An 85,823-nucleotide genomic window follows, 5' to 3' on the forward strand; every position below is an offset into this window, starting at 1 on the left:
GGCTTCGATGTGAAGCTGACTGCCGGGATTCACGGCGGGTGCATGCGTTTGCTGGCCACGCGCACCTCGGGCATCGTCGACGTGGCGGGACTGAAAGGTCGCACGATCGGCGTGAGCGATATGGCGAGCCCCACCAAGAATTTCTTCGCCATCCTGTTGAAGAAGATCGGCGTCGATCCCGAACGCGATGTGAACTGGCGTCAGTATCCGGCGAATCTGTTGGGCGAGGCGCTCAAGAAAGGCGAAGTGCAGGCGATCGCGGATGGCGACCCGAACATCTGGACGATCCGCGAATCCGATCGCCTGGTCGAAGTGTCGAACAATCTCTGCGGCGAATATCAGAACCGTTCGTGCTGCGTGCTCGGCGTGCGCGGCTCGCTGGTGCGAAAGGATCGCGCGACTGCGCAGGCGCTGACGCAGGCGCTGCTCGAAGCAACCGAGTGGACTGCCAATCATCCGGCCGATGCGGCGGCGATTTTCTCGGTCTATACGCCGTCTGCCGATGTGGGCCAATTGACGGCAATGCTCAAGAGCCATACCGATCGCCATCATCCGGTCGGCGACGCGTTCAAGAAGGAGATTTCGCTTTATGCCGACGACCTGAAGGCGGTGGGCGTGCTCAATAGCAGCACCGATTCCAGTCGTCTCGCGGATCGGGTGTTCTCGAACGTGCTGGCTTGACGGCGGACCGCATTTGTCCGATATGCGGTCTGTATCGATCGATAGTCGAATTTATCGTTTGGCCAGGACAGCCGGCGTCGTTACGCTAATCGGCTTGCCCACGATGCGCCGACGCCATGATGAACCCGCATAACGCTCCGCCGTCGCGCGGCCGCCGTCGACTCCTTGGTCGTCTGGCGGCCGGCGGTCTGGTTGCTTCCCATGCCGCTGCCGCAAGTGAACTGCTCAAGCCGCTTGCGCTCGCGCAATCGACCCGCGTGCCGGGTGGACCTGTCCTCGAGCATCCCTACGGCGTGCCGTCACCGTATGAGGCGAATGTCGTGCGGCGGAGTGCGCGCGCGTGGCCACTGCCGGGCGCGGCTTCGTCGATGACGCCGCTCGCCGATCTGCACGGCACGCTTACCCCCAATGGTCTGGTCTACGAACGTCATCACGGCGGTGTGCCGGACATCGATCCCGATCAGCATCGGCTGGCCATTCACGGCCTTGTGCGCACGCCCAAACTGTTCACGATGGACGACCTGCTGCGTCTGCCGTCCGAGTCGCGGATTCATTTTCTCGAATGCTCGGGTAATACCGGCAACGAATGGAATGGTCCGAGCGGCATGCCGGTGCAACTCACGCATGGTCTGCTGTCGTGCTGCGAATGGACCGGCGTGCGTTTGTCGACCCTGCTGGAAGAAGTGGGCGGTCTGTCGAACCCGATCGGTCCGGCGGGCGGCTGGTTGCTGGCGGAAGGCGCGGACGCTGCTGTGATGACACGCAGTTTGCCGCTCGAACGGATACTCGAGCGCGCGCTGGTGGTCTACGCGCAGAACGGCGAACGCTTGCGTCCCGAGAACGGTTATCCCTTGCGTCTGATCGTTCCCGGCTTCGAGGGCAATACGAACGTCAAGTGGCTGCGCCGGCTGAAGGTGGTCGATGCGCCCCTGCAAACGCGCGAGGAAACCTCGAAGTACACCAGCCTGCTCGCGAACGGCACGGCGCGTCAGTTTGCGTTCGAGATGGACGCGAAGTCGGTGATCACGCGGCCGTCGCCGGGACATCGACTCACCACCCACGGCTATTACCCGATCACCGGTCTGGCGTGGTCCGGGCGTGGGACGATCCGCAAAGTGGAAGTGTCGACTGACGGCGGCGCGAGCTGGCGTCTCGCGCGTCTGGACGGCGCCATCCACGATCGCGCGCTCACGCGCTTTCAGGCGGACTGGCACTGGGATGGCGGCGCGACGGCGATTCTCTCGCGCGCCACCGATTCCACCGGCTACGTGCAACCCACGCGCACCGAACTCGTTGCCGCGCGCGGGCTGAATTCGCAATACCACTACAACGCGATCCAGCAATGGCGAGTCGATGCAAGCGGCGAGGTGCGTAATGCGTGATGGCCGCCGTTCGATACGTACGCCGGCGCGGACAACACGAACGGCGCGGGCGGCGCTGGCTGCGTTGCTGGCGCTCTCGGCGCTGGCATCGTGTTCATCGATCGCGCCGGGTGAGCAGAGCGCTGGGACAGGGCATGAGATCGGCACACCGCTCACCGCGCAAGACCTTGCCGCCTGGAACATCGACGTCGCGCCGGATGGCCGCGGTTTGCCTGCGGGTAGCGGCGACGTCGCCACCGGCGCGCATGTGTTTGCCGCAAAATGCGCGGCGTGCCACGGCGCGCAGGGCGAGGGCGGTCTCGGCGATCAACTGGTAGGCGGGCAGGGCACGCTGACGAGCGCGAAGCCGAAGCGCACCGTGGGCAGCTATTGGCCCTATGCGACGACCCTGTTCGATTACATCCGCCGCGCGATGCCGTACAACGCGCCCGAATCGCTTTCCGCCGACGAGGTGTACGCGCTCAGCGCATTCCTGCTCAACCGCAACGGCATCGTGCCGGCGGATACGCGGCTCGACGCGGCGTCGCTGCCGCGCGTGATAATGCCCAATCGTGACGGTTTCGTAGCTGATCCGCGGCCGGGACGGTTATGAGGCGCGCGGGTTGATCTGAGGGGCCAGGATCGGGGCCGAAGCGCCACTAGCCGGTATTGCCGCCTCGGGCGGGCCTTTCAGGCAGTCGTTTCAGGGCGGCGCTTCAAGCCGCCGGCGCCGCCGGCGCATTCGGCGTGTATTTCCGTAGCCGCTGGGAAAGCAGATGCGAAGGCTTTTCGATCATCCGGTAGAACGCGTAGCTGATCGCGAACGCCAACGCCACCTGCACGAACCACGCGAAGCGGGAGGTGTCGTCGAATCCGGTCATTTCGAGCAGGGCAAGCGCCATCTTGTGGCAAAGATAGAGGCTATAGGACCACGCGCCGAAAGCGGCCAGCCTGGGCCACATCCCGCCTCTTGACGGCGTGGCTGTTTCCGCCGCGATCCAGACCGCCGCGAGGAACTGAAATAGCGGCAGCGTGATATCAGGCGTCACCAACGGCACAATGGCCGGTTTGAGATTCGATTCGGACAGCAAAATCATCACGACCGCGCCGGCCGCGACGACCCCCACTCTCAGCGCAACCAGATGGTTTGCGAGGTAACGCGTGCTTCGATCAAGGCCGCGCTTGATCATCAACGTGAGCGGTGAATAGGCGCCACGAACGTGGAATTGCGCCGCGTTGCGCTGGGTCTCCGCGATCAGGCAGCCGAAAATCCATCCGGCCGCATACAGTAAAGCCGTACCGGGAACGCCATACGTCTCGATGACGCAGCCGTGGCAAACCGGGTGCCCGATCAGACGAACCACGGCCACCATCACGCCCGCCGCAAGCGCGCAGCCAACGATCATTTCGCCGATGTAGCGAAAGCGGGCGCGCAGGAGCGGATAGGCGGCGTAATACACCATCTCGCAGTAGAGCGACCACAGCACGGACTCCAGATAATTTTGCCCTGCCGGCAACGGTTGAACGAGGCACAGCAGGATGACCAGCGGCAAGCCGATGCGGATGAATCTGGAGGCGTAGTAATTGATCGGCTTGAGCGTCACATCCTTTTGATATGCGTTGTGGATGCAGTAGCCGGAAATGACAAAGAAGACGATGACGGCGGCGGGGCCTGCGAATAGCGCTGTCGAGGCTGACCACAACGCGCCGCCGAGGAAGGCGAACTGATGAGGCAGAAGTTCTTTGAACGCGGGTGGCTTGAAGTGATACATCAGGACCCAGACGGCCGCAAGGAATCGAATGGCGTCGATCTTCAACGACTTGTTCGGATTTGCGGACGCGGACAGATTCAAGGTGATCGCCATGGTTTGCCCCTTCTGCTATTCAGGCTGCGGCGATCTTACCTCTGCGCTGAGCGACAAAAATACCGATAAAAATCGAAAAAAATGGGGAAAAAAATGGGTAAATTAATGGGTAAATCGATGGGAACTTAAGGCTCCATTGGCGCGGGCGGATTGATGCTGGCACAATTGAACGGCAGGCTCTGTCGAAACCGGACCCGAATTCGAGGCCTAACGATCCAATGAAGATCCAATGAATCCATCAGAAACCATTGACCAGATGATCGCGGGAATCACGGATTGGCGTGGCAAAACCTTCGCGGCCATGCGTAAGACCATCCTGGCGGCCGACCCTGAGATCATCGAGGAATGGAAGTGGATGGGCAGCCCGGTGTGGTCTCGCGACGGCATGATCGCGGTGGCCAACGCCCACAAAGGCAAGGTGAAGCTGACCTTCGCGCATGGAGCGAGCCTGGCGGATCCTGACAAGCTCTTCAATGCGGGTCTCGAAGGCAACGCGAGACGGGCGATCGATTTTTTCGAGGGCGACAAGATCAATGAGCGTGCGCTAAAGAGTCTGGTTCGCGCCGCGATTGAACACAATCAGACCAGATTGAAGAAGAACGCGCCGGCGAGTACCCGGGCGAAAGTACGCAAAAGCAAAGACGCGTGAGGCGCCACGACGCCTCATTTGAGGCACTCGCGGGGCGCGTCATTACGTTGCGAGACCTGAGCGTACCGGGCAGGCCGTAGACCCTCTGACGAAGACACGCGCAGAACTCAGTCTAAGCTGTGATTGAGTGGCAATCCTGATTGTTTTCCTGGCTATTCTCCTGACTGCCGCGTTGCATCTGAATATGCGCTTTCGTGAAATCGATCCACGCGCGTATTTTCGCGTCGAGATATTGTCTGGACGCGTACAGCAGGTACAGGTCGGTTTCGTTGATCGTGTACTCCGGCAGCACGGCGACAGCGTTGCCGGACTGGATCTCCTGCGCGGCGATATACGAGGGTAAGGGCCCAATACCCATGCCTTGCCGGATGGCGATTGCGAGCGAACGTCCGGCGTCGACGGTTAGCAGAGGATCGATGCACACCATGATCGTCTCCGAACCGCACTTCATGGCCCATTCGCGGTCGCGAAACGCCGGGCCGCCAATTTGCAGGCAGCGGTGCGCTGCAAGACCGGCGAGCGAGCACGGCATGCCGTGTTCTTCGACATAGTCAGGCGACGCGCACAACACGCTTCGAATCGTGCCGACCTTCACCGCGACCAGATTGGACTCGGGAAAATGGTTGGCGGCGATCAAGGCAATATCGTAGCGTTCGCGAATCAGATCAGGCATCTGCGATGCCACCGTCAAATCGAAGTTCACCTGCGGATATTGGCGCTGGAATCCAGCCGCGAGGGGGAGCACGAAGTGATCGGCCAGACTCGCACTGCAATGCACCCGCAGCGTACCGCGTGGCTCGGCGCAGGCGAGATTCACTTCACGTTCAGAGGCATCCAGCGCATGCAGGACTTCGTGCACGCGCGTCAGATAGCGCAAACCGACGTCGGTGAGCGCCATTGAACGCGTCGTGCGATGCAGAAGACGCGTGCCAAGATGACTTTCGAGTTGAGCGACGGCACGCGACACGTGAGGCGTGGAAAGGCCGAGTTGTTCCGCGCTGCGAGTAAAACCGCCGGTGTCGGCGAGCACCGAAAAAACGCGCATGCAATGAATCAGATCCAGTCAAATTCTCCCGGTCGACAAGGTTGGATTGCCGGGCGCGGATTTCTTGCTGCCTTGAACCGCGCACCTTGGCGTTGGCAGTCTAGTCGACAACACCGGCGCACCGCGCGCGCGAATCTTCAACTGATCGTCGCGAATTGGACACCCCGAACGGGATACGGTTTGGCATCGATCCCTTGTCTTGAGGCAGCCTTATCTGAAGTACTCGCTGGGCGCGACTCCCAGCACTTTGCGAAACATCGCCGCGAATGCGCTCGGACTGTCGTAGCCGTGTTCAAGCGCGACATCGAGTACCGATGCGCCGGTTGCCAGTTGCGGAAGGCTTAGCAGAACCCGCGTGTGGCGGCACCACGAACCATGCGTCATGCCGGTTTCGCGCTGGAACGCCCGGGCGAAGGTGCGCGGATTCATGTTGGCCCGGCGCGCCCAGCCTTGCAGCGTCGCGTCGAGCGAGGGCTGCGCAATCAGTTCGGCGCACAACTCGACGAGCGCCGGATGACGCGGCATCGGCACGTGCAGGAGCAGGGGCTCGGCCATGCAGATATCGTCGAGGATCAGTTCCTGCACCCGCCGTTCCCGTTCACTGTGCCCGGCGGCCGGTCGAATGCCGACCGCGGTCACGATCAACTCGCGCAATAGCGCGCTCACCAGAATCACCCTGCAACTGTCGGGCAACGCGTCGCGAGCGTCGGGTGCGGCATAGACCGTGCGGATCTGCACGTCGCTCGCGATTTCGATTTCATGGCGCACGCCGCCCGGCACCCACACCGCGCGCCCGGTCGGCACGATCCAGCTGCCGGCGGCCGAACGCACGATCATCACGCCTGAAATGGCGTAGATCAATTGGCCGCTGCTGTGCGTGTGGGGCGCGAATACCGTGCCTGCGGGCTGATCCGTGGCGAGCACGGTGACGGACGCGACTTCAAGCGCTTTCTGGCTTTCGAAAAAACCGAAGCTGTCCATTTCGCGATGATGCATGGCAATTCTTCGGGAGATGACCGGAGCACAGGACTCTACCATCTGGCCTTCGACTCCACTGCCGAGCTTCTGTCATGGTTCCTCCGGGCGCTTTCCGCACTACGTTCAATCACGCTTTTGATATCGCTGTCAGTACCGCTTTTTGCACCGTTGTTCGGCGCACCGGTCATTCCCTAGTCCGCCCCGGCACAAAGCCCCGCTCGCGCGTGCGGCGCCGCTTCGCCGCCTCGCCTCTGCGCGTGGTCTGCGTTGCGGCGTTCGCCCTGCTTGGCTCGGCGTGTTCCCTTGAAGCGCCGTACCGCGCGCCGCAGTTGCCGGCGGCTGCATCCGCGCCGTTCACGTCGGCAGACCATGCGCCGGTTGTGCAGCAACCCTTGCCTGACGACTGGTGGCGTCTCTACCAGGACCCGGTGCTGGACGGTCTCATCCAGGACGCCCTCGAGCAGAACCGCGATCTCGCGGTCGCACTCGCTCGGCTTGCGCGTTCGCAAGCGGTGGTGAACGAAACCGGCGCCGCGCGCTTGCCCGATACGCAGCTTGCACTCGGCGGCAACTACGGCAAGCAGAACGCCGATCAGATCGTCGCGGCGGCGCGGCGTGAGTCGGCTGACACGCGCTGGGCTTACGCGCCTTCGCTGGCGGTCTCGTACGAAGTGGATCTGTGGGGACGCGTACGTCATCTCGTCGATGCATCGCAAGCCGATGCCGACGCGATGCAGGCGGCCACCGACGCGGTGCGCGTCTCGGTTGTCGCCTCGACGACCGATGCGTACCTGCACGCCTGCGCCTATGGCGAACAGATCGACGTGGCCAACCGGTCGCTTGGGATCGCTCAACGCCTGGTGGATCTGACCATCCGGCAGCGTGATCGCGGACTGGTATCCGAGCTCGAGGTGACTCGCGCCGCCGCCTTTCTCGATGAGACTCGCGCGACGGTGCCGACGCTCGAGGGCAAGCGTCGCGCCGCGCTGTTCGAACTGGCCGTGCTGCTGGGCCGCCCGCCGGGCGAATTTCCCAGGGCGGCCGAGCAATGCCGTGTCGTGCCGGTGCTCAGCGCGCCATTCCCGGTTGGCGACGGCGCCGCCTTGTTGCGCCGCCGCCCCGATCTGCGCGAAGCGGAGCGCAAGCTGGCCGCCGCCGATGCCCGGGTTGGCGTCGCGCGGGCGGATCTGTATCCGTCGATCGTATTGGGCGGCTCGGTGAACCTCCTGTCGACGACCGGCAGCCTGGCCTCGCTCGGCGATCAGTACGCGGTGGCATGGGGCGTCGGGCCGTTGATCAGCTGGCGCTTCCCCAACATGGCCGTGAGCCGCGCGCGGCTGGCGCAGGCAAAGGCGGATAACACCGAAGCGCTCGCGCAGTTCGAGCACAACGTGCTCACGGCATTGAAGGAATCCGAGCAGGCGCTGACGTTCTACGGCGCGCAATGGGAGCGTCAACGCGCATTGCAGGCCGCTCGCGCGAACGCTGCCCGCGCCTTCCATCTCGCGGAACTGAACTATCAGGCAGGGGCACTGGACTTTCTCGATGTGCTCGATGCCGAACGCAGCCTCGTTGCCGGCGATGCGGCGCTCGCGGTGTCGACCGAAGCGCTCGCATCCGACCAGGTCGCGGTGTTCAAGGCACTCGGTGGCGGCTGGCAACACTAGGCCATCGTGCATCGCACATCGCTTATTACGCGCCACGTCCCGGCATCGCTTCACATGTCCGTTAATTTTTCATCAAGGTCCCGTTATGAGTACCACTGTCGTTCCAGAAAAGACGTCGCCATTTAGCAAAAAAACCCTTGTGCTCGCGGGCACGCTTATCGCAGCCGTTGGGCTGGTGGTGGTGGGCATTCGCTGGTGGAGCGTCGGCCGTTTCATCGAAAGCACCGACGACGCCTACGTGCGCGCGGACGTGGTGACGATCAGCTCGCGCGTGCCGGGCTATGTGACGGGCGTCGATGTCGACGACAACCAGCCGGTGCACAAGGGCGACGTGCTCGCGCATATCGACAGCGCGGACTATGCGGCCAAAGTCGCCAGGGCTCAGGCGACGGTCGATACGGCGCTCGCGACCGTGCACACGGAGCAGGCGAGCGTCGCCACGCTCGATGCGCAGATCGCCCAGCAAGGCAGCGTGATGGAGGCGGCGCGGGCGGACGTCGACGCGGCGCGGGCGGGCGCGAACCGCCGCAAGTCGGACGCCGAACGCTACCGGCAACTGGCGGCCGAACAGGCGTCGAGCGCGCAGCGCTGGGAACAGGCGCATGCCGATTCACTCACCGCCGACGCCGAGCTGGCCAAAGCCGCCGCGACGGTTCAAGCCCAGCGGGGCCAGCAAACCGTGCTCGAGAAGCGCAGGGCGCAAGGCATGGCGGCGATCGAGCAGGCGCAAGCCCAGCTCGAGGTCGCGCGCGCCGCCCTGGCGCTCGCGCAGATCGATCTCGATCGCACGACGATTCGCGCGGCGAGCGACGGCACGGTCGGCCAGCGCACCGTGCGAGTGGGGCAATACGTCGAGACCGGGCAACCGCTGCTCGCCGTGGTGCCGCTTCAGGATGTCTACGTGATCGCCAATTTCAAGGAAACGGAAGTCGCCGCCATGAGCGCGGGTCAAGCGGTCGAGATCGACGTCGACACCTACGCGGGCCATCCCTTGCATGGGCGCGTGCTGAGCATCGCACCGGGTTCGGGGGCGCAGTTCGCGTTGCTGCCGCCCGATAACGCGACCGGCAACTTCACCAAAGTCGTGCAGCGCATTCCCGTGAAGATCCAGGTGGACGCCGGTCAGCATGACGCGATCAGCTTGCGGCCGGGCATGTCGGTCGTTGCGCGGGTGCATACCGGCGCCCCCGTGGCGCAGCCTGCGGCGAGCCGCTCATGAGCACGGCGAGCGCTTCTTCCCGTACGCATGATCCGGTCTCGCTGCGCGCGTGGGTGGCGGTGCTCGGCGGCGTGTTCGGCTGCTTCATGGCCGGCATGAACGTGCACGTCACCAATGCATCGCTGCCCGATATTCGCGGCTCGCTCGGCGCGAGTTTCGAGGAAGGCTCGTGGATCACCACGGCGTATCTGGTCGCGGAAATCATCGTCATTCCGTTGACCGGCTGGCTCGTGCGGGTGTTTTCCATCCGCCGCGTGATGCTGGTCGGCACCAGCGGATTCCTGATCTTCTCGCTGGTGTGTTCGGTGGCGCCGACCATCGATGCCATGATCGTGGCGCGCGCCTTCCAGGGGGCGTTCGGCGGCGTGCTGATTCCGCTGTCGTTTCAGCTGATCCTGACGGAGCTGCCCGCGTCACGGCATCCCCTCGGCATGGCGCTGTTCGCCGTCGCCAACAATGTTGCGCAGGCGGCCGGGCCTTCTCTGGGCGGCTGGCTGACCGACATGTATTCGTGGCGCTGGATCTTCTATCTGCAGATTCCGCCCGCGCTCGTCTTGCTGGGCGCAATCGGCTGGGCGATCAAACCCGAGCCCGTGCATCTGGACCGTCTGCGCAAGGCGGATTGGCTTGGCATCACAGCAATGGCCATCGGACTCAGCGCGCTGCAGATCGTGCTGGAGGAGGGCGGACGCAAGGACTGGTTCGGCTCGAGCTTCATTGCGAACATGTTTCTGGTCGCGGTTGTTGGACTGACGGTGTTCGTGGTGGTACAGCTTCGCCGCGAGGAACCGTTCATCAATCTGAGGTTGCTCGGCCGCTACAACTTCGGCATTGCCAGTCTGATGCAGTTCCTGTTCGGCGGCGTGGTGTTCGCGGTCGTGTTTCTCGTGCCGAATTACTTTGCCGAACTGCAGGGTTACAGCGCGCGGGATATCGGCGTCATGATGGTGCCGTACGGACTGGTTCAGTTCGTCATGTCGTTCCTGACGCCTCCTTTAATGCGCCGCACCAGTGCGCGCACGGCCATTATCGCCGGCTTCACGCTCGTCGCCGTCGGCTGCCTGATGAACATTCATCTCGACGTGAACGCATCGGCGAACGTCGTCGTCCCGTCGCTGATCGTGCGCGGCATTGGACAGTCGCTGGTGGTCGTCGCACTCGGCGTGATGGCCGTCGACGGCATCGAGAAAAGCCAGCTCGGATCCGCCTCGGGCCTGTTCAGCATGGTGCGTAATCTGGGCGGTGCGATCGGCATTGCGATCGCCAGTCAGATCGTGGTGGAACGCGAGAAGCTGCACGCCTCGCGTATCGGAGAAGCGATCACGCCGTTCAACGGCGCGTTTCAGGAGCGCATGATCGGCATGGTCCGGGTGTTGACTCAGGGGCATGTGGGCAGGGCCGAGGCCATGGCGGCATCCGGACTCGCCGGCACGCGCGAGGCGGCGCTCGGAATCGTCGACAGGATAATCGGCCGCGAAGCGCTTCTGATGGCTTACAGCGATACCTTCTATGTGGCGGGTATCGCCATGCTTGGATGCACGCTGGCCGCGTTTGCGTTGCGCGGCCGCAGGAAAAGCGGGTAGTCCCGGCAGTTGGTTTTCAGCGCGACAGCAAGGAAACGGTTGCGATGCCGAGGATCGTCATCACGAGCGAAGCCGCCACGTGAATGACGATCTCGCCTGCCGCCCAACCGAGCCGGCCGTCCTGCAAGCGCTGCACGACTTCCGCCGAGAACGTCGAAAAAGTCGACAGGCCGCCCATCAAACCCGTGATCACGAAGAGCCGCCATTCGGGCGCGATCTGCGGCGCCCGCGCGAACCCCGCGACCGCCACGCCGATGACATAACCCGCAATCACGTTGGCGGCGAAGGTGCCGAGCGGCATGCCCGTGAACACGCCGTTCAGACGAATCCCGAGAAACCAGCGGAACAGCGAGCCGAGCGCGCCGCCGATGCCGACCGCGAGAATGGACAAATACATGGAAAAGGTCTCTGGCGAAGCCAAAAGATCGACAAACCGGGCTCGAGCGGTAGGCGTGATGCCGCGTCCGCGGTGGTCCGGGCGAAGCAGGCATCATCAGCCATCAAAGGGCGGTTAATGGAGAATGCCATCTCCAGCGCGCAAGTCTAGCATCCACGGGACATTGGGGACAGGTGAGCGCGGCGGCGGCGCGCACGTGCTCGCCGCATGGCATGGAGCGTGATCTAGAATGAATGGAGAGCCTTCGAGCGTCTGCCGTGGGTTCGTTGTCACTGTGCGGGAGGCCGCCATGATGAAGGGCTACCAGCTCACGTTCTATACCGAGCAGAACAAGCACCACCGCCATCAAACGGTTGTCGAATGTTTGCTGTCGATCGCGAAGCGCGCCGGCATTCATGGCGCGACCGTCGTGGCGGCGGCCGAAGGGATCGGCCACGCGGGCGCGCGGCATGCAGCGCGCTTCTTCGAACTGGCGGATCAACCGCAGCAGGTGATTTTCGCGGTCACCGAAGGCGAGGCGGAAGCCTTGCTCGAGGCCGTGCGCGAGAGCAACGTCCCGGTGTTCTACACACGCTGCCCGATCGAATTCGGGCTGCTCGGCGAACATACGGGCGCGAAGCAGCCAGCGCACCCCTAAGCCTCGCGTGCGGCTAAGTCCTCAGCCGACGCTTTCGCGCTCCGGTGTGGCCGAAATCCTGTGGATCGACAGGTCCGCTCCGTTGTATTCGTCTTCCTGATCGAGCCGCAAGCCCACCGTCAGGCGAATCGCCCCGTACACCATCGTGCCGCCGAGCAGCGCCACCACGATGCCGCCCAGCGTGCCGACCACTTGCGCGCCGAACGATACGCCGCCCAGTCCCCCGAGCGCATGCAAGCCGAAGATGCCGGCCGCGAGGCCGCCCCATGCGCCGCATAGACCGTGCAACGGCCATACGCCGAGCACGTCGTCGATGCGCCAGCGATTCTGCACGCAGGTGAACATATAGACGAACAGCGCACCCGCAATGCCACCCGTGACCAGCGCGCCGAGCGGATGCATCAGGTCCGAGCCGGCGCATACTGCCACCAGCCCGGCAAGCGGGCCGTTGTACGTGAAGCCGGGGTCGTTGCGGCCCGCGAGCCACGCTGTGAGGGTGCCGCCGACCATCGCCATCAGCGAATTGACCGCCACGAGGCCGCTGATCTTGTCGATGGTCTGCGCGCTCATCACGTTAAAACCGAACCAGCCGACCGTCAGCACCCATGCGCCCAGCGCGAGGAACGGGATATTCGAGGGCGGATGCGCGGCGATGCCGCCGTCGCGGTGATAGCGGCCGTGGCGTGCGCCGAGCAGCAGCACGGCCGGCAACGCGACCCAGCCGCCGAACGCATGCACGACCACCGAACCGGCGAAGTCATGAAACGGCGCCCCGAATACCTGGGTCAGCCAGCCCTGGATACCGAAGCGGCCGTTCCACGCGATCCCTTCGAAGAACGGATAGACGAAGCCGACCAGCACGAAGGTGGCGAACAGTTGCGGATTGAATTTCGAACGCTCGGCAATGCCGCCCGACACGATCGCCGGAATCGCCGCCGCAAAGGTCAGGAGGAAGAAGAAGCGCACCAGCGCATAGCCGTTATGGGCGGCCAGCGATTCGGCGCTACCGAAGAACTGCACGCCATAGGCGATCGTGTAGCCGATGAAAAAATACGCGATCGTCGAGACCGAGAAGTCCACCAGAATCTTGACCAGCGCATTGACCTGATTCTTTTTGCGGACCGTGCCGAGTTCGAGAAACGCGAATCCCGCATGCATGGCCAGCACCATCGCGGCACCCAGTAGAAGGAAGAGGGTGTCGGTGCCGGTTTTCAAACTTTCCATTGAGGTGTCCCGCTTATGCCAAAAAAGCGGGCATTGAATGCAAGAAGCGGGCCAAATTTGTGCCAACAGAGGTCGATGAGGTGCAAAAGCGCACCGGAATAGGTTTTGTATGCTGTGTTGCCGATTGAGTGGCAGCCCTCCCTTGCACCTCGAATGACGGAGAAAGCACAACTTGAGTGCATGATGGTTTCACCCCGGTCCTCATGATCCAAATAGGGGCGAAATATTCGATTTTATTTACGTTTAATTCAAATACCTGACGCTCTATGCGCAATCGTTGCGCATAGAGCGGTTTGTGAAGGCGCAAACAGGGTTGGTGGCGCGCCGTCTTTGTCTTCCTGCGCAAACGCCGACATAATGTGCCGTCCCCGTGCATGATCTGCCGGCCACCGACCTCTAATGCGCACGCATGAGACTGACCACTAAAGGCCTGTTGCTGATCGCAATTCCGGCTTTCTTCGAACTGGCGCTGCTGTCCGGCCTGGTCAAGGCGCAGTCCGACACGGCGCTCGCCGAGCAGTGGGCTATCCATAGCGAAGACGTGCTGCGCCAGACCACCGCGATTCTCGATCCGGTGCTGGGTGAGTCCGTGGCGCTGCGCGGCGCGGTGCTCGCCAACAACACGCGCTTTACCACGCCGGTCACGCTGTGGATGGACGTCGATCGCCGCATCGATCAACTGGCCGAACTGGTTGCCGACAACCCGGCGCAAGTCGAGCGCGTGGTGCAGGTGCGCCAGGCGGTGCAGGGGTATCGCCAATGGTCGGACCGGGTTCAGGACATGCTGCATTCGGGGCGGCGGCGCGATCTGCTCGATCGCTTTCGCGACCTGAGCGCGGCCGACGTGCTCGACCGTTTCCGTCAGCAGGTGGCGGCCTTCCAGGCCGAGGAGCGGCGCCTCGACACGTTGCGCTCGAGTGCCGCCGGCGCCGCGCGCGAACGCCAGCAGATGCTGGTCGTCGCGGCCGTGCTCGGCTCCTTGCTGTTTGTTGCGCTGGCTGTCTGGTTGTTCACGCGTGGCGTGCGCGGCCGGCTCGCGCTCCTGTCCGATAACGCCGGGCGCCTCGCGGGCAACGAGCCGCTGGCGCCAATCGGCGCGGGCCGCGACGAAATCGCCCGGCTCGATCTGACCTTGCATGAAACCAGCCGGCGTCTGCTCGAAGCCGAGCGCATTCAGGCGCGTTTCCAGGCCGATCTCGCGCGCCGCGCCGGTGAACTGGCGCGCATCAACGAGACCTTGCGGCAACAGACCCAGGAAAACGAAATGTTTATCTACAGCGTGTCGCACGACTTGCGTGCACCGCTGGTGAATCTGCAAGGTTTCTCGAAAGAACTGACGCGCGCCTGCGACGAACTGCGTGCGGTGCTGCGCCAGTCGTCGCTCGCGGCGCAACCGCGGCAGCACATCGAACGGGTGGTGGACGAGGATATCGGCGAGGCGTTGCACTTCCTGCAGACGGCCGTGTTGCGGGCATCTCATATCATCGACGCGCTGTTGCGGCTGTCGCGTGTCGGCCGGGTCGAGTACCGGCAGCAAAAGGTCGAAGTGCGCGATATCGTGCCGCGCGTGGTCGATGCCATGCAGGGGTCGATCCGCGCCCGCCGGGCGCATGTGATCGTCGACGAACTGCCGGCGGTGTGGGGCGACCCGACCGCGCTTGAACAGGTGTTCGCGAACCTGATCGGCAACGCGGTCAATTATCTTGACCCGGCGCGCGAAGGCCTGATCGAAATCGGTACGACGCCGGCGCCGCCGGGCGTGCATTCGCTACGGATTTTCTACGTGCGGGACAATGGCCTGGGCATTCCGGCGGTCGCGCTGCCGAGGCTTTTCAACGCGTTCCAGCGGCTGCACGGCAATGTGGCCGCGGGCGAGGGCATTGGTCTTGCGCTCGTGCGGCGCGTGGTGGAGCGCCACGGCGGGCGAGTGTGGGCGGAGTCGAAAGAGGGGAAGGGCACGACGTTCTATCTGTCGCTGCCCGAAGCCGCGGCGCGGACCGCGCAGCGGTCTGTCGAAACGCCTGTCACGCTGGCGGAGGGCGCTCACGCGGTTCGTGGTGGACGTGAAGCGCGTGCGGGCGTCGGGGACCGCGATGGTGCGGAACCTGGTGGTGGTGCGGCGCATGTTGCCGACGCCGCGCCCGGCATCGGTACGCGCTAACCAGTGCGCAGTAATCAGTACGCAGCAATCAGTACGCAGTAAAGAGCCGGCGTGATTTGAGCAGTTTGCTGCCGCGAATCGACCAGTAGCAGCCGCAGCAGGTCAGGATCGCAACGCCGGTCAGCGCTTCGAGCGGCGCCGGGTGCAGGCCGGGCAGGCCGTCGAGCGCAAACAGGCCGCGCGCGGCGATCAACAGCGCCGCCCATAACGCGCACGCCGCTTGTACCAGTAGGCGCGTACCCGCCAGACGCCGTGCGCGGTTTTCTCGCGACCAGTTGGCCCGTGTGCGCGCACAGAAAAAAGCAATGGCCATCAGTGTGACGGCGAGGATGACGATCCAGTCAGTCAGTTCCATCGAAAAAGGCTCCCAAGTCAACCGGCGACTATAGGAAAGTCTTTCGCTGAGAACTATCGGACTAATCTCAAATGAAGGTGTGGTTTTAGCGCGCGCACATGGCCGTGAGGGCCATGCGCGCTTGCCTCGAGATCAGAGTTCGATCCGGGTGCCGAGCAGCACGAGGAATTGACGCAGCCACTCAGGGTGAGCCGGCCACGCGGGCGCGGTCACGAAGTTGGCATCGGTGATCGCCGCGTCGACCGGAATGTCGGCATATTCGCCACCGGCCAGCTTGACTTCGGGCGCGCAGGCCGGATAGGCGGAAATGCGCTTGCCGCGAATCACGTCGGCGGCAGCCAGTAGTTGCGCCGCGTGGCAGATCGCGGCGATCGGCTTGCCCGCTTCGGCGAACTGCCGCACCAGTTCGATGACCTTGTGATTGAGCCGCAGATACTCGGGCGCGCGGCCGCCCGCGATCGCCAGCGCGTCATATTGACGGGGGTCGGCGTCGTCGAAGGTTGCATTGAGCGTGAACTGGTGGCCAGGCTTTTCCGTGTAGGTCTGGTCGCCTTCGAAATCATGAATGGCGGTCTTGATCTTCTCGCCGGCTTTCTTGTCCGGACAGACCGCGTCGACCACGTGGCCGACGGCCTGTAGTGCCTGAAACGGCACCATCGTTTCGTAATCCTCGGCGAAGTCGCCGGTCAGGAACAGAATCTTCTTTGCTGCCATCGCATGCCTCCAGTTGATCAACGGAATACATCGAGCGGGCAGTCAGTCTACTCCAACGCGTTTGACAGAACCGCGACGAACAGGCGTTGCCGGCACGCCGCGCGGATCGGAAACGAATCGGGAAACTACTGAGAAAACAGTTTGCCCACGGAAAGCAATCAGAAGGGCGCCTTTACTTATACTGCCTCGCATGCCAAAGCCTGCCCTGACAGGCGCTGTTTCAACTGTGAGGAGACAGGAATGCCGCGCCACACCGCAACCCTGATCCGCGTACTGTTCTGCATCGTGGCGCTGACGGCGGTACGCGTCGTGAGCGCGCAACCCATTGTGCTGATGACCGGCGGTGCCGCAAAACTGATTTATCTGCCGGTGATTCTTGCAGACCAGCTCGGCTATTTTCGCCGGGAGGGGCTCGATGTGCGCGTGGTCTCCGCGCCCGCCGGCATCGATACGTCGACGGAACTCGTGGCGGGTGCGATACAGGGCGCGGTCGGTTATTACGATCACACAATCGAGCTGCAAAGCCATGGTCTGGATGTGCAGTCGGTGGTCGTGCTGGGCTTGTCTGCCGGTCTCATCGAACTTGGGCGGCGCGGCGGCGGCATGGCGACGATGGCTGACGCGAAAGGGCGCCGGCTTGGCGTGACCGGCTTCGGATCGTCGACTTACTTCCTGACGCGCTACCTCGTCGAGCGCGCGGGCGTGCCGTCCGGCGAGTACACGGTGGTGCCGCTCGCCAACGAGTCCGCGTTCGAGCAGGCCATTGTCGACGGCAAGGTCGATGCGGGCATGATCGAAGAGCCGACTGCGACACGCATGCTGACTCGACTCGAAGCCACGCCGCTCGTCGACATGCGCAGCGTAAAAGACACGCGCGCGCAACTGGGCGGAGCGTACGCGGGCGCGTGTCTCTACATGCAACGCGACTGGATCGATCTCCACCAGGACGCGACGGCGCGGCTGGTGCATGCCGTGCGTGACGCGCTGCGTTTCATCCAGACGCATGACGAAGCCGCTATCGCGGCCGCTGTACCCGCAAGGATCCGGGGTGACGACCCGGCGCTCTACCGGCAGGCGCTGGCGATCGCAAAACCGGCGTATTCGCCGACCGGCGCGATGCCGGCGGACGCACCGGCCACCGTGCTCGCGGTGCTGGCCCGCGCCAACCCCGAGATAGCGCAGCGGCACATCGACCTCGCGCGCACCTATACCAACCGCTTCGTCGCGCCTGCACCCGCGGGCGCATCGGACGAGCGGGCCGCAGGGTCGCACTGAACCTCGCTACCCCATTCTGTTTGCACATACCGGAGATTTTTTGCCATGCGAGCCATCCAGATTCACGAGTACGGCGGCCCCGAGGTGCTTCGGCGCGTCGAGATCGACGTGCCGAAGCCGTCGCCCGGCGAAGTGCTGGTGCGCGTCGTTACGGCAGGCATCAACTTCATGGACGTCCACACGCGGCAGGGCAAGTATCGCGATTCGCGCACGTACCCCGTGAGGCTTCCGTGCACGCTCGGTATGGAAGGCGCGGGCGAAGTCGTCGAAGTGGGCGCGGGCGTCACGTCGTGTCGCAAGGGCGACCGGGTGGCCTGGTGCATCTCGTGGGGCGCGTACGCTGAGTATGCGGTGGTGCCCGCCGCACGTCTCGCGAAACTGCCGGACGGGATCGGCTACGACATCGCCGCCGCGGCGATTTTCCAGGGGGCGACCGCCCACTATCTGCTCGAGGATGTCGCGCACATCGGGCCGGGCAGCACGTGCCTCGTGCATGCGGCGTCCGGCGGTATCGGACAGTTGCTGGTGCAGCTTGCGAAGCGGCGCGGCGCGCAGGTGTTTGCCACGACCAGTTCGCCCGACAAGGCGGCGCTCGCGAAATCGCGCGGCGCCGATCACGTGCTGATGTACGAGGACGGCGCGTTCGCCGACCGCATCCGCGAGCTGACGCATGGCAAAGGCGTCGACGTCGTGTTCGACGCGGTGGGCCGCACGACGCTGCGCGACAGCTTCCGGGCGACGCGAACACGTGGCCTCGTCGTCAACTACGGCTCCGTCACCGGCCCGATGCGCGACTTCGATCCGTATGAGCTGGGCGAGGCCGGCTCGCTCTTCCTCACGCGGCCACGCCTGGCCGACCATCTCGCCGATGGTGAAACCGTCCAGCGGCGCGCCGACGATATCTTCGACGCCATCCAGCAGGGCGCGCTGCGCGTGGAGATCAACGGCCGTTACACGCTGGACACCGTCGAGGCGGCGCACGCCGCGCTCGAAGAACGCCGTCAGGCGGGCAAGGCCGTGATGGATATCGCCTAGCCGCCCGATCTACCCACTGCAACGATTGCCCGGCACACGCCACGCGTGCGCCGGTTGTCGAAACTCGTCCTTACGCTATCAGAGAGCACCATGGAACCAGCCATTACCCGTCGTCCGGAATCGCTGTTTCGAGCAGTTTTCCGCGTGGTCAGCGGCAACTTTCTCGAGATGTATGACTTTACGGTCTACGCCTATTACGCCGGTGCGATCGCCCACACCTTCTTTCCCGCGGACAACGAATTCGTCTCGTTGCTGCTTGCGCTTTCCGTGTTCGGCGCGGGCTTCCTCATGCGGCCAATTGGTGCGCTGGTGCTGGGCGCGTACATCGACCGTCACGGGCGGCGCAAAGGCCTGATCCTGTCGCTCGGGCTGATGGCGGTCGGCACCGCATGCGTGGCGTTCGTTCCCGGCTATGCGACGATCGGCATCGCGGCGCCTGTGATCGTGCTGATCGGGCGTCTCCTGCAAGGCTTCTCCGCGGGCGTCGAACTCGGCGGCGTGTCCGTCTATCTCGCGGAGATCGCACCGCCCGGCAAACGCGGTTTCTTCTGCTCGTGGCAATCGGGCAGCCAGCAGGTCGCCGTCATCTTCGCGGCGTCGCTCGGCGTGCTGCTCAATCAACTGCTGCCCGCGAGCGCGGTGAGCGCATGGGGCTGGCGCATACCGTTCCTGATCGGCTGCCTGATCGTGCCGTTTCTGTTGCTCATTCGGCGCACGCTGCGTGAGACCGACGAGTTCGCGGCGCGCAAACACCATCCGGGATTCGGCGAAATCATGAAGTCGATGCGCGACAACGCGGGTCTGATCGTGACGGGCATGGGGCTCGTCGTGATGACCACCGCCTCGTTCTATCTGATCACGACCTACACGCCGACGTTCGGCAAAACCGTGCTACATCTGTCGGCCATCGATTCGCTGGTCGTCACCGTCTGCGTGGGCGTATCGAACCTGTTCTGGCTACCGATTTCCGGCGCGGTGTCCGATCGTGTCGGACGGCGTCCCATCCTGCTACTCTTCACCGTGCTCACCATGGCGACGTCGTATCCGGCGATGCGGTGGCTGGTCGCGGCGCCGTCGTTCGAGCGGCTCCTGCTGGTGGAGCTCTGGTTTTCGGTGCTCTATGCGTGGTACAACGGCGCCATGGTGGTGGCGCTCACCGAACTGATGCCGGCCCACGTGCGCACGACTGGTTTCTCGATGGCTTACAGCCTCGCTACGCTGGTCGGCGGCTTCACACCGGCCGTCTCGACCTCGCTGATCCACTTCACCGGGGACAAGGCCGCGCCCGGCGCATGGATGGGTATGGCCGGATTATGCGGCGCCGTGGCAACGCTGCTGCTCTACCGTTCGCGACAGGCGCGCAACGGCTACAAGATGGCATAGCTTTTCTGGGCAATGAGACTTCTGCTGATCGAAGATAACCGGCAACTCGCGCATTGGTTGTCGAAGACCTTGACCGACGAGGGTTTCCTCGTCGAGCACGCGCTCGACGGCGAAACCGCCGAGGCGTTACTGCGCGACGCGCGCTACGACGTCGTGCTGCTCGATCTGAACCTGCCGGGTATGTCAGGCAAGGCGCTACTGCGCCGCATGCGCAAGAATGCCAACGACACGCCCGTGCTGGTCCTGACCGCAACGGGCGATGTCGGCGAAAAGGTGATCTGTCTGAGTGAGGGCGCCGACGATTACGTCGTCAAGCCCTTCGACGACCGCGAACTCGTGGCGCGCATCAAGGTGCTGGCGCGCCGGCATGCGCCCGCGCGCTCGAACCGCATCCGCTGCGGCAGCTTGCTCTACGACATGGACCGCCGCCAGTTCTTCGTCGACGATGACCCGCTGTCGCTTACGCCGCGCGAGCATGCCGTGCTCGAAGCGCTGATCCTGCAAGCGGGGCGCACGGTGTCGAAGGCCGTGCTGGCCGAGGCCGTGACCGATAAGGACGCACCGCCAAGCGGCGACGCGATCGAAATCTACGTGTCGCGTCTGAGAAAGAAGATCGAGAAGAGCACGGCGGCCATCATCACGCTGCGTGGGCTCGGCTATCTGCTGGAAAATGAAGAACCGCAAGCGTAGCCTGCGCGCGCGGCTCCTGCTCTGGGTCATTGTGCCGATGACGGCATTTGGCCTCGTCGCGGGCTGGCTCACGCTTGCCAACGCGCGGCGCACGGCCGATCTGCTGCAAGATGCGGCGCTGCTCGCCGCCGCGCGCGTGATGGCGGCCGACGTGCGCTGGAGCGGCAACGATCTGGTCGCCTCCGTGTCGCCCAGCACGATCCAGATCGTCGGCACGCCGCAAGGCGATCAGGTTTTTTATCGTGTCGAGATCGCGGGCGGACCCGTCATTGCCGGGACCTCCGATTTTCCGCGGACGCGCCCTTCGGATTCGCCCTATTGGTACGACGCACGTGTCTCGCAGATGCCGATCCGCGCCGTCACGCTAAAGCGGCCCATGTACGACGCCGGCAGGATCGTCGACGTCGTGGTGTCGGTTGGGCGCACGCAGATCGCCCGGGACGCGATGGTCGCGTCGCTGTGGAAGCCGCAACTCGCGTATATCGTCAGCAGCATCGCGGCGGCATTGGTGCTGGTCTGTGTTGGGCTGACGCTGGAGCTGCGGCCGCTCGAAAGACTGGCGAGAGGTCTCGCCGCGCAGCCGTCGCTCACGCGGGTTCGAATCGATACGGCCGATGTCCATGCCGAGCTGCATCCGCTGATTGCCGCTTTCAATGCCTGTCTCGACATTATCGAGCGACAGGGATTGACCCAGCGGCGTTTCATTGCCGATGCCGCGCACCAGATCCGCACGCCGCTGACGCTGCTCGGGATGCAACTGCAATACGCGCGGCGTCAGGGCAGCCTCGACGACGTGAGAGAAACGCTGCTGGCCATGCACCACAGCAACCGGGCAATGGTTACGCTGATCAATCAACTGCTGATGCTTGCGCAGGCCGAGGCGGCCGACTACACGGCGTTCGAAGGAGAAGTAGTCGACGTGCGGGAAGTCACGGCACGCGCGATCGAGAAACTCGCGCTGGCTGCACGGCGTCGCGGCATCGAACTCGTCGTCTCCATCGCAGCGCCGCTCTTCGTCACGGGCAGCGAGACGCTGCTTTCAGAAGTGCTGTCGAATCTGCTGGACAACGCGATCCGGTACTCACCCCAAGGCACGCAAGTTACGATCGAGGCGAGTCAGACGGAGGGGGTGGTCGGCATCCATGTGCTTGACGACGGGCCCGGCATTCCCGCGGCGTTGCGTGAGCGCGCATTCGAGCCGTTTTTTCGTGCCTCTGACGAAGAGGGCAGCGGGCTGGGACTTGCGATCGCGAGAGAGATCGTACGGGCGCACCGAGGAACGATTTCGCTTGAGGATGCGCCCGGTGGCCATGGATTGCTCGTGAAGCTCACCTTTCCAGCGAGCGAACTGCCCTCGTAGGCGGTTGCGAGGCGGTATCGATACGGCACCGATGCGCCGGCGATTGCGGCCCAACAGACGGCTCCAGGGTCGAGCCTCGGGCGCAACGGCGTATCATGGGCGCGTTTTCGCATGCGAAAGCCGCTCGATGCGGCTCATACACAGCACATACCGACATGACTTTATCTATTCGCTCACCGTTGTTGCGCCGCGCCGCCGTTGTCGCTCTCGTGTTCGGCGGCCTTGCGGCTTGTCAGAAGAATGATGCGTCGGCGGATCAGGTCGCCGGCAAGCTCAACGATGTCGCGCAGGCCGCCAGCCAGAAGCTCGATCAGGCGGCCAGCTACGTTGGCCAGCAGGTCGATGCGACCAAGGCCACCGCGCAGCAGAACCTGGACTCGGCGGCCTCCGCGCCGTCGCTCAAGATCGATCCCGGCGCGTTGGCATCGACCGCGCAAGCCAACCTGCAAGGCGCGGCGAGCACGGCGAATGCGCAACTCGGCAAGGCGGCGGCGCTGACCGGCCAGGGTCTCGAGACGGCTGGGCGCAAGCTGCAGGAGTGGTCGGCGCAAAGTTCGGCGTCGGCGGCGGCCGGCTCGGCTTCCTCATCGGCATCGGGCGATGCCAGCGATGCGCAAAAGCAGATGGACAAGTGACAGGGCTGCCCCTCTGGCCGCCCGTTTGACAGTCGGATTAAATGTAATTATCATGGTTACATATTGTCGTTGCCGGGCAGGTTTGCTGTGAATACGAGTAGCCGGTTTGCGTTTGCTGTGCACGTGCTCGCGCTGCTGTCGTTGCAGGAGGGCGTGCCGCTCTCGTCGGAGATGATCGCGGGCAGCGTGAATACGAATCCTGCGCTGATCCGGCGTCTGCTGACCATGCTGGCCGATGCGGGTCTCACGACCTCGCAACTCGGCGCGGGTGGCGGCGCGTTGCTCGCCCGGGCGCCCGGGAGCATTACCCTGCTCGAGGTGTACCGCGCGGTGGACGACGCGCAATTGTTCGCCATGCATCGCGAGGAGCCGAATCCGGCGTGCATGGTGGGGCGCAATATTCAGGTCGTGCTGCGCGGTATCATCGACGATGCGCAGCAGGCCATGGAAGCGTCGCTCAGTGCGCGTACGCTGGCCGATGCCACTGCCGACGTGGTGCGCGCCGAACGGGCGCGTGAGCGTAAGCGGCGTTCGCAGGGGTGACGTAGCAGAGAAGCAGGACAGAAGCGGGACAGAAGCGGGACAGAAGGGTGCGCACGGCGTAGTCGGGACGTGCGCCTGAGAATGGACGGGGGCTTACGCCCCTCTTTTTTCCGGATTATATGTAATCAATGTGGTTACATATATGCTTATTTAACAGGAGTTTCGAAATGAGCAAACAGTTGAAGATTGCGTTGTTTGGCGCCACGGGCACGATTGGTTCGCGGATCGCAGCGGAAGCGGCCCGTCGCGGGCATCAGGTGACGGCACTGGCGCGCAATCCGGCGCGCGTGCCGGCGGATCTGGCGAATGTGAAGGCCGCCCAGGCCGATCTGCTCGACGCCGCGAGTGTCGGCGCCGCGGTGCGCGGCCACGATGTGGTGGCGAGCGCGTATGCGCCGCCGCACGACGATCCTGCCGCGTTGAGCAAGGCGACCCATGCGCTGGTCGACGGTGTGCGCGCAGCGGGCGTGAAGCGCCTCGTGGTGGTGGGCGGCGCGGGTTCGCTCGAAGTCGCGCCGGGCAAGCAACTGGTCGACGCGGACGGGTTCCCGGACGCCTACAAGGCAGTCGCACTGGCCCACCGCGATGCATTCGATTACTACCGTGGCGTCAGCGACCTCGACTGGACTTTCTTCGCGCCGGCCGCGCTGATTGCCCCGGGCGAGCGCACCGGCACGTTCCGCACGGGCGCGAACACCCTGATCGCCGACGCCGAAGGCAATAGCCGTATTTCCGCGGAAGACTATGCGATCGCCTTCGTCGACGAACTGGAGCAGGGCCGTTTTGTCCGTCAGATCGCGACGGCGGCTTACTGAGTCTTTACGGATGGCATGGACGGCATGGACCACGCGCGGCTCGTGCCGCGCGAGTCCGTTGCATACGCCGTAGCGGCCGCCCGGGCGACGAAGGGGGCTTGCGAATCCGCGAATTTGCGCAAGCCTCCTAACAATCGGTTACGCATGTTCGGTCGCCTGCGGTAAAACTGCGGCTACACTGGCGTCTCCCGTTTTCTTGCGGATCGCCATGCAGGCATGCCCATCGCGGCGTGAGTCCGGGGCCGCGCCGTCCAACGGCGGACAACCGGCGACTCGCGCCGTCTTTCATTTTCCTTCCAGTCAGATCGAATGCAGCGCTGGACGTGCTGTTCGTGCTCACGTTGCGGCGTGGTTCGGCGCGTGGGCGGCCACGCTCTGCCTTGCGCTGATTCTCTGCATCGGCTGGATGCCCACCGCCGCACAGGCTGCCGGCGCCGGCACGCCGGTCATTCCGGCGTTGCAAAGCCTGATCAATAGCGCGACGGCAACGCCTGCGTCTGCCGCCTCGGGCGCTTCGTCCGCGGACGCGGCCTCGGCGCCGTCGCCCGCGAGCCAGGCCGAACTGGCGCGCTCGCTCGACAGCGTGATCGCCACGCTCGACAACGACCGGCAGCGCACCGCGCTGGTCGCCCAGCTCAAAAAGCTGCGCGAGGTCTCGCAAAACGTCACGCCCCCCGCGCCCGCGCAGCCGAGTCCTGGCTTGCTCGGGGCGATCGCGTCGGGCATCGCGTCGTTCGAATCCGATGTGCATCAAGGCCGCACGCCGGTGCGCTATTGGGGCGGCCGCTTCAACGCGGCCGGCAACGAGCTCTACACGATCATTTCGGGTCAGGGGCAAGAGAGCTTCGGGCGCGTCCTCTTTTCGATGATCGCCATGCTGGCCGGCTGGGGCGCGTGCGCCGGCGCGCTGATCTACGTGCAACACCGGCTGTACCGGCGCTTTGGCATCGTTCTGGGGCTCAACCCGAATCCGACCACGCGCGAACTGCTGATCTTCGCGCTGCGCCGCGTCGGGCCGTGGATCGTCGCCTTTCTCGCCGCCTTGCTGTTCGTGCGCGCCATGCCCGATGCGCTCGGCCGTACGCTCGGCATGGTGGTGGCCTACGCGATTGTCGCGGGCGCGGTGTTTTCGGCGATCTGTCTGATCATGTTTTCGCTGTTCGGCTCGGGGCATCGGCGGGTTGCGGTGCGCCTGCTGCTCGATCACGCGCGGCGCATGTTGTTCGTGGTGGGCGTATGCGCCGCGCTCGGCGACGCGGCGGTCAACTACGACGTCGAGCATCAGCTCGGCTCGAATCTCGCCGCGCTGATTTCGACGGCCGCCAACATGACCGCTGCCGTGCTCACCGGTTATTTCGCGCTGGCGTTCCGCCGGCCCGTCGCGCATCTGATCCGCAACCGGGCTTACGAGCAGCGTAACGACCACAAGGCCGCAACCGACGCGTTCGACGTGCTCGCCTCGCTCTGGCACGTGCCGGTGCTGGTGCTCGCCACCGCGTCGGTGGTCGCCACGCTCGGCGGCTCGGGTTCCAGCGAAAACGTGCTGCAGATTTCGGTGGTGACCGCACTGCTGCTGGTGCTCGCATTTTTCCTGTCGGCCGTCGTGTTGCGCATGACGCGCCCGCGCAGCCCGCGCGCGCGGCGCCGCTCGCCTTATCTGTCGCGCTTGCTGCGCTTTTGCGGCACGCTGCTCACGCTGTTTATCTGGCTGTTCTTCTTTGAACTGGCGGCGCGTTTGTGGGGCGTATCGCTCGCGGAAGTCGTGGAGGAAAACGTTGCGGCGCGGGGGATTGCGCATGCGGTGACCGCGATCATCGCAACCGTGTTCATTTCATGGCTGCTGTGGATTCTGGTCGATACCGCGATCACCGAAACGCTCAATCCAGGCAGTTTGCGCAATAAGTCGCGTAATCCGAGCATGCGGGCGCGCACGATGCTGCCGCTGCTGCGCAACGTGTTGCTGGTGTCGATCATGACGATTGCCGGCATTGTCACCGCGGCGAACCTGGGCATCAACGTGACGCCGCTGCTGGCCGGCGCCGGTGTGATTGGTCTCGCGATCGGCTTCGGCGCGCAGTCGCTCGTGACCGACCTGATCACGGGGCTGTTCATCATCATCGAAGATACGATTTCGGTCGGCGACTGGATCGACGTGGACGGCGGCCATGCGGGCACGGTCGAGCATCTGTCGATCCGCACCGTCCGTTTGCGCGACGGGCAAGGCGCGATTCACGCGATTCCGTTCTCGCAGATCAAGATCGTCAAGAACCTGTCGCGCGACTTCGCCTATGCGGTGTTCGAAGTGCGGATGTCGTTCTCGACCGACGTCGATCAGATCACGCAACTGATTCGCGAAGTCGGCGCCGATCTGATGGCTGACTTCCGCTACCGGCGCGAAATGCTCGGGCCGATCGAGGTGTGGGGGCTCGACCGTTTCGATCCGAACTGGATGGTCGTGAAAGGGCAGATCAAGACGCGGCCGTTGCAGCAATGGAGCGTGGCGCGCGCCTTCAATCTGAGGCTCAAGCGCAAGATGGACGAAGCCGGCATCGAGATTCCGGTGCCGCAGATGCGTGTGTACACGTCATCGAAGGATAGTGAAGGACAGCCTTTGCAGGACGACGAACTTGCACATGGGCATGAACACGTGCATGCCGGGATGGGCGGCTCGGTGCGGGTAGCGCACGCTGCCGTAGCGGCGGCGCGCGACGTGTCGCACGAACCGCGTCCGGCGCCGCCGCCGACCGGCCAGACTGCGCCGATCCCGCCGCAGATTCCGACCGCGGGTGACGCGGGCGGCAAAAACTGAGTACGGCGGAGGCAGGTTTCAGACGAGCGCCGGTGCGTCGGCGGCGCGCACGATGTCGTTGACGTGCGTGGCGATCTGCGCGCCCGCGACGCCGTAAATATGCAGCGAGACGGCGGGTGCGTCGCTGAGATTGCCGAGCCGGTGAATGCCGCTTCTGCCGCCACGCACAAACGACACGGCGCCGCTATTGCGTGCTTGGGTTCGGGTGGCGCTGGCGCAATGCTGCGCGCCGTTCCATTCGAAGACCGTTTCGCTCAGCGTGCCGTCGAGCACCGCGTAGCCGCACCAGGTGTGGTGGGCGTGCACCGGGCTTGCCTGGCGCGGCAGCCATACCAGCGCGGCAATCGCATAGCGGCCGTGCGGATCGGCGGCCAGCAGATGACGCCGATAACTTTCAGCGGAGCCTTCGCGTTGCACCGGAGTGAGCAAGGCGGGATTCGCCGCGGCTTCGGCGAGCGCGATGCGCATGCTGCGCGCGAAGAAGGTCGAATTCGAAGGTTCGGGGAATTTCACGCAGGCTTCGAACATCGCATCGAGCGCCTCGCACAGGTGGACGAGCGGCGCGGTGCGGTGCGCGTGCGCGGGCGTTTCGTGCGCCCCGGCAAACTGCGTGGCGTGGGCGGAGGAACGGGCGACGGGTGTTGAACGGAGGTCTTGGCTCATGATCGCTGCGCAGCGGGGTGGCTGCTTATCGGTTATTTTTTGACAGAGATATTTATACCCGTTTGCCTGGAGAAAGAGTTTCCATATAATTCCACTCATAGTCTTAAAAGTAGAATAATTTCCTATAGGGGCGTGATGATGGGAATGGATATCATCGATCGGAAGCTGCTCGAACTGTTGCAGGAAGACGCAACGATGCCGATCGCCGAACTGGCGCAGCGCGTGAATCTGTCACAAACGCCGTGTTGGAAGCGGCTGCAACGTCTGAAAGAGACGGGCGTGATTCGTGCCCAGGTGGCGCTGTGCGACGCGCGCAAACTCGGCGTGGGCACGACCGTGTTCGTGGCGGTGCGAACGAATCAGCACACGGAGGCCTGGGCGCAGACCTTTACGCGTGCGGTGCAGGACATTCCGGAGGTGGTGGAGGTTTACCGGATGAGCGGCGAAACCGACTACCTGTTACGCGTGGTGGTGTCCGACATCGACGATTACGATCGCGTTTATAAGTTGTTGATCGCCGCCGTGCCGCTGTACGACGTGAGTTCCAGTTTTGCGATGGAGCAGATCAAATACTCGACGGCGCTGCCGGTGCGGCCTTCGGCGGTGGTGGAAGGGCGTTGACTGCAAGCCACGCGCAAGCTCAGTGGGCGTAGAATGCCGCCTTCCCAGACACAATTCGCGACCGCCTCGCGAACCGAGCCCGCCTCATGAACAAACCGCCGCGCAAGAAGAACCCGACCTTTGGCATTGCTATTTTCATCGTGGTCGCGGTACTGCTGGTGATCGCCACGCTCTTCTATAACGCCATCACGGAAAAGCGTGAGTTCGACCGTCAGAACGAGCCGGCGCCGACGATTGCCTCAGACGCGGCGGCTGCGGTGGCGAAGCCCGCAAGCGGCGCTGCTCAGTAAGGCAGACGACACGGCCGATTGTCGAACCGCTGTCGCGGCTGACTTGGCGGCCGCGCCTCGTGCGGTGTCGATTGCCGGTGGGTGTTGTAAGCCTGCGGTGAAAACACCGCGTACGACGAGCGACGAGGCCTGGCCGTTGTTGTGGCTCTCGTTGTGTCAAGCCTCCGGCAGGCGAATCACGCTCGCATCCTTGCGAATCTGCGCCGACGCCGTCAGCATCTGCTTGCACTGATGGGCGAGCAATTTCATGTCATGCACGGCGTCGGCCGAGTAATCCGGCGATTTCTCCGTCTCGACCACCATCACATCCAGCTCACGCATCAACTGTTTGACCTGTTCGCCCTGGTCGGCAGGTGGCGCGCTACCTGCTTCGGCCTCGGTCAGATTGTCGCGGACCACACTCAGCGCACGTTGCAACGGCTGTAGCGAGACGCCGTCGGCTTGCTGCTGTGCGGAGGTGCGCAGCAATGGCGCGGCCGCGGTGATCTGCGAGGCGAGCACGTGGCTGCGCACCAGCAGGTCGTTCAATTCCGGCACGAACTTCTGCGCGGACTTTGGCTCGAGCATCATGCGCTGGAACGCCTGGCCCAGATTGGCAAACGCGACGTGGACATTCTTGCGCGCGAGCCGGTAGCGATAATCGCGATCGAGCGCGGTTGCAGCGGCGGCAGCGGCAGGGGATGCGCCGCCGGCCGGCTTGGTGCTCGCGTTGCTGACCGTGGCGGTACTGCTGGTACTGCTGGCGCTGCCTGAACCAGCGATGGCGCTCGTACTGGCTCCAGCGTTTGCCACCGCGCGAACCGGCTTGCCGAATTCGATCGCCGGATCAGCCATTGCCGCGGCAGGTGCGAACGCGCCGGCTTCAGTGACCGTGGCCACCACAGCGGCGGCCGGCTTGCCGCTCCACCACCAGCTCGCTTCCAGATACTGCCGCGTGGCGTTGATCATGTTGTTGACCAGCTTGCCCATCAACCGGTATTCCCAGTAGGGGAACAGGTGGCTCGCCGCAATCGCGATCGCGCAGCCTACCACCGTATCGATCGCGCGTTCGCCGATGATGCGCATGCTGCCCGGCGCGAGCAGGTGGAACATGAGCAGCACGTACGAAGACGTGAACACCACGCTCGCCGTGTAATTGAACAGCAACAGGCTGTAGCTCATCACCATTGACGCGAACATCACCACCAGCAGGATGTGCGGCTCCTTGACGAAGATCATCAACGCGATGCTCGCTGCACAGCCGATCAGCGTGCCGATGATCCGCTGCCCGTTGCGCTGCTTGGTCAGCGAATAGCCCGGCTTCAGAATGATGACCGTGGTCATCACGATCCAGTATGCATTGGTGAGCGGCAGCAGACGGCCGAGCCAGAAACCCACGGCGACCGCAATCGTCACGCGCAGCGCATGGCGGAAGCTCGGCGAGGCCATGGTCAGATTCGAGAAGATTTGCCCGAATGGCACGCGGCGGCTCGATACGAAGCGGGAAAGCGCCTGGTCGAGGCGCAGTTCGGTTTCAGTGCCGCTCGCGCCCGGATCGCTCGACAGGCTTTTGCGCATTTTGTCGATCAGGCGCGTGGCGCTCCAGATGCGCCGGAAGGTGGACGATACCGCCGAATAAGCCTCGGGGTTTTTGGCCGCCAGGTCCTGCTTGCGCATCTGGTCGATCTCGAACTCAATGGCGCGCAATTCGGCTTTCACGTTCACGCGCGTACGCGGCGGCTGGTTTTGCAATACCGCGAGTCCAATTTCTTCGAGATCGGCTGCGGATTTGCGAATCAGGTCGCGGTAGAACACCAGCAGGTCGGAGCCGCCAAACGTATTGCGCACCAGCGAGTAATCGACATGCGTGCCGACAAACAGCTCGTGCAGATCGACGGTATTGATGAACAGATTGAACAGCATGGCCCGGCGTGGTTCGAGCCGGCCGGTTTTCAGTTTGGGCAGATTGCGCAGCACGATGTCGCGCGCAGCATCCTGACGATCGACCGCGGAGATCTGCTTGTCGACCAGATTGCGATAGCACTCGTCGAGATCGTTATCGAGATCGTAGAAGGCGGCGCGTGCGAGGAGATAGTCCGCGCACGCGAACACACTTTCGGCAAGCGCCTGCTGTTCGATGCGATGCATCATCCAGCGGCTCACGAAGGTCGACCAGTACGTGTACCAGAGACCGCCCACCAGAATCCACGACGCATTGACGAGCGCCTGCATCGGCGTGAAGTGCTCTTCCAGCGTCACGATCATCATGAACAGCGTGGCGAAGCTGATCTGCGGCCAGCGGTTGCCATATACGACGATCAATGAGAGCACGAACGTGAGCGGCACGACCGTGCACCACAACGCGACCGCATTGACGGTAGCGAGACCCGTGGCGAGCGCGGACAGAAAACCGATCACCGTGCACGCCAGCATCTCGTTGTGCTTGTACTTGAGCGGGCCCGGCATATCGACCACACAGGCGCCGAGTGCGCCGGTCGCGATCGTAAAGCCGAGTTCGCGATCGTGAAATACGATCAGACACAATACGGCCGGTAACGACACGCCGACCGCGATGCGCAGGCCGCCATAAAAGTACTGGCTGTAAAGGAATTTTTTTATTTCAACCGAATAGCGCATCGACTGCCTGAAATCCATTCACTGAGAAAACGCGGTTGAAAAGGTCGGCCCGGGCCGACCCGGGGCAGACCCGAACTGCCGTCGAGTCTAACTGATTTTGTGCCCGATCAGACCTCGTCCGTTCGGCCAGGTTCTGCCCTGGGAGCGCGTTTGTTATGCTGTCGCTTCAGTATCTGTCGTGGCCTGGGCGTTCCGCTCGCGCCGCCTGCTTCCCCGGAATCCATGCTCCAACTCTTCTACTCGAACCGCTACGAAACCCTTGTCGGCGCGCTGCTCGACGACCTGGCGCAAGCGCCGTCCGACCCCTGGAGCGCGCAGCCTGTGATCGTCCCTAGCGCGGCGGTGCGGCGCCGGCTCGAGCTCGACATTGCGGCGCGCCAGGGAATCTGCGCGAATGTCAATTTTGCTTACCTCGCGCAATGGCTGTGGGCGCAAATCGGCGGCGTAATCGAGGTGCCCAGGCATTCGCCGTTCGCGCCGGACCGGCTTGTCTGGCGCTGCTACCGGTTACTGGGAGAAGCGGATGAAGCCTTGCCCTGGAACGCCTCGCCGCGTCTGCGTACTTATCTCGATGCGGCGGATGCGTCGATGCGCTATGAACTGGCGCGCCGTGTGGCCACCGTACTCGACCACTATCTGACTTATCGTCCGGAATGGCTGCTGCAATGGCAGAAGGGCGGTTCGATCTTCGCGAGCGGCGCCGCGGCAGACACCGGCCCGCGTCTTGTCGGCGCGAGCGAGGCGGCGCGTGAGGACGAGCGTTGGCAAGCGGCACTGTGGCGCGCCGTGCTCGCCGAAGTGGCGGGCAACGCGCAAACGCCCGCAGCCGCCTTGCCGCCCGCTTATCGCTTTCTCGAGGAAATCGGCACGCTCGATCTGGAAGCCATCTCGAACGCGCGGTGGCCCGAAGCGGTCAGCGTGTTCGCGCTGCCCACCATGCCGCCGCTGCACGTCGCATTGCTGCGCGCGCTATCGCGCTGGGTCGACGTGCGGCTGTACGTGTTGAACCCATGCCGCGAGTTCTGGTTCGACGTGGTCAGCGCGGGCCGCGTCGAAGCGCTCGATGCGGCGGGCCAGCTCGATTATCAGGAAGTGGGTCATCCGCTCCTCGCCGAGTGGGGTCGTCAGACGCAGGCGCAGCTGCACATGCTGCACGAATTGACCGAGAGCGCCGCGTCCGGCGAGACTGGCGAATTCACCGAGAATCCCGAACCGAGCTGGCTTGCCGCCGTGCAGAACGGCATCCTCGATCTACGGGCGGAAACGGGCACAGACGCGGGCACCGACGAATTGCCCATCGAGAACGGCATTGAAGTCCACGTATGTCATAGCCTCTCGCGCCAGCTTGAAGTGCTGCATGATCGCCTGCTTGGGTGGTTCGACGAGTTCGACGATTTGCAGCCCTCCGACGTGCTGGTTGCCGTGTCCGATCTCGCGGCCGCCGGACCATTGATCGATGCGGTGTTCGGCACTGCGCCTCCTGGCGATACGCGCCGCATTCCCTACCGGATTACCGGCTTGCCGCCCTCGCAGGCGAATCCGGTCGCGCGTTTGCTACTGGACTGGCTGGCCTTGCCCGAGCGTAGCGTGGGCGCGCCGGATCTGATCGAATGGTTGCGGGTCGATGCGATCGCCGCGCGTTACGGGATCGATGCCGGTGCGCTCGAAACCGCGCAGGAGTGGCTCGCGGCAGCCGGTGCGCGGCGCGGCCTCGTGCCTGGCGAGCCGACGGGCGAGCATGTGCCGGTCGCGCGCCATACGTTTGCCGATGCGCTGACCCGGCTCTACCTCGGCTACGCGATGCCGGATGGCGGCGAACCGGTCGATGCCTGGTTGCCCGTTGAAGGCGCGGACGGGTCGCAGGCCGAGCTTCTTGGCCGCCTGTCACATTTTGTCGACGATATCGAAAGCTTCGCGCAGCACTGCGCGCTCGAGCAGACACCTGCCGAATGGACGCAATTGCTGCTCGAAACGCTCGCGCAGTGTTTCGACGGCGGCGTGGAATTTGCCGATTCGATGGCGGCGGTGCGCGACGCCATCGACAAGATGGGCGAAGCGATGCAAGCGGGTGCGCAAGACATCATGCTGCCGGCTACCGTGGTGCGCGGCGCGCTCACCGAGGCGCTCGACGATCCTGCGCGCGGTGGCGTGCCCTGGGGGAGCGTGACGTTTTCTTCGCTGACCAGCTTGCGCGGCTTGCCCTATCGCATCGTCTGTCTGCTCGGCATGGACGACGGCGTGTTGCCGAGTCTCGCCCGCGCGGACGAATTCGACCTGATGGCCGCGTTCGGTAAAGCAGGCGACCGCCAGCGCCGCGACGACGAACGCAATCTGTTCCTCGATCTGCTGCTGGCTGCGCGCGACCGGCTGTTCATCGCCTATACCGGCCGCAGCATTCGCGACAACGCGCCGTTGCCGCCGGCCGCGCTGGTCGACGAATTGCTCGACCACCTCGGGCAAGTGTCGGCAGGCGAAGGGGCGAGTCCCGCGGAAATCGAAGCCGCACGGCATGCGTTCATCATCGACCACCCGCTGCAGGCGTTCGCATCGGACTATTTCTCGTCGCAGCGCGATCTCTTCACTTACGACGTGGATCGCGCGGAACTCGCGAGTTTGCTGGCCGCGCCGCAGCATCCGGCGGCCGCGCCTTTCTTCGATCAACCGCTGCCCGCCGAAGACACCGTTTCCGTTGCATTCGACGAGTTCGTGCGTTTCTGGCGTCATCCTGCACGTGCCTTGTTGCGCGATCGCCTGGGTATCGTGTTGTCGGACGCGCAGGGCGAGTTGCTCGACACCGAGCCGTTCGAACTCGATTGGGCCGGCCGGGATGCGTTGGCGGAGCGGCTCCTGCCCGTACTGCTAGACAGCGATATCGAAGACGAAGACGGCATGTTCGAGCGCGTGCGCCGCGTTGCCGCGGCCAGTCCCGAACTGCCGGGCGGCGCGACCGGTGCGGTATGGCGTTCGCGCGAACTCGGCGCGCTTCGCCAACTCGCCGACAGCGTGCGCCGTGAAGTCGCCTCGGGTGTCGAGCGCTTGCCGTTCGTGCTCGATATCGCGCCGCGCTGGCCCGAACGTGCTGAGATCGCCGATACGCTCTTCGGACCTCACGACGCGGCGCTGCGCAAAGCGGCCGAAACACCGCTGCAACTGCATGGCACCTTGAATTTGCTGACCGAAACAGGACAAGTGATTTTCCGCTACGCCAAACCCACTGCACGTGACTATCTGTCGGTGTGGCTCGCGCATCTGGTCTATTGCGCGGCGCAGCCGAACGGCCCACGCCGCACGGTCTGGCATGGCAGCGGCGAGAGCTTTGAGCTCACGCCGGTCGCTGCACCGCTCGACGAACTGGCGCCGCTTGCCGCGTTGTTCAGGGCCGGGCGCATGCTGCCGCTGCGCTTTTTCCCGAAGAGCGCATGGGTCAAGGTCAGTGAGAGCGATTCGGCGGCACAGGGCGTGTGGATCAATGATCGTGTGCGCGGCGAGTCCGACGACCCCGCCTTGCGCATCGCGCTGCGCGGCACGCCACTGACGCTCGACGAACCGTTCGGCAGTCTGGCCTCGATCGTCTTCAAACCGCTCGTTCAGCATCTGCGGAGCGCATCATGAGCGGCGTCGCTCACCATCACGCGCTGGTCGCGCAGGAGCTCGACGTCTTTGCCTGTTCGCTCGAGGGTGTCAACCAGATCGAGGCGTCGGCGGGAACCGGCAAGACCTGGAACATCTGCGCGTTGTACGTGCGGCTGCTGCTCGAAAAGAACCTGAACGCCGATCAGATTCTGGTCGTGACCTTCACGAAGGCGGCGACCGCGGAGTTGCACGAGCGGATTCGCGGGCGGCTCGCGGAACTGGACCGCGCTATCGATACGGACGACGACGGCGGCGATCCGTTCATCCAGCGTCTCTTTGAAACGACGCTGGCGCCGGAGCGAGGCATCGATCGCGAGAGTGCATTGAAGGTCGTGCGCCGTGCATTGCGCACGTTCGATCAGGCCGCGATTCACACCATTCACGCGTTCTGTCAGCGCGCCTTGCAGGAAGCGCCGTTCGCCGCCGCCATGCCGTTCGCGTTCGAAATGGAAGCCGACGACGCTGCGTTGCGTTTCGAAATGGCGGCCGATTTCTGGCGTGAGCAAGTGGAACCGGTGGCCTACGCGCATCCTGCTTTCGCGGCATGGCTCGTGGCCAAACGCGCCGGTCCCGCGTCGCTCGACGAGCAACTTGCGCGGCGGTTGAAGAAGCCGTTGGCGCAGCTACGCTGGGGCAAGCTCGACGCAGGTGGAAACGATGCCGATCCGCAGGCGCGTTTCGATGCTGCGTGCGCGGTCTGGCAGGCGGAGCGCGACGGAATCGTTAGTCTGCTTGGCGAAGCGCAAGACCGTCTGAGCAAGACTTCGCACAAACCCGATCTCGTGAGCGCCGCCATCGCCGCGTGGACCGAATACTTCGCCCAGGGCGATTGCCATGCGCCACCGCCGAAGGCGGCCTTGAAGCTGACCGTGTCGGCGTTGAAGAAGGCCACCAAGGTCAAGTTCGAACCGCCCGAGCATCCGTTCTTCGAGCATGCCGAGGCGCTGGCCGCAGCCGTGATCGCGGCCGAAGCAGCACAACGCGCACGCTGGCTTTCGCTTATCGAGACCTGGCTCGACTACGCGCCCGCCGAACTGGTGGCACGCAAACGCACGCGCAGGGTGGTGTCGTTCGACGACCTGCTGTCCAATCTGTATCGCGCGCTCGCGGCCAATCCCTGGCTTGCCGATGCTTTGCGCACGCGTTATCCGGCCGCGCTGATCGACGAGTTTCAGGATACCGATCCGTTGCAATTTGCGATCTTCAGCCGCATCTTCGCGCCGGCCGGCCCGCTGTTTCTGGTCGGCGATCCGAAGCAGGCGATCTACAGTTTCCGCGCGGCGGATCTGCATACCTATCTGGCGGCGCGCGAGGCCGCTTCGGCGTGCTACACGCTGGCGGTCAATCAGCGTTCGACCGCGCCGATCGTCGAGGCCTGCAACCGGCTATTCGAAGCGAATCCTCAGGCGTTCGTGCTGGACGGTCTCGGCTATCAGCCGGTGCGGGCCGGCGAGCGGCGTCGTCCGCCGTTCTCCGAACCGAATGCAGGCGCGGGCGACTTCCGCATCTGGACTCTGCCGCAAGGCGACGCGGCGCTGACCAAACGCGAAGCGCAGCGCGCGGCGAGCGAAGCCTGCGCCGCCGAGATTGTGCGGCTCCTGCGCGGTGCACGCGAAGGGGCGGTGACGATCGGCGACGCGCCGCTCGCGCCGGGCAATATCGCGGTGCTCGTGCAAACGCACAAGCAGGGCAGTCTGATCAAGCGTGTGCTGGCGTCGTGGGGCGTCGGCAGCGTGGAACTGGCGCAGGCTTCGGTGTTCGCGACGCTGGACGCCGAGCAGATCGAACGCGTGCTGGCCGCGGTCGATACGCCGGGCGATCTGCGCCGCTTGCGCGCCGCGCTCGCCACTGATTGGCTGGGTCTCGACGCCGCTGCGCTGTGGCGCCTCGAGCAGGTCGCCGACGCGCCGGCGCCGACCGACGACCCTGCGCATACCGCGGACGCGATGGGTTGGGTCGAACGTTTCTCACGCTATCGCACGCTGTGGCACGAGCGCGGCTTCGCCTTGATGTGGCGCACGCTGATGCGCGAGTTGCGAGTCGCACAACGGCTGGTGGCCGGAGCGGACGGCGAGCGCCGCCTGACCAACGTGAATCATCTGGCCGAGCTCGTGCAGGCGCGCGCCGCCATGCAACCCGGCATCGCGCCGACCTTGCGCTGGCTCGCCGCGCAACGCACGCAAGGCGGTGGCGAAGACGCGCAGTTGCGACTCGAGTCGGATCGCAATCTCGTGCAGATCGTCACCGTCCACAAATCGAAAGGGCTGGAATATGCGGTCGTGTTCTGCCCGTTTCTGAACGACGGTGCGCTGCGTGAGCCGCCATCCTCCGGCTTGCCCGATGCGCGCGAGTATCACGACGAAACGGGCGGCGCAGTGCTGCACTACGGTTGCGATGACGAAGAGGCCGAACGCGCATCGCGTGACGCGGCGCGCGAGCAGGCGGCGGAACGGGCGCGGCTCGTCTATGTGGCGCTGACGCGCGCGGTGTATCGCTGCTATCTGGTTGCCGGGACTTATCTTTCGTCGCGTTCCACCAAGGAGTCTCGCCGCAGCGTGCTGAACTGGCTGGTGGGCGGCAACGGTCACAGCTTTGACGATTGGCTCACCGATCCGCCCGACGAAGCCGCCTTGTCCGAACGATGGCACGCGTTGGCGGGTGGCCCGATCACGTTGCAGGCATTGCCGAAAGTGGAGCGCCGCGTACCGTTGGAAAGCCTCCAGGAGAGCGGCGCGCGAATGCAGGCGCGCGCCAATCGGCGGCCGTTGCGCGATCAATGGCGCATGGCGAGCTTCAGCGGCTTGATTGCCGCCGGCAGCAAAGCCGAGGAGAGGCATGTTGCTGCGGAAGAAGTGCGTCCCGATCACGACGAGATCGTCGATGCGCTTGCGCCTGCGCCGTTGCACGCGCCGTTGCCGGTGCCGCAAGCACCGTCCTGCGCGGAGGACGACATTCTCGCGTTTCCACGCGGCGCGGCGGCGGGCGAGTGTCTGCACCGCATGTTCGAACTCGCGGATTTCACCGATCCGCAGACGTGGCCCGAGGCGATCCGGGGCGCCTTGCGCGAGCGCCCGGCGCCGGCTGTGCCCGAACTCGCGGTGCGGTTGCCGGCCATGATGCATCGACTGATTGCGGACGTGGTGAGCACCGAGCTTGTGCCCGGCATGGCGCTTGCCAACCTGAATCCGCAGCGGCGTCTGAACGAACTCGAATTTCTGTTTGCCGCGCCTTCGCTCGATTTTCCTGCGCTGCGCGAACTGCTGATCGAATACGGCTATCCCGACGTGGCGCTGGAGCCCGGCGTGTTGCGCGGTTTCGTCAAAGGATTTATCGACATGATCGTTGAGCACGACGGGCGCTTCTGGATTGTCGACTGGAAGTCGAACCATCTGGGCGACACCACCGCCGACTACTCCGCAGCGCCGCTCGAAGCGGCGATGGCGAGCCACGCGTATCACCTGCAGGCATTGCTCTATACGGTGGCGCTGCATCGTTATCTGAAAACGCGGGTGCGCGACTACGCATACGACACGCACATTGGCGGCTATCTCTATCTGTTCGTGCGCGGCGTTCGTCCATCGTGGCGCGATGCCGATGGGCCGGCCGGCGTGCATATGCGGCGCCCCGCATTCGAACTGGTGGCGCTGCTCGACGCGGCAATGATCGGAGGTGCCGCATGAGCACGTTCGAGCGGGACTCTTCCGCGCTGCCGGAGCTCGATGACATTGGGGTGAATCTGCCCGCGCCGGCAGATTTCAGCACCGCGCTTGCCGAAGGCTTCGCGCGCCGCATCGGTACGCTGGCGCGGCGCGGCGGCGCGTCGGGCGAGGCAGTGAAGTGGGCGGCGCGGGCCGCCTTCGCCGCGAGCCGCGCGACCGCCGAAGGGCACGTATGCCTGCCGCTTGCCGTGCTGGCGCGCCGCTTCGATGCGTCGAGCGCACAAGTGCGCGCGGCGCTGTTCGCAAGCGGCATGGCTAGCGACGGCACGCAAAGCGCGGCGGCGTTGCGGCCGCTGGTGATCGACGGGCAAGGACGGCTGTATCTGGCGCGCTATTACGACTACGAGCGGCGTCTCGCGCGCTCGCTGGTTATGCATGCGGGCGGGGGGCAGGTGGAAGATGTGCGGGCTCCTGGGCGTACGCGGACTGCGGCCGATACCGGCGCGCGCGCGAGCGCAGGTGCAGATGCAGGTGGCGCTCCAGATACGCGGGCAGCTGCCGGTGAAGGTGGAAATGCTGGCGCTGGCGGGGCTTCACGCGCGGGTGCAAATGCAGGTGCCAGTGCAGGCGCGGACGCGACCGTTCAAGCGTTGCACGAACGTCTGCTTCGCTATTTCGGCGCGCCGCAGGACGACGAGGTCGATTGGCAACGTGTCGCGGCCGTCATGGCGCTGTCCGGGCGATTGACCATTGTCAGCGGCGGCCCGGGCACTGGCAAGACGACTACCGTGGTCGGCGTGCTTGCGTGTTTGCTGGATGCGCGGGCCGATCTGCGAATCGCATTGGCGGCGCCCACCGGCAAGGCCGCGCAACGGATGCAGGAAGCCTTGCTCGCGCGTGCCGGCGATTTACCGCCCGAACTCGCGGCGCGCTTGCCGCAGACGTCGTACACCTTGCATCGGCTGCTCGGTTCCGGGCCGGGGGGCCGCTTCCGGCATCATCGCGAAAACCCGCTGCCTTACGACGTCGTCGTGATCGACGAGGCGTCGATGATCGACGTCGCGATGGCGGCGCATCTGCTCGACGCCATTGCACCGCAAACGCGTCTCGTGATGCTGGGCGACAAGGATCAACTCGCTGCCGTCGAGGCCGGTGCGGTGTTTGCCGAGCTCAGTGCGCGGCCTGCTTTTACGCAAAATGGACTGCAGCGGATCGCCGGGGCGCTTGGCATTGAGGTGGCGCGGTTGTCGCGAGCGCTGCCGGGCGCATCGAGCGGCTTTGACGACGGGCATGACGGGCTTGTTGCCTACGAAGGTGCGCCGGACGTTTTTGATGCGCCTCCCGATGACTTGTTCGCCGACGCCGACGCCGACGCCGACGCGCAGGGTGCCTTCAATGAACTACCCGGCGACGATCTCTTTGCAAATAGTCCTGAGCCGACTGGCGGAAGACCATCGGCTTCGGCTTCGGCTTCGCGATCGGCGCTGGCCTCAGGCTCACTATCCCCTGCGCCAGCTCAAAACCCGCTCGCCGACTGCGTCGTCTGGCTCGAACGCAACTATCGATTCGGCCTCGAATCGCCGATCGGCCGTTTGTCGCTGGCGATTCGGAACGGCTCGGCCGGCGTGGCGCTCGAAGCGCTACGCATCGACCCTGCCGAGCCCTGCGCGGCGGCGTTGTACGAAGACACGCATGCGACGCTTGCCGATCGCACCGTCACGCGCCTTGCCGCCGGTTTTGCGGCGTACGCGCAGGCGCTTGCAGAAGCGCTAACCGCCGATACACCGGACCCATTGCCGCTCTTCGATGCGCTGAACCGTTTCCGAATTCTCTGCGCGACGCGTTCGGGGCCGCGCGGCGTCGATCAGGTGAACGCCGCGATGGCCGCTCAGGTGCGGCGCTCGGCGGGCGTGACGTTGGCGGTGGGCGCGCAGTGGTTCGCCGGGCGTCCCGTTATGGTCACGCGCAACGATTACGCGCTGGGTCTGTTCAACGGCGACATCGGCATTGCGCTGCCGGGCGCGGGCGGCGCATTGCGCGTGTATTTCCGCACGGGTGACGGTGGTCTGCGAGCCGTGTCGCCGGCAGCACTGCCGCCGCACGACACGGCATTCGCGCTCACGGTTCACAAATCGCAAGGCTCGGAGTTCCAGCATGCGGTGTTGATGCTGCCGTCGGTGTTCAGCCGCGTGTTGTCGCGCGAACTCGTGTACACGGCGATTACCCGCGCACGTGAGCGGGTGGAGGTGATCGGTGCACGCGCCGTGCTGGCGCAGGCAATCGCGACACCGACGCAGCGTGATTCGGGTCTCGCCGCGCGAATTGCGCAGGCGTGGCGCATTGCACGGTAGCGTGAAGCGGCCGAGGCCGTGCTCAGCTCGCGACCCCGTCCGGTTGCGTGTGCGCCTCGGCGCGGTTGCGCATGGTCTTGCGGTACCACACCGTCCAAAGGGCCAGGCCGCCGTATATGGCATAGCCAATGAACGGCGAGATCACCAGGAAGCGCTCGATCGGCCAGGTGAGCGCCATCCATGCGCGCAGCGCTGTTTCACCGGTCAGGCCGATGCCCCATACCAGCGTCATGAACCGCATTGCACTGACGAGAGCCGGGCGCTCGCGCCACAACATTTCGAAGCGCTCGGCACCGCCTTCCATTTCGCGGGCGACGGTGGCGCGCGCCAGATAGAAGATCAGTGGACGGCGCAGTGGCAACGAGAGCAGAAACACCACGCCCACCGCGCCGGACACCAGCGACTCCCGCAGCAACAGCATGCGAGGGCTGCCGCCCAGCGCCATTGCCGCGACCGACAGCACGATGCCTGCCACGACCATCACGCTGAGCGCGTCGACGCGCCGGAAGCGCACCAGTTCGATCAGGCTCCAGACGATCGGTGGCACGGCGGAGGCGATCAGGGCGCCGGTCTCGCCCAGGTGCGGTAGCGAGAAGCGGTAAGCCAGCCATGGCAGCAGAAAGTTGACGACCAGTTCCAGCACAAAACCCGGACGGAGTTTCATATAAATTTACGCTGTAAGCGAAAACCGCAGTATCAACGAACTGACTGTCTCGATGCAAATGGTTTTTCGCATCGGCGACCGCGCCTGATAGCCCGTCGTCGGTAATCGCCGCGCGCTGTGTACACTTGCATCTCCTAGCCCAATCCAGTCATGACATCCCGCTATCCGATCCCACCGAATGAAATCGAATTGACCGCAGTGCGCGCGCAAGGAGCGGGCGGTCAGAACGTCAATAAGGTCTCCAGTGCCATCCATCTGCGTTTCGACGTACAGGCGTCGTCGTTGCCGGACGTGCTGAAGATGCGCCTGCTCGCTCTGTCCGATCATCGGCTTACGCGCGACGGGGTGGTGATCATCAAGGCGCAGGAGCATCGCACTCAGGAGATGAACCGCGCGGCAGCGCTGGCGCGGCTCGATGAACTGATTGAAAGCGTCAGCGTGACGCGCAAGCCGCGCGTTGCGACCCGGCCGACGCGCGCTTCGAATCGGCGTCGCCTCGACAGCAAAGCGAAGCGCAGCGAGGTTAAGTCCGGCCGCGGGCGGGTAGAGGATTGAAGCGGCTTGAAGCGGATTGAAACGGCTAGAGCTTGAAACGGCTAAAGGGAGTTACCGGCTCTAAAGGCAGAGCCGGCGAGACGCAGGTTGCCGATTGCTAACCCGTAGCGCAATCCGAAGTGCTGCCTGAAGTGCAACCCGCAGCGAGGCTCAGCGTTTGCCTCCGCGTCCGCCAGAACGCTTATCGGCCGCCGACGTCGTCGGCACAAAGTCGACGCACAGCACATGGGTGCCGTCACGCTCGAACGCAATCGCCGCCGTATAGCAATCCTGGCCGTCCGCGAGCGAATAGTGCGGACCCATCATCGCGACGCGCCCGGGAGCGGCGAGCGCATGCTTGAAATAGGCCCGCCGCGACCAGTTGCTGCGGGTATCGGTGTAGAGCGGCGCGAGCCGCGACGGCGGGGGCGGCACCGAGGCGGCCGCGATCGACGCCTGGGTCTGTTCGCCTTGACCGTCGGTGATGAACACCCGCCGCGCCTCGCGCAGATGCCAGATTTTTTGTGCCGCCTGCTGCAGATCGCCGCTGGCTTTGAAGGCGTCGGCTGCGGCAAGCACGGCTTCGGCGAATCCTTCGAAGCCGAGCCGCTGGTGGCCGGCGTGGGCGTGTTCGTAGGCGGCGAACTGGGTCCACATCGACTCGATCAGCGCCGGCACTCCGGCACATGCGGCCTGCACTGAGCTCTGCGGCTGGCCGAGCCGGAAACCCTGCACGAAATCGACATCGGCCTGCATCAGGATCATCAGCTCTTCGTCGGTTTCGACGCCTTCGGCGAGTACCAGCGTGCCGGACTGATGGAGCATCGCGATCAGGTGGCTGATCATCGAATCGTCGCCTTCACGCTTGCCCGCCCGTGCGACCAGTGAACGGTCGAGCTTGACGATATCGGGGCGAAAGCGCCATACGCGGTCGAAGTTCGAAAAACCCGTGCCGAAGTCGTCGATCGCAATCAGAAAATCGCGTGGCTGCGACGCGGCGAGCATGCTGGCGACGGCGGATTCATCGTCGGCGGGTTGTTCAAGTACTTCGATCACGATGCGCTCCTGCGGCAGGCCGAAGTGCGCCGAGAGCTCGTCGATGAAGGTACGCTGCGGCCAGCCGGTTTCGAACACCTGGGGGCGCGTATTCAGAAACAGCCATCCTGTGCTGATGCCTTGCTCCATGAAATTCGCCACATGCAGGCAACGCGCGATGCGATCGAGTTCGCGTGCATCGGCGGCCGAGCGCGTGCCGGAAAACAGCACTTCTGGCGATACCGGCAGGCCGACGGGATCGAACGCGCGCAGCAGGCCCTCATAGCCGACCACACACTGATGCGTGACGGACAGTACCGGCTGGAACACGCTATGCAGGGTTAGCGCGCGCCATGTCGCGGTCCAGCCGGACTCGTCCCGGATCAGATGCGGGAGCAGGCCGCGCAGGGTCAATTCGCTGACGGTTGGCATAAGTGCGGGCATAAGGGCGGGCATGAGAGCGGCCATGGCGACATCGCGGTGAGCGGGTGACAGGGCGCGCGAACAGATTCAGCGCGCAACGGGGGCACAGCCCAGGCGTCGGTAGGGCAAGGTGGGTACAGCCCGGGAACGCGGAGAGCAATGCCAGCCATGCTGGACTCCGGCGGGATTTGTCAAAATCAGTCTATCAGTTCGCACTTTGCATGAATGTGCGGGTTATCACAGACGCGTGATGTAGCCGGGTGCCCGGCAGACCGGCCGTGGCGCGGCAGTTGACCGTGGCGCCGTGGGCGTTTCGCGGGAGCTTCGCTCGCCTTCGCCTTGCGCAAGATCGATCCTTTCAAATGCAATCAATCACGCGTATGAAGCCGAGGGTAGCAGGGCGGTAAGTGGCCGCCCGCCAAACTCCAGGCAAGGACGGTGCTCAGACGTTTCGCATACGCGGCTTGCCTTGCATCAAGGTGAGCCAGCCGCTGCCGCGTGCGCCTGCCCGCAGCGCGCGCGGCCGCCTGCAGGTTTGGCGGGTGGCGGGTATGCTGCTGCTTTTCGTGAAACAACGGAGGGCAGGCATGGCTGAAATCGCGGTGGTCGCAATCTCGGTGGCAAAACCGGGCTATGAAGAGCAACTGCGCGAAGCGCTGGAAGGCATCGTCGGGCCGACGCGCAAGGAACCGGGTGCGCTTCAATACGATCTGCACCGTGACGTGCAGGAGCCGCGCCGGTTCGTGTTTGTCGAGCGTTGGGCAAGCCAGGAGGCGTTGGCGGCGCATGCCGGGTCCGCGCACATTGCGGCTTACAAGAAAGCCGCGGCGGATTGGATCGAACACGCGGAAATTCGGGTCGCGTCGAAGATCGCTTGAGCGCTCACGAGGCGAACAACGAAGGTAGAGAAAGACCGGACAACGGCGAGCGAGCTGCCAGCCCGGATCGGGCCTGGACGGCGCTCGCTGCTTATCTTTAGTGCGTGGCTTGCGGCACGTCGAGGATCAGAATGATGGTCCAGTCCGCGTCGCCATCGTGGTGATACTGGCGCTCCGCGACGATGAACGGTTGCTGCTTGCCGTCCGGGCCAAGAAACAGCACGTCGCCTTCCATCGGCAGGCATTCGACGGGCGGCAGCGCGAGGAACGCTTCCTGACCGCCACGCGGCATCAGTTTTTCGATTTTGCGAGATGCTGCTTCAGTCCATTCGATATCTAGCTGAATGTTGCTCATGCTGTCCTCCGCACCAAGGTGCGCACAGGTTAGGGGGATTCCGGCGGGCGCCGGTCGGTGCGCGACTTTAGCATAACGTCAGCGCGACGCAGCGGGCCGGCAGCAAGTTCATTAGACAACAAAAAAGCCGAAACCGGCGCTGCCGGCTTCGGCTTTTCATCTTCGCGGCAACGCCGCGGATGATGCTGACAACCGCGGCTGATAACCGCGACTGATAACCGCGACTGATAACCGCGCTTACGAGCTGGCGGCGTCGGCCTTGGCGGCCTTCTTGTGATGATGGGGGGCCATCTTGTGATGTTTGGCCGGCATAGCCGGTGCGCTTTCCATTGCTTGCTGGCGGTTTTGCAACTCTTGCGCGCGTTGCTCGACGTCAGCGGCCTTGGCCGGATCGGTACTCATCATGACGCCGTTGTCCTGCGCATAGGCTGCACCCGTTACGGCACCGAGGGAAATCAGGATCGCCAGGGACACTTTCTTCATTGTTACCTCCGCAGAGTGGTTATGGACCCGAGTATTTGCCTGTCCAATCGGAAAGACAATGCATTCTAGCCAGCAAAATCCGCTCCAGCGGACGTTTTGTGACGGTAATGACAATTAGTTACATCTTGTTACGTTCGATCCACAGTCGTTATCGATGACGATGTGGCGTCCAACTCGATAATGTCTTGTCGATAAAAGGAATATTCGCATCTCTAAATAAATTGCCTCGCTAAGACATGTGAGATTCAGAACCATCCGATTGCACGATAGACATGAAATTGTGCGATTCCAAGCAGTTCATGCAGTGCAAGCTCGGCGTTCACAAGGTTGTCATAGTGCGGCATTACACCGAGACGTGCATGTCTCGCGCTCGAGATTAACGGTTGCGGCGTGAGGCCGAAACGATGGAAGTCGAGCAGTGCGCGCGGCATCTGATAGGCGGAGGTGACGAGTATCAGTGAGTCGTAACTTGAGTGCTCGAGAATAGCCGAGACGTTACGCGCGTTTTCGTAAGTCGTGCGGCTGCGGTTTTCCAGCACGATGTCCGTGCGCGGCACCTGTTTGCGCAGTAAATACGGCAGATAGGTGTCTGCCTCGCTGGCGGCGCGCCGCTGCGGATTGCCGCCGCTCACGATCACCTGACACGTGACCGCCGTACGCTTGCAGGCCGCATAGTTTTCGGCGCTCACTGCGATGCGCGCGATCACGTCAGGCGGCGGCACGAGGACATCGTTTTCGTCGTAGGCGGTGCCCCCGCCGAGCATGATGATCGCGGTGCGTGGCGCGAAGCTGGCAGGCGTGTCGGTTTGCCGATGCGGCTGCGCCAACTCCAGCAATGGAGCAGTGAGCCAGCCGGTGGCGAGCAGCCAGAACAGCGCGATCGTGATAATGGCGAGCGGCCCGCGAGCGCGTTTCCATAGCACGATTGCTGCAAAAAAAAGCGCTAATAAAGTGAATAGAATCAATTTAAATGGGGTAACGTATGTCTTTCGGGACAAATCTACGGGCCTGCTATCGCGCCGCAGCGGTTGCATCGTCGGCCCGCAGAGAGAACGCTAACATGCCGTTCAGACGGGGGTTCCGAAAACCAGACCAGGCAGCACCTGGCGGAGCATGGCATGCAGCCGGGTTCCAGCCAAGGGCGGGTGCCATGCGCGTCGCTGGTGGCGCGGTGACGTGTTGGGCATAGATGTGTCATAGCTGCACTTTAAGAAAGAAGTGAGATGACCACGTATTCCAACGAAGCGGTACTTGAAGCGCTGCGGCGGGCGCAATATCGCCAGGTTCCATGGGCCAGACGGCCGGGTGTCTTCCAATATCTTCGCGCGTTAGGCCTGATGGACACTGTTCGGCAGCGCACCGTCGCTCCGGCGCCAGGCTTTCATGCGCCGGTCGATATCGCCGTGCTCACTGAGCGGGGCCGGGCCGAATTCGCGAGACTCGCGCATGATGAGCGCCTGTTGAGCTGGACTGCACAGCGAATGAACGATTACGTCGTCGCTACAGCCGAAACGCAGCCCGCGGCCGCGCTCGAAGCCCGGCCTTAGGGCAGGGGTGGGCAGACGCTGTTTTCCGGCCGCTTTACGCGGCTGGCGGTGATTCTTCGCTCCGCGTTGCTGCCCGGCTGAACGGCTGAACGGCTGTGTACGGTGCACGCTGCCCGTCCGCTAACCGTCCGCTAAATTCTCCCTGAGGCAAAAAAAAGCCCGTATCGCAAGGATACGGGCTTACCGGAATTACTACTGCCACGCTGTGCTAATGGCGTTAAATCAGACTGGCGCAGCGCCGGGTGGTTCCCTAATCGTTCAATTCGCCATGTAATGCATTGTCACTAACGGCGACGCGTGGAATCTTCTCGCGGCGGCGCTTCCGGCCGCATGCGTGCATTACTCGCGATATCGCCGCGCAAATCGCCACGCGGCGCAGGCGGCGTGAAGTCGCGGCCGCGCGCATCGTTTTGCTGCCAGGCCTGAACCGTGGCCGAGTGATCCGGCCGCGAGTTCCAGCCTTGTGGGCGCTGCTGTGCGAGCGCTGATGCGGCCATTGATGAAACGACAATGCCGCACAGAAGCAGTGACATTGGTTTCATGTTGAGCTCCCGTCAAGCCAATCGACTCAAGGCCTGTTTGCATACACATAAAGGTATGCTGAGTGACGAAAGCACGCTGTAAGTAATGGTAAATGGATGTTTCATCGGCAACAATCAAGCCACACCGGAGGTCTGGCGCGGCTTGATGGTGAAGTCGGCGGAACAGGAAGAGACGGCTGTACCAGGCGCCCGGGGAGCGGTGCCCATGCAGGCCGGGCGGGCGTCGACATACGGCGTACGGCGAACGCACGGCGGCCCGGATACAAGCCGGGCGCCCGCAGGCGCCCGGAGGCAAAACAATTCGCGTCAGGCCATCTTGACCGGCGCGCGCCACGATTCCGGATTGGTCCAGAATGCGCCACGCAAGCGGTCGCGGCTCGGCGGTGCCGGCGGTTTCGCCGCGGTCGCACCAATGCGGCCGCGTAGCGAAATTTCACGGCCGCTCGTGCCGAGTCGCTTAACTATTTCGGCGAGCGTACCATCGGCTTGCCATTCGTCGAAGCGACGGCGGCAAGTCGGCGGCGACGGATAGCGGCCCGGCAGCTTGGACCAGCCTTCGCCCGTCGATAGCACCCAAAGCACGGCATTGACAACCGCGCGTGCTTCCACGCGTGGCCGACCGCGCCGTTCGCTCCGTGCTGGCTCCGCACAGAACAACGCCTCGACCAGCGCCCACTCGTTGTCTCTCAAATCGTCGAACAGCATCATGTTTCACCTCAGCGAAGCTAACTCCGGTGCGCTGCCCCGCGCCGCGCACTCTCCATGCACTCGATAGGCGAGTGCCAAGGGGGGTCGGGCTTGCCACGGTTTCATGTCAGTCAGAAGTCATGGCGCCGACCCTGTGTGCAAGTAAATGCAGAAAGTGTGCCAAGTCGAGTCCAACTACCTGAAAGCCCTGTGACAGCGGGCCAGCGCGGGCGCTAGCTAGGGCCGTATAAGAATCCAAAAAACCCATCTCGCAAATCGGGACAATCACCAATCTTGTGCAATCAGGCCCGGCCAGCGTGCGTTTGCGCCTTATTGCTGCATTGCAGCGAGATCATTGAATACGACTCTGGTGCGGCAATTCGCCCTACAATGCGCATCAAACGGAGTTATTGATGAGGTCGGTAAATGAATGTGACGCTGCGTCAGCTAAGGGTTTTCATTGAGGTGGCCCGATTGCAGAGCTTCAGCCGGGCCGGCGATGAGATCGGTCTGACGCAGTCGGCGGTCAGCCGCTGCGTACGTGAACTGGAAGGGGAGATCGGTCTGAAGCTGATCGACCGCACCACGCGCGAAGTTCAACTCACGGATGTCGGCGGCAACCTGGTATCGAGCGTGTCACGCCTGCTAACGGACCTGGACGACGCGTTGCGCGAAATTCGCGAAATCGGCGAACAGCGCCGTGGGCGCGTGGTGGTGGCCGCGAGCCCGACGGTCGCCTGCCGGTTGATGCCCCGCGTGGTGGCGGCGTGCGGACGTCAGTTTCCCTACGTCACCCTCGGTTTGCGCGACGACGTGCAAAGCGATGTGGTGCGCAAGGTGAAGTCGGGCGAAGTCGATTTCGGCGTGATCATCGGCCCGTTTTCCGCCGACGACCTGCTCAGCGAATCGCTCATGACGGATTCATTTTGCGTGGTTGCGCGTGACGACCACCCACTGGCAGCGCGAGAGCGGGTCGCGTGGACCGACCTGGAAGGCCAGCAGCTTGTCATGCTCGATTACGCGTCGGGCAGCAGGCCGATCATCGACGCCGTGATGCAGGAATACGGCGTGAGCGCCACCGTGGTGCAGGAGTTGGGGCATTCCGCGACCGTTTTTGGGCTGGTCGAGGCGGGTGTCGGCGTAAGCGTGCTGCCCTGGCTGGCGCTGCCGTTGCCGGCTGGCGCCTCGCTGGTGGCGCGGCCACTCGTACCGCGTGCTGAGCGCACGGTCGAACTGGTGCGGCGGCGCGACCGCTCGTTGTCGCCGGCGGCGGAGGCGGTGTGGAGCCTGATTCGTCAATTGCCGGCGCGGGCGGAAGATTTGAACTGACGACGCTGACACGCGTCCTCATGCGGGGACTTCACCGTCCCAAAAACAGGCGCCGCGCTAAACTGTCACCTCTCCCAGGCACCCGCCTTGGCCTATTACCGACTACCTGTCCATCACCGTCTGGAAGCCTCGATGAGCGAATCGGATCTGCTTGTGCCCTCCGTCCCCAATGCGCGCGATGCCGTGCGCGCACTGCGTCCTTCGCAGATCCGTGAAGTCGCGAATGCCGGTTTCGGCGTCGCCGACGTGCTGCCGTTCTGGTTCGGCGAGTCCGACCGGGCGACCCCGACCTTCATCCGCGACGCCGCCAGCGCCGCGTTGGCCGCCGGCGCCACCTTCTATACGCATAACCTGGGCATCGCGCCACTGCGCGCGGCGCTCGCGGGCTACGTCAGCGAGTTGCACGGGGCGACTTCGCCCGACCATATCGCGGTGACAAGCGCCGGTGTCAACGCGTTGATGCTGGCCGCGCAGCTGGTGGTAGGCGCGGGTGACCGCGTCGTCGCGGTAACGCCGCTGTGGCCGAATCTGGTCGAAATTCCCAAGATTCTGGGCGCGCAGGTGGAAACCGTCGCGCTGGGCTACGGCGAGCGCGGCTGGCAACTGGATCTCGAGCAACTGCTGGCGGCGTTGACGCCCGGCACGAAGATGCTCCTGATCAACTCGCCGAACAATCCGACCGGCTGGGTGATGAGCCGCGACGAGCAGCGCGCGGTGCTGGCGCACTGCCGTCGTCACGGCATCTGGATCGTTGCCGACGAAGTCTACGAACGCCTTTACTATCCGGACCCCGATTCCGCCGCGCACGATGCCGGTTCGCGCACGGCGCCATCGTTCCTCGATCTGGCTGCGCGCGACGAGCGCGTGATCTGCGTCAACTCGTTTTCCAAGGCGTGGCTGATGACCGGCTGGCGGCTTGGCTGGCTCGTCGCCCCGGCCTCGCTGATGGATGATCTGGGCAAGTTGGTTGAATACAACACCTCGTGCGCGCCGGATTTTGTCCAGCAGGCGGGGATTGCGGCCGTCCAGCAGGGCGAGCGCTTCACGCAGGACCTGGTGCGCGACCTGAAGGCATCGCGTGACCATCTGGTGCAGGCGCTGTCCGCCGTACCCGGTGTGGACGTGAAGGCGCCGCCTGGAGCCATGTACCTGTTTTTCTCGATGCCAGGTGCGTCCCGCAGCCTCGAGCTATGTAAGGCCATGGTGCGGGAAGTGGGCTTGGGCGTGGCGCCCGGCAGCGCGTTCGGCCAGGAAGGCGAGGGCTTCGTGCGCTGGTGCTATGCCTGCGACCCCGTCCGGCTGGACGCGGGCGTCGAGCGTCTGAGACGGTTCCTGGCGCAGCACGGCGCGCGTTGAAACGTCGTTGAAGTGCGTTGAAGTACGGTGGAGCGGGCAGGCGGCTCCGGCTTGGGAGTCAACCGCGGCCCAATTGCGGGCCCATCCGGGGCGGATTCCTGTTCGTTTCCGCCAGCTTTGCCTTTTAAGCGGACGACTTGAGCCATAGCTAAAAAATGCGCTGGGGATTTCGTCTTTACGCACCGGTTGTTTTTGCGTAATATGGCGCTCAGTCACGCGATTCCTTTCAGGAATATCGCTGCTCCGTCCGGCTGGGTTTGGCTCGATTGCCTGTTTCGCCTCCCCCCGGTGCGTGCTCCCATCAATATGACCGATCAGAATCGGGCGAGCGCGTCTTCAGTTCCACATCGTCTGTTTGATCCGGTTCTTTGACCACAGGGTCTGACCTAGCTGCATGAATACCCAAGAGGCGAAGATCGTCCTCGAGACTGCCTTGATCTGCGCGCAGGAGCCGTTAAAGCTCGTCGATTTGCGCAAGCTCTTTGCCGACGGCGTGTCGGCAGACACTGTTCGGAATTTGCTCGAAGACCTCAAGCAGGATTGGTCTGGGCGCGGTGTGGAGCTGGTCGGGCTGGCGTCGGGGTGGCGATTTCAAAGCAAGCCCGCGATGCGCTCGTATCTGGATCGTTTGCATCCTGAGAAACCGCCGAAATATTCGCGCGCGGTGCTCGAGACGCTCGCGATCATTGCGTACAGGCAACCGGTCACGCGCGGCGATATCGAAGAGATTCGCGGCGTCACGGTGAACACGCAGGTCGTCAAGCAGCTCGAAGATCGCGGCTGGATCGAGGTGATCGGCCATCGTGATGTGCCAGGGCGTCCGGCGTTGTACGCGACCACGCGGCAATTTCTCGACGACCTCGGTTTGAAGGCGCTCGACGAACTGCCGCCGCTCGCGGATCCGTCGGCGCAGTTGAACGCGGATCTGCTCGGTCAGCACGCAATCGAATTTTCGGAGGTCGAGACCGCGCAGGCATTGGCTTCTGCCGAAGCGGGCGCGTCCGAAGAGCCGGTGGACTCCGCTGCAGGCGAGCCAGCGGGAACGGATGTCGCAGGCGAATACGCTGAAGAGCGCCCGGTGGCGGTCGATCAGGCACAGCACGCGGCTTCGGTTGAAGCCAGCGGGGCAGCCGAAGCAGGCGAGGTAACTGAACTCGCCGAGGCCACGCAGGGCGCCGCGAATGTCGCGTCGGCACCTGAGCCGCATCAGGATGCTGCTGAACCCCCGGCTGTGCAGGAACATGTTGAAGCGGCAAACGTTGAACCGCGGGACGGCGCTGCCGGGCCCGCACTGAATCACGATCCGGCCTCCCAGGCCGATCTGGCAATACCCGCGCACGACTCGGGCGTACTCCGCGATACGGAGCACGCCGCCGAGCCGAACCCGACCACGGCGGCGCACGGCGATCCTGAGGATCGTCGCGATGCGGCGCAGGACGCAGGCATTCTGACCGACGACGAACCCGAGTCGCGCAGCGCCTGACGTAACCGAACTTTTTTTGCCGCGCCCGCAATGGGCGTGCGCGACCTGACATTTTGAGGTTGTTTTGACACATACCCACGACACCGATTCGTCCGAATCCGAGCGCGCCGTGCCGTCGGCACGCGCCGACGAAGCGCGCACCACGCAAGCGTCGGCAGGCGAGAGCGAGCGCCCGGCGCAGACCACGGAAGCAGACGGCGAAGACCGTCCGCGCCGCGGCCTGCGTCGCGGGCCGCGCAGCCTGATCGCGCGGCGCCGCGCCGGAGCGAAGACGAAGGGCGCTGAAGGCGCACCCGCGCAAGGCGCGCCGGTCGTCACCGAAACACCGCCGGACGGCGAGGTGGCCGCGCAGGTGCGTGCGCCGCGCAAGGAAGCCGGCGCCAAGGGCCCGCGCCGCAATGCGGGCGGCGCGAAGCGCGAGGGTGGTCAGCGTGAAGGCGCGCCTCGCGAGGGCGGGCCGCGTGAAGGGCAGCGTGAGCGTCAGCCGCGCGAAGGCGGTCAGCGTCAGAATCGCCGGGGCGGCGAAGCGCCGGTGGCAGCGGCAACCGAAGCAAGTCCGGACGACCTGTTCTCGTACGTCACGTCGCCCGCATTCGATGCCGACAACAGCGCCACCGGCGGCGTGCGCGCCCCGATGCTGCGCCGTGGCAAACCGGCCGCGCCCAAACGGGTCCTTGCCGCGGACGACGACGCGCCGAAGCTGCACAAAGTGCTGGCTGAAGCCGGTATGGGCTCGCGCCGCGATATGGAAGAACTGATCGTTGCCGGCCGCGTGTCGGTGAACGGCGAGCCGGCCCACATCGGCCAACGCATCATGCCGACCGACCAGGTTCGCATCAACGGCAAGCCGGTCAAGCGCAAGCTGGCCAGCAAGCCGCCGCGCGTGCTGCTGTATCACAAACCGACTGGCGAAATCGTCAGTCATGCCGATCCGGAAGGCCGCCCGTCGGTGTTCGACAAGCTGCCGCCCATGAAGACCGCCAAGTGGCTTGCGGTCGGCCGCCTCGACTTCAACACCGAAGGTCTGCTGATGCTGACCACCTCGGGCGATCTGGCAAACCGTTTCATGCATCCGCGTTACAGCGTCGAGCGTGAATATGCGGTGCGCGTGGTCGGCGAGTTGGCGGAAGGCATGCGTCAGAAGCTGTTGCACGGCGTCGAGCTGGAAGATGGCCCGGCGAATTTCCTGCGTATCCGCGATGGTGGCGGCGAAGGCACCAATCATTGGTATCACGTCGCGCTCGCCGAAGGGCGTAATCGCGAAGTGCGCCGCATGTTCGAGGCAGCCGGCCTGATGGTCAGCCGCCTGATCCGTACGCGTCATGGCGCAATCTCGCTGCCGAAGGGCCTCAAGCGCGGTCGCTGGGAAGAACTCGAAGACAATCAGGTGCGTGCGCTGATGGCGTCGGTCGGCCTGAAGGCGCCGTCGGAAGAAAAGGGCGGCCGCAGAGAGGCGCCGGAGCGTAAGCAGCCGGATCCGATGCAAACGTCGATGGGCTTCATCGGCCGCGAACCGGTGCTGATGTCGCATGGCCGCTTCGATCAGCAGCAGCCGCGCGGTCAAGGCCGTCGCGGTGCGGCGGGCGGCGGCTTCGGCGGTGGCGCGGGTGGCGCTGGTGGTGGTTTCGGCGGCGGTGGCGCCGGCGGCTACGGTAATCGCGGCGCTGGGCGTAGCGCCGGTGGCTTCAGCGGCCCGATGGGCGGCGGCGCGCCTGGTCCGCGTGGCGGCCGTGGCGACGTCGACGGCAATCGTGCGCCGTCGGGCGGTGGCAATCGCGCGGCTGGCGGCGGTAAGCGCGCTGGCGGCCCGGGTGGCAATCCGGGCGGCGGCGGTGGCAGCCGCGGGCCGGGCGGCAATCGTGGCGGTAACGCCAACCGCGCCGGTGGCGGCAACACCAACCCGGGCGGCGCCAATCGTGGTGGCGGCGGTGGCGCACCGCGCGGCCGCTCGCGTGGCCGTTAAGCGGCAAGCGCTGTAAGCAGGACGGTGGGCGGTTGATCGTTTCTCAACGATTTACATCTTGCCACCGTCGGAATCGATCGACGAGCGCCGCAGGTTTCATCGCAGGTTTCATGGAACGCATAAAACCGCGGCGCGTGCATAAGTAGGGGCAGAGTTTCCTCACCCTGCTTGTGCGGCGCGGGTCTGAGGCCGCGCAAGCCGCCTTGCAAAAGGCTCGCAGCGCCGCCATATCGTTGAAAGATTCCCATGAAATCAAGCGGAAATGCGCTTCGCGCGGCGTTCTGCGGTTTGCGTTTGTCCCGAAAAATGGCTACAATCGCGGAGTCGCTGGGCGTGCGGCTTTTCATGTGCGGCTCAGGTGCGACCACCGGCAATAAGATGATGGGCGTTTAGCCCATTTTTTTTTGCCGCTCAGTTCTCAGTGGTTCGGCATCTCGGGTAGCACGAACGTGCGCCGGCTTGGCGCGCGGCCCGCATTGGTGTTTGCAGACAAACCCGGCAGGTCTCGCCGCGCGAACATCTTAGAGGGCACTGTGCAACTGACGGAACTGATTGAAACCACGGTCGTGGGACTCGGCTACGAGCTCGTCGATCTCGAGCGCACCGGGCGCGGCAGTTTGTGTATTTATATTGACCAGCCGGCCGGCATCGCGATCGAAGACTGCGAGAAAGTCACGCGTCAGCTCCAGCACGTTCTGACGGTCGAAAATATCGATTACGAGCGGCTTGAAGTGTCGTCGCCGGGTCTCGACCGACCGCTGAAAAAACTGGCGGATTTCGAACGCTTCGCAGGCAGCGAAGTGGTAATCACATTGAAAAAGCCATTGGACGGACGGAAATCGTACCGGGGCATTCTGCATGCTCCGCAAGGCGAGACGATCGGTCTGGAATTTGAAGGGAAGGAAGGCGCCGCGATGCTCGATTTCACCGTCGCGGATATCGATAAGGCACGCCTCGTTCCGAAAGTTGACTTTAGGAGCCGCAAACAATGAGTCGCGAAGTGTTGATGCTGGTGGATGCGCTGGCACGCGAGAAGAACGTCGATAAAGACGTGGTATATGCCGCGCTCGAGGCGGCTCTCGCGTCGGCCTCCAAGAAACTCTTCGAAGAAGACGCGGACATCCGCGTCCAGATCGACCGTGAAAGCGGCGAGCACGAAACGTTTCGCCGCTGGAAGGTGGTGCCGGACGAAGCCGGTCTGCAAGAGCCGGATCAGGAAATCCTGCTGTTCGAAGCACGTGAACAGCAGCCGGAAATCCAGCTCGACGAATACATCGAAGAACCGGTGCCGTCGATCGAATTCGGCCGTATCGGTGCGCAGGCCGCCAAGCAGGTGATCCTGCAGAAAGTGCGCGACGCGGAACGCGAGCAGATCCTGAACGATTTCCTCGAGCGCGGCGAGCACATCATGACCGGTTCGGTGAAGCGCCTGGATAAGGGCAACTTCATCGTCGAAACCGGCCGTGTCGAAGCGCTGTTGCGTCGCGATCAGCTGATTCCGAAGGAAAATCTGCGCGTGGGCGACCGCGTGCGCGCCTATATCGCCAAGGTCGATCGTACCGCTCGCGGTCCGCAGATCGAGTTGTCGCGTACGGCGCCTGAATTCCTGATGAAGCTGTTCGAGATGGAAGTGCCGGAAATCGAACAGGGTTTGCTGGAAATCAAGGCGGCAGCCCGCGATCCGGGCGTGCGCGCCAAGATCGGCGTGGTTGCTTATGACAAGCGCATCGATCCGATCGGCACGTGCGTCGGGATCCGCGGTTCGCGCGTCCAGGCCGTGCGTAACGAGCTCGGTGGCGAAAACGTCGACATCGTGCTATGGTCGGAAGATCCCGCACAGTTTGTGATCGGCGCGCTCGCGCCGGCAGCCGTCCAGTCGATCGTCGTCGATGAAGAAAAGCATTCGATGGACGTCGTCGTAGACGAAAACGAACTGGCGGTCGCGATCGGTCGCAGTGGCCAGAACGTGCGTCTTGCCAGCGAACTCACCGGCTGGCAGATCAACATCATGACGCCGGACGAATCCGCGCAAAAGCAGAATCAGGAACGCGGGGTACTGCGTGACCTGTTCATGGCGCGTCTCGATGTCGACGAAGAAGTTGCCGACATCCTGATCGACGAAGGCTTTACGAGCCTCGAAGAGATCGCTTATGTGCCGCTCAACGAGATGCTCGAGATCGAAGCATTCGACGAAGACACCGTTCACGAACTGCGTAATCGCTCGCGCGATGCGTTGTTGACGTTGGCGATCGCGAATGAAGAAAAGGTCGAAAATGTTGCGCTCGATCTGAAGAGCGTGGACGGCATGGATGCCGACCTGCTCGCCAAGCTTGCCGAACATCAGATCCAGACGCGCGACGAACTCGCCGAGCTGGCTGTGGATGAACTGGTCGAGATGACCGGAATGGAAGAGGATGCCGCTAAGGCGTTGATCATGAAAGCACGTGAACATTGGTTCCAGTGAGAAATGACCATGGCGCACTAAATTGACCGCGGCCGTTAGGCCGCATGACAAGATGCTAACCGCAAGGAATCGGTCCTTGCATTAAGAGGAATGAATGGCGAGTAACAACGTAGCCCAATTTGCCGCGGAACTGAAAATGCCTGCAGGCGTGCTCCTTGAGCAGCTTCAGGCAGCAGGCGTCACTAAAGCGAGCGAAGACGACAGCTTGTCCGAAACGGACAAGGCGCGTCTGCTCGACCACTTGCGCAAGTCTCACGGCTCGACTGATGCGGACAAGCGCAAGATCACGCTGACGAAACGGCATACGTCGGAGATCAAGCAATCCGACGCGACGGGCAAAGCTCGCACCATTCAGGTCGAGGTGCGTAAGAAGCGCACCTTCGTCCGCCGCGACGAAGCTGCCGGTGAAGGCGGCGATGCATCGAATCATGTGGCCGAGGCCGACGTCGACGTCGAGGATCTCGAACTCCAGCGCCGTGAAGAGGAAGCTCGTCACGAAGCCGAACTGCTCGAAAAGCAGGCTCAGGAGTTGAAGGCGCGTCAGGAGCAACTCGAGCGCGAAGAAGCCGAACGTCAGGCGCGCGAGCAGGCTGCTGAAGCCGAGCGCCGTCGTGCGGAAGAAGAAGCGGCGAAGAAGCGCGCGGCTGCGGCTGAAGCGGCTGCTCGCGAGCAGGCTCAGGCGGCGAAGCCGGCACAGGCTGCCCAACCGGCAGCCGCGAAGGCTGAACCGGTCGCGGCCAAGGCTGCGGAGCCGGCGGTTGCCAAGGAAAGCGAGCAGGACGACGAGCGCGCTGCGGCAGAGCGCGCGGCGCAACGCGAAGCGGCGAAGAAGGCGGAAGACGCAGCGCGTCAGGCCGCCGAGAAAACGCGCGCCGAGCAGGAAGAAGTCAGCAAGCGCCGTGCGGCGGCAGAAGCCGAAGCGCGTGCGATTCGCGAAATGATGAACACGCCGCGCAAGGCGCAGGTCAAGGCGCCGGAACCGGCACCGAAGCCCGCTGAGCCGGCCAAGGCCGCGGAAGCCAAGGGCACGCTGCACAAGCCGGCACGTCCGGAAGGCGCAGCACCCGCACGTCCGGCAGCCAAGAAGCCGGCTACCGCAGCGGCTCCGGCTGCCACGACCACACCGTCGGCTGGCGACAAGAAGAAGCCGGGTGGTGGCAAGGGCGGCTGGCAGGACGACGCAGCGAAGCGCCGCGGTATCAAGACGCGTGGCGATTCGAGCGGCGGTGTCGATCGCGGCTGGCGCGGTGGCCCGAAGGGTCGCGGCAAGCATCAGGATCAGAACACCACGTTCCAGGCGCCGACCGAACCGATCGTGCGTGAAGTGCACGTGCCGGAAACCATCACGGTCGCCGATCTGGCGCACAAGATGGCGGTGAAGGCCTCGGAAGTCATCAAGTCGATGATGAAGCTCGGCCAGATGGTCACGATCAACCAGATGCTGGACCAGGAAACGGCGATGATCATCGTCGAGGAACTGGGCCACCACGCGGTTGCGGCCAAGCTGGACGATCCGGAAGCGATGCTGGTCGAAGGCGAAATCACGGACGCAGAAGCACTGCCGCGTCCGCCGGTCGTCACGGTCATGGGTCACGTCGACCACGGCAAGACCTCGCTGCTCGACTACATCCGCCGCGCCAAGGTTGCAGCGGGTGAAGCGGGCGGGATCACGCAGCACATCGGCGCGTATCACGTCGAAACGCCGCGCGGCGTCATCACGTTCCTCGATACGCCGGGCCACGAAGCATTTACGGCCATGCGTGCTCGTGGTGCGAAGGCAACCGACATCGTGATTCTGGTGGTCGCAGCCGACGACGGCGTGATGCCGCAAACGAAGGAAGCGATTGCCCACGCGAAAGCAGGCGGCGTGCCGCTCGTCGTCGCGATCAACAAGATCGACAAGCCGGACGCGAATCCGGACCGCGTGAAGCAGGAACTCGTCGCGGAAGGCGTCGTGCCGGAAGAATACGGTGGCGATTCGCCGTTCGTCTCAGTGTCGGCGAAAACCGGCTCGGGTATCGACGAACTGCTGGAAAACGTGCTGCTGCAAGCCGAAGTGCTGGAACTGAAGGCACCGGTCGAAGCGCCGGCCAAGGGTCTCGTCATTGAAGCGAAGCTCGATAAGGGTAAGGGTCCGGTTGCAACGATCCTGGTCCAGTCGGGTACGCTGAACCGCGGCGACGTGGTGCTGGCAGGTAGCGCTTACGGTCGTGTGCGAGCCATGCTCGACGAAACCGGCAAGCCGACCAAGTCGGCAGGTCCGTCGATCCCGGTTGAGATTCAAGGTCTGTCGGAAGTCCCGCAAGCAGGCGAAGAAGTCATCGTCATGCCGGACGACCGCAAGGCGCGTGAAGTTGCGCTGTTCCGTCAAGGCAAGTTCCGCGACGTCAAGCTGGCCAAGCAGCAGGCCGCGAAGCTCGAGAACATGCTGGAACAGATGGGCGAAGGCGAAGTGGCGTACATGCCGCTCATCGTCAAGGCCGACGTGCAGGGTTCGCAGGAAGCTTTGGTGCAGTCGCTGCTCAAGCTGTCGACCGACGAAGTCCGTGTGCAGATCGTGCACGGCGCAGTCGGCGGCATCAGCGAGTCGGACGTCAACCTGGCTACGGCTTCGAAAGCGGTCATCATCGGCTTCAACACCCGTGCGGATGCACAGGCGCGCAAGCTGGCGGAAAGCAATGGCGTCGATATTCGCTACTACAACATCATCTATGACGCAGTAGATGAAGTGAAGGCCGCGATGTCGGGCATGCTGGCACCGGAGAAGCGCGAAATCGTGACGGGTACGGTCGAAGTGCGTCAGGTCTTCAAGGTACCGAAGATCGGCGCGGTGGCCGGCTGTATGGTCACGGACGGTTTCGTCAAGCGTTCCTCGTCGGTACGCGTGCTGCGCAACAACGTCGTTATCTTCACGGGCGAGCTCGATTCGCTCAAGCGCTTCAAGGACGACGTGAAGGAAGTCCGTCAGGGCTTCGAGTGCGGTATGTCGATCAAGAACTTCAACGATATCGTCGAAGGCGATCAGTTCGAAGTCTTCGAAGTTACCGAAGTCGCGCGTACGCTGTAATTCACGCGGCATTGGCTCAACGGGCGGAGCGGGCTTAAGCGCCCGCTCCGCCCGTTGTCTTTGGGGGCTGGCGCATGTGTCGCGCAGTGCGCCCCGCAGTGGCTTGCAGCCGCTATCAAGCCGTATCGCCGCCGGCCAGGTAACGAGCGGGCAATGACCCGGCAATGACCTGGCAATAGCCCGCCACGGTTTGCGCGAACAACTTTTTTGCATCCGTCAGAACGGATCACACAAACACCATGCCTAAAAAACGTTCTTCCCCCAATCGCAACGTGCAGATCGCCGATCAGATCCAGCGCGACCTGTCCGAGTTGCTGCGCGAGGTCAAGGATCCGCGCATCGGCCTCGTCACGATTCAAAGCGTCGAGCTGACTCCTGACTACGCGCACGCGAAGGTCTACTTCACGACGCTGACCGGCGACCCGCAACAGACGCTCGAAGCGCTCACGCACGCGGCCGGCCATCTGCACAATCAGCTGTTCAAGCGTTTGCACATCCATACCGTGCCGACGCTGCATTTCCATTACGATCAGACGATCGAACGGGCCGTTGAAATGTCCCGTCTGATCGACGAGGCGAACGCCAGTCGCGCGAAAGAAGACTGAGCCGTTGCACTGTCTCAGTTGCAATGCGTCAGCCGCAGTTCGTTTAGCGCTGTTTCCGACTCCTTCGAAGACTCTGTCTTTCTGACATGACCGCATCTCAACGCCCCCGCGTGCCGCGTCGCGCGCTCGACGGCGTGCTGCTGCTCGACAAGCCGCTCGGCCTGTCGAGCAACGACGCCCTGATTCGCGCCAAGCGTCTCTACCTGGCCAAAAAGGCAGGCCACACCGGCACGCTCGACCCCCTCGCCACGGGTCTCTTGCCGCTGTGTTTCGGCGAAGCGACCAAGTTTTCGCAAGATCTGCTTGAAGCCGACAAGACTTATGAGGCGACCATGCGCCTCGGTATCCGCACGACTACGGGTGACGCCGAAGGCGAGCCGGTCGACACGCGCGACGTGACGTGCGATCAGGCAGCGGTCCAGGTGGCGATGCAGAAATTTCTCGGCGACATCGTTCAGGTTCCGCCGATGTATTCGGCACTCAAGCGCGACGGCAAGCCGCTGTACGAATATGCGCGCGCGGGTCTGACGGTCGAGCGGGAAGGGCGTCAGGTGACGATTCACGCGCTCGAGATGTTGGCGTGTGCCTTGCCCGACGTGACGTTTCGCGTGACGTGCAGCAAAGGCACGTATGTGCGCACCCTTGCCGAGGATATCGGTGAGGCGCTCGGTTGCGGTGCGCATCTGGTCGCACTGCGGCGTACCGGCGTCGGCGCGCTGACGTTGGAGAATTCGGTGACGCTCGATGCGTTGTCCGATGCGACTGAGAGCGAGCGTGATGCGTGGCTGCAACCCGTCGATGCATTGCTGTCCACATTCCCGCTCATCACCCTGGATGAGGACGCGACCCGTCGCTTCCTGCACGGTCAGCGTCTGAAACTTTCCGAGCTGACCATTACCGGCGAAGCCGTGAATGCGCCCCGTGTACGCGTGTATGCGGGAGAAGGGCGTCTGCTGGGTGTCGCGAAGCAAGGCGAGGGCGTATTGGCGCCCGAGCGGCTGGTCGTTACCGCGGAGAGCTAGGCCGCTAGTTCTCCGGTCGACCTGCGAACCGCTGCCAAACAAAAAGGCGGGACCGCTACCATGCGGTCCCGCCTTTTTTCACATCATCGGTTGCTATAGACCGGGGCTAAATCCTCAATGCGCCGCCGCGGCCGCCGCACCGGCATCACCACCGGCGCGTTCCGGCTTTGCCATCCAGATCAGCGCGATCAGCGCGACGAAGATCCCCGCCGATACAAAGAACAGATCATTCACGCCCAACTGCGCGGCTTGCTGCGTCGCCATCGTATTGAACAGACCATACGCCTGCGGCTGACTGTAGCCCGCCGCACCCATCTGCCGGATCGACTGATCGAACACCGGGTTGTACGCGCTTGCCTGTTCGGCCAATTGCGCGTGATGCATGATGGTGCGGTGATCCCACGCGGTCTGGAAAATCGACGTGCCAATACCGCCGCACATGATCCGCACGAAATTCGACAAGCCCGACGCCGCGGGAATCCGGTTGCCCGGCAGGCCCGACAACGTGATCGATACCAGCGGGATGAAGAACCCGGCCATGCCGATCCCCTGAATCAAGGTGGGCAGCAGCAGCGAATAAGTATCGACGCCGGTCGTATAACGCGAGCGCATCCAGAAACACAGCGCGAACACCAGGAACGACAAGGTCGCGATATAGCGTGGATCGGTGCGCGGCAACACTTTGCCTGTGATCGGCGACAGCAGCACGGCGAACAGGCCGACCGGCGCCATCACGAGACCCGCTTCGGTGGCGGTGTAGCCGATATCGGTTTGCAGCCACAAGGGCAGCAACACCAGGTTGCCGAAGTAGAGTCCGTAGCCGATCGACAACGCAACGGTACCGCTCGTGAAATTGCGTCGGCTGAAGAGCGACAGATCGACCACCGGATGCTCGGCCGTCAATTCCCACACAATGAAGAACGCGAGCGCGATCACCGCGACCAGCGCCAGCACGACAATCGTGGTCGACGAGAACCAGTCGAGGTCCTTGCCCTTATCGAGCATCACCTGCAACGAGCCGACCCAGAGGATCAGCAGGCCGAGACCGACACCGTCGATCGGCGCCTTTCTGATGACCGAATCGCGGTTGCGGAAGATCGTCCATGTGGCTATGGCAGCGATCGCCCCGACCGGAATGTTGACGTAGAAAATCCACGGCCACGAGATGTTGTCCGAGATCCAGCCACCGAGAATCGGCCCCGCCACCGGCGCGATCAGTGTGGTCATTGCCCACATCGATAGCGCCATCGGCGCCTTGGCGCGTGGATAGCTGGCGAGCAGCAGCGTTTGCGACAGCGGAATCATCGGGCCGGCCACGGCGCCTTGCAGCACGCGCGAGGCCAGCAGGAACGGCAGGGTAGGTGCGAGGCCGCACATCCACGACGAGATCACGAACAGAATGATCGACGCCATGAACAGGCGTACCTGACCGACACGTTCAGTGAGCCAGCCCGTCAGCGGCACGGAGATGGCGTTCGCCACCGCGAACGACGTGATCACCCAGGTGCCCTGGTCGGACGACACACCGAGATCGCCCGAAATGGAGGGGATCGACACGTTTGCAATCGACGTGTCGAGCACGTTCATGAACACGGCGAGCGACACCGCGATGGTGCCGATCACCAGTTGCGCGCCCTCGAGCGGCGGATGAGGGACCTGCGCCTGAGCCTGAGCCATTAAAAGAGCCTTCTATGAATCGTCGCGCCGCTTACATCAGCTTCGCAGCAGCGGGCTTGGCCGCGCTGCTTTGAAGCGATTTCTGCGAGCCGCCGTTCGGACCTGCGTTTTCCGAAATGATGCGGGCGATTTCAGCATCGGCCTGGTCGCCGTACTTGTCGAACACGCTGGTTTGATAAACCGTGTTCGGCGCCTGGCCGAGCTGGCCGCCGTTATCGTCCTTGATGCTCACGTCGGCTTGCATCGACAGGCCGATACGCAGCGGATGCTTTTCAAGTTCCTGCGGGTCGAGCGCGATCCGTACCGGCAGACGCTGCACCACCTTGATCCAGTTGCCGGTCGCGTTCTGCGCGGGCAGCAGCGAGAACGCCGAACCCGTACCCGCCGAGAAGCCGACCACCTTGCCGTGGTACACGACCGACGAACCGTACACGTCGGCCGTCAACTCGACCGGCTGGCCGATGCGCATGTGCTTCAGTTGCACTTCCTTGAAGTTCGCGTCGACCCACACGCCGCCCAACGGCACGATGGCCATCAGCGGGGTGCCCGGCGAGACACGCTGGCCGACCTGCACCGAGCGCTTCGCCACGTAGCCCGTGACTGGCGCCGGCAGGTTGTTACGTGCGTTGTTCAGGTACGCGTCGCGGACCTTCGCGGCGGAAGCCTGCACATTCGGGTGATTCGCGATCGTGGTGTTGGCGGTCAGTGCGCGGTTCGACGCCAGTTGCTGTTCGGCGGCGTCGACGGAGGCCTGCGCGCTCTTCACGGCGTCACGCGCGTGCGAGATTTCTTCCAGCGACACGGCACCGGTTTGCGCGACCGTCAGGCGGCGCTTCAGGTCGTCCTGTGCACGCGACAGATCGGACTGACGCTGGGCAACTTGCGCCTGGTACTGATTGTCGTCGGCGAACAGGCCACGCACCTGGCGCACCGTCTGCGCGAGATTCGCTTCGGCCTGTTCGAGCGCGACGCGTGCGTCGGCCGGATCGAGCACGACGAGCGGGTCGCCGGCCTTCACGGTTTGCGTGTCGTCCGCGTTCACGGCGATCACCGTGCCGGTGACTTGCGGCGTGATCTGTACGACGTTGCCGTTCACGTACGCGTCGTCGGTATCTTCATGGAAGCGCGCGTCGAGGAAGTAGTAAAGGCCGTAGGCGACGGCGGCGATCAGGATCACGATGACGAGCAGCGTCATCATGCGCTTGCGTTTGCCGTTGTTCGCCGGTTGTGCGGGGGCAGCGGGCTGCTGGGGGGTGCTCATTGATGTGCTCCGGGTTCTCTCAAGCGTCGTCGTTTATTCGGATGTTCGTGCGAGTGTGGTTTGCGGCGGTGTGGCTTCAGTTTGCTGCGGCGGTCGCGGCGGTGGCCGATGCCGCGGCGGCCGGTGCCGCGGCATCGGCCGGCACCACGAGGCCGGTCTGCGTTGCGTCGAAACCACCCCCGAGCGCCTTGATGAGGCCGATCTGCAAATCGCGGCGGCGCATCTTCAGGCCCGTTACAGTCTGCTCGGCGCTAAGGCGGTTCTGATCGGCGGTCAGCACCTGCAACTGCGGCGACAAACCGGCCTTGTAGCGGATTACCGCCAGCTGATAGGCCTTGGTCGACGCATCGAGCGCGCGCTGGGCGTCGCCCGATTGCAGGTCGATCGAACGGATCGACGACACTTGTGTCGCGACATCCGAAAGGGCGCTGATCAGCGTCTGGTTGTAGTTCGCCACATCGAGGTCGAAATCCGCGTAGCGGCCCTTCAACTGCGAGCGCAGTGCGCCGGCGTCGAAGATCGGCAGATGGATTGCCGGGCCTAATTGCATCTGGCGGCTGCCCGACTTGAGGAAGCGGCCCCAGCCGAACGCATCGAAACCGACACCGGCGGCGAGGTTGATGTCCGGGAAGAATTCGGCTTTTGCTTCCTTCACGTCGTGCATCGCTGCTTCGACCTGCCAGCGTGCGGCGACGATGTCCGCGCGGCGTGCCACGAGGTCGGCCGGCAGATTGCCCGGCAGCGCTACCGTGTCGCCGCCGGTCAGAACCGGCTTGGCGATCGCGAGGCCGCGATCCGGACCTTTGCCGAGCAGCGCGCCCAACTGATAGCGCGCCACGGTGATCTGGCCGTCGAGATCGGTCAGGTTCGCCTGGCTGCTCGCGATGTTGCCGTTCGCGGTTTCCCGTTCGACGTTTGTGTCGAGCCCGGCGGATACGCGGCCGTTGGTGATGCGGCTGATGTCCTGGCGGTTGGCGATTTCGCGCGCGGCGATGTCGCGGAATGCATACAACTGGGCGAGCTGGTTATAGGTGCTCGCCACGGAAGAGGCGAGCGTTACGCGCGCCTGCTGCATATCGGCTTGCGCGGCCTTTTCCTGCGACACGGCCTGGCCCAGGCGCTGGCGGTTCTTGCCCCACAGGTCCAGATCCCACGACGCGCTCGCCAGCACATTGTTCTCGCTATACCAGGTGCCGCCGTACGGAGGCGGGTAGAGCGCGTTGCCCGAGAACAGTTCGCGAGTCCACGAATAGCTGCCGTTGACCTTCGGATAGAGCGCCGAGCGCGAGCTTTCGATGTACGACGAAGCCTTGGCGAGGCGTGCCTGCGCCTGCGCGATCGAAGGGCTGCCTTCCAGCGCTTCCGCGATCAGCTTGGGCAACTGCGGATCGCCGAACTGGTTCGCCCAGTCGAGCGACGGCCATTGGCCGCCCTGGCCGGGCAGGCTCTGGGCCGACTCATACTGAGCCGGCGACGAGATCTGCTTGTCGCTCTTCATGCCGAAGTAGTTCGCGCACCCCGTGAGGGCGAGCGCCGTCACCGCGGCGGCGACAGCGGCCCGGCTCGAAAGCGCGGGCGCGGACAGGGAAAGGGATTTCATCGCTCGACTCTTTGAGTGAATTGTAATGATGGACACTGCAAGTAATTTCTTACGATTTACTGTCGAAATTGCTTGCTGCATCACGGGTTAGTCCCGGTGGTTGCTCGCCGGAATTAACAAGTACGCGGCGCAGCATGCTCTTCAGGAAGCCCACCTCTTCCGCGGTGAAACCGCCCAGCAGACTGTCCAGCACCCCGTTGAAAATGGCTGGCATTCTGGCCGCGATGGCATGGCCTTCCGGTGTCAGTGCGAGCCGGACCACCCGCCGGTCTTCGTTGCTGCGCACTCGCGTGAGCAAGCCGCGCTTCTCCAGACGATCGACCAGGCGCGTGACGGCGCTAGCGTCGATGCCGTATTCACGCGCCAGTTCGGCGGCCAGCAGACACTTGCCGCTCGCCACCATGAACAGGATGCTGCCTTGCTGGCTGGTGATGCCCAACTCCGTCATGCTGCGCTGCGTGACGAGGTTCGACATGGTCGATTTCACCCGGGAGAGCAGATAGCCGACGCTTTCGCCTAGCTGGTACTCGCTGACGATTGGGTCGGGCGTTGAGGACGGATCCGTCATGATTCTCGTGCGAATGCAATGGTTGACTAGGCAGGATTATAGGGGGCGGTTGATTGACGCGGCAAGCGTTATTACAGCTTAGGCAAGGAACTTTTCCTCCTCAAGGCACAATGCGCGCGGTTTTGCGTAGGGCATCGCCGATCTGCGATGAGTTCTTTTCCTACAGGCCGCTGCATGAAAAGGGACGGGGCTATCAGGGAATACCAGATAGCTTCATTTGGGCGTGCTATAATGTTGGGTTCCCAAAAGTGCGCTTTGGGCTTTGTTGGCTTCGTACACAATGCTGCTGCTGGCGCACTCAACTGTCTCCAGGTTCCTATGACTCGCGCCCTACGCAACATCGCCATCATTGCCCACGTCGACCACGGCAAGACCACGCTCGTCGACCAGCTCCTCCGCCAGACCGCCACGTTCCGCGACAACCAGCAGGTTGTCGAGCGCGTGATGGATTCGAACGACATCGAAAAGGAACGTGGCATCACGATCCTCTCGAAGAATTGCGCGGTCGAGTACGAAGGCACGCACATCAACATCGTCGACACCCCGGGCCACGCCGACTTTGGCGGTGAAGTGGAGCGTGTGCTGTCGATGGTCGACTCGGTGCTGTTGCTGGTCGACGCCGTCGAAGGTCCGATGCCGCAAACGCGCTTCGTGACCAAGAAGGCGCTGGCGCTCGGTCTGAAGCCGATCGTGGTGATCAACAAGGTGGACCGCCCGGGCGCGCGGATCGACTGGGTGATCAACCAGACTTTCGACCTGTTCGACAAGCTGGGTGCAACCGACGAACAACTCGACTTCCCGATCGTCTACGCATCGGGCCTGAACGGTTATGCCGGCCTGACTGCGGACGTGCGCGAAGGCGACATGCGTCCGCTGTTCGAAGCCGTGCTGCAACACGTGCCGGTCCGCCCGGCCGATCCGGCAGCGCCGCTGCAACTGCAGATCACGTCGCTGGATTATTCGTCGTACGTCGGCCGTATCGGCGTGGGCCGTATCACGCGTGGCACGATCAAGCCGGGTATGTCGGTCGCCGTGCGTTCGGGTCCCGATGGCGCGATCCTGAACCGTAAGATCAATCAGGTCCTGTCGTTCAAGGGTCTGGAGCGCGTGCAGGTCGAGTCCGCTGAAGCCGGCGACATCGTGCTGATCAACGGTATCGAAGAAATCGGTATCGGCGTGACCATCTGCGCGCCGGAACAGCCGGAAGCGCTGCCGATGATCACCGTCGACGAGCCGACCCTGACGATGAACTTCCTCGTCAATTCGTCGCCGCTGGCCGGCCGCGAAGGCAAGTTCGTCACGAGCCGTCAGATTCGTGACCGCCTGATGAAGGAACTGAACCACAATGTTGCGCTGCGCGTGAAAGAAACGGGCGACGAAACCACGTTCGAAGTGGCAGGCCGCGGCGAGCTGCACCTGACCATTCTGGTCGAAAACATGCGCCGTGAAGGCTACGAGCTGGCCGTGTCGCGTCCGCGCGTGGTGATGACGGAAGTCGACGGCGTGAAGCATGAGCCGTACGAAAACCTGACCGTCGATATGGAAGACGGCCACCAGGGCGGCGTGATGGAAGAGTTGGGTCGCCGCAAGGGCGAAATGCTCGACATGGCATCGGACGGCCGTGGCCGTACGCGTCTCGAGTACCGTATTTCGGCGCGTGGCCTGATCGGCTTCCAGTCGGAATTCCTGACGCTCACGCGCGGCACGGGCCTGATGAGCCACACGTTCGATTCGTATCAGCCGGTCAAGGAAGGCGCGGTGGGCGAGCGTCGCAATGGCGTGCTGATCTCGCAGGACGACGGCGCGGCAGTTGCGTACGCGCTGTGGAAGCTGCAGGATCGCGGCCGTATGTTCGTGTCGCCGGGCGAGCCGCTGTACGAAGGCATGATCATCGGCATTCACAGCCGTGACAACGACCTGGTCGTGAACCCGATCAAGGGTAAGCAGCTGACCAACGTGCGTTCGTCGGGTACGGACGAGGCGGTGCGCCTCGTGCCGCCGATCCAGATGTCGCTGGAATACGCGGTTGAATTCATCGACGACGACGAGCTCGTCGAAGTCACGCCGCAGTCTATCCGTCTGCGCAAGCGTTACCTGAAGGAACACGAGCGCCGCAGCGCGAGCCGTAAGGGCGCAGTGGACTAAATCAGCACCGGCCGTGGGCACTGATCCAGGGCAAGCGGCGCGATGTCAGGCAAAAGCCACCTCCGGGTGGCTTTTGCCGTTTCTGGCGCCCAATTGGCATTGTCTGCGGTTGCTCGCCGCTGTTCGCCGTTGGCCGCCTGTCTGTCGTGTTTGTCCCCGTTTTCCGCAGAAGACTGTTGCGAGCGCTGGTAATGTGGCTGAAAGCCCGTCGCGGCGGGCTTGAGCGGCAATCCGTCTGCTATCTGCACTATCCGTTCTGTGATATGCTCCCCGGGTGCAAAGTTTTAGGTCCTTCCAAGCAAGACTTGATTCGCGCAATCCGCCAAACGGTCAGGCCGTGTCGCGGAAGGTTCTGTAACCCGCTATTTCTCGAGAAACTCGAAGAAAGGTGAGCGTAAAAATGATGAAGCAATTCCAGTCGAACTCTTATCTGTTCGGCGGCAATGCTCCGTACGTAGAAGAAATGTACGAAGCGTATCTCGACAATCCGGCGTCAGTGCCCGAGAACTGGCGCAGCTATTTCGACGCGTTGCAGAACGTCCCTGCATCGGATGGCAGCAATGCCAACGACGTGGCCCATGGCCCGATCGTCGAATCGTTTGCACAACGGGCCAAGGCTAATGCCTTTATCCCGCGCACGGCGACCGGCGGCGAAGATCTCGCTACCTCCCGCAAGCAAGTCTATGTGCAGTCCCTCATCGGCGCATATCGCTTCCTCGGCTCGCAATGGGCCAATCTCGATCCGCTGAAGCGCCGCGAACGTCCCGCTATCCCCGAACTTGAACCCGCGTTCTACGACTTCACCGAAGCCGACATGGACCAGGAGTTCAGCGCCACGAATCTGTATTTCGGATTCGAGCGTGCTTCGTTGCGTGAGATCGTCCAGGCGTTGCGTGACACGTACTGCGGCACGATCGGCGCCGAGTACATGTACATCAGCGATCCGGAACAGAAGCGCTGGTGGAAAGAGAAGCTCGAGTCGATCCGTTCGACGCCGAACTTCTCCAATGAAAAGAAGAAACACATTCTGAATCGCCTGACGGCCTCCGAAGGCCTCGAGCGCTTCCTGCACACCAAGTACGTCGGCCAGAAACGCTTCTCGCTCGAAGGCGGCGAAAGCTTCATCGCCTCGATGGACGAAGTCGTGCGTCATGGCGGCGCCAACGGCGTGCAGGAAATCGTCATCGGCATGGCCCACCGCGGCCGTCTGAATGTGCTGGTCAATACGCTCGGCAAGATGCCGGCTGACCTGTTCGCCGAATTCGAAGGCAAGCACGTCGACGACCTGCCGGCCGGCGACGTGAAGTACCACAAGGGTTTCTCGTCGGACGTTTCGACCGAAGGCGGCCCGGTTCACCTGTCGCTCGCGTTCAACCCGTCGCACCTCGAAATCGTAAACCCGGTAGTCGAAGGTTCGGCGAAGGCGCGTATGGATCGTCGCGGCGACGACAGCGGCCTGCAAGTGCTGCCGGTGCAGATCCACGGCGACGCGGCCTTCGCGGGCCAGGGCGTCGTGATGGAAACGCTGAACCTCGCGCAAACGCGCGGTTACGGCACGCACGGCACGCTGCACATCGTCATCAACAACCAGATCGGTTTCACGACGTCGGACCCGCGCGACTCGCGCTCCACGTTGTACTGCTCGGACGTCGTCAAGATGATCGAGGCGCCGGTGCTGCACGTGAACGGTGACGATCCTGAAGCGGTGGTGCTGGCTACGCAACTGGCTATCGACTTCCGGATGCAGTTCCACAAGGACGTCGTCGTCGACATCGTCTGCTTCCGCAAGCTGGGTCACAACGAGCAGGACACGCCGGCTGTCACGCAGCCGCTGATGTACAAGACGATTGCAAAGCACCCGGGCACGCGCGCGCTCTACGCTGAAAAACTGGTGCAGCAAGGCGTGATCACGGCCGCTGACGCAGACGAATACGTCAAGGCCTACCGCAAGGCGATGGACGAAGGCCATCACACCGTCGACCCGGTGCTCTCGAACTACAAGAGCAAGTACGCGGTGGATTGGGTGCCGTTCCTGAACCGCAAGTGGACCGATGCAGCCGACACCGCAGTGCCGCTGGCTGAACTGAAGCGCCTCGCTGAGCGGATCACCACGATCCCGGAAAACTTCAAGGTGCACCCGCTCGTCGAGCGCGTCATCAACGACCGTCGCGCGATGGGCCGTGGTGAAGCGAAGCTCGACTGGGGCATGGGCGAACACCTGGCATTCGCGTCGCTGGTCGCATCGGGCTATGCAGTGCGCCTGACTGGTCAGGACTCGGGCCGCGGCACGTTCACGCACCGTCACGCAGTGCTGCACGATCAGAACCGCGAACGCTGGAATGACGGCACCTACGTGCCGCTGCAGAACATCGCCGAAGGTCAGGCGAAGTTCAACGTGATCGACTCGGTGCTGTCGGAAGAAGCGGTGCTGGGCTTCGAATACGGTTACTCGACCGCTGAACCGAATACGTTCGTCGCGTGGGAAGCGCAGTTCGGCGACTTCGTGAACGGCGCGCAAGTCGTGATCGACCAGTTCATCTCGTCGGGCGAAGTGAAGTGGGGCCGTGTTTCGGGTCTCACGATGCTGCTGCCGCACGGCTATGAAGGCCAAGGTCCGGAACACTCGTCGGCACGTATCGAGCGTTTCCTGCAACTGTGCGCGGATCACAACATGCAAGTGGTTCAGCCGACCACGCCGGCGCAGATTTTCCACCTGTTGCGCCGTCAGATGATCCGTCTGTTCAGGAAGCCGCTGATCGTCGCTACGCCGAAGTCGCTGCTGCGTCACAAGGAAGCTGTGTCGGACCTGTCCGAACTGGCGAAGGGTGCGTTCCAGCCGATCCTTGGCGAAATCGACGAAGCGATCGAGCCGAAGAAGGTCAAGCGCGTGGTGGCCTGCTCGGGCCGCGTGTATTACGACCTGCTCGCCCATCGCCGTGAAGTGAAGGCAAACGACGTCGCGATCATCCGTATCGAACAGCTCTATCCGTTCGCGCATAAGCAGTTCGAAGCGGAAATGAAGAAGTACGACAACGCGACCGAAGTGGTGTGGGTGCAGGACGAGCCGCAGAATCAAGGCCCGTGGTTCTACATCGAGCACCACCTGAAGGAAGGCATGAAGGACGGGCAGAAGCTGGCATACAGCGGACGTCCGGCTTCGGCCTCGCCGGCAGTCGGCTACTACGCGAAGCACTACGAGCAGCAGAAGGCGCTGATCGAAGGCGCTTTCGGCCGTCTCAAGAGCGCGTCGATCGCTAAATAAACTAGAGCCGAACCGGGAAAGCGCGAGGCGCTTTCCCGTGCCGCGTCTGAAAGATCATGCGCGGCATTCGAGGTTCGCAGGCGGTCGTCGTTCACTGCGCCGTCACCCGATACGTATTCAGGATATTCATAATGGCTATTGTTGAAGTCAAGGTTCCCCAGCTTTCCGAGTCGGTCTCGGAAGCCACCATGCTGCAGTGGAAGAAGAAGCCCGGCGAGGCTGTCGCCATCGACGAAATTCTCATCGAAATCGAGACCGACAAGGTCGTGCTCGAAGTGCCGGCACCCGCAGCCGGCGTGCTCGCGCAAATCATCTCGAACGACGGCGATATCGTTGCCGCCGACCAGGTGATCGCGAAGATCGACACCGAAGGCAAGGCTGGCGCCGCTGCCGTCGAAGCCGAAGTGAAGCCGGCTCCGGTCGCTGAACCGGCACAAGCCGCTGCACCGGCCGCGCAGGCTGCATCCGCAACGGGTGCGAACACCGCTGCTTCGCCGGCTGCCGGCAAGCTGATGGCCGAGAAGGGCCTGGGCGCGGGCGACGTCGCCGGCACGGGCCGCGACGGCCGCATCACCAAGGGTGACGTGCTGACCGCGGGTCAAGCCGCACCGGCTCCGGCTGCCAAGGCTGCGCCGGCTGCCGCACCGAAGGCTGCGAAGCCGTCGCTGCCGGACGTCAAGGCACCGGCATCGGCCGACCAATGGCTGAAGAATCGCCCGGAACAGCGCGTGCCGATGTCGCGTCTGCGTGCGCGTATCGCCGAGCGTCTGCTCGAGTCGCAGCAAACCAACGCCATCCTGACCACGTTCAACGAAGTGAACATGGCGCCGGTGATGGACTTGCGCAACAAGTACAAAGACAAGTTCGAAAAGGAACATGGCGTGAAGCTGGGCTTCATGTCGTTCTTCGTGAAGGCGGCAGTTCACGCGCTGAAGAAATTCCCGCTCGTGAACGCGTCGATCGACGGTAACGACATCGTCTATCACGGCTACTTCGACATCGGTATCGCGGTCGGTTCGCCGCGTGGCCTGGTGGTGCCGATCCTGCGCAATGCAGATCAACTGAGCCTCGCCGAAATCGAGAAGAAGATTGCTGAGTTCGGCCAGAAAGCCAAGGACGGCAAGCTGTCGATCGAAGAAATGACGGGTGGTACGTTCTCGATCTCGAACGGCGGTGTGTTCGGTTCGATGCTGTCGACCCCGATTATCAACCCGCCGCAATCCGCCATTCTGGGTGTGCACGCCACCAAGGAACGCGCTGTGGTCGAAAACGGCCAGATCGTGATCCGTCCGATGAACTATCTGGCGCTGTCGTATGACCACCGGATCATCGACGGTCGCGAAGCGGTGCTGTCGCTGGTCGCGATGAAGGACGCGCTGGAAGACCCGGCACGCCTGCTGCTCGACCTGTAAGCACTGGCTCGGCCGGCGCCGGCTTGTCATCGTGCAAGCCGGCGCCATATAAGCCTCAGGTAAGCATCAAACAAGCGTCACGTCTTTCGCATTCCGCAGTACAGGAACGAGGCGCGCCACGAAGCGTGGCCGTGCCTCGTTCCGCCATCCAAAGGATTGTCATGTCCAAAGAATTTGACGTCGTCGTGATCGGCGCCGGCCCCGGCGGTTATATCGCCGCCATTCGCGCAGCGCAGCTCGGCAAGACCGTCGCGTGTATCGAGAAATGGAAGAACCCGGCCGGCGCGCTGAAGCTCGGCGGCACGTGCCTGAACGTGGGTTGCATTCCGTCGAAGGCGTTGCTCGCGTCGTCGGAAGAATTTGAAAATGCGTCACACCACCTCGCTGACCACGGTATCTCCGTGGAAAACGTGTCGGTCGACATTTCGAAGATGCTGGCCCGCAAGGAAGGCATCGTCGAGAAGATGACCAAGGGTATCGAATTTCTGTTCCGCAAGAACAAGATCACGTGGCTCAAGGGCCATGGCAAGTTCACCGGCAAGACGGACGCCGGCGTGCAGATCGAAGTGAGCGGCGAAGGCGAGACCGAAGTCGTGACGGCGAAGAACGTCATCATTGCAACGGGTTCGAAGGCGCGTCATCTGCCGAACGTGCCGGTCGACAACTCGATCGTTGCCGACAACGAAGGCGCACTGACCTTCGACTCCGTGCCGAAGAAACTCGCTGTGATCGGCGCGGGCGTGATCGGTCTGGAACTGGGTTCGGTGTGGCGTCGTCTGGGCGCGGACGTGACCGTGCTCGAAGCGCTGCCGGAATTCCTCGGCGCGGCCGACCAGGCGCTGGCCAAGGAAGCCGCCAAGCAGTTCAAGAAGCAGGGTCTCGACATCCACGTCGGCGTGAAGGTCGGCGAAGTGAAGACCACCGACAAGAGCGTCACGATCAACTACACGGACAAGGACGGCAACGCGCAAACGCTCGAAGCCGATCGCCTGATCGTGTCGATCGGCCGCGTGCCGAACACCGACAACCTCGGTCTCGAAGCGATCGGCCTGAAGGCGAACGAGCGCGGCTTCATCGACGTCGACGATCACTGCGCGACGGCGGTGCCGAATGTGTACGCAATCGGCGACGTGGTGCGTGGCCCGATGCTCGCGCACAAGGCTGAAGACGAAGGCGTGCTGGTGGCCGAAATCATCGACGGTCAGAAGCCGCATATCGACTACAACTGCGTTCCGTGGGTGATCTACACCGAACCGGAAATCGCGTGGGTCGGCAAGACTGAGCAGCAGTTGAAAGCCGAAGGCCGTGAGATCAAGACGGGCCAATTCCCGTTCATGGCGAACGGCCGCGCGCTGGGCATTAACAAGGCGGATGGTTTCGTCAAGATGATCGCCGACGCGAAGACCGACGAACTGCTCGGCGTGCACATCATCTCGGCGAACGCATCGGATCTGATCGCGGAAGCCGTGGTGGCGATGGAATTCAAGGCCGCGTCGGAAGACATCGGCCGCATTTGCCATCCGCACCCGTCGCTGTCGGAAGTCATGCGCGAAGCAGCGCTCGCCGTGGACAAGCGCGCGCTGAACATGTAATCACGCGCACGCCTGACTGAACGCAATTCTGGCATCACCACAAAGGCGGGCGGGTTCAATCCCTCCCGCCTTTCTTTTTGCAGCAACACGATGAACGTCACCGAATACTACGAAAAAGAACTGCAGACGCGGGGTTATCAATCGGACCCGGCGCAACGCGCGGCGGTCGACCGTCTGCAGCGGTGCTATGAAGAGTGGGTCGAGTACAAGTCGCGCCGCTCGAACGCGTTCAAGAAGCTGATCATCCATCCGGACCTGCCGCGTGGCATTTACATGTGGGGCGGCGTAGGGCGGGGCAAGAGCTTCCTGATGGACAGCTTCTACATGATCGTGCCGGTGCAGCGTAAAACGCGACTGCATTTCCACGAGTTCATGCGTGAGGTGCATCGCGAGCTGGAAGAGCTGAAAGGCACGGCCGATCCGCTCGACGAACTCGCGCGTCGTATCGCCAGGCGCTACCGGTTGATCTGTTTCGACGAATTCCACGTCTCGGATATTGCCGACGCGATGATTCTCTACCGCCTGCTCGACAAGCTGTTCGAGAACGGCGTGCAATTCGTGATGACCTCCAACTACGATCCGGACACGCTGTATCCGGACGGTCTGCATCGCGACCGCATGCTGCCGGCCATCGAACTGATCAAGTCGAAGCTCGACGTGGTCAATGTCGACGCGGGCGTTGACTACCGAAAGCGCACGCTGGCCCAGGTCGAGGTGTATCACACGCCGCTCGGCGCGGCTTCGGACAAAGCGTTGCGCGACGCGTTTTCGCGCCTTGCAGCGGTTCCCGATGAGAGCCCTATCCTGCGCATCGAAAAGCGTGAACTGAAGGCGCTGCGGCGTGCTGACGGCGTCGTGTGGTTCGATTTCGCGACATTGTGCGGCGGTCCGCGCTCGCAGAACGATTACCTGGAACTGGCGAGCCGCTTTCACGCGGTGATCCTGTCCGGCGTGCCGCAGATGTCGGTGCGCATGGCTTCGGAGGCGCGCCGCTTCACCTGGCTGATCGACGTGTTCTACGACCACAAGGTCAAGCTGCTGATGTCGGCGGCGGTGCCGCCCGATCAGTTGTACGTCGACGGTCCGATGGCCAACGAATTCGCGCGTACGGTGTCGCGTATCGTTGAAATGCAGTCGAAGGAGTATCTCGACACGCCACGCCGGATCGTCGATACATCGTTGACCTAAGGCGCCGCGCGACGCGGGCGCGACAGCTTTTGCGATAGATCACGGTCCGCTCGCCGAACAGGCGATGTCGGAAGGCGTATTTTCAAGATTCGGATTGGTCTTATATTCCGCGCGCGGACGACTGGATATCTTCTTTGTATGGTTCTGACAAAGGAGTAGCCATGAATCCCTACCGTGATATCAATGATGAAGAATGGCAACGCGTTGCACCGTTGCTCCCCGAACTGCGTCCGCGCTCCGAACTGCGTGGCCGGCCGCTCGCCAACACGCGTTCGGTGCTCAACGGCGTGCTGTGGGTGATGTACAGCGGCGCGACCTGGTCGGCCATGCCGCGCAAATATCCGTCGTATCAGACCTGCCATCGCCGCTTCAAGGCGTCTGCAATCGGTCCGCCCATTCTACAATAAGGCACTGCGGGCGGTGAACTACATGCTTTTGGACCGGGGTTGGTACAGAATTGGTACGGGCCTTTAATTCTTGTCGTATCCCCGCTGTGCTTGACCATCCCAATTCGATGACTCGGCAATGGCGCGGGGCGGAACCTGTCGGATGCCTCACGTCTACCGAATGACTGGCGCGCAACCAAAGAGAAATCTGTTGGCTATCTGGTGGCTGGCGGGTGTACAACGGACAGCATCGGGGAGTCTGCCAGACCTACACTAGGTACCGAAAAGGCTCCTAGTGTCTATCTCGTAGTTGAGGGTAGCGGTTGTATATCAGGTGGGTGAACGGGCCTATTTCTTTGCCTTTTTCGCCGAGGAAACGCTACGAGCCACTTCCTTGAATCTTTTCGTTTGCTCGGGCGATGCCTTGACCTTGGGCGAGGCTTTCAATTCCAAGCGCTGCTGCTTCAGCACGTCCGATACTTGCTCAACAATTTTGACGACAGCAAGCCGCTCGTCGTTGGTCAGATCGCGCATCGCAACCGCAACCGCCGCCACGTGCTGATCTTTCTTATCGTCGTCCGTTTTCGGTCCCTGTTGCAAAAGCTCGTCCACTGAACACTGCAATGCGATGCAAATTTTCTGAAGCCGCTGCGCGGACACGCCACGCTCACCTCGTTCCATGCGGCTAACGGCCTCCTGCCCAAGGCTGATCATTTCGGCAAATCGTAGTTGCGTCAAACCAAGAGCGCGCCTGCGCTCGGCAATTGCGGGGCCTATCCTCGCGGCAAGGCGAGTGTCCTCCTCGGGGGCGTGTCGAATTGTCATATTTCAAGACTTTGCTCGACAACACGACTTCCCGCGAACAACCAATATGTCATGGCATAATATGCCAAAATGACATTGCTGGCACAGACTTCGATTTATGGCGGACGTAGGGCGTTGGACGTCGCGCTGTGATGTAGGCCAGCACTTCAGTCGACGTCCATGCGTCTTAGAACGCATATTTTGATATGCCTGAATGGTTGCCTATGTATTCAGCGCTGCACTGATCAACGGAAACCGCACAATGAACGATAAAACCGCAACCCCACCCAACACGGCGACGAATCCATTCAACCCCGGCTACTGGACCGAAGATGAGTTATCGGCATTCGGATTTTGTGCGATAGGCGCAAATGTCAGAGTCGCCAAGAACTGCACCATCATCGGCATGCAGAACATATCGATAGGCGACAACGTGCGCATCGACGGCCCCACCGTGATGTCGGCATCAAGCGGCTACATACGGATCGGTTCGCACGTACACATTGGCGGCATGGCGTTTCTTGCTGGTGGCGGCGGAATCGAGCTTTGTGATTTTTCCGGTCTGTCGCAAGGGGTGCGTGTCTACAGCGCTTCGGATGATTACTCCGGCTCGGCGCTGACGAATCCGACCGTGCCGAAGGAATATCTGAACGTGAAGGTCGCCCCGGTGCACCTTGGACGCCACGTCATCGTCGGATCGGGGAGTGTCATCCTTCCCGGATGCTCTATTGGGGAAGGCGTATCGGTCGGCGCAATGTCTCTCGTAACGAAAAGTCTGGAGCCTTGGGGTGTCTATTTCGGCTCGCCTGCGAAACGCATCCGGGCACGTTCGAAAGATTTGCTGTCGATGGAAGCCGATCTGGAAGCAGCAAGGCAGAAACGCATTCCGTAACTCGTATCTCTTGGTCCCTTTCCGATAGCCAGGACTTTTCCCTGTGAATTGTTAAGCACGGTTCATCCGAGGTTTTTGCTTAGTTTAGCCGCAACATTAAATATGGATAACTAATGAAAAAGATAGGGAATATCATCTGGTTTCTGTTCCTCGGGGGTTTCTGGTCGTGGGCTTTGTGGCTCGTCGTGGCGCTGCTCTGCTTCGTGAGTATTGTCGGAATTCCTTGGGGTCGCGCCTGCTACAACGTGTCGGAATTCTCATCAGGGCCGTTCGGACGGGAAGCGATCAACCGGCATCAATTGACGCAGAAAAAAGACATCGGCACCTCTATTTTCGGCACGCTTGGCAATCTCATCTGGTTCCTGCTCATCGGCTGGTGGATGACGCTCGCGCACGTCGGGGCAGGTGTCTTGTGCTGTGCGACGGTCGTGCTGATCCCGTTCGGCATTCAGCATTTCAAGCTCGCGGGCCTGTCCATTTCCCCTATCGGTAAATCCATTGTGTCGCATGAGCTTGCCGATGAAACGCGAAGGGTAAATGCACGTGCCGATCTGAACGAGATTCGCATGGGATTGCCAGTCGCGGATGTCAAAGAATATGACAAGATTTGAGGTTGAACAAATGAAGAAAGCATACAAAGCAATCCTGGCGCTGCTCTTGATGATCGGCGCTGCGTCGGTGCACGCCGCTGGCACCACGGCGAATATTCCGCCTTCCTGCGAGGAACTGATCCAGTTTGTTAGCACATGCGGAGCAGATATCCGTTCGATGAACAATAAGCCGGGGGTGCACGACAGTGAAATGCCGTCGCCTGCCGCTCTGCGCAACGACACACGCGCGAGACTCCAGAAGCTTGGTTTCGACAACACGAACCAGGTCTGTATCGGCGCGCTTCAAAATATACAAGGGCAACTTTCAAACCTGGTAATGGGGGCGGCGTTCCAGGGGCGGCAGTTTTCCGACAAATGCCAGACGGCAATGGTCAGCGTGATGGCTACTGTTAAAAAGGCATCCGCTGACGCCCGTGCCGCGAGCAATCCGGACACGCTGAACGGGGCGGCAGCACAGCAGGGGGAAATTGCGAAGCACAACGCAATCACGGCTGTGCAATGGGCGCAATCAATGAAGGCGAATACGTTCAACGGTGAGGCGGCGTTTAATTACGCAAGGCAGGCTCTTGCGGATGTGAGTCGGTCGTGTCCTGACGCGATGGCGGTCCTGACGGGACCGGGCGCTCTGATCGTCAGCAAACAGTGTGGTTACGTCGTTTCGTATGATGACGCCGACTATGCAACGCAAATTTCCTTCGATCAGGATGTGATCGACCGCAGGCTTGCTGAGTGCGCTGCGCCTGCTGTCAGCAACGAATGGCACAACAAATGTGCAACGAAATGATGAGACTCGCGCAAATTAACCTAACGAAAATCGCTCTCGCCGTCGTGGCTCCGATCACGTTGACCGGCTGCAACCGGATTCAATCTGCTGTCCACGTGGCAACCCATTGGGTGAGGAAAAATCATGAGCAATACAATAATTCGGGCGATTGATTTCGCAGCCAAAAAACATTGCAATCAGCGCCGTAAGGATGCGGAACGTACGCCGTACATCAATCACCCGCTGGCCGTAGCAAACCTGCTCGCGAACGAAGCCGGGATTGATGACGAGTACGTGCTGGTCGCTGCAATTTTGCACGACACAATTGAGGATACGTCGACGACCGATGAGGAACTGACCGAACTGTTTGGCTCCGACGTTGCGGCTATCGTGCAGGAGGTGTCGGACGACAAATCGCTCACCAAAGACGAGCGTAAGCGGTTGCAGATTACATATGCGCGCAGCCTGAGTTACGGTGCGAAGCTGGTCAAGATCGCTGACATGATTTCGAACCTACGCGATATCGCGGCAAATCCGCCTGCCGACTGGTCGGTCGAGCGCAAGACGCAATATTTTGAATGGGCGCGCGCTGTTGTCGATGCCTTTGGCGACGTAAATCCGACACTGGAAACTCTGTTCGGCGAGGCATACGACGAAGGCATTGCGGCGGTGCTAGCGTAGGCGCGGCGGTCATGGCAAGGATTTTCTCCCTGTGCCCGCATTCCTGACTGGTCATCGTATATTCCTTGAACCAGTTTGAAGTGTTCTTGAAAATCGATGCGGGCGGCAGCGGAGCCAGGAAATATTTTCAACAATAAATTGCTACGTGCAAAATGCATTTCGCATAATGTCTATCTCAAATATTACGCACGAGAATTCGTCAGCTAAAATCAGCGCTTTATGATTTATGGGGCGATCCGATGCCGTGGTCATATCAGCAAAGCACCGGGAATCTTTCGTTTAACGGCGAGTTCGTTGAACGCGGTTACTCCGGGGCGGCAACAGGTAAAAACAATCCAGCCATGCAGACGGTTCCGAACATCGGGCCGATCCCGCGCGGAACTTACGACATTAGCGCACCCCACACCTCACCTCATACGGGCACGTACACTATGAATCTGACGCCCGGTCCAGGAACTAACACCTTTGGTCGGAGCGCTTTCAGGATTCACGGCGATAGCCTGCACCATCCGGGTACGGCGTCTGAGGGTTGCGTCATCATGAGCGTCACCACCCGCCACCGTATATGGGGAAGTGGTGATCACACGCTAGAGGTGGTTCAATGAAGTACGTATCTGGTTGCATCCTCGTACTTGGCCTGGCATGCACGGCAACTGGCGTGATTGCAGGCGCAATGGCCCCACAGACAAATCCGTTAGTTCTGGTCAAACAGATTGACGAACAAGGTGCAAAGGCTACGGTGAGCGGCATGTCGGAATCACAATGGGATGATCTGCTTACCCATGTTGACTCCGGTAATTCTGAATGGGTCGCATTGGTGCCGAAGCTCGCAAAAGGAACTGACGGCGGAAATTCTGAGGACCTCGGAATTGGGCTGGCCTACGCGTTGCCCAAAAATCCCAAGGCAGTTCTCAAGGCCATCGATCCGCACAACGGGCCAGTGCTGGGCGTCAGTCGCGTTTGCTCCGCACCGTTCATAGAAGATACGGTTCCGGATATCCCTGGTTATATCAAACGCGCCAAAGCGGCGTTAAACAAGGTCCGTGATCCGGCGTTACAGGACGTTAAGAAAGCTTGTCTGGCCGAACTGGCGCGCTCACTGACGCAATAAATTCCCGTCAGGCGTGCAATAGTTGGTTGACGAGCGCCATCTGACGGTCCGCAATCATCCCCCACGCTTCGCCCGAAGGCGCAAGCCTTCGAAATGCCAGTGGGCTTGTATGCGGCATCGGAACGACATACGACACGGTTTCAAGCGCCGCGCGAATCGCGGGATGCTTGCCTGCGATGCAGCGCGCGGACGTCCAGTCATTGCTAGCTGCTCCATCTTGAATTCGCTTGTAGAGGCTGCCATTTCCGAAGAACGCGGTAGTTGCCGTGCGTCCAACAGCTAATACGACCTTCGGACGACTTTCTGCGATCAGGTGCGCTAGAAACGGCGTACAAGTATCCACTTCGACCTGTCGAGGAGGGCGATTCTGCGGCGGTCGACAGCGACATACGTTCGCGAGGCCGACCGTCGAATCTTGAATTCCGTGCAGTCGCAGAAGGCTGCGAAGCGTGTCGCCTGACTTGCCAACAAAACCCTTTCCGCACTTATCTTCTTCTGCTCCTGGTGCTTCTCCAACGGCAAGCAAGCCACCTACGGGGCCAAGCGTTGCCTTCACCACGTTAAGTCGGTTGACTGAAAGCGGGCATTTTGCACAATTCGTATCTTGCCAGTCGACGGTGAAAGTCTTGAGGATCATTTGGATGGCTGCCCTTGTGAAGCCGTGCAGTCCAGAAATACGGCAGAGACGCGCACGAGTCGTAGCGCTTCGCCCGTGGCGTCGCTTAACTTGATCAGCGAGGACGTGCGTAGAGGACCATCTTCGCGCATCGCGTGCGCCACAAGGGCGAACGGCCGTAGAAGTGCGCCAGCTACTATTGAAATCAGCTGGTTGCTTGTCACTTGGCCTAGCGCTGCCAATGCGTCGCGAAGCTGCGACGAGCGGTGAACTATTAGCCAGAATAACAAGACTTCCTTTTCAACGGGATCAAGCGACGTGGTAACAGACATGTTTTCGACCGCTTTATTGGCCCTCGCGCCGATGCCAATTCGCTCCAGACGGGCCGCGTCGGCATCCGAGTCCGTGTCGGCGCTACCTATACGCATTGGTATCGCGTTCTGCCGGTGTATGCGTTCAAGCAGGATGGTGATCGCGTCGCGTGCGGATCGGCTTTCGATGGGCGGCATCGATACCTCTGTGTGGTTGAATTCAGGAGTGTCGGGCTATGCAACTTTCTATTATTCTGCCGATTCTGACACAAGAAAACGTATCTCAGAGAAACATGCCTAATGCAAAAAGCATGCGCAGCCTGATTCGCGCAAATATCCAGTCGGCAGTCTGCCCCCGTGAAAGCTCACGCCAACGAGGTCATGTCCGTTGGCTGCGACTCGGCTATGCGAGCCGGAAGGAACTTCCGCATTTATGCGAAGGCGGAATTCACGGCACAGCCTATACCTGAGGTTGAAGCTTGGACGGCAACGGTCATGACCGGAGAGTTCAAGTCAGTCATCCCATACTAAAGAAGTGTCATTAGATGCCGTAAACCTGATGGCAACAGATCAATCTCCGGAGAGGCACTCATGAATAAATATCGGGTCTTTTACAGTTTCCGAAAGGGAAGTAACTCGACGAGCAGCAACATTGATGTTGAAGCGGAATCAGATTTCATGGCGGCCAAGATTGCCGAAGGGCAGGCTAGAAAAAGGAATAGCGGTCGTGATAGCTATGATTTCATCGTGACGAAAATTGAGTGCCGATAAAATGGAAAATAATGAGAGTGACGATAAATATCTAAGCCTGTCTGAGGATTGGTCGGAGCTTGTGGATGGCTATGGCGCGAAAGAGCGTTCCATAGCCGGTCTGAAGCTTTTTGGGAAAAGTATTTTTAATGTTGGAAAATTTGCTATTACCGAAGCCCTTCCAAAAATGGCAGAGCAGACTGCTAAAATGGCAGAAGAAGCTGCCAAGAATAAAAAATAATCTCTTGTCATAGAGAAAACGAAGCCCCGGAAACGGGGCTTCTTCATGAGGAACTGCGTATGCAGTTCGCCGAGCCAAGGCCGACGTTCAGAGTTTGGCGCAGGGGGCGGCGGATTGCCGTCTAGCAGTCTGTTGCTATGCCTGTGCGTGCTTCACCGTCCCGCTGACGCGCTGGCGGTACTCCGCGCAAGTTCGCTTGGTACGTCCGGTGCAAGTAGTTGCCGGGGCACACCGGCTACTATCGTCGGGCTACTGTGCCCTTGCCGTGGAAGCTGGGGGCATAGCCGCGCAATTGAATATGACAGTCAAGAAAAACGCATCGGGTCGATGACCTCGAAGGTCGGTGGACAGAACGGCGCTACTTACGTCGGCGTGCGCCGCTTCTCCTTCAGCAAGGCCCGGTTATGAGACTTGGTGCTGCTATGAGTGCTGTGGCCACTATTTGTAGTTGCCGCGCCCTCATGCTTGCTGAGCTGGCCATCAAATGCACGGCAGTTTTCAGGTATTAAACGGTCGTTCATAGGACATTATTGTTGGCTTTTATCGATGCAGGTCGGCTGTCAACGATCACCATCGATGGGCGTCTGCTCTTACTTCGTTGGCAATGGACTACCGCGAGAATATGGACCAAAATACGCTTGGATCGCACGACATAACCATAGGGAATACGTAAATGTCGATTGAGGATAGATTCAAACAGGCGATAAGAGCAGTTCTAGTAAAGCGGGCCGCGAATCGCTGTTCTAATCCGGACTGCGGGGCAATCACGAGTGGCCCCACGGACGACCCGAATGATGCTGTGAACGTAGGTGAAGCTGCACACATCTACGGCGCCAACCCTGGTTCAGCGCGCTACGAGCCGAGTATGACGTCGATGGAGCGTAGTGCGATTACGAATGCGATCTGGCTGTGTGGCAATTGTCATAAGCTGGTCGATGACGATCCGAATAGGTACCCAGCCGGACTTCTTTTCGAATGGCAACGGGCGCACGAGCGTCAGATTGCGGAACAGGTGGGAAAAACAGGTGCTGAGGCTAGGCAGCGATACGAGAAACGACATCTAGAAGAATTCGGGCGATTGAGTAATCTGGCTGAGAAAAAGGAGAGTCGTGGGAATTTCTCCTGACGGTCGAAATGTTGCGTTATGAAATGGCTCCCATTTTTCACCGGTGGTCAGCTCTCCAGCGAGGGCTATACGTTAGGCCCGTGATACGCATTGACCGATCCGAATTCGTCCCGTGGCTATCAGACCGTATGCATGAAATCATGCAAATCGTCGCAGCATTTTCTGCTCTGGCGAGTTCGGAGTTCGCTCGCGCATGGGGAGATTTAGGCGTTGCTGGTTCTGATACTGAAATCGTTGCAGTATGTCGACTTTTCGCTGAGGTATGCGCTAGTACGCTTGCATGGGAAGAGCAAGTGCGCTTCTCGCGAGTTGATGAGCCTTTCGCCGATGTACACCGCTTGCTCAGTGGCGTTGCGAGCAATTTATTCGAACAAGCGCGGAGGATTCCTGAGTTTATTGAAAATGTGCTTAAGCAAAATTCCAAAGATGAAACTCACCACTTGCAGCTAGTGCTCACCCTTCCAGACGGCTTTGAAGAAAACATCTTTGCGGCGATGGAACGGGCGATTGACGCGGTGCAACACCGCGAATAATGCTATACCTACCGCTCCGAGCTAACGTCGGTTATCGGCGAAAAGCGGCCGTTTGAACGCCTTGGTAAGTGTCAGAGCGGACGTCGCTTCATGTTGGCCGAATTCAGCCGGATGATGAGCGACTCTGTTCGACCCTCAGGTTTCTCCGAAGCGGGCGCGTAGGCGACAAACGTCTGTGTGAGCGCGCACCAGTTAAGCACACGCTACGGTGTCCGTCAGGAACGCTGGCGCTGCTGTCAATTTTGCTGATCGTCCATTGGTCTTGCTCAACGAAATCTATGGCGTTAATCTATACCGCTACCACTAGTGAGCGGCGATCCTGCGCGAATTTTGCCTCCAATGTCCTGCGACGCGTGCGAACGAATGCGACTGAGCAATAGCCCCGATGGTCACCCCGGGCTTGTGGCTTCGCACAATCCGACGAAGCTGCGTCCCCTGGGCCGTCGCCCGGTGTTGTTGCAACGGTACAGGTGTCATGTATGCGCCACCAACTGGATACGAGAGTTCGATCCACTGCAACCCAACGGAACCGAGTGGATTTGCCTTCATAACGCATCAACAATTCTCACCCCTGACTTGGCTTCGGATTCTCACGCGGGGCAGTCGGCTGATTCTGACCGTTCGATCCCGGTTTGCACCGAGCCTCCGGCACTGACCGAGGCGTTGATATATCGTTTGATTTAGCGTGCCAGTTTCTCCCGCGTATCCTATTTCCCAAGCCGCGCTTCGGCACCCGTCGCAGCGATATCGGTGACGCCGCGTAAGCAGTCGGCTCGACCGTTCGCGACCGGTTGAGGTAGACCCGGAGCGGTCATCCGCCGCTTGTTACGACGGGTCCGCAGTGAACCAGGCGAATTCTTTTCTCATATGTGCAGCGTACCGTTGCCACCCCGCGTCGTTGTCGGTGAACATTGCATTTCGCATGGCAGCCGAGAGTTTGCT

At 62.5% G+C, this 85,823-nt stretch carries 74 protein-coding genes, 1 pseudogene and 1 riboswitch (1 of these 76 only partly in view); of the genes and pseudogenes, 51 read left to right on the forward strand and 24 right to left on the reverse strand.

The annotated features are described in order from the left end of the window. The 3 genes from PQR67_RS16530 to PQR67_RS16540 form a co-directional block, all read left to right on the forward strand. On the forward strand, positions 1-681 hold the 3' portion of the coding sequence (locus PQR67_RS16530; RefSeq protein WP_408461098.1) for an ABC transporter substrate-binding protein. The gene continues 360 nt to the left of window position 1, outside the view; 681 of the gene's 1,041 nt are visible here — the last part of the coding sequence; its start codon lies off the left edge, out of view; the stop codon is at positions 679-681. A gap of 116 nt (positions 682-797) precedes the next feature. Continuing rightward, complete coding sequence (gene soxC, locus PQR67_RS16535; RefSeq protein ID WP_408461101.1) at positions 798-2,063, forward strand: sulfite dehydrogenase; 1,266 nt, start codon at positions 798-800, stop codon at positions 2,061-2,063. Continuing rightward, complete coding sequence (locus tag PQR67_RS16540) at positions 2,056-2,655, forward strand: c-type cytochrome (protein ID WP_408461103.1); 600 nt, start codon at positions 2,056-2,058, stop codon at positions 2,653-2,655. Before soxC ends, PQR67_RS16540 begins: the two co-directional genes overlap by 8 nt. A gap of 103 nt (positions 2,656-2,758) precedes the next feature. Here the strand turns inward: PQR67_RS16540 and PQR67_RS16545 are convergent, their stop codons facing one another. After that, on the reverse strand, positions 2,759-3,907 hold the full coding sequence (locus tag PQR67_RS16545; protein ID WP_408461106.1) for an acyltransferase family protein: 1,149 nt from the start codon (positions 3,905-3,907) through the stop codon (positions 2,759-2,761). Between the two features lie 229 nt (positions 3,908-4,136). Between PQR67_RS16545 and PQR67_RS16550 the strand changes: the two genes are divergently transcribed. Continuing rightward, the gene (locus PQR67_RS16550; protein ID WP_408461109.1) at positions 4,137-4,556 is read left to right on the forward strand and encodes a DUF1801 domain-containing protein; all 420 of its coding nucleotides are present in this window, start codon (positions 4,137-4,139) and stop codon (positions 4,554-4,556) included. A 112-nt stretch (positions 4,557-4,668) separates the two neighbouring features. Here the strand turns inward: PQR67_RS16550 and PQR67_RS16555 are convergent, their stop codons facing one another. Both PQR67_RS16555 and PQR67_RS16560 read right to left on the reverse strand, forming a co-directional pair. Beyond that, positions 4,669-5,601, reverse strand: coding sequence for a LysR family transcriptional regulator (locus tag PQR67_RS16555; RefSeq protein ID WP_408461112.1), 933 nt, complete (start codon positions 5,599-5,601; stop codon positions 4,669-4,671). A gap of 210 nt (positions 5,602-5,811) precedes the next feature. Next, positions 5,812-6,582 (reverse strand): AraC family transcriptional regulator, encoded by a 771-nt coding sequence (locus PQR67_RS16560; protein WP_408461296.1) that lies wholly within the window; start codon positions 6,580-6,582, stop codon positions 5,812-5,814. A gap of 221 nt (positions 6,583-6,803) precedes the next feature. Here PQR67_RS16560 and PQR67_RS16565 point away from each other — a divergent pair, with 221 nt between their 5' ends. The 3 genes from PQR67_RS16565 to PQR67_RS16575 all read left to right on the forward strand — a co-directional run bounded on the left by PQR67_RS16565 (position 6,804) and on the right by PQR67_RS16575 (position 11,048). Beyond that, complete coding sequence (locus tag PQR67_RS16565) at positions 6,804-8,246, forward strand: efflux transporter outer membrane subunit (protein WP_408461114.1); 1,443 nt, start codon at positions 6,804-6,806, stop codon at positions 8,244-8,246. 85 nt (positions 8,247-8,331) lie between these two features. After that, positions 8,332-9,465 (forward strand): HlyD family secretion protein, encoded by a 1,134-nt coding sequence (locus PQR67_RS16570; protein ID WP_408461117.1) that lies wholly within the window; start codon positions 8,332-8,334, stop codon positions 9,463-9,465. Continuing rightward, a complete protein-coding gene (locus tag PQR67_RS16575) occupies positions 9,462-11,048 on the forward strand; it encodes an MDR family MFS transporter (protein ID WP_408461120.1) in 1,587 nt (528 codons plus the stop codon). The genes PQR67_RS16570 and PQR67_RS16575 overlap by 4 nt, the downstream gene beginning before the upstream one ends. Before the next feature lie 16 nt (positions 11,049-11,064). On the opposite strand, the gene crcB is transcribed toward PQR67_RS16575, so the two are convergent. After that, complete coding sequence (crcB, locus tag PQR67_RS16580; protein ID WP_120343380.1) at positions 11,065-11,445, reverse strand: fluoride efflux transporter CrcB; 381 nt, start codon at positions 11,443-11,445, stop codon at positions 11,065-11,067. Between the two features lie 80 nt (positions 11,446-11,525). Then, positions 11,526-11,589: riboswitch (Fluoride riboswitch) on the reverse strand. A gap of 145 nt (positions 11,590-11,734) precedes the next feature. Here crcB and PQR67_RS16585 point away from each other — a divergent pair. Next, positions 11,735-12,082, forward strand: coding sequence for a DUF190 domain-containing protein (locus tag PQR67_RS16585; RefSeq protein WP_408461123.1), 348 nt, complete (start codon positions 11,735-11,737; stop codon positions 12,080-12,082). A 21-nt stretch (positions 12,083-12,103) separates the two neighbouring features. Here the strand turns inward: PQR67_RS16585 and PQR67_RS16590 are convergent, their stop codons facing one another. Beyond that, a complete protein-coding gene (locus tag PQR67_RS16590; protein ID WP_408461126.1) occupies positions 12,104-13,306 on the reverse strand; it encodes an ammonium transporter in 1,203 nt (400 codons plus the stop codon). A 409-nt stretch (positions 13,307-13,715) separates the two neighbouring features. Here PQR67_RS16590 and PQR67_RS16595 point away from each other — a divergent pair, with 409 nt between their 5' ends. Further along, positions 13,716-15,467 carry a sensor histidine kinase gene (locus tag PQR67_RS16595; RefSeq protein ID WP_408461129.1) on the forward strand — a complete coding sequence of 584 codons (1,752 nt, stop codon included), beginning with the start codon at positions 13,716-13,718 and terminating at the stop codon, positions 15,465-15,467. Positions 15,468-15,495: 28 nt separating this feature from the next. Here the strand turns inward: PQR67_RS16595 and PQR67_RS16600 are convergent, their stop codons facing one another. Both PQR67_RS16600 and PQR67_RS16605 read right to left on the reverse strand, forming a co-directional pair. After that, a complete protein-coding gene (locus PQR67_RS16600) occupies positions 15,496-15,822 on the reverse strand; it encodes a hypothetical protein (RefSeq protein ID WP_408461131.1) in 327 nt (108 codons plus the stop codon). A 132-nt stretch (positions 15,823-15,954) separates the two neighbouring features. Then, positions 15,955-16,536 (reverse strand): DJ-1/PfpI family protein, encoded by a 582-nt coding sequence (locus tag PQR67_RS16605; protein ID WP_408461134.1) that lies wholly within the window; start codon positions 16,534-16,536, stop codon positions 15,955-15,957. 240 nt (positions 16,537-16,776) lie between these two features. On the opposite strand from PQR67_RS16605, the gene PQR67_RS16610 reads away from it, so the two are divergent. The 9 genes from PQR67_RS16610 to PQR67_RS16650 all read left to right on the forward strand — a co-directional run bounded on the left by PQR67_RS16610 (position 16,777) and on the right by PQR67_RS16650 (position 27,081). Next, positions 16,777-17,811 (forward strand): ABC transporter substrate-binding protein, encoded by a 1,035-nt coding sequence (locus PQR67_RS16610; RefSeq protein WP_408461137.1) that lies wholly within the window; start codon positions 16,777-16,779, stop codon positions 17,809-17,811. A gap of 45 nt (positions 17,812-17,856) precedes the next feature. Then, on the forward strand, positions 17,857-18,846 hold the full coding sequence (locus tag PQR67_RS16615) for a quinone oxidoreductase family protein (protein ID WP_408461140.1): 990 nt from the start codon (positions 17,857-17,859) through the stop codon (positions 18,844-18,846). Positions 18,847-18,936: 90 nt separating this feature from the next. Further along, positions 18,937-20,229 carry an MFS transporter gene (locus tag PQR67_RS16620; RefSeq protein WP_408461142.1) on the forward strand — a complete coding sequence of 431 codons (1,293 nt, stop codon included), beginning with the start codon at positions 18,937-18,939 and terminating at the stop codon, positions 20,227-20,229. A 12-nt stretch (positions 20,230-20,241) separates the two neighbouring features. Continuing rightward, positions 20,242-20,919 carry a response regulator gene (locus PQR67_RS16625; protein ID WP_408461145.1) on the forward strand — a complete coding sequence of 226 codons (678 nt, stop codon included), beginning with the start codon at positions 20,242-20,244 and terminating at the stop codon, positions 20,917-20,919. Next, positions 20,900-22,279, forward strand: a complete 1,380-nt coding sequence (locus PQR67_RS16630; protein ID WP_408461148.1) for a sensor histidine kinase — start codon at positions 20,900-20,902, stop codon at positions 22,277-22,279. The genes PQR67_RS16625 and PQR67_RS16630 overlap by 20 nt, the downstream gene beginning before the upstream one ends. Before the next feature lie 155 nt (positions 22,280-22,434). Further along, a complete protein-coding gene (locus PQR67_RS16635) occupies positions 22,435-22,914 on the forward strand; it encodes a BCAL1086 family glycoprotein (RefSeq protein WP_408461151.1) in 480 nt (159 codons plus the stop codon). An 87-nt stretch (positions 22,915-23,001) separates the two neighbouring features. After that, positions 23,002-23,457 carry an Rrf2 family transcriptional regulator gene (locus tag PQR67_RS16640; protein ID WP_408461154.1) on the forward strand — a complete coding sequence of 152 codons (456 nt, stop codon included), beginning with the start codon at positions 23,002-23,004 and terminating at the stop codon, positions 23,455-23,457. A gap of 167 nt (positions 23,458-23,624) precedes the next feature. Next, on the forward strand, positions 23,625-24,272 hold the full coding sequence (locus PQR67_RS16645; RefSeq protein ID WP_408461156.1) for an NAD(P)-dependent oxidoreductase: 648 nt from the start codon (positions 23,625-23,627) through the stop codon (positions 24,270-24,272). A 208-nt stretch (positions 24,273-24,480) separates the two neighbouring features. Beyond that, positions 24,481-27,081: a mechanosensitive ion channel family protein gene (locus PQR67_RS16650; RefSeq protein ID WP_408461159.1), complete on the forward strand. Its 2,601-nt coding sequence runs from the start codon at positions 24,481-24,483 to the stop codon at positions 27,079-27,081. A gap of 18 nt (positions 27,082-27,099) precedes the next feature. Here the strand turns inward: PQR67_RS16650 and PQR67_RS16655 are convergent, their stop codons facing one another. Further along, entirely contained in the window at positions 27,100-27,609 is a 510-nt protein-coding gene (locus PQR67_RS16655) for a cysteine dioxygenase family protein (RefSeq protein ID WP_408461299.1), read from the reverse strand. Between the two features lie 273 nt (positions 27,610-27,882). Between PQR67_RS16655 and PQR67_RS16660 the strand changes: the two genes are divergently transcribed. Together PQR67_RS16660 and PQR67_RS16665 are read left to right on the forward strand one after the other, a co-directional pair. Beyond that, positions 27,883-28,365, forward strand: a complete 483-nt coding sequence (locus tag PQR67_RS16660; protein WP_408461302.1) for an Lrp/AsnC family transcriptional regulator — start codon at positions 27,883-27,885, stop codon at positions 28,363-28,365. A gap of 86 nt (positions 28,366-28,451) precedes the next feature. Continuing rightward, positions 28,452-28,655, forward strand: a complete 204-nt coding sequence (locus PQR67_RS16665) for a hypothetical protein (protein WP_408461162.1) — start codon at positions 28,452-28,454, stop codon at positions 28,653-28,655. Between the two features lie 156 nt (positions 28,656-28,811). Here PQR67_RS16665 and PQR67_RS16670 read toward each other — a convergent pair whose 3' ends face one another. Further along, entirely contained in the window at positions 28,812-31,271 is a 2,460-nt protein-coding gene (locus PQR67_RS16670) for an FUSC family protein (RefSeq protein WP_408461165.1), read from the reverse strand. Positions 31,272-31,493: 222 nt separating this feature from the next. Between PQR67_RS16670 and recC the strand changes: the two genes are divergently transcribed. From recC to PQR67_RS16685, 3 genes are read left to right on the forward strand one after another with little or no spacing between them, the layout of a single operon-like run. Further along, complete coding sequence (gene recC / locus PQR67_RS16675) at positions 31,494-34,883, forward strand: exodeoxyribonuclease V subunit gamma (RefSeq protein ID WP_408461168.1); 3,390 nt, start codon at positions 31,494-31,496, stop codon at positions 34,881-34,883. Next, entirely contained in the window at positions 34,880-38,584 is a 3,705-nt protein-coding gene (recB, locus tag PQR67_RS16680; protein ID WP_408461171.1) for an exodeoxyribonuclease V subunit beta, read from the forward strand. The genes recC and recB overlap by 4 nt, the downstream gene beginning before the upstream one ends. Next, positions 38,581-40,914: an AAA family ATPase gene (locus PQR67_RS16685; RefSeq protein WP_408461174.1), complete on the forward strand. Its 2,334-nt coding sequence runs from the start codon at positions 38,581-38,583 to the stop codon at positions 40,912-40,914. The genes recB and PQR67_RS16685 overlap by 4 nt, the downstream gene beginning before the upstream one ends. Positions 40,915-40,936: 22 nt before the next feature. Here PQR67_RS16685 and PQR67_RS16690 read toward each other — a convergent pair whose 3' ends face one another. Continuing rightward, positions 40,937-41,578 carry a VC0807 family protein gene (locus tag PQR67_RS16690; RefSeq protein WP_408461177.1) on the reverse strand — a complete coding sequence of 214 codons (642 nt, stop codon included), beginning with the start codon at positions 41,576-41,578 and terminating at the stop codon, positions 40,937-40,939. 150 nt (positions 41,579-41,728) lie between these two features. Here PQR67_RS16690 and arfB point away from each other — a divergent pair, with 150 nt between their 5' ends. Then, complete coding sequence (gene arfB / locus PQR67_RS16695) at positions 41,729-42,133, forward strand: alternative ribosome rescue aminoacyl-tRNA hydrolase ArfB (RefSeq protein ID WP_408461180.1); 405 nt, start codon at positions 41,729-41,731, stop codon at positions 42,131-42,133. Between the two features lie 150 nt (positions 42,134-42,283). Here arfB and PQR67_RS16700 read toward each other — a convergent pair whose 3' ends face one another. Then, positions 42,284-43,579, reverse strand: a complete 1,296-nt coding sequence (locus PQR67_RS16700) for a sensor domain-containing phosphodiesterase (RefSeq protein WP_408461183.1) — start codon at positions 43,577-43,579, stop codon at positions 42,284-42,286. A gap of 578 nt (positions 43,580-44,157) precedes the next feature. Between PQR67_RS16700 and PQR67_RS16705 the strand changes: the two genes are divergently transcribed. Continuing rightward, entirely contained in the window at positions 44,158-44,448 is a 291-nt protein-coding gene (locus PQR67_RS16705; RefSeq protein ID WP_408461185.1) for a putative quinol monooxygenase, read from the forward strand. 97 nt (positions 44,449-44,545) lie between these two features. Here the strand turns inward: PQR67_RS16705 and PQR67_RS16710 are convergent, their stop codons facing one another. The 3 genes from PQR67_RS16710 to PQR67_RS16720 all read right to left on the reverse strand — a co-directional run bounded on the left by PQR67_RS16710 (position 44,546) and on the right by PQR67_RS16720 (position 46,251). Continuing rightward, complete coding sequence (locus PQR67_RS16710) at positions 44,546-44,803, reverse strand: hypothetical protein (RefSeq protein ID WP_007182306.1); 258 nt, start codon at positions 44,801-44,803, stop codon at positions 44,546-44,548. Between the two features lie 237 nt (positions 44,804-45,040). Further along, positions 45,041-45,286: a hypothetical protein gene (locus tag PQR67_RS16715; RefSeq protein ID WP_028199747.1), complete on the reverse strand. Its 246-nt coding sequence runs from the start codon at positions 45,284-45,286 to the stop codon at positions 45,041-45,043. Between the two features lie 245 nt (positions 45,287-45,531). Then, complete coding sequence (locus PQR67_RS16720) at positions 45,532-46,251, reverse strand: YdcF family protein (RefSeq protein WP_408461188.1); 720 nt, start codon at positions 46,249-46,251, stop codon at positions 45,532-45,534. A gap of 258 nt (positions 46,252-46,509) precedes the next feature. Between PQR67_RS16720 and PQR67_RS16725 the strand changes: the two genes are divergently transcribed. Beyond that, complete coding sequence (locus PQR67_RS16725) at positions 46,510-46,833, forward strand: hypothetical protein (RefSeq protein WP_408461191.1); 324 nt, start codon at positions 46,510-46,512, stop codon at positions 46,831-46,833. A gap of 284 nt (positions 46,834-47,117) precedes the next feature. Here PQR67_RS16725 and PQR67_RS16730 read toward each other — a convergent pair whose 3' ends face one another. Further along, positions 47,118-47,375 (reverse strand): hypothetical protein, encoded by a 258-nt coding sequence (locus tag PQR67_RS16730; RefSeq protein ID WP_408461193.1) that lies wholly within the window; start codon positions 47,373-47,375, stop codon positions 47,118-47,120. Positions 47,376-47,684: 309 nt separating this feature from the next. Then, positions 47,685-48,080 (reverse strand): annotated as a pseudogene (locus PQR67_RS16735) (transposase); the annotation flags it as partial. A 408-nt stretch (positions 48,081-48,488) separates the two neighbouring features. Here PQR67_RS16735 and PQR67_RS16740 point away from each other — a divergent pair. The 4 genes from PQR67_RS16740 (at position 48,489) to rluB (ending at position 54,193) form a co-directional block, all read left to right on the forward strand. Next, positions 48,489-49,391, forward strand: coding sequence for a LysR family transcriptional regulator (locus tag PQR67_RS16740; protein WP_408461196.1), 903 nt, complete (start codon positions 48,489-48,491; stop codon positions 49,389-49,391). Positions 49,392-49,523: 132 nt separating this feature from the next. Then, positions 49,524-50,747, forward strand: coding sequence for a pyridoxal phosphate-dependent aminotransferase (locus PQR67_RS16745; RefSeq protein ID WP_408461198.1), 1,224 nt, complete (start codon positions 49,524-49,526; stop codon positions 50,745-50,747). A gap of 394 nt (positions 50,748-51,141) precedes the next feature. Further along, positions 51,142-52,230, forward strand: a complete 1,089-nt coding sequence (gene scpB / locus PQR67_RS16750; RefSeq protein WP_408461200.1) for an SMC-Scp complex subunit ScpB — start codon at positions 51,142-51,144, stop codon at positions 52,228-52,230. Between the two features lie 64 nt (positions 52,231-52,294). Beyond that, the gene (gene rluB / locus PQR67_RS16755) at positions 52,295-54,193 is read left to right on the forward strand and encodes a 23S rRNA pseudouridine(2605) synthase RluB (RefSeq protein ID WP_408461202.1); all 1,899 of its coding nucleotides are present in this window, start codon (positions 52,295-52,297) and stop codon (positions 54,191-54,193) included. Here the strand turns inward: rluB and PQR67_RS16760 are convergent. Next, positions 54,190-54,540 carry a hypothetical protein gene (locus PQR67_RS16760; protein WP_408461204.1) on the reverse strand — a complete coding sequence of 117 codons (351 nt, stop codon included), beginning with the start codon at positions 54,538-54,540 and terminating at the stop codon, positions 54,190-54,192. The two genes, rluB and PQR67_RS16760, sit on opposite strands and share 4 nt — an antisense overlap. A 186-nt stretch (positions 54,541-54,726) precedes the next feature. Between PQR67_RS16760 and rimP the strand changes: the two genes are divergently transcribed. From rimP to truB, 5 genes are all read left to right on the forward strand, one after another. Next, positions 54,727-55,185, forward strand: a complete 459-nt coding sequence (rimP, locus tag PQR67_RS16765; protein ID WP_074286020.1) for a ribosome maturation factor RimP — start codon at positions 54,727-54,729, stop codon at positions 55,183-55,185. Next, positions 55,182-56,657: a transcription termination factor NusA gene (gene nusA / locus PQR67_RS16770; protein WP_408461206.1), complete on the forward strand. Its 1,476-nt coding sequence runs from the start codon at positions 55,182-55,184 to the stop codon at positions 56,655-56,657. The genes rimP and nusA overlap by 4 nt, the downstream gene beginning before the upstream one ends. Before the next feature lie 94 nt (positions 56,658-56,751). Beyond that, a complete protein-coding gene (gene infB, locus PQR67_RS16775) occupies positions 56,752-59,724 on the forward strand; it encodes a translation initiation factor IF-2 (protein WP_408461208.1) in 2,973 nt (990 codons plus the stop codon). 239 nt (positions 59,725-59,963) lie between these two features. Next, the gene (gene rbfA, locus PQR67_RS16780) at positions 59,964-60,329 is read left to right on the forward strand and encodes a 30S ribosome-binding factor RbfA (protein ID WP_408461212.1); all 366 of its coding nucleotides are present in this window, start codon (positions 59,964-59,966) and stop codon (positions 60,327-60,329) included. 86 nt (positions 60,330-60,415) lie between these two features. Further along, positions 60,416-61,351, forward strand: coding sequence for a tRNA pseudouridine(55) synthase TruB (gene truB, locus PQR67_RS16785; protein WP_408461215.1), 936 nt, complete (start codon positions 60,416-60,418; stop codon positions 61,349-61,351). Between the two features lie 114 nt (positions 61,352-61,465). On the opposite strand, the gene PQR67_RS16790 is transcribed toward truB, so the two are convergent. The 4 genes from PQR67_RS16790 to PQR67_RS16805 all read right to left on the reverse strand — a co-directional run bounded on the left by PQR67_RS16790 (position 61,466) and on the right by PQR67_RS16805 (position 66,457). Continuing rightward, positions 61,466-63,028, reverse strand: a complete 1,563-nt coding sequence (locus PQR67_RS16790) for a DHA2 family efflux MFS transporter permease subunit (RefSeq protein ID WP_408461217.1) — start codon at positions 63,026-63,028, stop codon at positions 61,466-61,468. Positions 63,029-63,059: 31 nt separating this feature from the next. Then, on the reverse strand, positions 63,060-64,289 hold the full coding sequence (locus PQR67_RS16795) for an EmrA/EmrK family multidrug efflux transporter periplasmic adaptor subunit (RefSeq protein ID WP_408461219.1): 1,230 nt from the start codon (positions 64,287-64,289) through the stop codon (positions 63,060-63,062). Positions 64,290-64,365: 76 nt separating this feature from the next. Then, on the reverse strand, positions 64,366-65,889 hold the full coding sequence (locus PQR67_RS16800) for an efflux transporter outer membrane subunit (protein ID WP_408461221.1): 1,524 nt from the start codon (positions 65,887-65,889) through the stop codon (positions 64,366-64,368). Positions 65,890-65,938: 49 nt separating this feature from the next. Further along, positions 65,939-66,457, reverse strand: coding sequence for a MarR family winged helix-turn-helix transcriptional regulator (locus PQR67_RS16805; RefSeq protein ID WP_408461224.1), 519 nt, complete (start codon positions 66,455-66,457; stop codon positions 65,939-65,941). Positions 66,458-66,775: 318 nt separating this feature from the next. Here PQR67_RS16805 and typA point away from each other — a divergent pair, with 318 nt between their 5' ends. From typA to PQR67_RS16835, 6 genes are all read left to right on the forward strand, one after another. Then, the gene (gene typA, locus PQR67_RS16810; protein WP_408461227.1) at positions 66,776-68,602 is read left to right on the forward strand and encodes a translational GTPase TypA; all 1,827 of its coding nucleotides are present in this window, start codon (positions 66,776-66,778) and stop codon (positions 68,600-68,602) included. A 400-nt stretch (positions 68,603-69,002) separates the two neighbouring features. Next, positions 69,003-71,864 carry a 2-oxoglutarate dehydrogenase E1 component gene (locus PQR67_RS16815; protein WP_408461229.1) on the forward strand — a complete coding sequence of 954 codons (2,862 nt, stop codon included), beginning with the start codon at positions 69,003-69,005 and terminating at the stop codon, positions 71,862-71,864. 131 nt (positions 71,865-71,995) lie between these two features. After that, entirely contained in the window at positions 71,996-73,276 is a 1,281-nt protein-coding gene (odhB, locus tag PQR67_RS16820; protein WP_408461232.1) for a 2-oxoglutarate dehydrogenase complex dihydrolipoyllysine-residue succinyltransferase, read from the forward strand. A 161-nt stretch (positions 73,277-73,437) separates the two neighbouring features. Beyond that, positions 73,438-74,868, forward strand: a complete 1,431-nt coding sequence (gene lpdA / locus PQR67_RS16825) for a dihydrolipoyl dehydrogenase (RefSeq protein ID WP_408461234.1) — start codon at positions 73,438-73,440, stop codon at positions 74,866-74,868. Positions 74,869-74,958: 90 nt separating this feature from the next. After that, complete coding sequence (gene zapE, locus PQR67_RS16830; RefSeq protein ID WP_408461237.1) at positions 74,959-76,056, forward strand: cell division protein ZapE; 1,098 nt, start codon at positions 74,959-74,961, stop codon at positions 76,054-76,056. A 161-nt stretch (positions 76,057-76,217) separates the two neighbouring features. Continuing rightward, entirely contained in the window at positions 76,218-76,463 is a 246-nt protein-coding gene (locus PQR67_RS16835; protein WP_408461239.1) for a transposase, read from the forward strand. Positions 76,464-76,790: 327 nt separating this feature from the next. Here the strand turns inward: PQR67_RS16835 and PQR67_RS16840 are convergent, their stop codons facing one another. Beyond that, positions 76,791-77,267 carry a helix-turn-helix domain-containing protein gene (locus PQR67_RS16840; protein WP_408461241.1) on the reverse strand — a complete coding sequence of 159 codons (477 nt, stop codon included), beginning with the start codon at positions 77,265-77,267 and terminating at the stop codon, positions 76,791-76,793. Positions 77,268-77,508: 241 nt separating this feature from the next. On the opposite strand from PQR67_RS16840, the gene PQR67_RS16845 reads away from it, so the two are divergent. The 6 genes from PQR67_RS16845 (at position 77,509) to PQR67_RS16870 (ending at position 81,304) form a co-directional block, all read left to right on the forward strand. Beyond that, on the forward strand, positions 77,509-78,138 hold the full coding sequence (locus PQR67_RS16845; protein ID WP_408461243.1) for an acyltransferase: 630 nt from the start codon (positions 77,509-77,511) through the stop codon (positions 78,136-78,138). A gap of 113 nt (positions 78,139-78,251) precedes the next feature. Further along, positions 78,252-78,749, forward strand: a complete 498-nt coding sequence (locus tag PQR67_RS16850) for a YccF domain-containing protein (protein WP_408461246.1) — start codon at positions 78,252-78,254, stop codon at positions 78,747-78,749. 10 nt (positions 78,750-78,759) lie between these two features. Continuing rightward, the gene (locus PQR67_RS16855) at positions 78,760-79,533 is read left to right on the forward strand and encodes a hypothetical protein (RefSeq protein ID WP_408461248.1); all 774 of its coding nucleotides are present in this window, start codon (positions 78,760-78,762) and stop codon (positions 79,531-79,533) included. Positions 79,534-79,656: 123 nt separating this feature from the next. Further along, positions 79,657-80,193, forward strand: a complete 537-nt coding sequence (locus PQR67_RS16860) for an HD domain-containing protein (RefSeq protein WP_408461250.1) — start codon at positions 79,657-79,659, stop codon at positions 80,191-80,193. Between the two features lie 239 nt (positions 80,194-80,432). Continuing rightward, a complete protein-coding gene (locus PQR67_RS16865) occupies positions 80,433-80,798 on the forward strand; it encodes a tlde1 domain-containing protein (protein WP_408461252.1) in 366 nt (121 codons plus the stop codon). Beyond that, positions 80,795-81,304, forward strand: coding sequence for a hypothetical protein (locus PQR67_RS16870; RefSeq protein WP_408461255.1), 510 nt, complete (start codon positions 80,795-80,797; stop codon positions 81,302-81,304). The genes PQR67_RS16865 and PQR67_RS16870 overlap by 4 nt, the downstream gene beginning before the upstream one ends. 7 nt (positions 81,305-81,311) lie before the next feature. Here PQR67_RS16870 and PQR67_RS16875 read toward each other — a convergent pair whose 3' ends face one another. Further along, a complete protein-coding gene (locus PQR67_RS16875) occupies positions 81,312-81,941 on the reverse strand; it encodes a uracil-DNA glycosylase (RefSeq protein ID WP_408461257.1) in 630 nt (209 codons plus the stop codon). Further along, positions 81,938-82,429: a hypothetical protein gene (locus PQR67_RS16880; RefSeq protein WP_408461259.1), complete on the reverse strand. Its 492-nt coding sequence runs from the start codon at positions 82,427-82,429 to the stop codon at positions 81,938-81,940. Before PQR67_RS16880 ends, PQR67_RS16875 begins: the two co-directional genes overlap by 4 nt. A gap of 38 nt (positions 82,430-82,467) precedes the next feature. On the opposite strand from PQR67_RS16880, the gene PQR67_RS16885 reads away from it, so the two are divergent. From PQR67_RS16885 to PQR67_RS16900, 4 genes are all read left to right on the forward strand, one after another. Further along, positions 82,468-82,701 carry a hypothetical protein gene (locus PQR67_RS16885; protein ID WP_408461261.1) on the forward strand — a complete coding sequence of 78 codons (234 nt, stop codon included), beginning with the start codon at positions 82,468-82,470 and terminating at the stop codon, positions 82,699-82,701. 121 nt (positions 82,702-82,822) lie between these two features. Further along, positions 82,823-83,002 carry a hypothetical protein gene (locus PQR67_RS16890; protein WP_408461264.1) on the forward strand — a complete coding sequence of 60 codons (180 nt, stop codon included), beginning with the start codon at positions 82,823-82,825 and terminating at the stop codon, positions 83,000-83,002. After that, entirely contained in the window at positions 82,989-83,222 is a 234-nt protein-coding gene (locus PQR67_RS16895; protein ID WP_408461266.1) for a hypothetical protein, read from the forward strand. The genes PQR67_RS16890 and PQR67_RS16895 overlap by 14 nt, the downstream gene beginning before the upstream one ends. Positions 83,223-84,476: 1,254 nt before the next feature. Further along, positions 84,477-84,881, forward strand: coding sequence for a hypothetical protein (locus tag PQR67_RS16900; protein WP_408461268.1), 405 nt, complete (start codon positions 84,477-84,479; stop codon positions 84,879-84,881). The last annotated feature ends 942 nt before the right edge of the window (positions 84,882-85,823 follow it).

Source organism: Paraburkholderia fungorum (genome assembly GCF_046026025.1).
Taxonomy (GTDB): Bacteria; Pseudomonadota; Gammaproteobacteria; order Burkholderiales; family Burkholderiaceae; genus Paraburkholderia; species Paraburkholderia fungorum_E.

Excerpts from the sequence above, each read along its gene's own strand:
- PQR67_RS16760 (WP_408461204.1), bottom strand. The coding sequence starts at position 54,540 with ATGAAAAGCCGCACGCCCAGCGACTCCGCGATTGTAGCCATTTTTCGG.
- PQR67_RS16845 (WP_408461243.1), top strand. The coding sequence starts at position 77,509 with ATGAACGATAAAACCGCAACCCCACCCAACACGGCGACGAATCCATTC.
- PQR67_RS16670 (WP_408461165.1), bottom strand. The coding sequence starts at position 31,271 with ATGCGCTATTCGGTTGAAATAAAAAAATTCCTTTACAGCCAGTACTTT.
- PQR67_RS16610 (WP_408461137.1), top strand. The coding sequence starts at position 16,777 with ATGCCGCGCCACACCGCAACCCTGATCCGCGTACTGTTCTGCATCGTG.
- PQR67_RS16890 (WP_408461264.1), top strand. The coding sequence starts at position 82,823 with ATGAATAAATATCGGGTCTTTTACAGTTTCCGAAAGGGAAGTAACTCG.
- PQR67_RS16795 (WP_408461219.1), bottom strand. The coding sequence starts at position 64,289 with ATGAGCACCCCCCAGCAGCCCGCTGCCCCCGCACAACCGGCGAACAAC.
- PQR67_RS16625 (WP_408461145.1), top strand. The coding sequence starts at position 20,242 with ATGAGACTTCTGCTGATCGAAGATAACCGGCAACTCGCGCATTGGTTG.
- PQR67_RS16800 (WP_408461221.1), bottom strand. The coding sequence starts at position 65,889 with ATGAAATCCCTTTCCCTGTCCGCGCCCGCGCTTTCGAGCCGGGCCGCT.
- zapE (WP_408461237.1), top strand. The coding sequence starts at position 74,959 with ATGAACGTCACCGAATACTACGAAAAAGAACTGCAGACGCGGGGTTAT.
- PQR67_RS16555 (WP_408461112.1), bottom strand. The coding sequence starts at position 5,601 with ATGCGCGTTTTTTCGGTGCTCGCCGACACCGGCGGTTTTACTCGCAGC.
- PQR67_RS16705 (WP_408461185.1), top strand. The coding sequence starts at position 44,158 with ATGGCTGAAATCGCGGTGGTCGCAATCTCGGTGGCAAAACCGGGCTAT.
- PQR67_RS16900 (WP_408461268.1), top strand. The coding sequence starts at position 84,477 with ATGCATGAAATCATGCAAATCGTCGCAGCATTTTCTGCTCTGGCGAGT.
- PQR67_RS16690 (WP_408461177.1), bottom strand. The coding sequence starts at position 41,578 with ATGAAACTCCGTCCGGGTTTTGTGCTGGAACTGGTCGTCAACTTTCTG.
- recB (WP_408461171.1), top strand. The coding sequence starts at position 34,880 with ATGAGCGGCGTCGCTCACCATCACGCGCTGGTCGCGCAGGAGCTCGAC.
- PQR67_RS16585 (WP_408461123.1), top strand. The coding sequence starts at position 11,735 with ATGATGAAGGGCTACCAGCTCACGTTCTATACCGAGCAGAACAAGCAC.
- PQR67_RS16545 (WP_408461106.1), bottom strand. The coding sequence starts at position 3,907 with ATGGCGATCACCTTGAATCTGTCCGCGTCCGCAAATCCGAACAAGTCG.
- PQR67_RS16710 (WP_007182306.1), bottom strand. The coding sequence starts at position 44,803 with ATGAGCAACATTCAGCTAGATATCGAATGGACTGAAGCAGCATCTCGC.
- PQR67_RS16805 (WP_408461224.1), bottom strand. The coding sequence starts at position 66,457 with ATGACGGATCCGTCCTCAACGCCCGACCCAATCGTCAGCGAGTACCAG.
- PQR67_RS16605 (WP_408461134.1), bottom strand. The coding sequence starts at position 16,536 with ATGGCAGCAAAGAAGATTCTGTTCCTGACCGGCGACTTCGCCGAGGAT.
- PQR67_RS16790 (WP_408461217.1), bottom strand. The coding sequence starts at position 63,028 with ATGGCTCAGGCTCAGGCGCAGGTCCCTCATCCGCCGCTCGAGGGCGCG.
- PQR67_RS16645 (WP_408461156.1), top strand. The coding sequence starts at position 23,625 with ATGAGCAAACAGTTGAAGATTGCGTTGTTTGGCGCCACGGGCACGATT.
- PQR67_RS16815 (WP_408461229.1), top strand. The coding sequence starts at position 69,003 with ATGATGAAGCAATTCCAGTCGAACTCTTATCTGTTCGGCGGCAATGCT.
- PQR67_RS16595 (WP_408461129.1), top strand. The coding sequence starts at position 13,716 with ATGAGACTGACCACTAAAGGCCTGTTGCTGATCGCAATTCCGGCTTTC.
- PQR67_RS16660 (WP_408461302.1), top strand. The coding sequence starts at position 27,883 with ATGGGAATGGATATCATCGATCGGAAGCTGCTCGAACTGTTGCAGGAA.
- PQR67_RS16855 (WP_408461248.1), top strand. The coding sequence starts at position 78,760 with ATGAAGAAAGCATACAAAGCAATCCTGGCGCTGCTCTTGATGATCGGC.
- PQR67_RS16740 (WP_408461196.1), top strand. The coding sequence starts at position 48,489 with ATGAATGTGACGCTGCGTCAGCTAAGGGTTTTCATTGAGGTGGCCCGA.
- soxC (WP_408461101.1), top strand. The coding sequence starts at position 798 with ATGATGAACCCGCATAACGCTCCGCCGTCGCGCGGCCGCCGTCGACTC.
- PQR67_RS16885 (WP_408461261.1), top strand. The coding sequence starts at position 82,468 with ATGCAACTTTCTATTATTCTGCCGATTCTGACACAAGAAAACGTATCT.
- lpdA (WP_408461234.1), top strand. The coding sequence starts at position 73,438 with ATGTCCAAAGAATTTGACGTCGTCGTGATCGGCGCCGGCCCCGGCGGT.
- PQR67_RS16540 (WP_408461103.1), top strand. The coding sequence starts at position 2,056 with ATGCGTGATGGCCGCCGTTCGATACGTACGCCGGCGCGGACAACACGA.
- PQR67_RS16715 (WP_028199747.1), bottom strand. The coding sequence starts at position 45,286 with ATGAAGAAAGTGTCCCTGGCGATCCTGATTTCCCTCGGTGCCGTAACG.
- PQR67_RS16860 (WP_408461250.1), top strand. The coding sequence starts at position 79,657 with ATGAGCAATACAATAATTCGGGCGATTGATTTCGCAGCCAAAAAACAT.
- crcB (WP_120343380.1), bottom strand. The coding sequence starts at position 11,445 with ATGTATTTGTCCATTCTCGCGGTCGGCATCGGCGGCGCGCTCGGCTCG.
- PQR67_RS16600 (WP_408461131.1), bottom strand. The coding sequence starts at position 15,822 with ATGGAACTGACTGACTGGATCGTCATCCTCGCCGTCACACTGATGGCC.
- PQR67_RS16615 (WP_408461140.1), top strand. The coding sequence starts at position 17,857 with ATGCGAGCCATCCAGATTCACGAGTACGGCGGCCCCGAGGTGCTTCGG.
- PQR67_RS16875 (WP_408461257.1), bottom strand. The coding sequence starts at position 81,941 with ATGATCCTCAAGACTTTCACCGTCGACTGGCAAGATACGAATTGTGCA.
- odhB (WP_408461232.1), top strand. The coding sequence starts at position 71,996 with ATGGCTATTGTTGAAGTCAAGGTTCCCCAGCTTTCCGAGTCGGTCTCG.
- PQR67_RS16665 (WP_408461162.1), top strand. The coding sequence starts at position 28,452 with ATGAACAAACCGCCGCGCAAGAAGAACCCGACCTTTGGCATTGCTATT.
- nusA (WP_408461206.1), top strand. The coding sequence starts at position 55,182 with ATGAGTCGCGAAGTGTTGATGCTGGTGGATGCGCTGGCACGCGAGAAG.
- PQR67_RS16635 (WP_408461151.1), top strand. The coding sequence starts at position 22,435 with ATGACTTTATCTATTCGCTCACCGTTGTTGCGCCGCGCCGCCGTTGTC.
- PQR67_RS16725 (WP_408461191.1), top strand. The coding sequence starts at position 46,510 with ATGACCACGTATTCCAACGAAGCGGTACTTGAAGCGCTGCGGCGGGCG.
- arfB (WP_408461180.1), top strand. The coding sequence starts at position 41,729 with ATGACATCCCGCTATCCGATCCCACCGAATGAAATCGAATTGACCGCA.
- PQR67_RS16835 (WP_408461239.1), top strand. The coding sequence starts at position 76,218 with ATGAATCCCTACCGTGATATCAATGATGAAGAATGGCAACGCGTTGCA.
- PQR67_RS16620 (WP_408461142.1), top strand. The coding sequence starts at position 18,937 with ATGGAACCAGCCATTACCCGTCGTCCGGAATCGCTGTTTCGAGCAGTT.
- PQR67_RS16590 (WP_408461126.1), bottom strand. The coding sequence starts at position 13,306 with ATGGAAAGTTTGAAAACCGGCACCGACACCCTCTTCCTTCTACTGGGT.
- rbfA (WP_408461212.1), top strand. The coding sequence starts at position 59,964 with ATGCCTAAAAAACGTTCTTCCCCCAATCGCAACGTGCAGATCGCCGAT.
- PQR67_RS16850 (WP_408461246.1), top strand. The coding sequence starts at position 78,252 with ATGAAAAAGATAGGGAATATCATCTGGTTTCTGTTCCTCGGGGGTTTC.
- typA (WP_408461227.1), top strand. The coding sequence starts at position 66,776 with ATGACTCGCGCCCTACGCAACATCGCCATCATTGCCCACGTCGACCAC.
- PQR67_RS16560 (WP_408461296.1), bottom strand. The coding sequence starts at position 6,582 with ATGGACAGCTTCGGTTTTTTCGAAAGCCAGAAAGCGCTTGAAGTCGCG.
- PQR67_RS16745 (WP_408461198.1), top strand. The coding sequence starts at position 49,524 with ATGAGCGAATCGGATCTGCTTGTGCCCTCCGTCCCCAATGCGCGCGAT.
- PQR67_RS16570 (WP_408461117.1), top strand. The coding sequence starts at position 8,332 with ATGAGTACCACTGTCGTTCCAGAAAAGACGTCGCCATTTAGCAAAAAA.
- PQR67_RS16550 (WP_408461109.1), top strand. The coding sequence starts at position 4,137 with ATGAATCCATCAGAAACCATTGACCAGATGATCGCGGGAATCACGGAT.
- PQR67_RS16655 (WP_408461299.1), bottom strand. The coding sequence starts at position 27,609 with ATGTTCGAAGCCTGCGTGAAATTCCCCGAACCTTCGAATTCGACCTTC.
- PQR67_RS16840 (WP_408461241.1), bottom strand. The coding sequence starts at position 77,267 with ATGACAATTCGACACGCCCCCGAGGAGGACACTCGCCTTGCCGCGAGG.
- recC (WP_408461168.1), top strand. The coding sequence starts at position 31,494 with ATGCTCCAACTCTTCTACTCGAACCGCTACGAAACCCTTGTCGGCGCG.
- PQR67_RS16880 (WP_408461259.1), bottom strand. The coding sequence starts at position 82,429 with ATGCCGCCCATCGAAAGCCGATCCGCACGCGACGCGATCACCATCCTG.
- PQR67_RS16650 (WP_408461159.1), top strand. The coding sequence starts at position 24,481 with ATGCAGGCATGCCCATCGCGGCGTGAGTCCGGGGCCGCGCCGTCCAAC.
- PQR67_RS16865 (WP_408461252.1), top strand. The coding sequence starts at position 80,433 with ATGCCGTGGTCATATCAGCAAAGCACCGGGAATCTTTCGTTTAACGGC.
- PQR67_RS16730 (WP_408461193.1), bottom strand. The coding sequence starts at position 47,375 with ATGAAACCAATGTCACTGCTTCTGTGCGGCATTGTCGTTTCATCAATG.
- truB (WP_408461215.1), top strand. The coding sequence starts at position 60,416 with ATGACCGCATCTCAACGCCCCCGCGTGCCGCGTCGCGCGCTCGACGGC.
- PQR67_RS16700 (WP_408461183.1), bottom strand. The coding sequence starts at position 43,579 with ATGCCAACCGTCAGCGAATTGACCCTGCGCGGCCTGCTCCCGCATCTG.
- scpB (WP_408461200.1), top strand. The coding sequence starts at position 51,142 with ATGAATACCCAAGAGGCGAAGATCGTCCTCGAGACTGCCTTGATCTGC.
- infB (WP_408461208.1), top strand. The coding sequence starts at position 56,752 with ATGGCGAGTAACAACGTAGCCCAATTTGCCGCGGAACTGAAAATGCCT.
- PQR67_RS16575 (WP_408461120.1), top strand. The coding sequence starts at position 9,462 with ATGAGCACGGCGAGCGCTTCTTCCCGTACGCATGATCCGGTCTCGCTG.
- PQR67_RS16870 (WP_408461255.1), top strand. The coding sequence starts at position 80,795 with ATGAAGTACGTATCTGGTTGCATCCTCGTACTTGGCCTGGCATGCACG.
- PQR67_RS16685 (WP_408461174.1), top strand. The coding sequence starts at position 38,581 with ATGAGCACGTTCGAGCGGGACTCTTCCGCGCTGCCGGAGCTCGATGAC.
- PQR67_RS16630 (WP_408461148.1), top strand. The coding sequence starts at position 20,900 with ATGAAGAACCGCAAGCGTAGCCTGCGCGCGCGGCTCCTGCTCTGGGTC.